This is a genomic window from Janthinobacterium sp. GW823-FHT06H09 (assembly GCF_058794735.1).
The window spans coordinates 1-115343 of the sequence record NZ_JBXAHC010000015.1 but is presented as its reverse complement, the minus strand read 5'-3'; the positions used below and the strand labels follow the sequence as shown (position 1 = coordinate 115343).

The following is a 115343-nucleotide window of genomic DNA, read 5'->3' as shown; positions in this document are numbered from 1 at the left end:
TCAAGTATTGCCCGAGTTGACTTGCCCTGGCGAGAAATGGGTCCATCGGCACCCGCTCTACCGCCGGCGACGGCACTTCGGAAAACGCGTCATCGAACAGGTCGGCGCTGTCTCCGAGCCATGCCAAGCGCGGGGCGCTGGTGCTCAGTTGAACGAACGCTCCCGTTTCCCAGGCCTCGAACCCGGCCGCATGCCACTGTCTGGCTGAAGGCCAACCGGTTGCCAGGGGCACGCTGAGGCTGCCCTTTTCTTCGCGGCCGCGGAACAACAACGCCTGGCGCACCAGCGGCATCAGATCGGCCGAGCAGTTCGCGCCCCCCTCCAACATCGTATGCAACACCTGGCGCAAGCGAGTCAGGGTGCCGTTGCTGGCGGGACCGTCCGGGATCGGCTGTCCGGGCCATCCGCCGCACACCTGCTGCAGCGCAGGGAAATCGAATGGCGCGGTCATAGCAGCGAACCGAACGGATTGGTATTCGCCAAGAACACCGCCCCGATGGCATCCAATCCGACCGAAGGATGGCGCACCGCCGACTCCAATTTTGCGTCGAACGCTTGCTGACGGACGTATTCCTTCTGCTCCGCTTCCAAGGCGGCGCCCTGCAGGCGCGCGATCCGCGCTTCCGTTTGGCCGCGCTTCAGACGATGCAGGTCGAGCATGCGCGCGAGCGCATCCTTGATATGTTGGTGGAAAAACGGCAGTTGGCGCAACTGTTCCTCGGCCACCTCGCGCGCTTTAGTGCACAACTGCGACCAGTGTTCGGCGCCATACAACTCCTGCTGCGCCAGTCGCTCCCAGCGTGCCGGATCGAGGTTGAAGTCACGTCCGGCGTCGTCCTCCGTCCATTTGCGGTAGGGTTCGAGCAATTCCGCGCGAGGTTCGGCGATCAGACGCAACTGGTCATCGAGCCAAATCTGGACAAATTGCGGAACCATGACTCCATCGACGATACGGCGCAGCGCGCGCGGCGCAACCCCATTCGACTCGGCGCTGTCTTTCTCGAGGTTCGCTTCGACGATGAAATCGAAGCGGAAGCACAAGTCGCTTCCGCCGTGGTTATCCACCGTTGCACGCGGCCGGTAACGCCACATTGCAAACACGCGGCCGCGATCGTCGCGTTCCACGAAGCGGGTCAACCCGTCGACCATGCCCGAGCCGTAACGGAGCAGGCGCAAGCGCTTGCTCCTGCCCTCGCCGGTTAGTACGGTCGGCCTGCGGTAGGTGTACGCATACGAAGTGGGCGAGCGGGCGCTGAAAGCGGCATCCTCATGGTCCATCTCGCCAAAGAAGCACTCCATGAACTGCGGCAGCGTGACGAGTGTTTCGCGCGACTGGTCATAGGCATATGCGACACGGAACACGTGGTCGTGTGCCACGAGTCGAGACGCAAATGGCGCCTTTCGCTTCTGAAACTGCAGCGTTTGAAACAGGATCGCGTCGACCTTGTCACCGAACGACTGCCATTCATCATCGACCTCCTCCAGGCGTGCAAAATGTGCAGCGCTCGCGTCGATCGTTAGCGCATCCAGGGAGTCCTGCTGATCGATCCGCCGCAGTTCGCGCTGAACGAGCCCTTGGTCTCCCCGCAACCCGGCCGTCAACTTGGTGATGAAAGCTTCGCCTTGATCGAGCCATCCTTGAGGCAGCGTGCGCAGCATGTCGTCGATGACGTACTGTAGGGTGGCGATCGACTGCGAAAACACACCAAAGCCTGATTGCAGGGCATCGAGCCACGCGTGCTCGAGTAGGTTATCGTCGCAAAGCAAGGAAAACGATTCGATGTCATCGCCGGCACCGTAGCGGTCAACGCGGCCCAACCGCTGTTCAATCACGTTGGGCGACACAGCAACATCGAAATTGACGACCACTTTGCGTCCGCCATGTAAATTCAAGCCTTCTTCGGCCTGGAAGTCGCACACCAGAATCCGGCACTCATCGTCGGATAAGAAACGCCGCCACTCCGCAACCTCATCACCTTCGTCGCCACACTCGGGCCGGTGACGCGCCGCCGCTTTGCCAAACTCGCGTGCAAGGCGTGCGTACACCCGGTCTGCTACCGCCGCGCAACCGCAGAAGACAACCACCTCACATCGATCGCGGAGCAACTCATTCACACCCCGCCCCAGTCGTTCAAGGCGGCGCTGTTCGACTGCCACCTGCTCGCGCGCGCGCTCAAGCTCCCCAAGCGCTGGCGACAGATCCTGATCGAGACACTGCAACTGCGGAACGAGTTTTGCCCAGCAGTCCTGATCAAGTGGATTAAGCACGGCATGCAGCAAATTATGTAGGGACGCCCCGTCATTGCGTGCATTGCTGTTACCAACTCCGAGGCGCATCGTTTCCACAGCATTCGCGAAACGTGCGGTCGCTCCGCACTCGTAGCGCCACACCTGCAGACCTAAGCGTCGCGGCGTAATCCAGGACGGCACCGAACTGCGGCGGTTGCGCACGATACGGCGGTGCAGGCGATAGGTTTCGGAAAGGTGATTCCGCAACGCCGCGAGCGCCGCGAGAAAATCCTCGTCGGACTTGTCCGGGTACCGATCCAGTATTTCACGTAGTTGGTTCAGATGGGTCGCCAGCAAGGCGTCCCTTGGGAAAGCGGCCTCAAGGCGACCCAGATACCGATCCAATATGAACATGTTACCTGGCGTTAGCGCCGCGACGGTTTCTGCGACTTCCTGGCGGCCAGCGATACGCTGCCGAAATCCCTCCAGATCATCTAGCGGAAACGTCACTGGATCGAGCAGGTGCACCATGCGCAGGAACCCGGCCTCGTCCACCAGCGCGGGCGTGGCAGACAGTAATAGCAAGCGCGCGACCCGCGGTGCGTTCGCGGTAAGGATTTCGTAAAGCGCCACCATATCACCTTCAGCTCGCGACAGATGATGGGCCTCGTCGATCACCAGCATACCGACCGTACCGATGACTTTGCGGATGGATGCGATGTCGTCGATCGCGATTACCGACAGCATGTCGGCATCCAGGTCGCGGCCGAGGGCGAACCTTTCTCGCAACTCTTGGCGCCACTGTTCGACGAGTGCGGGCGGCACGATCACAAGGACGCGCGCCGTAGCGGGTTCGTCGATAAAATACTGACGAACGAGTATCCCGGCCTCGATTGTCTTACCTAAGCCCACCTCGTCAGCTAGCAGGTAACGTTGAATGGGATCCTGCAGCACGCGCCGGACCACGTCGAATTGGTAGCTGTTGAGTTCAATCTGGGAGGACAGCAAAGCGCCCATGCCTAGCGAAGCGATGCGTTGCGTGGTCACAGCTTGGACGAATGCGCTTCGCGCGTCGGCCAATAGTGGCGTGCCGGTAATCCTATGGGAGAGAAGACTGGTGGGATCCGCAATCGGCGCGGACCAGCGGACGAAAAGACAGTCTATTTTGATATTAGCGGGCGCCGAGTTCGGAAGTTTTACAAGGATGGCGTCGCCGTTGGAATGCAAAACCCGACCGACCCGCCAAGTTCGGCCATCCCCGGAACTCACGAAAACGCGGGTTTGGGGCGGCAGCTCAATTGAGCGTACCGCCGACTGATCGACCCACTGCGTCATACATTCCCGGTTTGGCAAATCGAAATACTGCAACTGGACCTTTTGCCCACGCTGTTGTACTACCTTGGCCGTACCGAGCGCAGACAACTCGCCATCGGCCACCTTAACGAACCCCATGCCCACTCCTGACACTACTATGAAACTTCTGCCGATCGCCAAACTCTGCTTGCGAAATTCCAACAATTATAGCAATTCGAGTTGCAGAAAGTTAATCTTTTGGGAAATTTTTGATTAATGGATAGTGGCCGCAGCGCGTCGGTTTTGATACAGGCAGTGCTTCAGGCTATAATGACACGATTAGTAACCGGCCAACAATCTGCGGCATCTGTTTCGTACTTCTTTCTGATTGGATCCATCATGCCCTCACCAGTTTGGCCCAACGCTTGTGCAACTGAAGACGACGTTCGCCAGCTCGCTCAGCGGATGTGTCGGGTGTCTGAAGCGCTGCATCGCAGGTTACGGCTAGCGAATGAGGGCGAATGGCAAAGCGACTCAACCGCGGTCTACGCGCTTCTAACTGAAGAGTACGCTCTGCGTGCCCGCTCGAACATTTTGATGATCGAAGGGAAGCGGTTTGCCCGCCCCGATTTCCCAGCTACCCAAGAAGACCTGCTCACGGTCTTGGACGATGTCGAAGCCGCGCTCGGAACTACGTGGTCCCCGCAAGCCCTCACTGATTTGTTGGTTGCGCTAATGCTTTTTGCTAACTCCATCGCCTCGCGCAACAACGAAATCATTTCTTTGTTGCTAAATAGTTTGAAGCAACAGATAGTCGAGCACGCTCGGAAAAACTGAGTTCGATACAGGCCGTCGAGTCGCGAAACGTGGGCCGGCGTCTCGGGTGCGAGCGACTCCTTTCGTTCAACATCGTGCAGGAGATATTCCAGCAGCTTCTGAAATGGCGAAGTCTTCATAAGCGCGAAGTTGCTCAGGATCCGTTCGATCCCGCTGAGTTAAGGCCGGGGAAGATCGCATCCCTGTGTGTGACAAGTACGGCCGGAGTTGAGCGTGAACAGGAGAACGCGTTGCCGGAAGCCTCATTCAGCAACGGCCGGTTACTGAATGCCCCTATGAATCGCCACGAGTCTTCTAGACACTCGCGAGCCGTTCAAAATGCCTTCGCTCAAACTCTACTGGCGAAAGCCTGTCATTGAATCCGTGACGGCGCTTGGGATTGTAGAACATCTCAATGTGGTCGAAGATATCCTGCCTGGCGTCACCCCTGGTTGTATAGGTCTTGCGCTTGATGCGCTCAGGCTTCAGCAGTTGAAAGAAGCTTTCAGCGACAGCATTGTCGTGACAGTTTCCACGTCGGCTCATGCTTGCCTCCAGCCGATGCGCAGTCAAGAGATCGCGCCAGTCCTTGCTGGTGAACTGCGAACCCTGATCCGAATGAACCATCACAGGATCGACCTGCTTGCGTCGCCAAACCGCCATCAGCAGCGCGTTCATCGCCAGTTCCGTATCAATCCATGAACTCATCGATCAGTCGACGACCTGACGCGAAAACAGGTCAAGTACCACTGCCAGGTACAGCCAGCCTCATGAGTCCTAATGTAGGTGATGTCCGTCACCCAGACCCGATTTGGCTCAAGCACGTCAAATTGCCGCTGCAGATGATTCGGTGCCACTACCGATGGCGCGCTGCCGCCTTTCCATTTGCGCTTGCCGTAACCGGTCTGCGAGCGCAGGCCCGCTGAGCGCATGATGCGGTGAACGCGATTGATACCGCATCGCTCTCCCAGATCGCGCAGATCGTCGGAGACCTTGCGGTAACCGTAGACCGCGCCGCCTTCCAGCCATGACTGCTTAATGTGACCGAGCAGGCGCTGGTCTTCCTTGGCCCGCTTGCTTTCAGGTTGAAGGCACCACACATAAAAACCGCTGGGATGAACTCCCATCATGTTGCACAAGCGCCGCACCGGAAATTCGTCCTGTACTTTCTGAATGAAGGCGCACCTTACCCGGACGCCTTGGCAAAGTACTCCGCGGCCTTTTTCAAGATGTCACACTCCTCGGTAACACGCTTCAATTCGGCCTTCAGTCGCCGTATCTCGTCAGACTGGGCGTCCTGAGCTTTGCGCTCGACTTCGGGCACACCGTACCGCTTTGTCCACGCATAGATGCTGTGGATACTGACACCAAGCCGTTCAGCGACCTCGGCCGCTGGGTGTCCGCGATCAATCACCTGCTTGATCGCAGCGACCTTAAATTCTTCCGTGTAACGCTTACCACTCATGATTTCTCCTTTGCCTAAATTATGGCTCAGGAGTGTCTACAATGGTCGTGGCGATTCAGTCTGGGAATCTGACCATACCATATAGACCTACAGTTAATTTTACTAAACTAGGCCAACATAGTAAAATAACTGTAGTAGATTTGTTGCGAAAGCTTGCCTACACTAACCCTTAACTACCAAACCGATCACCTTCACCTGCTCCATGCGCGTCCTCATAATTGCCAACTGTACAAACAGAAAAAGAACTACTGAAGGCGAACCTGTGTCGATACGTCATCTCTCCATGGGTTCAGTCACCGCAGTCGCAGCAGAATGGATGAAGGCTGTCTCGCTTACTGGAAACCTAAAACCCCTCACATCCGTTTATTGTGGAAGAGGCTTCACTGAGGTCTTGGTTGCAACGAAAGCACTAGAGGCAACTCTGCTTATCGTCTCGGCAGGATTGGGCCTTGTCGATGCAAGCCTCGATATCCCCAACTACAACGCTACTATTTCGGGCTCTGGCGAGGACAATGTGCTGGCCAAGCTTCCAAAGAGCGACTCGGCGTCCTGGTGGAACGCGGTATGCGAACTGAGTCCCTTCTCGACCGATTTGGCAACAGAAGCATATGATCTCGTTCTCATTGCACTATCACGCCCTTATTTCCCTTTGATAGCAACGCAACTTGCAGGCCTCGCTACGCCCGAGCGAAAAAAAATTCGGCTGTTTTTGAGTATTTCGCCATGTGAATTACCGGAACAACTGCGCGCGAACTTGATGCCATATGGCGACCGATTTGACCATGAAGATGGTCCGATTCCCGGGACAAAAAGTGACTTCACACAACGGGCGCTGAGGCATTTTACAAACATACTTATCGCGAACGACGCACAGCACGAGAGTGCAGAGTCTCACCGCGACCGTATTGAGCGCGAATTAGAGAACCTCGATTCGCCTGTGCGCCCACAGAGAAAGCGCCTGGATGACAGCGAAATTGCTGTCCTCATTGGTCGCCACTGGCACGATGCACAGGGCGGTTCAGCACGCATGCTGCGCTATTTGCGCGACACGCTGGGCGTGGCTTGTGAACAGAAAAGATTTCAAGGAATATTTAACAACATTCGAGAGGCAACCAAATGACTCTCAAGCATGAGACCATCGTAGTCCGCGCCCTTAAGACTCAACAGGGCGGCAACGTCGACGTGTACGCGTTCTTCCTGCCCGGATCCGACATCACCCGCGTCGCGGATATCTCGCGCATAGCGCGTGACGACGGCGATGGCTTGCGTGGATTTCAACGCAAAGAGATACGCAATCACGTCAATTCAATCGTCGAATTCTTGGACAGTGGCGCCGTCCTCTTTCCGAACGCGATTATTCTGGCGTTATCGTCGGAAGTCGAGTTCAAGCAGTCGCGTGGTCCTGCTCCCTTGGGTATGCTCGAGACCGCGCAAAGTGGTACATTGACCATCCCGGTTCACCCGGAGGGGTCCAGAATTGCCTGGATCGTTGATGGCCAGCAACGCTCTCTTGCTCTCGCCAAGGCGCACAATAACCAGATCCCAGTGCCTGTCATCGGATTCATCTCCTCAGATCTAGAGATACAACGAGAGCAGTTCATCCTCGTCAATAAATCGCGCCCTCTTCCAGTTCGGCTGATCAATGAATTACTGCCGGAGGTAAGTGCGATGCTACCTCGCGACCTGGCCGTACGAAAACTACCTTTAGAACTATGCAAGTTTTTGAATAGAGACCCAAAGTCGCCCTTTTACAAGCTGATCAAGTATGAATCGGAAACGCAAAATCCACTGGCCGTTGTCACTGACACGGTCCTTGCCGAGACCATACGCCGCAACCTCAAGCCTCCGATGGGTGCTCTAAGCCAATTCAAAGGCGTCGACGTCGCTGATGGCGAGGCGATGTATCGCACATTGGTTCTTTACTGGAGCGCGGTACGTGACACGTTTCCTGAAGCCTGGGGGAAATCCTCGACTGACAGTCGCCTAATGCATTCAGCCGGAATTCGCGCCATGGGCGACCTCATGGACCAAATCATGTTGCGGGCCGACAGCTCCCCAACGCCTGACGTCGTCATTCGCGAATCACTGGCACGCATTGCCAGTTATTGCTGCTGGATTGACGGCACCTGGGACACGCTGGGATGGCGCTGGAACGAAGTGCAAAATCTCAGCGTCCACATGACCAAACTTAGTGAATACCTAATTCGTCTCGATCGAGATCTTTCGAGGCCACACCGATGAAATTTATTTTTGCAGACAGCCTAGATGTGGTCGATCCACGCTATGACTTTATTGAAGACCGCAGCCCTCCAGACCGAAAATCTTATTGGGATGATGTTTTTCCTCACGAAATCCTCGGCTACGCCCCTTACGATGGGATGCTAGTGTCACGCGCTACGGTAGGTGATCGTCGCATCGCCGGCGTCTATACCGAAGCACAAGCTATGCGATTTCATCGAGTAGGCGCGCGCAGTTTTCTCCGCCTAGACACCCCGGAATATTCCAAATTACCGATTTTCGGCGATTGTGGCGCGTTTAGCTACGTGAAGGATGACGTGCCGCCTTACACTCCTGAGGATACAGTCGAGTTTTACGACCACGCGGGCTTCACCCATGGTTGCTCAGTCGACCATATTATTTTCGACTTTGACACCAATGTGAAGGGCATGGAAGGCGGCAGTGAGGACGCCCGGCGCCGCTTCGACATCACGCTCGAAAACGCATCCGTCTTCTTGAAAGCGAGTCGGTACCTTGAAGGCCGCTTCGTGCCGATGGGCGTAATTCAAGCTTGGTCGCCAGACAGTATGGCCGAAGCGGCGCGCCGCCTGGTTGCCATGGGCTACACCTATCTAGCAGTGGGAGGTATGGTTCCGCTCAAAGCCGAACAGATCCGCCAATGCCTAGCTGCTATACGGGCGGCCGTACCAGCAAGCACTCGGCTGCATGTGCTGGGATTCGCTAAGGCCGATGAAATCAGCTCTTTCATTCCCTATAACATCACTAGTTTTGACACCACGTCACCGCTAATTCGTGCTTTTAAAGACGACAAGCAAAACTACTATATGCCGGCGGGGCCTGGAAAGCTAAGCTACTACACTGCCATACGCGTACCTCAAGCAATCGAGAACAACAAACTTAAACGTTTGGTGAAGATGGGGACGTTTCGCGCTGAAGAGTTGACGGCGCTCGAATACACTGCTCTCAAGTATCTGCGCGCCTACGACCGCAATGAGGCGGACCTAGAGCAGACGCTAGAAGCCGTCCTAGCGTACAACTCTCCGCTCGCCACCGATCTCCCATTCGAGGACTCACGTTCAGATTCGACCATGAGAAAGCTGGCGGAACGCTATCGCCACACACTCACCAATCGTCCCTGGAAAGCCTGCCCCTGCCCCATCTGCACAGCGATTTCTATTGAAGTCGTCATTTTCCGCGCAAGCAACCGCAACAAGCGGCGCGGCATACACAATCTCGCAGTCTATAAAAGTCTGGTAGACAACCTCGACATTCCGAAAGCATTTCTATGAAACAAATCACTTTTTCCGCGATCCGCGCCGAACAAAGCCCGGAACACATCGTCCTCTCCTTCGCAGCAAGTGCGAAAGATTTGCTGTCTTTTGCGAGCATCGATCGCATAAATCGCGATTCTGAAGGCAACTTAAGTGGCTTTCAACGTCCACAACTGGCAGCGCACATTCGCGAAATCAAAGACTACCTATCGAAGCCTGAGGCTGTCCTACCAAACCCGATTGTTGTTGCGTTCACCTCTGGCGTCACGATCACGGAAGTCGACAGCAACATCTGCCGCGTGACAATCGACCTCACCAACGGACCAATAGGTTTGGTCGTAGACGGCCAACAACGCTTGACCGCACTGAGCCAGATAGTGGACAAGAATTTTCAGGTTTTGGTTTCCGCGCTCATTTGCAAGGACGAGATGGAACTGACGCGGCAATTTGTCCTCATCAACAATACGCGCCCGCTGCCAAAATCGTTGATTTATGAACTGCTGCCGACAGTGGATGGATTACCACATCGATTCGAGGGAAGAAAATTTGCGGCGGACCTAACAGCCCGCCTTAACTATGACGCCACGTCCTCGCTGAAGGGGCAAATCAATCAGCACACGAACCCAGATGGCATCATTACCGATACGGCTATCCAGAGAGTCATCATGAACTCGCTCACTGATGGGATGATGCGTGCGTTCATCGCTGCCGGCCCTGATGGCGAAGAGCGCTGCTTCCAATTTATCAGCGACTACTACCGTGCAGTACAAATGGTCTTCGGAAGTGAGTGGCAAGGCCATACCCCGCGCACCTCTCGCCTTGTGCATGGCGCAGGAATGGTTGCGATGGGCTACGTGATGGAGACTCTAGGCGAACTCGACCGTGCACGCGACTGGTACCAATTTAAAGATGGCATCGAATGCCTGGTTGGCAAGACCTCCTGGACCTCGGGCGGATGGCAACTTGGTGACGAGATACGGAATTGGCGCTCGATCCAGAACGTCAACCGAGATATCGTCACTCTCGCCCAATACCTGAACTCGATCATTCGCACGGACATTCGCCAGCGACACGCTGCGGCGGCCGCTTAGGCTAGGAGTCGGACAAATGACCTACAGCGTCAAAGAGATTTTCTATACCCTACAAGGGGAAGGCGCGCATGCGGGCCGCCCTGCGGTGTTTTGTCGTTTCTCCGGTTGCAATCTGTGGACCGGTCGCGAAAGTGATCGAGCCACGGCCATTTGTCAGTTTTGTGACACCGATTTCGTCGGGACCGATGGTGAGCGTGGCGGGAAATTCCCTACCGCAGTTACGCTAGCCCAGCAAGTCAATAGTTTGTGGCCTTCCACTCACCCAATTCAGAAGTATGTAGTTTTCACCGGCGGCGAGCCGTTACTGCAGTTGGATAAAGAACTGATCGAGGCGATGCATGCCGTCGGTTTTACCATCGCGATCGAAACGAACGGTACGCTACCTGTTCCGTCGGGTGTCGATTGGGTTTGCGTCAGTCCAAAGATGGGATCCAAATTGGTCGTCGAGAAGGGAAACGAAATCAAAGTCGTCATTCCTCAAGCTGATCAAAACCTCAGCGTGTACGAGCATCTGAACTTCGAAAATTTCTTCGTCCAACCGATGGATGGACCACTTGCGGACTTCAACACCAGTCTCGCTATCGACACGTGTAAGCGAAATCCAAAATGGAAACTGAGCCTTCAGACCCATAAACTTTTAAGGATCCCCTGATGTTAACAATAACGCGCAAATTGGAGTTTGATGCTGGCCATCGCATTCCCGACCACAAAAGCCAATGCCGCAATCTTCACGGACATCGATATACGCTGGAACTTACACTCACTGGAAACGTCATCGAGGCCGACGGCAACTCCGACAACGGCATGATCATGGATTTTTCCGACGTAAAATCACTCGCTAAGCAACACCTGGTTGACGTGTGGGACCACGCGTTCCTCGTCTACGAAAATGACCATGCTGTGCGAGAATTTCTGGAGAGCCTCCCCGACCATAAGACTGTTGTCATTGATCGAATTCCGACGGTAGAGAACCTGGCCAAAGTCGCTTTTGACATCCTGCACGCCGTATTCTCGGACAAATTCGGAACGGGGTTGCGCTTGTACAAACTCGTCTTGCATGAGACGCCGAATTGCTGGGCAGAGATCACCAACGAACGCTAAATACTCGAGCGCATCATTGAACCTACTTCAACAGCGAAGGAATACTGCCATGTCCCGTGCACTCGTTTTGTTTTCCGGTGGCCAAGACTCCACCGTTTGCCTTGCAAAAGCACTCAGCCTATACGATGAAGTAGAAACCATCGGCTTCAACTATGGGCAGCGACATATAGTCGAGATGGACTGCCGAAAAAATGTGCTGCGCGAGATACGCTCGCAGTTTCCTGAGTGGGGCGCCAAACTGGGCTTGGATCATGTCCTAGATCTCACACTATTGTCACAACTTTCCGATAGCGCACTCACTGGCGATGCAGAAATCGCGATGATGAAAAACGGACTGCCAAACACGTTCGTACCAGGCCGAAATCTCCTTTTCCTAACCTATGCGGCGGCACTCGCCTATCGGCGGGGAGTAACCGTTCTGGTCGGGGGTATGTGTGAGACGGATTTTTCTGGATACCCAGACTGTCGCGATACCACAATGCAGGCTCTGCAACTTGCATTGACGCTTGGTATGGAGCAACCCATCAAAATTGAGACGCCACTGATGTGGCTAGACAAAGCCGCAACTTGGCGACTAGCGAAAGAAATCGGTGGCGAAGCACTGCTCCAGATAACCAAGGAATACACGCATACTTGCTACCAAGGTGACCGTACGATTAAGCACGATTGGGGATACGGTTGCGGAACATGTCCGGCATGCGCCTTACGTGCGAAAGGTTACGTAGCATTTGCCGAGTAACTGCAAGCGCATCAATTTACGAACAAAAATGGCAGAGCGTGAACCTATCTTTGTGTCCGAAATTACCTTGCCACCGCACACTGTCAAGCAGAACAGTGCGATCCTGCCCGTCAGTCGTTCCGGCTATTACGAGCCGCAGCATCGTTCTGCAAAACCGGTTTCGTACAAAGCCAGCGGCCACTTGTAGTCGGCGTTCATGGCCAGCCATCAAAGCTATGGAAGCCACAGATCGCCATATGGCCCGTAATATAGCGACATATACCCTTGGCAACTTCGCTTATTACTGACGACCCCTGCGGAGATCAGCGATTGTTCGGTGTTCTTGCAACGCCCTCCCCCTTGTATCAACGAGAGCTACAGAATTTGCAGGCAAGCCGAATGTTTTTTCTATTCTTTTGCTGACTGTACCCACACCTGCATCAGCCCGGATTGCTCTTTCCTTGTTTTTTTCGGTCACCCCCGGCGTCACAACTGGCCGCATTGATAGTACAGGTTTTTTCGTGACAGTCAGCGTTCCGTCATCCGAGAAATCCTGAAAATAGTCAGCTGAAAACTTCTGTTCAGCTAAAAAAGTGAACATGCATGATTTCAGCAATACCTCAACACTATCATTTGCCTGAGTTTTCGATTGCTTATTAGCACGAACAGCATGCATCAGCGCTGTTTGCCCCCTATTATCTTTAATTGTCGGATCAGCGCCCAATTGCATAAGTCGTTCAATAAGGCGAGTGTTGCCCCTCTTTGAAGAAAATGCACCTGCACCTATTGATGCAAACATTAACGCTGTCATCCCGGCGCTGTCGCCAATGTTGACGGTGCCTTTCAACAAGTTAAGCACCGCATTCTGAGCAGTCCCCCACCGCTGGGTCCGCAATCTCACCATTTCAACAATCGGAGGCCGGCATCCCGTGCTAGCCAGACGCGGATTCGCCCCTCGCCGCAGAAGACCCTCGCACCCCTCCGGACTAGCCTCCGTTGCAGCAAAGAGCAAAAGTGACCAATCGGAAGTTGCTGAACCCTCCGACTGAAAAACTGTGTCGGGATGGAGGTTGTGTTGATCTAGCAGGCGAAATACTTCGTCCCAGTTACCCTGCCGATTTGGAGGAGTACCACGAACTGCTTTAAAGATCTCTGTCACAAGCACGGACTCATTACTAGTAGAAGGTAGTACTGTGAAATCATTGCGATGCATATTTATCCAGACAATTTAACGTGAAACAACAGAACAGATATACTGATACAACTCAATCTCCTGCAGCGGTGAACAGCATGGAGTGACTAGTACGTCAACGACGGCGTGGCAAAAGTGTGCCTGAATTCCTCATCTTCCGCACCTCGACTCATTTAATAGCTGTGTCCAGTTTTTTGCAAGTGCAATTTTAGAGAATCCATTTATACTGAGAGCCTCATTTATCAGTAGCCGCTCACGGTCAAAAAAATGCTTTGTGCGTCAGACCAAAATATAGGGAATGCAATAGATTCCTCCCACCCGTAGCGCAGTAAATGCTGAGTTGCACAAGGGAGTAGAATGCCCCACAGCGTCACGCTGTCGATCTCGGCTAGAAAGCGGTCGCGGCGCGTGATTTTCTTCTTGGCGGCGTATTCGAGGTCGAAAAAACTATTATGCATGATGGATCGCGGGCGGTGAACGTAGTGCGATTGTCTCAGGTCATGTTGCAGCAGGGAACCGCCCAAATGAATAAGTCAGTGATTCCCTAGTAGTGGTATTAACTAGAATACAAACCTTGGATCTGATGTAAAGTTGCGTTCCGAATCAAAAACTAGTGCATTTTGCGCTCATGTACAACCAAATCTTCTTCACCAACGTCCTGCGCGTGCTCGACGAACTGGGCATCTCCAAGAACGAACTGTCCGACCGTGCGGGCATGTCGGTGTCGTTCCTGTCCGACCTGACCAACGGCAAGGCCAATCCTTCGCTCAAGATAATGGAATCGATCGCCAGGGCCCTTGACGTCGCTCTTCCCGCCCTGCTGGAAATTACCGACCTTGACCAGGAATCGCTGGACATGCTCGCCGGCGGCAAGGCGCCGAGCAGTCTGCCGCCAGGCTACGTGCGCGTGGCAGCCGTGCTCACGGAATACCAGGCATTCCAGGTGCGCCAGTGGAATGATGCGAACCGCAAGCATATCACTGGCGCCAAACCGGAAGAAGGCTGACGCCAGGTAGCGCCCAAGGCGCAAAATGCGCCGGAAATTCATATCCTGCGTGAAATAGTCAAGCAATACGCGCACTAAACACCGAACTCATCAAGAAATTTGCCGATAGGGTTTGCGCTAGGTCTAATTCAGCCGTTTTTTTACGATATATCCTTTGCATATGCGGCATAGCATAAATGCAACAGGGGTATACCGATCATGGCTGAAACCGAAGACTTTTCCACGCTGAAGGACCGGGCCCGGCGCAAGCTGGAACGCGACATGGGTCCCCTCCTGATGGCCGCGCTGAACGATCCGCGCACGGTGGAAGTCATGCTCAATGCCGACGGGAGGCTGTGGCAGGAGCGGCTCGGCGAACGGATGCAGTGCATCGGCACCCTGCGCGCGGCGCAGGCCGAGGCCATTGTGAAGACCGTGGCAGGCTACCATGGCAAGGAAGTCACGCGCGGCAAGCCCCTTCTGGAAGGCGAACTGCCGCTCGATGGCTCTCGCTTTGCAGGCCAGCTGCCGCCCGTCGTCCCCTCGCCCACCTTTTCCATCCGCAAGAAGGCCGTGGCAATCTACACGCTGGACGAGTATGCCGCTACCGGCACCATGACAGCGCACCATTGCGAAGTCCTGCGGAAGGCGGTGGCAGGCCACCGCAACATCCTCGTCACGGGCGGCACCGGCTCCGGCAAGACCACGCTGGTCAACGCCATCATCAACGAAATGGTGGCCTGCGATCCCGGCGAACGCGTCTTCATCATCGAAGACACGGGGGAAATCCAGTGCGCCGCCGAGAACTTCGTGCAGTACCACACCTCTTTCGACGTCTCCATGACGGCCCTGCTGAAGGCCGCCCTGCGCATGCGACCCGACCGCATCCTGGTCGGCGAGGTGCGCGGCCCCGAAGCGCTGGACCTGCTCGACGCCTGGAATACAGGCCACGAGGGCGGTGCAGCCACCCTGCACGCGAACAATCCGGCGGCAGGCCTGGTGCGTCTCAAGTCCCTCATTACCCGTAACGCATCGGCCCCGGCCGACATTGAGCCACTCATCGGCGAGGTGGTCCACATGGTCGTGCATATCGCCCGTACCCCCGCTGGCCGCCGCGTGCAGGAAATCCTCGAGGTTTCCGGCTACGCGGACGGCCGCTATCTCACCCACCTACCCTGAGGAGCTCCCGATGCCTACATTCCTGCCTGGCCCGCCGGGCCACATGCATGCCAAGGCGCAGTTCTGGCTGTGCGCTGCCGTCATTGTCCTGCTGTTCCTGTCCTTGCCGCACCAGGCCTACGCCGCTGCCGGTACCGGCGGCTCGCTGCCCTATGAGAGCTGGCTGGAAAACCTGCGCAACTCCGTCACCGGCCCTGTGGCGTTCGCGCTGTCCATCATCGGCATCGTCATCGCCGGCGGCGTGCTCATTTTCGGCGGCGACCTGAATGGCTTCTTCCGTACCCTGATCTTCATCGTGCTGGTAATGGCGCTGCTGGTGGGCGCACAAAACGTGATGAGCACCTTCTTCGGGCGCGGCGCAGAAATCGCAGCGGCAGGCGACATGCTGTGCGGCGGCATCCGCCATGCAGTGCTGTGCACCGGCACGCGGATGGCATAGCCATGGCCCTGCGCGCCATCCCCATCCGCCGGGCAGGCAACCGGCATAACCTGTTCATGGGTGGAGACCGGGAACTCGTCATGTTTTCCGGCCTCCTGGCCTTCGCGCTCATTTTCAGCGCGCAGGAACTGCGAGCATCGGTGGTGGGGCTGCTGCTGTGGACGGGCGCCCTCTTCGCCTGCCGGCTGATGGCGGCGCACGATCCCCGGCTGCGCCAGGTGTACCTGCGCCACCGCCGCTACCGTCGTTACTATGCGGCGCGCAGCACACCCTTCCGCGTCAATACGGGCAGCCAGGGGAGGCAATACAAATGACCGAGACGATCTCCATCGCCATGGCGGCATGCGGCTGCCTGATGCTGTCCATCCTGTACGCACGCATCCGCGCGGCAGGCGCGGGCATGCGCCTGAAAAAGCACCGCTCGCGCGATGCAGGGCTGGCCGACCTGCTGAACTATGCCGCCATGGTCGACGATGGCATCATCGTCGGCAAGAACGGCGCCTTCATGGCGGCCTGGATCTACCGCGGCGGCGACAACGCCAGCAGCACGGAAGAACAGCGCGAACTGGTCTCCTTCCGCATCAACCAAGCCCTGTCCGGACTGGGCAGCGGCTGGATGATCCACGTCGACGCAGTGCGGCGGCCCGCGCTCGGCTATGCGCAAGCGGGTCTGTCCCACTTCCCGGATCCAGTTTCCGCCGCCATCGACGAGGAGCGCCGCCGCCTGTTCGAAAGCATGGGCACCATGTATGAAGGCTACTTCGTGTTGAGCGCCACCTATCTGCCGCCGCTGCTGGCACAGAGCAGGTTTGTCGAACTGATGTTCGACGACGAAGCGGCCACGCCCGGCCACAGGGCGCGCACGCAGGGCCTGATCGATTTCTTCAGGCGCGAATGCGCCAGCATCGAATCGCGCCTGTCGTCGGCCGTGGCGCTGGAGCGCTTGCGCGGCACCGAAGTCACCGACGAGGATGGCAGCAGCGCCACCCATGACGCGCTGCTGCGCTGGCTGCAGTTCTGCGTCACCGGTATCAACCACCCTGTCATCCTGCCCCGTAATCCCATGTACCTGGATGCAGTCATCGGTGGCCAGGAACTGTTCGGCGGCGTCGTTCCCCGGATCGGCCGCAAGTTCATCCAGGCGGTCGCCATCGAGGGCTTTCCGCTGGAGTCCACGCCTGGCATTCTCACTGCGCTGGGCGAACTGGCATGCGAGTACCGCTGGTCTTCGCGCTTCATCTTTATGGATGCCCACGAAGCGGTCAGGCACCTCGACAAGTTCCGCAAGAAGTGGCGGCAGAAGATACGCGGCTTCTTCGACCAGGTATTCAACACCAGCACCGGTCCGGTGGACCAGGATGCGCTGTCGATGGTAGCCGATGCGGAAGCGGCCATCGCGGAGGTCAACAGCGGCCTGGTGGCGCAGGGCTATTACACCAGCGTGGTAATCCTGATGGACGAGGACCGGGACAAGCTAGACGCCGCCGCGCGACAGGTCGAGAAAGCCATCAACCGCACCGGCTTCGCGGCGCGGGTGGAATCGGTCAACACCATGGACGCCTACCTGGGCAGCCTGCCCGGGCACGGCGTGGAAAACGTGCGACGCCCGCTGATCAACACCATGAATCTCGCCGACCTGCTCCCCACGAGCACCATCTGGACAGGACTGGACAAGGCTCCCTGCCCCCTTTATCCGCCGCTGGCGCCCGCCCTGATGCACTGCGTGACACATGGTGACACGCCGTTCCGCCTGAACCTGCATGTGCGCGACCTGGGCCACGCACTGATGTTCGGTCCCACGCGCAGCGGCAAGTCGGCGCACCTCGGCCTGATCGCCACGCAGCTGCGCCGCTACCAAGGCATGTCTGTGTATGTGTTCGACAAGGGCATGGCCATGTATCCGCTGGCCAAAGCCATGGGCGGCAGCCATTACACGGCGGCGGGCGACGGCGACAGCCTCGCCTTCTGCCCGCTGCAATTCCTCGCCACGCGCAGCGACCGCGCCTGGGCCATGGAATGGATCGACACCATCCTGGCCCTGAACAATGTCGACACCACGCCCGCCCAGCGCAACGAAATCGGCAACGCCATCATGAGCATGCATGCCAGCGGCGCGAAGACCATGTCCGAATTCGCGCTGACGATCCAGGATGAAGCCGTGCGCCAGGCCATACGCCCCTACACGGTCGACGGCAGCATGGGGCACCTGCTCGACGCCGAGGAAGATGGCCTGTCGCTATCCGACTTCACCGTGTTCGAAATCGAGGAACTGATGGGCATGGGCGAAAAATATGCGCTGCCCACCCTGCTGTACCTGTTCCGACGCATCGAACGCAGCCTGCAGGGCCAGCCTGCCGCCATCATCCTCGACGAGGCGTGGCTCGCGCTGGGCCACCCGGCCTTCCGCTCCCGCATCCGCGTCTGGCTGAAAGTGCTGGCCAAGGCCAACTGCCTGGTGCTGATGGCCACGCAAAGCCTGTCCGACGCGGCCAGCTCAGGCATCCTCGACGTCATGGTGGAATCGACGGCCACCAAGATCTTCCTACCCAACGTGTATGCGCGCGACGAGGACACGGCAGCGCTATACCGCCGCATGGGCCTGAACGCGCGCCAGATCGACATCCTCGCCACGGCCATCCCGAAGCGCCAGTACTACTATGTGTCAGAGCATGGGCGGCGCCTGTACGACCTGGCGCTCGGGCCGCTGGCCATGGCCTTCGTCGGCGCCACGGACAAGGAGTCGGTGGCGGCCGTCAAGGCGCTGGAGGCCAGGCACGGCGCTGCGTGGACCGGCGCTTGGCTGGCCAGCCGGGGGCTGAACCTGGACGACTATGGAGGCGCAGCATGAACCTTGCCCGCATATTCAGATCGCTGCGCACGGCAGAAAGCCGCAAGGCGCCCGCACAGGACGGAGTCCTTGACGGCGGGCGGCGCAGCGGCGAAAGCGACAACCCCTATCTTTCCGCGCGGCGCACCTGGAACGACCACGCGGCCCAGGCCGCGTCCTCGCGCCAGGCCTGGCAGCTGCTGGCCCTGCTGTCGCTGCTGGTCGCCCTCGCTGCCGTCGGCGGCATGGTCCATGTCGCCAGCCAGTCCCGCTTCGTGCCCTACGTGGTCGAGGTCGATAAGCTGGGGCAGCAAGCGGCAGTGGCCCCGGCGCAACTGGCGGCAGCAGCCGACCAGCGCGTGGTGCGCGCCGCCGTCGCCTCTTTCGTGGGCGACGCGCGCCTGGTCACTCCGGACATCGCGCTGCAGCGCAAGGCCGTCTACCGGCTGTATTCGATGCTGGCGGCCAACGATCCGGCTACGGCCAAGGCCAACGAATGGCTAAACGGCACCGATGAAAGCAGCCCGCTCAAGCGGGCCGCCAGGGAAACCGTCAGCACCGAGATTATCTCCGCCCTGCCGCAGACGGCCGATACCTGGCAGGTGGACTGGACGGAAACGGTGCGCGACCGCCAGGGCGTATTGAAGGCGCCGCCATTCCGCATGCGCGCGCTGCTCACCGTGTACACCGTGGCCGCCACGCCGCAAACCACGGAGGAACAGCTGCGCAACAACCCGCTTGGAATCTATGTCCGCGATTTTTCTTGGGCGAAACAGCTCTGAGGAGGCCTGCCATGCAACCCATCCCCTTTCTGCTGATGCTGGCACTCGCCGCCGTCCAGACAGCAGCCCAGGCCGTGCCAGACGGCAAGAGCGTCGCCGACACCTATTTCTCGGGCAAGGACCTGGTACTGACCAGGCAGGAAAAAGACGCGATCGCGATCGCGCAGCGCTGGCGCACCGGCAGCGGCACGGGCATGCAGCCTGTCCCGGGGGAAGACGGCGCAATCCGCTTTCTGTTTGGCGCACAGCAGCCCGGCATCGTGTGCGCCGTGCTGCAGGTATGCGATATCGAGTTGCAGGCGGGAGAACAGGTCAATTCCATCCACCTCGGCGACACGGCGCGCTGGACCGTGGAACCGGCCATCACGGGCAGCGGCGCCGCCGAAGTCCAGCACCTCATCATCAAGCCGCTCGACGTGGGGCTGGAAACCTCGCTGATCGTCACCACCAGCAGGCGCACTTACCACTTCCGCCTGCGCTCGCACCGCAGCGAGTTCATGCCGCGCATCGCCTTCACCTATGTCGAAGACGCGGCCGCCAAGTGGGACGCCATCAAGACCCGCGATACCAGGGAAAAGCAGGAACGCACCATCGCGCAGACCGGCGAGTACCTGGGCGACCTCAGTTTCGCCTATGCCGTGACGGGGTCCGCCCCCTGGAAACCCGTGCGCGTGTACAACAACGGTAGCAAGACCATCATCCAGATGCCACAGGCGATGGCGCAGACGGAAGCACCCACCCTGCTGGTGGTACGCAGGGACGGCGGCCTGTTCAGCGAAGATGAAACGGCCATGGTGAACTACCGACTGCAGGGCGACCGCTATATCGTCGACACGGTCTTCGACAAGGCCATCCTGATAGCCGGCGTCGGCCGCACGCAGGACAAGATCACCATCACGCGGGAGAAATAACATGCGCGCCCTGATGCTTGCACGCCTGATTTCTACACACCTCCTGCTGGCCTGCCTTGCGGGCTGCGCAGCGAACCGCATGGCTGACGCGTCTGCCTACGGCAACCTGCTGGCCGCGCCGGTTCCCGCGCAGGAAAACGGCATCGCCGCCGACGCTGCCACGCGGCTCATCGCCAGTTATCCGCCAGCGCGCACGCGCTTTGCGCTGCAGCACGCGGCGCAGGACGGCTTCGGCAGGGAACTGCTGGAACGGCTGCGGTCGCAGGGCTACGCCATCGGGGAATTCAGCAGCCAGACGCCGCCCGCCGTGCCGCCGCTGCCATCGGCCGCCGGCGCCACCGCGCTGCGCTACGTGCTGGACATGGCTGCCGAGCCGGACCTGGTCCGCCTGACCCTGTATGCGGGCAGCGAATCGCTGACGCGCGCCTACCTGCTGCAAGGCGGCGCGGCGCGCCCGGCCAGCGCGTGGATACGCAGAGAGGCTGCGCCATGAGCGGCGATGAAGACATGTCGCCGGACGCCTCGCCCGGCAGCGTCCACAGGAAATCCGGCGTGCGCAGGGTCAACAACCTGCCCGTCTACCTGGTAGGAGGCGCCATGGGCATTTTCCTGCTGGTGATGGCCCTGGTAGCCTGGGACCGCTCGGCGCAGCAGAACCGCCCGGCAGACCAGCTGGAAGCCAAGGCAGGCAGCACCAGCATGTTCGCCAGCGAGATCGCGGGTAGCGAAAAGGACGGTTTCGTCGCGCCGGCAAAGGCAACGGCCCCGCCAATGCCAGAGACACCCCCGCCCGGCGCCATCATCGTGGCGCGCCCCGACGACCTCGAAGCACCACCGCGGCCGCCTGGCGGCGCGCTGCCGCTGGAAGAGCAGCGCGGCATGGAGGAACGCGAGCGCAGCCGCATGGACAAGCTGCGTCAGCTCGACGAAGCAGTCCGCTCGCGCACCACGGTGCAGGCCACCGCCCCGCGCAGCGCCGGTTCCGCGCCTGGCGGCGTCCCGCTCAGCCGCGAGGAAGCCCTGAAGCAAATGGCGGCGCTGCAGCAGCAGGCCGATGCGCAGGGCCGCGACAACCCTGCCGCCGCCTACCTGGCCCGGCTGCAGCAGCTGCAGGCGGCAAGCTTGGGAGACACCGCAGCCAGGCCCGTGCCGCCTGTCGAACCACCGGCGGGTGGCAAGGACTACCGCCAGTTTGACGTACAGGGCCAGGGCGACCGCTGGCGTCTCGACTCCCGCGCGGAAGCGCCCCGCTCGCCGTACGGGCTGCGCGCCGGCTTCATCGTCCCGGCCGTGCTCATTTCCGGCGTCAATTCCGACCTGCCGGGCCAGATCGTCGCCCAGGTCAGCCAGGATGTGTTCGACACCGCGACAGGAAAATGGCGGCTGATCCCGCAGGGCTCGCGCCTGGTGGGCCAGTACTCGAGCGACATCGCCTACGGCCAGTCGCGCGTGCTGGTCGCGTGGCAGCGCATAGTCTTCCCCGATGGCAAGGCCATGGACATCGGCAGCATGCCCGGTGCGGACAGTGCAGGCTATGCGGGCTTTCGCGACCAGGTCAACAACCACTACTTCCGCCTGTTTTCCTCGGCCTTCCTGATGTCAGGCATCACGGCGGGCATCGCCATGAGCCAGCCGCAGACACTAAGCCTGGGCACGCGCCAGAGCGCCAGCGGCGCCATGAGCGAGGCGCTGGGGCAGCAGCTTGGGCAGGTGACGGCCCAGCTGATCGCCCGGAACATGAATATCGCGCCGACGCTGGAGATCCGGCCCGGCTACCGATTCAATGTGATCGTCACCAAGGACCTGACCTTTTCCCGCCCCTACAAGGCATTCGACTACTGACGGCAAGGAGCAGCAATCATGGACAAATCTTTAGCGGCTAAAATCATGGCAGGCATGCTGCTCTGCATTCCGATTGCCGTGCAGCCAGCACGTGCCGGGCTGCCGGTCATCGATGCCAGCAATCTGTCGCAGAACAGCGTAAGCGCCCTGGAAAACGTGGCGCATACGCTCAAGCAGATCCAGCAGTACCGCACCCAGCTGCAGCAATACCAGAACATGCTGCAAAATACCGCCGCGCCGCCCGCCTTCATCTGGGACCAGGCCAGCCAGACGATGAACCTGCTGCGGCGCGAAATCGATACCCTCGGCTACTACAAGAGCAGCCTGGGCAGCATTGACGCCTACCTGCGCAAGTACCGCAGCGCCAGCGACTACCGCGGATCGCCGTGCTTCTCGGTGCGCGGCTGCACGCAAGCGGAATGGAATGCGATGAGCGACGCCCAGCGCCTGGGATCTGATGCGCAGAAACGCTCGACCGACGCCCTCTTCAGAGGACTGGACCGCCAGCAGGACGCCATGGAGGCCGACGCGCGCCAGCTGGTGAAACTGCAGGCGGCGGCGCAAGGCGCCAGCGGCCAGATGCAGGCCATCGGCTACGCCAACCAGCTGGCCAGCCAGCAGGCCACGCAGCTGCTGCAGATACGCGGCCTGCTGATTTCCCAGCAAAACGTCATCGCCACGCGCTACCAGAGCCTGGCCGACCGCGAAGCGATGCAGCGCGCCTCGGACGAGGTAGTGCTCAGCAACACCTATCGTCCCAGCCCCGCACGCGGCTGGTAGGGAGGCAGCCATGGGCCAGTCAGTCATACTGTTCGTTTTACTAGTCCAGCTGGCGGCCTGCACGCCAGGTGATCCGGCGGACTCCCTGCCGCCCGTGACGGCAGAGAACTGCGAGCCGGAGGCCATCGCGAAGATCAAGGACGGGACGGCGCGCCGACAGTTCACGGACCTGTGCGTGCGGCGCAATACCTTCCGTCCAAGTCCCAAGCGTGAATGGTGAGACATTCTGATGAAAGCCAATCCTCTGGCAGCCAGCCCATTCATTAAGGTGGTGTTTTGTGCCGCGCTTCTCCTGTGTTTGGCATTGCTGCCCTACACGGCCTGGGCGGAGATCAACAACACAGGTGTGCTGGACAACGTCCTTGCTCGCTACTCTGCCATCGCAGCAACATGGGCGGCGACGATCACCACACATGCCACGCGCCTGTTCTGGAGCTTGGCGACCATCAGCATGGTATGGACGTTTGGCATGATGGCTTTGCGAAAATCCGATATCGGCGAGTTCTTTGCCGAGTTCGTGCGCTTCACCATTTTTACCGGTTTCTACTGGTGGCTGCTGCGCAATGGTCCAAGTTTTGCCACGTCCATCATCGACTCGATGCGCGCGATAGGCGCTGGAGCCGCTGGTACCGGTACGGGCCTATCACCGTCGGGGATCGTTGACATCGGATTCGGGCTCTTCGCCAATGTCCTCGAAAAATCCTCGCTCTGGTCCCCCTTGAGCAGCGCCGTTGGCGTAACAATCAGCCTGATCACGCTCATTTCCCTTGCCCTGATCGGCGTGAACATGCTGCTGCTCCTGATCAGCGGGTGGATACTGGCCTATGCAGGTATCTTCTTTCTCGGCTTTGGCGGTTCGCGCTGGACATCGGACATGGCTATCAACTACTACAAAACCGTGCTGAGCATTGGTGCCCAGCTCTTTACGATGGTACTACTTGTCGGCATAGGGAAGTCATTCATCGACCAGTTTTATAACAATATGAGTTCTGCCTACAAGATGAATGAACTGGCAGTCGTCATGGTTGTCGCCATCGTTCTGCTCGCCCTGGTCAACAAAGTCCCGTCGCTGGTGGGCGGCCTGGCAATGGGCGGTGGCACCGGCGCGCTTGGCAGCGGCTTCGGTGCAGGAACGGCACTGGGTGCAGCCGCCATGGCCGCGACGGCCGCAGCAACCGCCGGTGCCGCGGCTGTCGCAGGTACGGCGAACATCGCCGGCGGAGTTCAGGCGTTGATGGCGGCCGTCTCCAAGGCAAATGCTGCAGAAAGCGCAGGAAGCGGTACCCGCGACTTCATGGCCTCGGCCGGAGGCGGCGGCAGTGGAACAGGAGCCGATCCAGGCACCGGCAGCGGTGCGCTTGCCGCAGCCATGGGCGACACTGCGCAGGCGACAAGCAGCAGCGCGGACGCTGGAAGTGGTAGCGCAGAAACACAGCCTACAGGCAGCGCGTCACAGCAAGCTCAGCCTCCCGTCGCGCCGTCCAATCAGCAAAGTACGAACGGACCTGCCAACGCGGGTAGCGAGAGCAAAACAGGCCAACGTGTAGCAAAAACAGCGCCCGGCATGGGCAGCCCGGCCGCCGCAGCGGCACTGGCAGCGAAAACGGGCAGGATTGCGGCAGGTGCTGCGGGCAATCTGGTGCAGGGAAGCTGGGATGTTGGCAAGGCAAAGGTTAGGCAAGGCCTTGCTGCGGCCGGTGACCGGGTCGGCAAAACCATCGGCGGCCAGATTGCTGCCGCTATCAAGTCCCGAGATCAGGATGGAGCGCCAGGTACCGGGGCATCGGCGATGGAAGACGGCAGTCTCTCTGCAGGAGACAGCACTTCTGCAGATCCGACTGAGGAGGTGGCGGCATTCCGCGACCGCAAGCCAGAATAGCTCTCTACGCACATACTGAACAAAGGAGAAACAGCATGCTCGATCTCCCTCCCCTGCAGCAGGAGCGCATCGTGTGCTCGATCACGGCCGCCATCAAATACCAAGTGCCCGCCAATATTTTGCTGGCGATTGCTGAGAAAGAAGGTGGCAGGCCCGGAATGATTGTCGCCAATAAAAATGACACCTATGACATTGGTCCGATGCAGTTCAACTCCGCTTACTTGCTGCAACTACGGCAATATGGAATTACTCCAGCCCATGTCGCGGCGAAAGGCTGCTATCCCTATTATCTAGCCGCTTGGCGGCTGAGGCAACACTTGTTGCACGACACTGGAAATTTGTGGGCCCGGGCGGCCAACTACCATTCGAGAACAGCGCAATACAACTTACCCTACCGAGTTGATCTGATCAGAAAAGGAAACAAGTGGGCAATGTGGCTAGACTACAATCTTAGTTTCGTACCGATTGCCGTTCCCAAGTGAATCCCCCGCCCCCTGAGCCCAAGGGGTTCAACGAATGTATTTTAAATCGCGCACGCGGGTGCCTAGCAGACTCGTAGCGATTCACACATGTCCAGATGCAGAACCAAAAATGGCGCTGACGCCTGCGGAAATTGACCTCCTCAACTGCTCTGTAAAAGACAGCAAGAGATCCCGCGAGCAACTGCCCCTTTCACGCTATCTCGGAAAAATTGCGCAACTTAAGGGTTTCCTCGCACGCTCCAACGAGTCCCAACCAAGAAACATCGTCATGTGGCGAGGCATGCGTCGCCTTGCGGATATGCAACGTGGCTTCAATCCCGCATCCGAAAGAGATGGGTAATCGGAAGACAGAGCCGACGCTTACTGCCAATCGGCTGCCTGCCGGCAAGCGCTTTACGGCCACCGAATCACGTAGTCCATCCTGATTGCAGAAAGACGCGAAGAATTGCGCCGAATCGCTGGAAACATGGGCTTGTGTGGGTCGCCAGTACCCCATTTGGCCTGCCAATCTTGATGAGAAAGTGAATTGATCAGTACTTCCTTAAAGGAGCTCTGTTACTACTGTTCATAGAAGCTGAAAGGTAGGCTTGGAATTCAGTAATTTATTATTGGCTTATATGAAATACTAATTTCTAGCTTTCCTCCCATGCCAACAATTGCATTTAAAAAAAGCTTACCGATTGCGTGCCTTAGTGCGATCCAAAACCAATTTATCAAGTAAGGAAAACATGGCATCTTCAATCTCGAAGTCTGTTTTTTTCGCGGGTTTGGCCGCTGTACTAAAAAAATCTGAAATCCACGATTTTTTATCTGATGGAGGGATTTGAAAAAAATCGGGCCTGGTCAGAAATTTCTGATCGACCAAAATTGTTGGAATACTACGTACACCTAATGATTTTTGAAATAGCGATGCTTCTTTTACCCGACTACTTACTATTGGTGAATTATAGGCATTTAAAAATTCTTGTTCACTTATCCCATTTTCTTTTACTAACCTCGTGATTTCCTCCAACTTATTTAATCGTACATTTTTTTTGTGTATTTCATCGAAAACCTGCTTTCGAACAGAAGACTCTTTTTTCATATAATCAAGCGCAAAATATAGGCGTTGTTGCTGAGCAGTATTCTCACCAAAAAATACATGAATTCGTCGAAATGATATTTTTTGGCTATTTTTGGCTGCCCATGCATTCAACTTTCCATCCAATAAATCACAGTGAGGACAGCCGTAAGAAAAAAACTCAATAACCTCCACTTTTGAGGATTCGATAATATTTGATGATTTAGAGGTCTCAATATATCCGTTGGCATACCCATCTGATATATTTTCGGCCAAGGCAATTGGCAAAGTGCCATTAAAAATTATGAAAAGAGCCGCGATAATAATATTTTTCATGATAGTTCAATGCTTAAAGAATTATTTAGTCAAACCAATGACATTGAAAGAGGAAAATATTTTATTGGTGACATACCAGCACACCAAAAATGACAAAAGCGCAGAGATTAAGACAACGCCTAAAATAGCAATCCATAAGGCGTCCCAAGGAGGTGACCATCCAAGTAAAAATACAATCGACACTCCAATTACGGAAGATAATAGAATTGCTGCAACTAGTTGCGATACCACATCAATCTGAATCCAAGAAAAGACGGTGGCACGGCTTTGTCCAATACAGAAGCGCAATGCCGCTTCACATCTCATAGGAACAAAAACTCCATGAATGTATAAACCCAGTCCAACGATTAGAAGCATAGAAGCAACACTGATCCACACCTTGGTTGCATTGGATAAATTATAACTGGCGCCGATAACACTCCCTCCCATCGGCACAACGTCCAAATTCGGCATTTTATTATTACCATCAAGCAATGATATTAATTCAGAACTAGATTTATTCACTAGACCAAACCATATTGCAACTATATTCTCTCTCCCCCTTCTTCCTCCGATCTCCCTTAAAGCTGATAGGGGAAATACGATAGCATTGGTAGTACGTCCCTCTTCCAGGGAGGCTAGCGCTGCCGGCAAGGGCACCAGTTCACACCGCCAATTTGTTGCGACAACCAACATGGCTGATGTGTTCGCTGTCCTTTTCCCGGGTTGTATCAAGGCGCAACGCGGAAAAGACGAGCTTGAAATTAGCTCGATGGTCTTGGATGACGCGAATAGCATATCAGCCGAGGATACATGTGAAATTTTGGTATCTGCCACTGTCACTGAACTACGCGTTTGAAGCACAAACACAGGGGTGCTAACTTGTATTAGATCAATGAGCGCCGCAGGCAACAAGCGGGAATGTGCCTTACTAGCTTGCGTAATCTTACTTACCGTAACGTGGTAGCTTGGAAATCCATCCAATCTGCCAGCGCGAGATAACAATTGTTCGACAGCGTTGAGTTCAGCTAGCGCCACGGACAATGCGGCCCAGGCAGCGCCGCAGGCCACTATTGCAATGATTGACCTCGCCGGAAAGCCGAAAGCACGGCGTAAACCGTGGCAGCCGTAAAGATATAATTGATATATCACGCAGACAATCGCGCTTCGGTGGCAACGCCGACTATTTTGCCTTGATCAATGCGAACGGTCCGTGATAGAGCGTCTGCCACAGCTTCGTTGTGCGTCACCACAATCAACGTTGTTCCATCAGCAGCAAGCGTATTCAAAAGCTCTAAAACATCAGACGAGCTTCTATCATCTAAACTTCCGGTGGGTTCGTCTGCCAATATAACGGGAGGGTTACGCATGATCGACCGAGCAATAGCGGCTCGTTGTGCCTGTCCTCCAGAGACTTCTGCCGGAAATCGCCTTGCGAGATTTTCAATGCCGACCTTCGATAACATTTCCAGCGCGCGGTAAGATGCTTCACGTCGGCTCACGTTCAAATGCTCAATAGGCACTTGTAAATTTTCTTGTAAGGTTAAATGAGGTAATAACGCGAAATGCTGAAAAACAAACCCTATCTGCTCACCACGGAACTTTGCCAGTTGAGCAGGTGAGAATGATCGAAGATCATGTCCGTCAAACTCATACGATCCGGACTGCTGACGCAACAAACCGCCTAATATGGATAATAGCGTGGACTTCCCGCATCCGCTTGGTCCCATCACCGCCACGCGTTCGCCTTGCATAATATCTAGATCGAAGTGATCAAGAGCAAGTTCCCTGGAATTGTAAGAAACACAAAGTTTTCGTAATTTAATCATTTTAATTTTGCAGGTAGTAATTTTTAACCGCCCAAATCAACTTCAGCGTTCATTCCTGGCAAAAGCCGTTTCGCTGAAGCCGGATCAAATTGCACGCGAAATTCTCGTCTGGAAATTCCCGAGTCGTTAGTAATTACTGGGGAAACGTCGCGAACCTTTGCCGCGATAGGGTGCGCACCCTCCGTATCAACCAGAATGGTCGCTTTGGCGCCCACTTCGAAACGCAAAGCATCTGACTCTTTTGCTATACAAGCCCCTATTAACATGCTCGGATCCGCGACTTCAAACAAAACGTCTCCACCTCCGACGCTCGCGCTGCCCGAGCCCACAACCATCCCAGGCTCAACAGATCGAGTTAAAATTACGCCATCGAATGGCGCTTTCACCACAGAACGTTTCATTTGAACATCAATTGTTTGTAAATCAAGACGCGACAATCCTTGACTCAGCTCATTTTGTTCTAAGTCATTACGGCGTTCGACGAGTGCGGCTTTCTCCTTCCCATATTGAGGTAGATAAGAATTAACTGTACCCGCCATCTCGTAGACAACAGAGAACTCTTTTTCAGCTTTTACAATCTGAAAACGTAAAAGATCCGCTTTTTTTACGAGCTTTTCCAACTCGATTTCCGTTCTCGCCTTTTGTACTTTTAAATCTTCAATATCGATAGTTGCCAATATCTGGTTTTTTGATACACGACTTCCCTGTTCAACTTGGACAGTTTTTACAGCTCCACCGATTTGAGCCTTCAATCGTACGACTTTTGCAGAACGAATTACACACGTTCCACGAATCCGATAATCAATCGAGTTCTGCCTGTTTTGTACACCTTCGGTCTGGACAGCTAGTGCCCCTTGGCTACCGTCTATATGTTCAGTACAGCCGATCGTTGCGAACACAACGAGCAAGGTGGCACAGAAAATCTTGAAAGCTCTTGACATCATAATTTTGAACGAATAGTTGTACTAAAATTCGTAGCTGCACTCACCCGCGCACTCGCCGCGATTACTAAGATCGCTAACGCTGTTATAGCACTCAACGAGAGAAAATTGCTAGGGGATATCATCGAACTCCCAGAGTTGATAGAGAAATTAACTACACTACCAACGATACCACCCAATACCATGCCAATAAAAATCGAGGTTATAAGAGGCCGAATACTTAGCCAAATTGCATAGCCAACAGTTGCACCAAGAGCACGCCGCAAGGCTATTTCATACCGCAAGCTATTATATCGAATAAGCATGAGTAGCGTTACCAGTGTTATAGAGACTGTGAAGAAACCCAAATGCAATCGGCCTGCCCAACTCGTCACGACTTCAGTACCAATCTCGTCCTCAAAATACTTGGAGAATGGCGTTACTTGAACCTGCATATTAGGGTTTGTCAACGATATATTTTTCAATATTTTTTCTAGATTAATTTGACCATCTTTTATGTTCACTTTTTCCCTAAACTTAACTAGAACGTTTATTTTTGGCAAAAGAAACAAGCCTGGCACATTTATTTTCTGTTGTTTTCCAGTTGTAAAAATGACATTCTCAAAGAAAGACGTATCATGGCTAAGATTTAAGATCTGTTTCCGAACGGAAACAGAAAATCGCGCTTTCGACCAATCGAAGCTAGAGCGCATCTGGTACGGCAACATGGCTATAGTTTCATCGGGAATGCTTACGATCGCGGTCGAGTGATCGACAAGACGTAGTTTTCGAGCTAACGCATTACTGGGCAAGTATTGGCCGGCGAGCAAATCATTAGTTTTTCCTAAATTAAATTCCTTCATAAAAACCGGAGGAACATTTAACACCTCAACCACGGCTTTTGAGCCATTTCCAGTGCTAAGTTGCCATGACGATCTTGATATTGCCATAACGCTATCGATTTCGGGCATCGCTAAAATATTTGATAGCGTGTCATGGGAAAGCAGTGCTAAAGGCCCATCAGAGACGTCAGGACCAGAATTGATTAATTTCCGCGCGTCATCGTCATAAAGTTCGCTTGCTCCATTTTCAACAGAAATAATCATTGTACGGTTGAACCCATGCTGAGAAAGCGTTTCATCAAGAGCCATCTGCTTCGATGAAACATAACCTGTAATAAGCATGTACAATGTACCAATAACTAACGTACATAAACAAATAGTTTTTTCGCGAAATAAAGACATAACGTATCGTGAAGGGATATTCACTATAAAAAAACTTAAATATTGATGCCTGAAATGCAAAAATAAACAATTCAGGCATATTTGAGATCAACGGGATTGGTAGCCGCGTTATATTACTGCCTTATTTATTTCCCACCCTCGCAGCTACTGCAAGCACAAACCTTGGTGCCCTTTACCGTTATACAGCTGCAGCCTGTGCAAGTTGCAGCATATGCGGCGCCTACAACACCAAGTAAAGCGATGACGGCAACAGCCTTTTTAAATACATTCATGTAATTTCTCCAAAAAAATTAAGTTTATACCTTGAAAAAATTTGAATTCAAATTTTCACAAAGGCAATGTATATTAAAAGGCAAACATTCTTTGAGTCAACTGATTTGTTGCTTTTTTTTAAAGCCACTAATCTCGTTGTTTTTTTGCAACATTAATTGAAATTTTTAATGCCGACAGGACTGTGTCGAAATAGAGATATACGTGAATTGTCACAATGTTGAACCTCCCGCCACTCCTGCCGTTTAATATTGAAATATTTGGTTAGTTTGTGTGAGGAGACACAAAATGTGTCTGAGTATTTTTTGAACTCAGCAGAATTTTGCAATATCATACTTCCGCTTCACCGATAGTGTTAACGTCAAACGATACGAAAGGACATCGTTTGAAGCGGAAAATAAGTTGGAGCAACGGTGCCACCATGATGCACATTTTTGCTCGCCACACGCATAAGAATCGCGTGCACACTGCTAGTGGCTGAATGCCTTCGTTGCCAGTCAACGCATATTCGATGGGTTTCGCATGAGTACGAGTTGCCTCGGAAGCTCCTAGCGGGTTGGGGTGTTCGCAAGGCACCGTAAGAATTTCTGCGGCGACAACGGAACAAACTTTTTCAAGGCAATAGAGTGAAAAGCTCTTTCATGATAAAGTACGCGTTTTGGGACAGCGCCTCCCTGACACCCAGGAATAGCCGTGTCATGGATAATTGAGCTTATAAAATTGAAGATTAAACGCGTTAAAAGGGATCTTATGCAATCTTTAGCTATCTTGTTTTTTTCTGCAGTGGTTTTAGCTAGTCCCCAGGCTTCAAGCGATCCCTTGCTCAAAGAAGATGTTTCTGTGGTCCGTGCATCGTGTGCATCAGATGGCGTGTCGCAAGAAAAAAAACGTTTTTTTTCCGTTACTTCAAAGCCTGCCGCATCTGGCGATTTACCATATTTTGAAATTCGGTCGTTTAAAACCTCTAATTTTGTGCGTATTTACTATGAGCCTAAATTGTCTGCGGCCGCAAAGCTCAAAGCAGGTTGCCTGATCGGCCTCTTAGATCTACTAGCCCCAATCATTCCTGATTCTAGACGAAACATTCATTGGTCGGCTATGGTAGTGACCACCGATGGAAAATATACGCCACCGCAACAGAAAGACGAGTTGCGGTGGGTTAACGTCCTTACGAATGGAAAATGGGATGATAAGTCGATCTATTTTCTAATACATGCTATGCCCCATGAGGAAGTTCACTTGAGCCAATCTCGTAGCAAGAACGAGTTACCAAGATGGTTTTTGGAGGGGCACGCTGAGTGGGCTGCCTTGCACGTTACTCAGAAAATTAAACCAGAAATTGCTAAACAAAGGCGTCAAGAATTGTCGACTGCGTTTTCTCAACTCAAATCTGCTCATCTTACGACTTGGGGTGGAATACAAGTGAAACAGGAAGCGATCGATCGGCAATTATCACCTGAAGATCGGGAAAAAATGGCCAACGATCCCACGTACTCTCCCGCTGGCCCGTTCACTTTTGGTCCAGGTGACTATACAGAGGACGATGAGAACGAGTCGGGACGATATGGTGCCGCGCTTGCCCTATTCGATTATTTAGAGAAGCGCTATGGTATCGCTACTACACATGTTTGGATAAGTAAGGTAATAGCGAGCGGCAATGCAGAACAGGTAACCGCTCTTGCCGAAGAGGTATTCGGACAGAGCATAAAAGAATATTTAGAGTAACTGCTCCGAAACGACAAAAGCGCGCCCTCAAGTCTGTAGCGCACCGTGAGACCACGATGTTTGAACTTTCGAAACCGACTGCACGCCGGATAACGATGAGGATCGCTTCGCGCTAACTTGGGGGGCACTTTGCCATGGAAGGCAATGTACTGCGCACGGGTGAACAGATCGAGGACATCACCCGGTTGCGCAGGGCCGGCATTGTTGAAATCGCGGATGGCCGCCGGATCGTTGTCGACGCCACCGATGCAGCGGAACACCGCACCAACGCTACCGGCCTGCGGGTGCACCTAGTTGTACCCTTTCTTCGCGCCGCCCAGTCCACAGCAAAAGTGAAAGTGCGGAACTACGAACCACTACTGCATGCCTAGGAAAAGTAGCATATCAAAGATATTACCTCATAAAACTACGATTTCCCATGGAACGCATTCATCAGCGCACCGTTTCAAAGGGCTGCGTTATTTGGGTATCTGCGCCTTCAAAAAATACGCCGCCCTCCGTACAAAATAGGCACACGGTCCCTCCCTGCCATCAAAAACAGCAAGAAGGATCCATGTTCGGTCGCCATCCGGCTTGCATGGCTGCCATGCAGATAGTTCCTCCGCAGAACCTCCAGCCAGGAACTTCCTATAACTATCCTCAGCCCCGGTATCATCCTCCATCCACACCCGTATCACCTCCAGGCGATGCACTCGCAGCCAGTTATTCCACGACTCCGCATCGCCATCGTCGAAGAATGGCAGCTCAGGATGGCTGCGCGCGCCGCCTGCATGCAGGACCAGCGGCGCGGCCTTGATCGGCAAGACATTCATTTTCGGACCTCCATTCCATCGTTTCCTGTTTCCTTCCGCCCTCGGCACGGGCCGCCACGCCGCATGCAGTCACTGCGGTCCCGACTTGGCCAACCGGCGCTGCAGCGGTTCCCGCGCAAGAGACAAGGCATCCTGATTGGCATTGGCCTGCCGGCTTTCAATTTCAGACTGCACGGCTGGCCGCACCTGCCTGTCCAAGCCTTCCATGCCCAGCCGGCTCTTGCTGGCCAGGTCATTGAAGTCGGTATATCCCTTCGGATCGGCCGCCTGCTCGCCCGGGGCGAAGATGGGCAGCAGCACGCGACCGCCAGTCAGGCGGGCCGCTTCCTGTGCCTTGGCCTTGCCGGGATTGATCCCCTGCGTTGCTTCCAGGTGCTGGTCGTTGTCTCCGGCGATGATCACCGGTTTGCCCGGAAAACGGCCGTGCAACGCCTTCGCCACCAGTGGCAGGTTGCCTGAGTCAAAAGCGGCCACGGTAGCGAAGCCAACCGACTTTGACAGGCTGGCGGCGGTCGCATAGCCTTCCGCGATGACCAGCGCGGGCGCCCGGGCCAGCGCCTCCAGGCCGCCGACGGCGTGGAAGCAGCCGGTCTTCCGGCTGTCGCGAGCGAAGCGCTTGCTGCCATCCTCGCCGATGTACTGCATGCTCCACTGCTTGCCGTCGGCGTCGGTGGCGGGAATGTAGCTGGTCTTGCCTGCCGTGTCGGTAAAAATGCCCGTGGTAGGCAGTAGCCCCTTCGACACCAGGTACGGCGTCGGTTCCGCCATCGGCAGCAGGCTGGCCATCTGCCGCACGACGCGACTCGCCGCTGCCTCCTGCAGCTGCGCCTGGGCGGCCTGGCGTTCCTGCAGCCTGGTGGCCGCTTCGGCCTGCAGCCGGGCTTTCTGTGCCGGGTCGAGCGCATAGCCCTTGTATTTCCAGTCCATCGCCTCGCCCGTCTTGTTGTTCTTGATATGGCCTGCCGGAAGGCCATCGAGGTGGGCGACATAAAAGCCGGAGCCGGAATGCTCGCTGTGCTTTTCGCCTTCCACGGTGATCCGGTGCTTCTGACCATCCATCACGGGGTGCTCCCCGCTTACCACGCAGCGCAGGCTGCGCAGCGCATCGGCAAACTCTTCCTGCGCCGTCATGGCGGGCCCCTGCTGGGGATCTGCCTTGCCGGGCATCCAGCGCGCCAGCCGCACCATGTTCGCCTTCGCTCCCGCATACCAGGACTTCGCCACCTTGTCCCATGCCGCGCCCGCCGCCTTGGCCAGCTTGCGTTCGCCGTAGGGCACGGCCAGGTACTGGCGCGGCTGGCGCACTGTAGTTGGCGCGCCGTCACGCGCTTCCGGTCCGCCAGCACCTTCCGCTGCGGGTTGCCGGTGCCACTTCCCGAACACGGCGGGATCGGCCCCAGGCGGCACCGTCCACGATTGCACCGCCCTGTCCCACCGCGCGCCCAGGGCCTTGGCTTCGTCCTTTTCCCTGAACGGCACGGCAAGCAGCACGCCGGCGCCAGGTGCGGCCTGGCCGCTGCCCTGTTCAAGCTGCGCCACCCGGCGCTGCAGGTCCGCGCTGCCGGTGACGGCAGCCAGTTCCGCGCTCTTGCGCGCTTCGCGTGCCGCGACCAGGTCTTCCGCAGCGCTGGCGGGATCCCGCCGCACGCGCTCTTCATGTAGGCGGGCCAGTTTCACGGCCTTCTCGCGCTCATCCGTTTCGGAGTGCGCGTCGATCAGCGCCAGCCTGCCCGCCAGCTGCGCCGCTTCGCGCTGGGAGCCGCAGTCGGCCAGCCACTGGTGGCGACCATCGGCCTGCTGCGCGTAGACGCTCCAGAATTCCGGCCGGAGGCCCAGCTGATCGGCCGATGCTTCCTGCTGCTCTCCATCCACCTCGCCAGTGGCCATGCCCTGCACCATCACGCGGCCGTTCCAGTCGTGCGGCAAGGTAAAGCCCAGATGCCGCATCGCGGCTGCGTCCAGAACGGCTCCGGCCTCGCTGCCGCCACCACGCAATACCTGCAACCGCGCCAGGGCCACGTCGCTGTCGCCCGCATTTTCCATTTCCGCCTTCACGATGGTCTCCCCTTCCACCCGTTCCGCGCGCTTGTCCACTCGGGCCGCGCCGATCACATGCCAGTACTGTTCCTGGGCTGCGGCCACGGCCTGCTCCACTTCCGGCGATACAAAGCGCTCGCATTCGAAATCGCCGTCCGGCCCCCACACGACGCCAGCGAGTTCCCGCCCGTCTGCCGCCTCCATGCTGCGGTTGGCGGCCTGCGACTTTGTCACGTAGCAGCGTGCCGCCTCGTCGAGCGTGGCGAAGGCCTGCGAAAACAGGTCCTTGCCGCCCACCCGCTCCCTGACAGTGAAACTGGCAGCATCCGCACCAACAGGCGCCTGCTGCGGCGACACAACCTGCCCTAGGGCCTGCACCTGTTCCAGTCCCAGCACGTAGGCCTGGATCTTCTCGGCCCCGGACGCGGCGCGGAAAATCTCCAGCGGATCGGACTGCAGCGCGCGTATCCATGATCCGACATAGGCCGCGTGCTGGCCGGGATCGTGGCCGATGCCCAGCTCGTCGCCCAGCAGCAGGCTGGCAATTTCCGCGCGCAGCTCTTCCCGCGCATATTCCTCGCTGCCGAAGGGATGGCCAAGGTCGCGGCCCAGCCGGCTGGCGTGCCCCGTCCAGTGTCCGAGTTCATGCAGCGCCGTCGCATAGTAATTGTCCGCCGTGGGGAACTGCTCCTTGCCCGGCAGATGGATGGTGTCGGTGGACGGCCGGTAGAACGCGCTGTCGCGGCCCTCACGACCGCCATGCTCGATGGTGGCGCCCGATGCCTGCAGTATCCGCTCCGCCCGCTCGGCCGGCGCCCAGGCAACAGGAGGCCTTGGCGTCAGCGGCGCCAAGCCATCGATCTGCGACGCGTTGAAGACCGTGGAAAAAAACATCTGCGGCCGCTCCAGCCTGACGGACTGCCGCGCCTGGCGGCCGTCGCTGCCCAGCACAGGCTTGCCGTCGGCATCCGTCTGGCCCTGCTCCTCGCTGAATTTCCAGTACTGGATGGGCGTGCCCTTCTCGCCCTGGCGCACCTGCGCACCGGCGGATGCAGCCTGCTTGTAAGTCATCCAGCGCTGGTCTTCATGGCCTTCGCTCATCAGGTGCAAGGCGTTGATACCCTTGTAGCGCTTGCCCGTGGTGGGATTGAATGGCAGGAATGCTCCCGGCTCGCCTGGCTGCCAGGGCTTCTGCCAAGGCGCCGTGCCTTCCCTGAGCTGCGCCACCAGCTTCTCGGCGATCGTTTCAATCAGTGACTTGGGCAGGTCGTTCATGGCTGGTGCTCCCTGTCAGGGGCAGCGGCGCGCTGGCATCGGCCAGGTCGATGACGCCTGCCGCCGCATCGTGTTCATCCACGGCATCCTCGGCAAAGGAGCCGGCCTGTTCGGCTTCATCCGGCGCAAACTCGGCCCGGCTGCCTGGTATGGCGGCGTCGCCCAGTTTTTCGCGCAGGACGGCTGCCATGGCCTGTTCTTCGGCCATCGCGCCACCGGTCTGCCTGTCTCGTGCATTCTTCATCGGTTTCCTCCTCTTCTACGTGGTTGAAAATCGGACGTGCTACCAGGTCAGCACCGGGACGATCACCGTGCGGACCTGCATGCGCTGGACGGGGCCGAAGTAGCGCGCGTCGAAAGACCGGGGATTGGCGTCCGCCATCAGCAGCAGCTGGAATTCGCTGAGGATGTACCGGTCAGCCTGGAAATGCGCCATGGAACGGCCATTGCCGTCGGCGGCCAGCGGCGCGCTGTGCGCCAGCAGGCGCCCGTTGACGCGCACGCCGTCCGGCGCCACGCTGACCGCGTCATTGCCCGCGCCAAGCACCTTCTTCATCATGTAGCCATAGCCGCCGGGACAGAAACCCGCGCCGATATAGCCGCGCCGGCGCGCCTCTTCGAACACCCCCAGCTGGGGCGGACAGAACATCACGTAGCGCCCGGGCGCCACCGGGGCTGAACTGGTCCAGTACAAGCCGCGCGGAATACTATGGCTGCTGTTGATGCGCGCGCCAGCCAGGTGGGCTGCCACGCCCAGCACCAGCAGCGCGGCGCCCAGCGAGGCGCTCCAGGCGCCGAGTTTCACGCATGTCCGGTTCATAGCCGTATACCCTCCCCGTCCGCAGGCCGGTGCGCGTGATGCAGCTTGTCGCTTTTCGTGGGCGCGGGGATCGCAGCGCGCGCCTGAAACACCGCATCCTGGAAGTACAGCGGCTGGCGGCCGTAGATCGCCGGATAGCCTGCCACGTAGACGACCATGTCGCCGGCCTTCTCGATGTCGCCGCTGGCCGACTTGACGGGGCCGGGCATGCGCAGGCATTCGTCCGGCGTGAGCAGCGGGCGCTGCGTCTCCTGGATGGTGCGCGACACCTGGGCCAGCAGTGCGCTGGTGCGGCGCCCGCTCGTCGTAACCTGTTCCTTCGCCACCGTGGTTTGGCCCGTCAGCTTGGACAGGTGCTCGGCCGTCTCCAGGCGGTTCGGCGGATAGGCATTCTGGATATGGCAGCTCGAGGTGATGCTTTCATCGGGACCATAGCCCGTTTCGCGGCTCTTGAGCTGGTTGATGTCCTGGCAAATCAGGTAGCACTTGATGCCGTAGCCCGCAAGGAAGCCCAGGGACTCCTGCATGATATCCAGCTTGCCCAGGCTGGGAAACTCGTCGAGCATCATCAGCAGGCGGTGCCGGTAGCGCGCCACGGGACGCCCGTTCTCGAAGCTGACGCGGTCGGCCAGCTGGCGCACGATCATGTTGACCAGCACGCGCACCAGCGGGCGCAGGCGCGCCTTGTCCGTCGGCTGCGTGACGATGTACAGGCTCACGGGGCTGTCGTGGTGCATCAGGTCGCGGATGCGGAATTCCGAGCGGCTCACGTTGCGCGCGACAATCGGGTCGCGGTACAGCGACAGGTAGGACTTGGCCGTCGACAGCACGGAACCGGCCTCCTCCTCGGGCCGGTCGAGCATGTCGCGCGCGGCCGAACCCACCACCGGATGATTGCGTCCGTCGGCATGGCTGTAGGTGATCATTTCCATCCACAGCTCGCCGATGCCCCGGTTCGGGTCCGCCATCATGGCGTCGACCACGGACAGGGTGGCCGTCGTGCCTTCGGCGCGCGCCTTGTACAGCGCATGCAGGATCACGCCGACGATCAGCGCCTGGCTGGTCTTTTGCCAGTGCGTCTCCAGCCCCTTGCCGTCCGGGTCGACGATCAGGGTGGCAAGATTCTGCACGTCGCCCACCTCGTGCTCCGTATCCAGGCGGATCTCGTCGAGCGCATTCCAGCACACGCTGCCTTTGGCAGCGGCCGGCTCGAAGTACAGCACCCTGTTCCCCGCATGCTTCTGGCGCCAGCCCGAGGTCAGCGCCCACAGCTCGCTCTTCAGGTCGGTGATGACGGCGCTGTGCGGCCACGCGAGCAGGGTCGGCACTACCAGGCCGACGCCCTTGCCGGAGCGCGTGGGCGCGTATGTCAGCACGTGTTCCGGCCCGTCGTGGCGCAGGTAGTGCTGCCTGCCCGCCCGGTCCAGCCAGGCCCCCACATACACGCCGGCGCTGGCCGGCTGCACCCTTCCGGCCAGCAGCTGCCACAGCGAGCGCGTCGCGGGCAGCAGGCCGGCGGCGCGGATGTCCGTGATGTTCGCCCAGCGCGCCGAGCCGTGCAGGTACTCGCTGGCGCGGGCCGAATTCACCGAGATCATCCTGGCCACCAGCAGCCCGATCAGGCCGATCCCCGCGACGCTGATGCCCACGCTGCCCGCCTGCACCAGCGCATCCGGGTACTGGCCGCGCCACCTGGCCGCCCAGCCGACGATCGCCCATGGCGGATAGACCTGGCTGGCATGCCAGCCCAGCGCGCTCTGGTAATGGAAGGCATGGGCAAAGAACTGGGTGGCCGCCTGGAAGCCGCCAACGAGGGTGAGCGCGGCCAGCGCGGGGATGGCCTTGCGGGCGCCCCGCCGCGCGCTGCGCACCTGGGGGCCGACGGCATTATTGAACCTGTCTTTCATCTGATCCGTCCTGTCGTCTTGATGACGCCGTCAAGCGTCACCGTGACGGCATCACCGGGGGCCAGCTGGCGCAAGCGCCTGGCTGCTCCTTCGCTGACCGGCAGGACCATGGTTGCCGCGCCCCGCTCCAGCAGCGCCAGCACCTGGCCGCCCGCCTCGCGCAGCCCGGCAAAGACAGCCGGCCCCTTGACACCATCATATCGTTCAAATTTCGGTATATCGGACAATCGCGGCCTTGTTTGTTCCTGCTCAAGGAGGAAGGCATCCACTGCCGCCGAGCCGGTATCCCGCCTGTCCGCTACGCCTCCCCGCCCAGGAACATGCCGTCGCACGCGCTGATCTGCTGCGGCTCCTTGCTGCTCCACGTGACCAGGTACATCACGCGGCAGTAGCACTTCAGTTCCACTGCCGATGCGAACCATACCGAGTTGGGACAGCTTTCGCAGACGGTTCCTGGCTGCGGGCGGCGGATGGCCTCCAACCCCGCCAGGGTCGGGCTGGAAGTGGGTACCGCGCCGGGGTCCGGCGCGGGGCTCGCCGGCCGCGGTGGCGGCGCGCGCTCCAGCGACTCCAGCGCCTGCTCCAGCAGCGCGTCGCGCTGCGCCTTCACCGGGCTGTCCGCCCCGGAGCGGTTGCCTTGCCTGTTCATCCTGCCTCTCCTTCGTGCCCCCGGCACGCAACAAGTCCTGCCGGCGCCGCTCCAGCACGGCGTCGTCGAACGTGACCGCCAGGTGCGCGGCAGCCGCCGCCTGGATGACCTGGTCCTGGAACGCGGCGCTGCCAGCGACATGCAGGCAGCTGCCATAGCGCGAAACCGCCATGTCCAGCACCAGCAGCAGGCCCGCCTGCGTGGCGCCGCGCGTGATTTTCAGCTTATGCCCGTCGTCGCGGATCGTCGTCGCGCCAGCGCAATAGATGAGCGTGCCATGCTTGGTCACGCTGTCCTGCCGCAAGCCGCCAGGCGCCTGCGGCCCGCTTGCCTCACTTGCCAGCGCGCTGCCGGCCAGCGTGTTTCCTGCCAAACCCTGCTTGCCGCCGCGTGCGCGCAGGGCGGACAGCGCCTGTGCGTCGCCGGCCCCGGCACGGGTGCGCAGCCAGTCTGCCCATGCAAGGCGGCCGTGCTGGCTGCGGATGGCGCGGCGCTCCGCAAGGTAGCCGCCGTTGATGCGTTCGATGTCCGCCATGAGCGTCTTCGCGGCTGCCGCATGCAGGATGCGTTTGGCAAACGGGCCGCAGGCAAGCATGCGGATGGCGGCCCGCTTGAGCCTGCCCCGGCGCTTCGCCTCGGCAATCAAGCGCTGGTGCTGTGCGCGTGCGCCGGCCAGCGCACCAGCGTGCATCTGGACTGCTTCCCGCTGCTGCTCCTGGTAAAGCGCATACAGTGCGGCCGTCTCCACGCGCAGGCGCAGCGGCTGGCGGGTTTGGCCCGCTTGGCTGGCATGGCAGCCTGTCCCGGCCGGCCCGGGAGTGAATGGCCCCAGCCGCGCTTCCAGGCGCGCCCTGGAACAGTCGCGGTGCACGGAGCTGGCCTTCACGGCCATGCCGTCTTCGGCCAGGATCACCAGGCCATTGCCGCGTTCGCGCAGCGCCAGCCCGTGCCCAAGCAGCACGCCGTGCAGTTCCTCCCATGAAGTCGCTTCCCGCATCTGCGCATGGCATGCGCGGCGCACCAGTCCCAGCAGACTCTCGATGCCGGCGTGGCGCTCCATGTCCATGGCCCGGCTGGCAGCCCCCGTTTGCCGCGCCTGGTGGTTGTCGCGCTGCAAGCCGAACTCGTCCTCCAGCGCCGCGCACAGCTGGCCCAGCGTGGCATGGTCGCGGTAAGGCTGGTGGATCGTGTAGCGGCTGGGATGGATCTTGTTGATGGCGATATGCACGTGCAGGTTGTCCGTATCGTGGTGCACGACACTGATGCGCTGGTGTGCCCCATAGCCCAGCCCGTGGCAGATACGCGCTTCCACAGCCTGCAGCACGGCCGGGGGCGGTTCCTCGCCAGCGGGAAAGCTGAGGATCAGGTGATAGGTCTTGTCCGAGAGCGCGCGCCGGTTCTGCGCCTGCGTGTTGAGGATCTCGGTGACGGCCACTGCGGGCTGGTCCGACTGGCAGTTCGTGACCGTCACGCAGCCGACGCGTTCCCGCTTGGCCTGCGCGTCGGCCAGGTAGGCCAGCAGGCTGGCAAAGCCGCTTTTCCTGGCCACCTTCATGGGAACATGCTTGGCAATCATGCTGCTCTCCCCCTGCTGGGCTGCGACTGCCGTTGACCGGCCGGTGCCGCCAATTTTTTAGCGGCTAAAGTCCGCGCCCCTGCTGCGGCAAGACCACAGCGCGCATGACGGCATGCATTTCATCCTGGGTATCGGCGATCTTGGCCAGCACGGCGCGGATCGTCGCCTCGCCGAACGCGGCGGTGCGCTCGTCGTTGGTCAGCCACAGCTTCAGCAGGCCACCCAGTCGGCCCAGGTCGCCATTGATGCGCGCCAGTTCCTCGACGCGCCGGTGATCGAGGATGCCCGGCAGCCGGTGGCCCAGCCCGACCCTGCGCAGATAGGCCGCCACCGGCAGCCCGGCCGCGGCCGCCAGCCGCTTGATCTGCGCTTCTTCGTCTGGCAGCACCGGCACGCGCAGCTGCCGGGCCTTGCGGGTGGTGGAGTGTCCTGGTTCTTGCATGGCGTCCTCGCAGTTGGCGCGGCACGCGCAGGCCTCGCAGAGCAGGATGTCCGTTGAGCGCCGCAGGCGCGAATAAGGCATCGTGAAGAGAGATAACCGGCCCGCCGGTTAGCTAACTTCACCTATCCTGCCCCGGCCCGCACAGCGACCGAGCCATTTAATCGTAGGACAGGCTTTCGATTTAACCCTTGTTCTGGCACAAAACGGAGCGGATTTTATCGGTCACTATTCCGAAAAGGCCTTTAAAGGCCTTATTTGCCTCCAACCGTGGCATATCAGGCTTCAACCGTGTCAGATTGGTGGTTCAACCGTGCCAGTTTTGTGGTGTAACCGTGCATCTTCCACATAACGTGAAGGGGAATAAATACCATGGAGAAACCCTATGCCGAACAACTGAGTGACTGGATCAAATGCAGCAAGCCGGCCAAGCGCGACCAGTACCTGGTCGCTTTCCTCGCCGTCAGCGACGATGTACGCGCCGCACTGGCGGCGGGCTTTCCCATGAATACCATCTGGCGCCATATGTATGCCTCGGGACGCGTACCGTTCGGCTACGACACGTTCCTGAAGCACGTGCACCGCATGCTGAAAGCCACCGCACCGGCCGAGGCGACTGCTGGACAAGGCGTGGCGCCGCAGCGGCTGGCATCCCGCCAGGCCCGCGCGGCTTCCGGGAAACCGGACGCCGTGACACCCCGCCCGGCGCCAGCGCCGGCCGGCTTCCATTTCAACCCGATCCCGGACAAAAAGGAGCTACTGTAATGGCCCATATCCATATGATGCTGCAGGGAAAAGGCGGTGTCGGCAAGTCGCTGATCGCTGCCATCCTCGCCCAGTACATGCTCAGCAAGGCCCGCACGCCGCTGTGCATCGACACCGATCCCGTGAATGCCACCTTCCATGGCTACCAGGCGCTGCAGGTCCGGCGCATCGACCTGATGGAAGAGGAAGAAATCAATCCGCGCGGCTTCGACGGCCTGATCGACCTGGTGGCGCAGGCGCAGGGAGACGCCATCATCGACAACGGCGCCAGCTCCTTCGTGCCGCTGTCGCACTACCTGATCAGTAACCAGATCCCGGCCTTGCTGGCGGAACTCGATCATTTGCTGGTGGTGCACACCGTGATCACGGGCGGCCAGGCCCTGCTCGATACCATCAGCGGCTTTGCCCACCTGGCCAGCCAGTTTCCGCCGGAAACCCGCTTCATCGCCTGGCTCAATCCCTACTGGGGCCCGGTCGAGCACGAAGGCAATGGCTTCGAGCAGATGAAGACCTATCTGGCCAACAGGGAACGCCTGTCCGCCATCGTCCGGCTGCCCGTATTGAAAAAGGAAACCTTCGGACGCGACCTGGCCGGCATGTTGCAGCAGCGCCTGACCTTCGACGAGGCGCTGGCCATGCCCGCGCTGCCGATCATGACGCGCCAGCGCCTGAGCATCATCCGGCGCCTGGTCTACGGCGAACTCGATGCCGCGATGGTGCTGTGATGAGCGACCAGACAGAAGAGTTGCTGCGGGAAATTGCCGCGAAACACGGCATCGCCGTCGCGCGTGATGACCCCATCCTTGTTTTGCAAACCATCAACAGCCGCCTGATGCAGGACAGCGCCAGGGCCCAGCAGGTCCAGCTGGATCGGTTCAAGGAGGAAATGGAAGAGCTGTCGCGGCGCTGGAGCACGGACGCCAGGGAAAAGGCCGAACGCATCGTCAATGCGTCGCTGGCCGCCTCCCGGGAAGCCATGGCCGCCGCCATGCAGGAAGGAGGCCAGCTGGCGGCAAGGGCCGCGCGCCAGGAAATCGACGGCGCCTTGCTGCAACTCGCCCGTCCCGTGCGCGCCGCGCATGCCATCGCCGTGTTGAATGTCGCCGCCGGCTGCCTGGCCATGCTGGCGGCGGCTGCGGCCTCATGGGCCGTGCTGAGATAAGCCCAGCCGCGCACCGCGACCGGCTTGCAGTAAATGGCTGCGCTCGGGGCCTTGCTGCAGCCGCAGCTTTTCCAGGCGCTGCGCCTGCTGCTGCGCATCCCACTCGCTGGCCAGGCCGGGATGCCGGGTACGCAGCTTGCGCGCGGCAAGTTCCTCGATGCGCGGCGCGTGCACGCCCATGCTGTCGCGCACCTCGCGCTATATTCCGGTCATACATTGCGAGTCAAGCAACCATGCGCCGATATTCACGCTCAAGATAATCATCAACTGCAGCAATATCTAAGTTTCCCTCTCCATACCATGCTTTTATCTCCGTCAAAGCCAGGGTACCAAAACGAGCCCAGGCAACCATGTTACTACGCAACATAAACTGGATAATTTCTCCGCCAGAACGTACGCCAGCATCCACAGCGTCGACCAAGCACAATGAACCATGCGCAATCATTAGCATACGGCGCAATTCAGGATTCGCAGCGGACGGCACACATTGTAGCCATGGCTGGTCGTGATAGAAGCGCTGCTTGACGGTCCACATCAGGCGAGTCAAAATTTCCGTAATGAGTACCGGAATGGACAAGGCAAAGCCATGACGCAAGTCATAGCCTTGCTCGAATACCCGCACAGCAATAGTAGCGAATGTTTGTCTATGTTGCCCAAACTCTCCTACTTCAAGCAATTGAAGCAGAGAGAAAAACGGCATGGGAATACCCGTTCCACGCCCACCCGACGACAATGTACCAGAGGACCCAGCCATATCGGAAAACAGATGCCCCAACCAATTGGCAAAACCTGCAAAGACTTTGGATACCAGATTAGTGCCACGTAGTTCGAAGGTCTTCGTGTCAATGGTAATCAGCTTACCATCCGAAATAAAACTTGCAGTACTTGTAAACTGATTAAGTAGTGAAAAAAATAAACCGGTCAGATCAGGGGAGTGGGCGAGGCTCTTAATGTGATGATTTCCAGTACTCATCTTGAACGCTCCACCTACATCAGCGGTATGGCGATGATCATAGTTAACTTTAAAATTCCGCTCCAGAAAACCGATCGCACTCGCCGTGGCATGATCCGGATTACGCGGCCCGTGCGATCCATTCATCCTAGCAAAATTTTCCACGAGTTTATTCGTGGTTTCATCGGCCATTTTTCCGACCACACCTTGACCAGGCAGACCGACAAAGAAAATATCCACCAAGCCGCCTATCAGTCCACACGTTCCTGCGATCATGTAGTCATACTTATCGCAGTTGGCATTCTTAAGGCTGAACTCTTCCTTAATACGTTTCTCCAGTGCAATGCGCTGGGTATCACTCATGAGAAGACGGAAGGGGTCCGCCAATAACTGGACGTTATTTCGCGCAGAATAGGCGTCCGCAGCGGCTAGATAATCGTTCCAGCAAGCGCTGGAATCCACTTGTACGCAATCCAGCAGACTTAACGGCTTTATCATCGGCACCAGAGGCGTAGTGACTGTATCAGGCTCGATATCGATATCATGATCATCAAAAATAACCACGACATCGTCGGAAGTCGCTACAGTACAGGCCTGCGCAAGCAACTGGTCCAGCAGTTTGTCATTCTGCTCTTGGCTACCCTGCAACTGAGCGAGCGTCAGTGATATCGCGCCTAACTGATCACCTACGGCATTCAATTGATGCTGCTGCACCACGAGAAATTGAGCTTCGCTGTGCAACTGGTTTTCCCCACTCACGAGAAAAGACCAACAAATTTTTCTTTTGCCTTGTCCGCGGCATCACTGGCGGCTCCTTTCAGCACATCACCAACCTTAAAGTAGCCGATGATCTCAAAGGCTTTCGCGAGCTCCTCCAACTTATTCTTTGGAAGCCCTGGCTTAAGCCCAAGCTTAAACACACGCTGCTTTTGCCCATCCTTCTCGATTTCAAATGCGCGCTCCTCATAGAAATCACGGATAAATTGAAATAAATCGGCCTTGGTGGCATCACGGGTGAGTGTTTTAAGCTTGGTTTCATCTAACTGGCCAGCGCATTTAAGCTTAGCAGTACTGGCCTGCACAGAATCACTGCGCCCCGTCAGCACGGTACCTGCGCCAGTAAGTTGCTTGAGGGCACCGGCGAGCCTACGAATTTTCTCGCCCTGCGCACCGTGCATTTCAATCGCAGCATTCAAGCTGACAGTAATAAAATTAACATCTTCGATCAGTATTGCGATGGTTGACTGCGTCAGTTTTAGCACCTCATGGAGCATCAACTCCCGGCGCTTGAACCGGGTAAGTTCATCTGCACCAGTTAACTTGCGCACACCTGCGTAGGTCCCTACCCCAATCAATACAGCTACACCGATACCTGTCGCCATGCTGGACATGCCAAGCATACCCCCCATGCCCAATGTAGCCAGGCCAGACGTCATGCCAGCAGCCGACAGACCAATCACCGAACCAGATAAATACACGGCCGCCAATGGCGTACCAATAGCAGCGGCCTTTGATGAAAGCAGTTTGAGTGTAGCGACGATCTGATCGTCACTAATCTCTTCCTGTAAAAACTGCCGATCAAGCGTGATAGCCTGAGTCGCCAACTCTATCTCAGCGTCGATGACCTTCAGCAGATCACGATGTTTATTAAAGAAGGCGAAATTTTTGACATCACCACCTTCTGTACTCAGATAAATATTAATCAAATCTTTGACCAACGATATATGTACCGACTTAATCTGGCCTTCCGGACACTCGCTATCGATGATGCCGATTAGCTGAGACATTGAAACAAGTCCCATTTTGTCTGCCATATAAGCACGCAAATTCAACCTCGAATCGACCTGCAGATCAATTCGCGTCATCAACAACAATATCTCTGCCATTTCTTTTGCATCGATCACACCGTCATTATCGTAGGCCATGTTCACCATCACTTTGACGTAGGCGACCTTCAAGTCGTCGTGCATCTCAGAGATCGGAATAATTTGCTTCTCTTCCCTAAATTCATTGAAACCACCAATGGCACCGCTCAGCAATTTCGACAGCGCAACGTAATCGCAATCCATCAATGATTTGAGTTCAATGGCTCTACCGTCTTTACGGCGAATCCGCACGCATGGTTCCGACTTATCGTTATTCTTTCCAGTTAGCAACTCGACATACTCAGCAGATTCCATTTCTTCAAAGGGAATGCTGACGGGATCACTAAAAGCCGCCCGATAAATTACTTGCTCCCCTGTGAATAACAATCCATCTTTCCCACTTCCGAACAGGGTGTTATCGTAAAGACCAATAACATTCGATACGCTCCCAGCATAAGCAAATGCCACCACTGCATTGTTCAATTTCTTCTCTGGGATGTCTGGCGCCACCGATAGATTTTTTTTAGATATTACTGTAAGGTTTTCGCGCAAAAAAATATTAATGCTGGCCATGGTTTTCCTGTACTAAAAGCAAACAAATGAAAGATATGGCATGGTGTCATTAATAATGCATTTTGGCAATAGAAATTGCATTGAAACATCTGATAGATTCTCAATCCGCCTGATGGCTATCAAATCAAGAGAGTAAGTAGTACGACTTCGGCATGATGCAGGAAAGCGCCTGAGACCAGCAGGTCCAACCGGATCGGTTCAAGGAAGAAACGGAAGATGTGTCGCGGCGCTGGGGCACGGACGCAAGGAAAAAAGCCGAACGCTTCGTCAATGCGGCACTGGCCGCCTCCCGGGAAGCCATGGCAGCCGCCATGCAGGAAGGAGGCCAGCAGGCGGCAAGGGCCGCGCGCCAGGAAATCGACGGCGCCCTGCTGCAACTCGCCCGTCCCGTGCGCGCCGCGCATGCCATCGCCGTGTTGAATGTCGCCGCCGGCTACCTGGCCATGCTGGCGGCAGCCGTGGCCTCATGGGCCGTGCTGCGATAGGCCCAGCCGCGAGCCGCGACCGGCTTGCAGTACATGGCTGCGCTCGGGGGCTTGCCGCTGCAGCAGCTTTTCCAGGCGCTGCGCCTGCTGCTGCGCATCCCACTCGCTGGCCAGCGCGGGATGCAGGGTACGCAGCTTGCGCGCAGCCAGTTCCTCGATGCGCGGCGCGTGCACGCCCATGCTGTCGCGCACCTCGCGCACCAGTTCCAGGCGGCCCAGCAGGCGCTGCATGGTTTTCTGTTGCTGCTGCACCTGCTGCTGCCACTGCGCGCGCGTGGCGGGAAAGGCCAGCAAGCCCGGCTGCTGCATCTGCGTGCGCTGCAGGCGCGATGCCTGCGACTCGATCAAGTTCTCCAGCCTGTCCTCGATGCGCTCGACCTGCTCGTGCTTTGCCTCGAGCTGCGCCGCCAGTGCCGCGCCATACTGTGTGTCCAGCGGGGCGGCATCCAGCATCGCCGCCTGCTCCAGCTGCTCGTCCGCTGCCTGGTATAGCTGCGCGTCAGCCTGCATCTCGGCGCCGCCCCGCGCGCCTGCGCTGGCAGTCCTGCGTTGCTGCGGCCGCTCCATCGATAGTTTCATGATCCGCCTCCGGTTTTAGCGGGCTCTGCCCTACCGGCTCAGCTTGCGCCCCTGTTTGACGCTGGCACTGCTGCTGTGCGCCTGGCCGTCCTCGTAGCTGACACTGGTATCGATGCCCGTCCCCGGTACTTTAGCGAAATCGCTGGCGGCGTGCTTGATCAATGTCTTGCCAACCTGCTGGTACACGCTGGCGCCATCGGCGTGCACGATGACGCCGGCATACGTCTTGGCCTTGTCGGCATTACCTGCAAGATAAATATCGTAGATGCCGGGCTTGATCGCCCCTGCCTTGTCCACCTTGCTGGTAGCCCACTGTCCGCCCTGCTCGTTTTGCAGCAGGCGCTGCCCGTTCATGACCAAGACTCTTTGCTTCATCAATACGCTCCTGTTTATCGGTAGGACGTGACAGCGGCCGATTCGTTCGGCGACGGGCCATTTTAAGATGTGATACTTGCCGCTGGGCAGCTAAATGCCCGTGATGTGGCACACATCAAACTGCATCCCTGCCTGCTTTGCCATCCGGCATGTCCCTGAGCCGCCGCGCCTGGCGGGACATGCCCTGCAGGATCGCGTCGGCAAGATCAGCGGGAAAGCCGGGTGGCAACAAGCCATACATGGCGGCCACCACCGCATCGGCATGCCCTAGCACCTCGTCCATCACTTCCTGCGCCGCGGCCGCGCCGAAACTGGCCTGGCGGGCCTGGCTCAGCCAGTGGCGCCGCTGGATCTGCTCCAGGTGGTAATGGTTGCTGGCACCGCGCACGGCCATCGCCAGTCGGGTATCCTGGCGCGGCAACTGGTGTGCGCCGGGCCCGATGATGGGATGGGCGGACAGCACGTCGTAAAGCGGCGTCGACTGAAAACGGCTGTGCGGCAAATGAAAAATGCTGAAGTTCTTCGCATGGCCATCGGTCGCTGCCAGCAGCCAGAACACCAACTGGGTCTTGAAGAAGCGGCGGCGGTCTGCCTCGGCCTGCGCAGAGCCCAGCAGGATGTCCATGATGCGGCTGATGCCCGGCCCGCCATCGGCCTGGTACTTGTGCAGGGGCGACGTGCCGGTCGCCTGGCAAAAATCCTCCTGCGGCAGCCGAACGATCCAGCTGCCGTCGCCAGACAGCCTGCGGTCGAAGCGCTCCACCACCAACGTCTTCAGGTCCTCGAAAGTGGCGATGCGGCATGGCGCCGTGGGCAGTCCGAACGCGTGCATGATCTGCGAACACAGCCATTCGTTTTCCACCGAGGTGCGCATGTCCGCTCGCATATTGCCCACCAGCCCCATGGGCAACTTCAGTATGTGCGTCGTCGGCGTGCTGCCGGTGGGACGGTGCCACTGGCCGCGATGCCATAGCAAGGCCGTCTTTTCCTGCGCTCCCGCAATCGACAGACGCAGGTCCGGCTCCACGCCGGCATGCCCGAACGGGGCTTCCGCGACCGTGTTGCGCAATATCCTCGCCACGCCAGCCTCGTCCAGCGCCTCGCCCGTGATGGTAAACAGGTCCGTGGGTACCTCGCCGGGCGGCAATAGCTGGATGGCGCCGACACAGTCGCGCCCGGCCGCAGCGAACAGCTGGTACGGCGCGATGCCGCCGGTCTGGAAGTGCTGGGCCATGCGGCGGCGGATCGGTTCGCTGTCAGGCAGGAGGTTGTCGAAATAATTCTGCACCAGCGCGCCGCGATAGGCGCCGCCCTGCGGCTTGAAAGGCATCGACAGCGACAGCGGCCGTCCGGCCTCGTCGTCGATCCAGGCGTCAAAGTAGGTCAGCGCCGAGGTGCCAGCGGACGCGTCCCAGTAGGCGACGGGCATGCCGTTCAGCCACAGGTGCAGGCGCTGCGCATGCGCTCGCCGGCCCATGGCTTACCAGCGCTCCCTGGCCGATGGTGGAGGCTCCTGCCTTGCCGGCGCCTCCGGCCGCGCGGGACCGGGTGCACGCTGGCGTGCGAGGCGGGCGGCGGGCGGCCCCGCATCGGTTGCCTCCTGCGCGATGGCGGCATCCGGGGATGGCTGCCCGGCTGGCGAGAGCAGCAGTTCGGCCCCCAACAGCCGCAGCACCGTGTACAGGCGCTCGACGCTTGTCGAGGCGGGATTGGCTTCGATCTGCGCATAGCTTTGCTGCGTGATGCCCAGCTGCTCCGCCAGCGCCTGCTGCGACAGGCCGGCCTGCTTGCGGAAGCCCACGAGAATCGGCCGCAACTGCTGCAAGGATCGGATCGGATAGTCCATGGCGTGTCCTGGGATGTGTATCTACAGTATAGGAACTGTGAAACGCAATTACAAGAAAAAGACTGTAATTTCGCTTTACAGGCCATAGACTGTATCTTGCATATTCCAGTCGATGACTGCCGGGCACCGCCAGCAAGCCAGCGGCTCAGTTGGCGCTGTGGAATTTCAACCAGAACGCTTCGCGGCAGCGACTGTCAAAGCGCCTGACCGCTGGCTGCACCTCCACCGGCGCCTGCCCGTTCGATGGCACTTCATAGGTGATCCAGCACTCCGCGCAGGCCGCCTGCGATGGAAAACTATCCTCTTCGGACGTGCGCCGCACCACCACGCCATTGCTGAAGTAATAAGTGGCCACTTCCTGTCGTACATCAAAGCCGTCCTCCTGCCAGGAGGATTGCGCGATATCGCGCCGCTCGATGACAGCCTGGCTGGGCAGGTTGAAAATAGCACCGATGTAGGTCAACAAGTCATTCATGGTCGCATGACAAATAATTGGACGGTTCCGTCTGCACTTCAAAACACGCTGGCGGAAACTGCGGCACAGCACAAGAGCCGCAGTGTAGCACCGGCCCTGATCCGCGCGGCAAGCGCCATGGGCCACGGATGCGTCAGTCACCCGCGCCCAGCAGCCTGAGCGGCACAAGCCCGGCGAGCGCCACCTCCACTTCGACGCCATCGGCGCGCCGCAGCCAGGCCAACCCTTCCCCGCCAGGCCTGCGTCCCAGCACCAGCACGCCTTCGCCTTGGCCATGGTGCACGAGAATGCCCGTGCAGCGCCAGCGGCTGGCGCCAGCCGGCGTGGCAAGAGTGGCCTGCGCAGATGCGGGCGGACCTGCGGCCGATGGCACGACTGTGGCGTCGCCGGTACCGTGGGTGATCTCGTCCTCCTCGCCAAACTTCGCCCCGAGAAATGCGCGCAGCAACTTGACGGCGCTACGCGTGATCTCCGGTTCGTCCTCGCGCAGCCAGGCCGCCACCTCGCCCGGGTGCGACTTGTAGGCCGTCACCAGTTCATTCACCGTCGTCACGTCGCGTACCCTGCCCTCGTTGAACGCCAGGGCGACGGGTTCGGGCAAGTCCAGCAGGGCCGCATGCTGTGTCACGAAGGCGGCGGACTTGCTGATGTTGCTGGCGATCTGCCCCCGCTTCAGCCCCTTCGACAGTTCGCGGCCGATGTAATTGGCAATTTCCCGCGCCGTCAGCTCGTTGCGCTGCAGGTTTTCCACGACCTGGTCGGTCTCGCTGTAGTCGTCGTCGATAAAGCCGGGGATAGTCGCCAGTTGCGCCAGCCGCGATGCGCGGTAGCGGCGCGCGCCGTGATTGATGATGTAGCGGCCGGGCCGGTCGGGATGATGGCGCACGGAGATCGGTGTCTTGATCCCGCGCAGGCGGATCGAGGCGGCGAGTTCGGCCAGGCTATGCGCCGTAAAGCCCGGATTCGCGGCCGAGCGAGGCTGTAGCGGGTCTTCGTCGATGTGTTCGAGCGGCAGCTCCAGCGGCCTGCCCTCCGGCGCGCGGCCGCTGGCGGCGCCCGGCGGCGCGGACGCCTTCTTCATCGCAGCTGGTCCGGCTTGCCGCACGCCACGAACCAGGTCAGGTAGCAGAAGAAACCATAATGCAGCAGCAAGGTCCATCCGGCATGCGCGCCAGGCCTATCCCACAGCACCAGCGCGCGCAGCAGCTGGAACAGCACGTCGCACACTATGATGAAGCGCAGCACTGGCCAGCACAGCACGGTCAGCACCCATATTATCTGGCGTACACTAGGGCCATTTGGCGATGGCTGTGACACGGATTGCCGTCCAGGCGCAGGCGAGCATGCCTTGTCCTTGCTCGTGGTAACGGCTGGGAACTGAATAATGTCGGCCATGCTGACCTCCTCATCTGTTGCGCGCAACTCATCGCCGCGCTGAAACACAGCATATATAGTTGCGCGACACAGCTGCTCCCATCTTGATCCAGATTAAACCGGTGCACTTGCATACACCTATTTTTAGCAGCTAAAACTGCACAGACCATCAGATGCCCTTGTGGCAGCCACCTGCAAACATCTTTGATCTAGTCGATATACCCGCCCGATTCCAGTTGCGTTGGACGTATGCGCCATCGATACTGACTACGTATTTTCGGAATAATGATTGTGAATACAATGTCGACAGACCGCCAATGGCTATACGACCTCAACGATCCGATCTGAGTCATTGCCGCCATGCTGGCACCGAACCTGTCTCACTCGCTGAGGAGCAAAAGGAGCGCACCATGCCCCAAGTCACATTTCCTTCCCCCCAAGAGCCTCCCGTAATTCCAACGCTCAATGAAGAGCGTTTCATCCGCTTGGCTGAAGTGCTTGCCACCTGCGGGAAATCGCGCAGCAGTGTTTATGAAGGCATCAAGGATGGCACCTTCCCTGCCCCGGTAAAACTCAAAGGCCGCTCATCGGCCTGGCTCAAAAGTGAAATCCTGCACTGGATGCAGGCGTGCGTTGCCGCGCGGCATCCTGTCCCGGTTGCAATACAGGCGACGTCCATGAAAACAGTGATAGCGACTGGTTTAAGCACACGCACCAGGCGTCAGCGTGCGTAAGGATGTTCCGTAAGAACATCCCATCGCGCGGCAATAGGTGTGACGTTGGCACAAAAACGAGTCCGTGCCTGCATCAGCAAGCCACATTTATCGAAAAGATCGTAGTGCCATCGGGAAGCCTCCCCTGTCTGGCAAGCGATGAGCCAGCGTTTGGCTTGCATACTTTTCGCAGAAAAGCTCCCAAAACGGTAAAACCGTCGATGTTATCTATCAGTAAATCTGGGGTGCACTACCGACGTACAATCGTATGCAGCTCCCGAGCGGCTTTATATCTATCGGATCTTCGTATCGGCACAGTCTCGTCCGATTTCAACAACACGCAGCGAGTCATGGACAAGAAGGAATTCCAGACCTCAAAGAGGCAACTGAAATAGCCCCTTGATTCACCAGACACAGCCTATGCGTTATTCTTACGGATAGGAATAGGACTGTGCATATGACTAGGAACAAGCAAACAATCGAGGTGGTGACGGTGAGCCAGGAGCGCCGCAGGCGCTGGTCTGCCGAGGAAAAAGCGGCGCTGGTGCACGAGACTTACGAGCCAGGCATGAACGTGTCGCTGGTCGCTCGCAAGCACGGCGTCGGTGCAAGCCAGTTGTTCAACTGGCGCAAGCTCGAACGGGAAGGCGCGCTAACGGCGGTCACTGCTGGCGAATCGGTGGTACCGGCGAGCGAACTGGCCGCTGCGCGCGCGCAGATAGCCCAGTTGCAACGCATGCTCGGCAAGAAGACGATGGAGGCGGAAATCCTGAAGGAGGCCGTCGAGTTCGCTCGCGAAAAAAAGTGGATTGCGCGCTCGCCCTTGTCGGGCAAGGACGGCCAGTGAAGCCGGTCTGCTCTGCCGTTGGCGTAGCGCGCTGACACGTAGCCCAGCTGCTGGTTCGCCCCGCGGACTGGATCGACGGGCGCACCACTCAGACGTTCCACCAGCCTGCCGACGCCATCCTGGTCGACGCCGTGCGCGCCGAGATTACGGCGCTGCCGACCTATGGCTACCGCCGGGCTGGCGCTCTGGTCAACCGCACGCGCGCCTTGATGGGCCTGCCAGCAATCAATCACAAGCGGTTTTATCGCGTGATGAAAGCGAACAGTCTGCTGCTACCCAAGGCGCCGAAACGCCCAGTGAGCAGCCGCGTGCACAATGGCGTGGTGGCGGTGGACGAACCCAATCAGCGCTGGTGCTCGGACGGTTTCGAGATCGCCTGCGACAATGGCGAAGTGGTGACCGGTGTGTTCATGAAGGATTGCTGTGACCGAGAAATCATTGCCTGGCGTGCGTGGGCCGAACGTGGCCTGCCTGGCGAGCCCGTGCGCGACATGCTGGTGGAAGCGGTCGAGACAAGATTCGGCCAGGCCAGCGTCGGCTCGACCAGGCTGGAATTCTTGAGCGACAACGGCGGCGCCTATCGAGCCCATGAAACGCACGCGCTGGTGCGCGCACTTGGGATTGAACCGGTGCATACACCGGTATGCAGCCCGCAGTCGAACGGCATGGCCGAGAGCTTCGTGAACACGTTTAAACGGGACTACGTCAGCCTGATGGATCGCAGCACGGCAGAAGTCGTGCTCGCCGAGTTGCCAGACGCTTTTACGCATTTCAACGAGGTGCATCCTCACTCGTCGTTGAACTTGAAATCACCTCGCATGTACAGGAGGGAGCTGGCGCGCCGGGCTCAGGAAAGTGGCGCTAACTAAACGATTGGCTGGGTCTGGTTATACGGGGGCAAGATCACAACTTGGCGCAAACACCTAGTATTGTACGCCGCGAACGGTAAGAGTATCGCCGCCTTCTGCCGGAATCAAGCAATCTCGCAGGCTAGCTTTCACGTCTGGTGCACGAAACTCGCAAACGACGCCAGCAAAAGCGCGGCAGTGCGGAACGGGACACTTCGGCTACGCCTGCATCGACGGCTTCGGCGCGCTGGTCGATCCGGCTCCCCTGCCCGAGCCATCCAGCCTCAGCTTGCTGGGTATTGGCGCACTCGGCTATTGCATCCGCAGGCGCCATCGCCACGTAATTCCGCGCCTCCACGGACGTGACCTACGCCGCGCACGCCGGAAGGCGTTCCGCCGTCCGGCGGCGGCGCGTATTCAGACCGTGGCCCCAATTTCATTGCACCACCTGATGAAAAAGGACCCCAATCGGCTTGCCTTGCGCGATCCACAATTCCACAAAGTGGTTTCGAAAAATCATACCGTCCTCCGATGCGCCATCCGCCATATTGCATGCCACCGGCGTCAACGTCTCCTGGATAACCTCATGCGCCGGCGGAGCCGCACGACCGCCGACCCGACTGACCACCCAGGCATTCTCACCTTGCTTGTCAAAGAGGTTTCCCTTCGAGCGCCAGAATACTTTTTCTATCCCATAGTCTCTCTTAAAAAAAGACTCCGCCATCTTAAGCAGGCTGCTTGGCCCGCTTCCGTAGGATTTTTCAAACGCGTTCAGCAGAGGGCTGGACACAATCTGCTCAATTTCAACATATGGCAGCGTCGAGTGCGCGCTCACCTTTTTCAGGCTGGCATGGCGCCGGTAACCGTAGTGGAGATCGCCCGAAATTACTGTACAGGTCTTGATGTTCAAGTCAGCGAATTCCTTAATCAGCATGAAATAACTGGAATAGTTCGATCGCCACAACTCGTCGTCGATAACATGGGGATCCCTAGAAAAAGGCAGATTCTTGGCGTGGATTTCGATCCCGTCCGACGAAAGCAACGGCGACGGGGTCACCAGCAGGAGCTGGCGATCACCGTAGACTCCCCCGCTCAAGGCTTCCCTGATGGCTTGCGGCGTTGACATCAACAGCTGCGCTGCATCTCGCCGCTCAGTGCCAAATCCATCGTCTTCAGCGTACGAATAGTCCACCACCTTTTTGGCAAGTGAGCAATCGGGCGTGGAATATCCCACCCGCTTGGTACGGGTATCCAATACCACAATCGTAGGCGAAGTCGGCAGGGTGTAAGACCACTGCGCTGCCAGCAGTCGAGTCAGCATTTGTCGATAGTTTTTCTCGTCCGGACGAACGAGCGCCCCGACGATCGGTTGCGCAGCGTGCGCTGCCATATTCCCCAAGCCTTGAAATACTGCGTAGGCATACAGGCCGCTAGCGACCACGTACTGCCCGATCGCCGAAATCCCCGCAGCATCACGCTTTTTTTGCTGCCCCGACGGCTGAATGCGGTCGATCCACGTCGCATCGAAGAACCAGTCATCGGTCACCTCGTGATCGTCGCAGATGCAATAGATGGGCACGTTGGCCAGGACGGTAGCGTAGCTATGGAAAGCGCGCAGGTTTTGCTTGAGCCGGCTGGCTTCCACGTCCAGTCGGCGGATGCGCTGACGGTCGTACAGCGTGCGCAGTTTTCTCGCCTCACCGTCAGCGCCGCTACGCTCGCTTTCAATCTGCGGCCATAACGCCGGGTTAAACAACATCAAATAATAGGTCGCAAATTCCATCGCGCTGATCAGCTGGTTCTCCACCCCTTCCTCTAAGGAGAAGGGTGTCTCCGTCCCTGACCCGAACAGAACGCGCCTAAGTTGCGCATTCATGGTATCGAGCCGTGTCGGTTCGTCCAGCGGGATGAGCTCATCATCGCCGTCGAACATATGCCGCAGCGCCCGAATGCGCGGCACAAAATAAAACGGTACATCATCGGCGTAAATCTGATCGCCGATCAGCAACAGGGCATGCGGTCGCTGCTGACCGTTGTACGCACCCAGCGCGAGGAGCCCTGCCTTGTCCGCCGATGGCGCTTGGGCGTCGTACATCAACAATGTCGCGCTCAAGGGTGCCGCATGTGACTTCGCGCACGAACCTGCCCACACGCGCAACTCGCCCGTGCCCTGAAGAAGGAACGTCGGCAGCTCGTAATGATAAGCCGCGTGGTCTTGCCCCCCTCCGTAATGCAGGCGAATTAGCGGATTAGGCCGCCATTCTGCCGGAAATGATATAGCCTGCGCACCAGCAGGCAGCTTGCCCCGCGCCGATAAGGACGGATCATCCGAATAACCGCGTTGGTACACGGGGATATGCTTATCGCGCTTCGCGCGGGACAGCCCCCGCCTGAGATGCTCGCACAATCCGAAACGGCGCGCCGGTCCGGCGTTGCCCTTGGATTCGACGACAAAGATTTCGTAGGCGAGTACCCGCTCCACAGGAAACCTGCCGCTTGCAGGCACGGCATGGACCAGGTAGACGTGCAGCTTGTCCGCCACGCGAATGTGGGTAAAGCGGCCATCAAGTACCGGCTCCTCGCGATCAACCTTTTTCGCTGCCGCGGTCGCCGAGCTCGTTGCATAATTGCTGCCCAAGGCAGATTTCTGCCGCGACCGTGCAGCTGCATCCCACGAGGGGATCTTTTGCGCGTCGTAAATCTCCAGATCCAGCGACGTGCCCTCTTCCCGCCCGATCGGCGCGGACAAGGCGAGCCATACGCACACCTCATCCTGCGATGTTCGCCGCAGCATCGGACCTGCAAGCACATAGGGCAGCGACATGGTCTCGCCTGAATCAGCCGCGCCCAGCGCGGGGTTTGGATTTTTTTACCACAGCAGGCGGCACTGCAGTGGGCGGCGCAACAGCCGGTGCGGGGACCGGTTTGCGCGGCGCCAGCACTGGCGATGGACGCTGATTCGTTTCATGCCGGGGGTCGTCGCTCCACGCCGGCGCATGCTCCATGTCGATCTCGTCGAATAAAAAGCCCTGCACACCGGCTACCACGTATTGCTGGCTGATCAATGGGTAGACGTTGCGCCATGTCAATTTCCCGAGAGGTGTCGAGGAATCCAGCCAGGACCGTGGCGCCTGGTCGATCTGATCCGTCTTCTGGACACGGGTGACAGTCTCATCGAACGCAAGTTTCGAAACGATTTTCTCTGCCTCCCGCAGGCGCTCCATTTGCCGCAGGATGTTGTCGAGTGCGCTATCGGTCGACAACACATTGGCATACGCCTTCAGGAAATTGGCTGCCTCGGATTCTCGCCCCGGCTTCACAGGAATGCCCACCCAAGCCCAAGGTGCATTCATAAGAATATCCCGACGCTCGTCACCGTCAAGCTGGTGCTTCCATCCCAGTGAAGAGCCAAGCGGTGCCGGCCTTTCCTGTTTGCTGTGAATGGGATAGCGAGGGGGTGTGGCCTGCGCATCCGGCGATTGCAGCAGCAGCGACCATTCAGTGACGTCGACGTCATAGAACATTTGCTTGAGATCAAAAATTTCATTGACGATCACGTATAGCTGCTGAACCTCGGACGCTGACACCGAGCTAGTTGCCTGCGTTAACGCACTCAGCGTGCCTGCCAGCAAGGCCTTCCGTTCTTCGTACTCCAGGGACTCCCGCGGCCGCCTTGCGCCGAAGGCCGCCGCCTGCTCGACCTGTTTAACGCGCGCTTCCAATTCGGTCATGGGACCGTCGCCATCGGATTTCTCCGGCGCCACGGGGTGCCGCTTCAACAATGTGGCCGTCAGCGTGACGTGAACCTGGTACCAGCGTGCGGGTCCGCTACTAAGGGTGATGTCCACATTGCGGTTCGCGGCGATGTTGGGCGTCACGGCGTAGCTGGCCGTGGTGTCGATGAGATTGGCGCTTTCGCGCGACCCGAAATCTTCGACAATGCGGATGCCGACGATGGTCAGCGCGATCTTGGCCGGAGCCAGAAAATGTGCGGTTTCTTTCGCATCAGGGTCGTTGCCGATCCGTTTACGGAGTTCGTCCAGCAATGCCGGTCCGGCAGGAACCGACGGGTGGGCATCGCCAGGATGGAAGCCGGCGGCGATGACGTTCAGTGTCACTGGCATTTCATCGTACTGTTCCGTTTGCCGTTCCCAACGAAGATCAATGAAATCGCTGGTTGCCAGATAACGTCCTGGCGCTTCGACGAAGCTCTGCCAAACCATCACCGGCCCCAGATCTTCGATCTTCACGTTAACATTGTAGCCGAGCCGTCGCAAGCCATAGTTCTTGGGCGCGTTGCTATTGTTTGATATCTGATGCCGCGTGGTAGTACTGCTGCTGCTCGTTTCCACCACCCGCGTTGTGATCTTGCTGCGCCGCCGAATCTCCTCGGACTGCTTGCGGGTGGTGTCCTGCAACCTGCGTCGCGTTTCTTCGGTCGTCGTGCTGGAAGAATCGACCACCGTCTGGGACGCCGATCCGCTCGCGCTCCACAGCACGGCCGTCGAAGAACCGCTGGCCGACATGGTTTGCGTCGCGACCCGTGACACGACGTTGGCCACTCGGTCGGCCAGTTCGGACTGGTCCTTTTCCTCGGACGATACAGAGCTGGTCACCTCCAACTCTCGTTCCACGGTTTCTTCATGCAGGGTCGACCGCGTTTCAGTCAGCACCACCTCCAGCGTCTCGTTCGGCGCGAGCGCCTGGATGACCTCCAATGGGCCGGCGCAGACCTCACTGTAGATGAAATGCTGGCGGTAGCGGTGTAGCAAGCCGAAAGGGGAAGCATCCGGCGCCGTTCGAAGGAAAAGCGCGGGGAATAACTGGTATCGGACTTGCGCGTAGCGAATGACCTCGTCCCACTGAGCGTTCCAGTCTTCACTCCCCGCCAATGCCTTCGTCGCCTCGGTCGGGTAAGTCGCAATAAATAGTTTCAACGCATCAAGCGCCTGCTCAATGTTCTTAAAACTGAGTTTGGGCCGTGCCGCCTCGAGGGTGAAGGGGTTCAAGCCATGTTGCGCGATCGCTTGGTAGGCGGCCGCATCACGCTCTGTGGTCAACATCTGATAAAGCTTGCGTAGCGCCGTCCTGAACAGCCCTATGGGGGCGTGTTTCTCGACTTCCAGCGCGAGTCTTGCCTGGTCGTCGGTCTCCCCAAGCCGGCGCGAGGATGCCCCGATAATATCCAACCCCGGCGGCAGCTTACCCAAGGTCAGCACCGCCAAAGCGCGCGCCAGTGCCTCGACAGTTACGCTGTCGCATGCCAAGGGAGCGTACACAGACACATCGAATGTTGCGTAGGCATGCGTCAGGACGTCGTTTCGGATCTGTGCCATCGGCAATCCCCTCTGAAGTGACTGTTATAAAAATATTATTTATATAGCAATTAATTATTTTTCTGGTTCTACTTTACGGGAAGAAAAGTCGTCAATTCTGAGCTTGCTCAAGCTTTGTGTCGTGAAGTCGAAGGATATCCAGAATGCGCAGCACGCACAGGTGAGAAAGCTGGCCTGGCGCGACGCTTAAAGCATCACCGCGTCGGTTGCGATTGCTTGCGGTGCCTCATTCAACTCTACGAACTGATCATGATCAAGCACGGCATTGATGACCTGTACCTGCTGCTGTTCAGCTTCGTCAGCAACACTGAAATAGCCAGCGAGCGTATGGATGTCGCGCGGCGCAACGCCTGCGTCCCGAAATTCGTCTGGCCATCGAATCGCTGATGATTTCACGTGCTTCAGGCTGCGTAAGCAAAAAGCGGTCGCATTGTGAGAGTGCGTTCGCAATGGTGCGGGCCGGCTCGAATTCACCGACACCAATGCTCTGTGACCAGCCTCTTCGATATCGGGGGCGAAATCGAAGGCCGGAGAATGACGGTACTGACCAGGTTGGAGCATCAGGAAGGCATGATTGCGTAAGTGGTCATAAACATTACCCACCATGATGTTGAGCACATGCGCCGGTACAGCTCATGCGCATCACCGCGCGCATTAGCCCCGTAGGGCCGTAGTACCTCGTAAGCGATCACGCAACGGCGTAAGTACGTCGGCCACCAAGGTCAAGTAAGTCCGAGCTTAGTGGATTCTCGGCAAACATCTCCTTCCATATCCGTGGCGTGAGCTGAGGGACCAGGGACGCCGGGTGCTGGCCGACACGCTGCAGCACGTCCACGAAGTAAACGTACGGGTTGATGTCGTTCAGCTGGCAGGCGGCCAGCAGGCTTTGCACAATGCCGATGTGCTCGGCGCCCAACTCAGTCCATCTGAACAGCCAGTTCTTTTTACCCATTGGGATCCCGCGCAGGGCCCGTTCAAGGTGGTTCGTGTCATCGAAACCTCCGGGTCATCGAGATAGACGGACAGCCCGACCCGGCGCTCACCGATATACGCCAGCGCTCCGAGAAAGGGGCTGCTCGGCAGGACGCCCTGCTTTTCAAACTTCCCGTCGATCCCAGCGAAGAAGCCATCGAAGATCGGCTTGGACTGCTTCTGCCGGCGTGTGCGCTTTGCCTGTCCCGTCAGATCGTTGGTGCGAATCTGCTGCTCTACCTTGTACAGGGCGACAATCGCGTCGAGCACCTGATCCGCGTGATGGGCTCGATGTCTCTGGCATCGTAGATTTTTCGGCACGAACGCACCCAGTACTGCTCGTGGGTGATTCCCGTACTCTTCGCATAGTGCCCATACGCGCTGTAGCCGTCGTTTTGCAATACTGCACCGTTCGGCCGTGTCAGCCCGAGCGCATCCTCGATATGCTTTGCCGCCCGGCTGGGGTAATACAGGATGCAGATTTCATCCTATTTCTCCACCACCGACCAGAAATATGCCGCCTTCATCTTGCCGGGGCCGACGCGCCCGACCTTGATCGGAGTTTCGCTCATCGCGATGACGAGCAAGACCGGGATTGAGTCCAATTGCGCGTCGAAGATCGGTTCGTTCAGCGACATCGCTGCCGACATCAGCGTCGTCACCTAAGCCCGGATGACGTTGATGCCGACATCCTGCAATTTGACGTGCTGGCGATACAACGGCTGGTGATAGGCGAACTTGTCGACGATCATGCCGGCAATGAAGCTGACATCGGCGCGGCAGCCATCGAGCCCCCCACCGGTGTCGGAGGACAGCAAAGCGCCTGAGTGGCGCGCAGCTTGATGAGCGGGCGTACGTATTTCAGCATGACATAGCTGCCGGGACGCTGAGCCAGGCAATGACTGCCCTCTCACCGATGACCTCGTAGTCGGCCGGATCGAGGCCGGCGATGTCGGTATTGGGGACGATGATGACGTCCACCGGCACTTTCGCTGCGTCAAAAAACAGCGCCGATTAATCGGAACGGGAGATGCTGACTTAGCTGCCAACCAATTTAAGTCCGGAATCTTGAGGAAACATGTCGAGTGTTCGATGCCCGGAGGGAAAGCATTCCTCTCCGGACTTATGCAGTAGTCCTATTGCCTGTTGTCTGGCCTAGTCCAGGCGTGTCCGAAGCGGATTTTTCATACTTTTTTCATACCAAACAAAAAAGGCCTACACTTGATCAGTGTAAGCCTTTGATATCAAACGAATTCTTGGTGGGAAGTGCAAGTTTCGAACTTGCGACCCCTGCAGTGTGAATGCAGTGCTCTACCCCTGAGCTAACCTCCCGAAGCGAGGCGAATTATCGCATAGGTGTTGCGGCATCTGCAAGGGCTGGCAAGAGGAAATTTACCATGCCCCGCTTTTTTCTCAGGCGGCCGCTGGCGGCGACGTGACGGCGGTCCAGATGCACTGGCCTTTGGCGGCCTTGTCGAGGCCGGCGATGGTGGCTGCGTGGGCGGCGAGTTCGTCGGCCGTGGCGCTCTGGAAGATGACTTCGGCCAGGGGCACGATTTCCAGCACGGCGCCGTCGGCGGCCACTTCCACCTCTTCTTCCATGCTCAGGCTGTTTTGCCCGCGCGTCATGGCCAGGTAGACGTCGGCCAGCAATTCGGAGTCGAGCAGCGCGCCGTGCAGCTTGCGGTGGGCGTTCGAGACGCCGTAGCGGTCGCACAGGGCGTCGAGCGAGTTGCGCTTGCCCGGATGCATTTCCTTCGCCTGCACCAGGGTATCGATCACGCCAACCACTTGTTCATGCACGGGCGGCAGGTTCAGGCGCTTGAATTCCGCGTTCAGGAAGCCGATATCGAACGGGGCGTTGTGGATGATCAGTTCGGCGCCGGCGATGTAGGCGCGGAATTCGTCGGCGATTTCCGCGAATTTCGGTTTGTCGCTGAGAAATTCCGTCGTCAATCCGTGGACGGCCAGCGCGCCCTCTTCCGAATCGCGCTCGGGATTGATGTAATGGTGAAAATTATTCCCCGTCAACATGCGGTTGTTCAGCTCGACCGCCCCGATCTCCAGGATGCGGTCGCCCGTGCGCGGGTTCAGGCCGGTGGTTTCAGTATCGAGAACAATTTGACGCATGGCGGATTCATTCGTAAAAGCAAAAAGCGAAGGGCACAGTATAGCAAACCTGTGTACTGCAATCGCACCCAGACATGTTCGAACGCCCAACAAAACAGTAGCGAGCTGCAGTGATTTGTGGCCGAGAAGCGCAACCGTACTCTAGTACGGTGAGCATCACAGGCCGCAAAGCGCGCCGCGCAGTAGGTTGGGTTGGGCGTTCTTAGGCGCGCACGGTTTCCACGCCCAGGTTGGCCAGCTGATCGGCTCGCTCATTGCCAGGATGGCCATTGTGGCCGCGCACCCAGCGCCATTCCACTTCATGCACGGCCTGGGCCGTATCGAGCGCCTGCCACAGGTCGACGTTTTTCACGGGCGCCTTGGCCGCCGTTTTCCAGCCGCGCGCCTTCCAGCCGTGGATCCATTCGCTGATGCCCTTCTGGACGTACTGGCTATCGGTATACAGCACCACCTGGCACGGACGTTTGAGCGCCGTCAAGGCTTCGATCACGGCCTTCAATTCCATGCGGTTATTCGTCGTATTGAGTTCCCCGCCGTAAATTTCTTTCTTGGCGCCATCGGCTACCATCAGCGCGCCCCAACCGCCCGTGCCGGGATTGCCCTTGCATGCGCCATCGGCGTAAATCTCTACCTTATCCATCTTGCTGTTCCCGCCTTTTATTCGTGACCGGTGCGCCTGCGGGCGCCGTCGCCGGTTTCTTGGTCCACGCCGGACCGATCAAACGCATCCCTTTGACGCGCTTGATCGCCTGCACTATATACACTGCGCCCAGATATGGCCACCAGCGCGCGCCCGCCTTGTCCATGAAAGCGTTGCGGCGCAGCCATTTTTCTGTCCTGCAGGCAGGTGCGTAGCAGCCGAAGTAGCTTTGGCTGACGCCCATGTTCAGCAATTTTAACCAGTCTTTCATGCGCGGCATAGAGATCAGCTCGCCCGCCTGCGGCAGGTAGTGGCGTCCCGTGACCCGCCCCAGCCCCTGGCGCACGCCCCACAGGCTGGCCGGATTGAAGCCGCAGACGATCACGCGCCCCTCGGGGATCAGCACGCGCTCGACTTCGCGCAAGACCTGGTGCGGCTCGGCGGCAAATTCAAGCACGTGCGGCAAGACCACGAGGTCCAGGCTTTGCGAGTCGAACGGCAACTCGTCAAAAGCCGACACGAGGGTGAGGCGGCTGTCCTGCGGCGGACGCGATGGCAGGCGCGAATCGAGCAGCCATTTGTTCGGCATGCGGTTGGCGGCCAGTGCGTCGAGCTGGGGCAAACCTATCTGCACGGCATTAAAACCGAAGATGTCGACGGTCAGACTGTCGAGACATTGCTGTTCCCAGGCGCGCACGTACACACCGGCCGGCGTCTGCAGCCAGCCGTCAAGCGCTATAATGGATTTTTCGGATGCCACACTGTCCATTCAGTTTTCTCTTTTGCTCATGACACACTCCCCTGAACACGCTTTATCGGTACTTGCCGTGCCCGCTTTTGCCGACAATTACCTGTGGCTGATCCATGACGGCCGCCACGCCGCCGTGGTCGACCCCGGCGATGCGATGGCCATCCTCGATGCGCTCAAAGCCCATCAGTTGACCTTGTCCGCCATTTTACTCACGCATCACCACGCAGACCACACGGGTGGCGTGCCTGAATTGTTGCAGCATTTCGCCGTCCCCGTCTTCGGCCCTCGCAATGAGGCTATCACAGCCATCACGGAACCGCTTGCCGAAGGCGATGTCGCTTACGTGCCCGAACTGGGCTTGCAAATGACCGTCATCGACGTGCCCGGCCATACGAAGGGGCATATCGCCTACGTGCGCCAGCGCGACGAGCGCAGCGGCGCACCGTGGCTGTTTTCCGGCGACACCCTGTTTGCGGGCGGATGCGGCCGCCTGTTCGAAGGCACGCCGGGCCAGATGGCCGACTCGCTGGGCAAGCTGGCCGCCCTGCCCGACGATACCGAGGTATTTTGCGCGCATGAGTACACCTTGTCCAATTTGCGCTTCGCTAACGCCGTCGAGCCGGGCAATGTGGCCTTGCAGGAACGCATCGCCATCGACACGGAAAAGCGCCAGCAGGGTTTAGCGACCGTGCCGTCGACCATTGCCCTTGAAAAGGCCACGAACCCCTTCCTGCGCTACCGCGAACCGGCCATCCTGAGCAGCCTGAAGGTGGAAGGCAAGCTGACCACCAATGCTTCGCCCGTCGAAGCATTTGCAGCCTTGCGGATGTGGAAAAATAATTTTTAAACGTACCCTTTCGCCATAAAAAATCCCGGCAGATGCTGATCGCATCGCCGGGATTTTTTTATGCTGTTATTTGATCAGGATCAGATTTCCTCGTACAGCGGCAAGGTCAGGAATTCGGCGAACGATTCCGACGTCGACATTTCCTCGAAAATCTGGCCGGCGCGCACATAGGTCGGACCATTGCCGCCCGGCGCATCGCGCTGCACCTTGGCCAGCTCTTCCGGAATCATGGCGCGCACCATGTCTGCCGTCACCTTGCGGCCGTCTTCCAGCACGCCCTTGCTGGAACGAATCCACTGCCACACTTGCGAGCGGCTGATCTCGGCCGTGGCCGCGTCTTCCATCAGGTTGTGGATGGGCACACAACCGTTGCCGGCCAGCCAGCTGCCCAGGTAGTGGATGCCCACGTTGATGTTGTAACGCAAACCGGCTTCCGTAATCGGCGCTTCCGGCTGGAAGTTCAGCAAGTCCGATGCCTTGACGTCGATGTCGGGACGCTGTTTCTCGATCTGGTTCGGTTTGTCGCCCAGCACTTTCGTGAACTCGCCCATGGCCAGTTCCACCAGACCCGGATGGGCAACCCAGCCGCCGTCATAGCCGTCGGTGGCGTCGCGCGCCTTGTCGTTGCGCACGCCGCCCATGGCGATGTCGTTCTTTTCCGGATCGTTCTTGATCGGGATCAAGGCCGCCATGCCGCCGATGGCCGGTGCACCGCGTTTGTGGCAGGTTTTCAGCAGCAGCAAGGCGTAGGCACGCATGAATGGCGCCGTCATCGTGACTTTCGCGCGGTCGGCCAGGCAGAAATCCTTGTCCAGCTTGAATTTCTTGATACAGGAGAAGATGTAATCCCAGCGGCCCGCGTTCAGGCCCGAGCTGTGTTCCTTCAGTTCGTACAGGATTTCATCCATTTCGAACGCGGCGAGGATGGTTTCGATCAGCACTGTCGCCTTGATCGTGCCTTGTGGCAAGCCCAGTTCGTTTTGCGTCATGACGAAGATGTCGTTCCACAGGCGCGCTTCCAGGTGCGATTCCATCTTCGGCAGGTAGAAATACGGGCCGGCGCCGCGCGCCAGCTGCTCCTTGGCGTTATGGAACATGAACAGGGCGAAATCAAAAATGCCGCCGGAAATGCGCTTGCCGTCGACCAGCACGTGCTTTTCATCGAGGTGCCAGCCACGCGGACGCACAACCAGGGTCGCGATCTTGTCGTTGAGCTTGTACGACTTGCCATTTTGCTCGAGCGAAATGGTCTTGCGCACGGCGTCATACATATTGATCTGGCCCGTGATCTGGTTATCCCAGTTCGGCGTGTTCGAATCCTCGAAGTCCGTCATGTAACTGTCCGCGCCCGAGTTGAAGGCGTTGATGACCATCTTGCGCTCGACGGGACCGGTGATTTCCACGCGGCGGCATTCCAGCGCCTTCGGAATCGGCGCGATCTTCCAGTCGCCGTCGCGGATATGCGCGGTTTCTGGCAGAAAATCAGGACGCTCGCCCGCGTCGAGGCGCTTGGCCCGTTCCACGCGCACGGCCAGCAACTCCTGGCGGCGCGGCTCGAATGCACGCGTCAGCTTGGCCACCAGCGCCAGCGCGGCCGGCGTCAAAATCTGTTCGTAGCCGGGGGCGATGTCACCCGTGATTTGCATGCCATCGGGAAGTGCGATCGTGTTCTGCGTCATGAAGTTCTCCGGTTTTTAGTCAATATAAGCAAAGGAAATCTGGTGATCCAAGTATAAGCGCAACGACTGCGCAGGCAAGCTGGACAGAGGCGCAAAAACACTCTGCCAGGCGGCGCGTTTGTTCTATAGTATTGCACTATAAGGCATGGAAACGAGATTAAAAATCACTTCATCTATGCGTTTTTATCACAAGTGATGACATAGCGGGAGCAACACATGGGCCAGTTCAGACAAATATCGACCTTCGTGGAAGTGGTGGCCAAGGGCAGCCTGTCGGCCGCCGCGCGCGCGGAAGGCATCGCGCCGGCCATGATAGGCCGGCGTCTCGATGCACTGGAGCAGCGCCTGGGCGTCAAATTGCTGCAGCGTACGACGCGCAAGCTGGCGCTCACGAATGAAGGCGCCGCTTTCCTGGAAGATTGCCAGCGCATTCTGGGGGAACTGGAAGAGGCGGAAGCGGCCGTGGCCGAGCGCAGCGTCAAAGCCAGCGGCCATTTGCTCATTTCCGCGCCGGCCGGCTTCGGGCGCCAGCACGTGGCGCCATTGATTCCCTCGTTTGTCGCCGAGCACCGCGACGTGACGGTGTCGCTGAATCTGAACGACCGCCTCGTCGACCTGATCGGCGAAGGCATCGACGTGGCCATCCGCATCGCCAGTCTGTCCGATTCCTCGCTCGTGAGCACCAAGCTGGCCGACAACCAGCGCGTGCTCGTCGGCTCGCCCGCCTATCTGAAACGGGCGGGCACGCCGCGTATCCCGGCCGACCTGGCCAAGCACAATTGCCTGGCGATCAGCAGCGAAGGCAGCCAGCGGGGCTGGACCTTCCGCGAAAACGGCAAGAATGTGATTCTGAAAGTAGCAGGCAATATGGTGTGCAACGATGGCGAAGTGCTGCACGACTGGGCCCTGGCAGGCAAGGGCCTGGCGTGGCGCTCGATGTGGGAAGTGGGCGCGGAGATCGAATCGGGCCAGCTGGTGACGGTGCTGGACCAGTTCGCCGCGCCGGGCAATGATATTTATGCCGTCTTCGCCCAACGCCGCCACTTGCCGCTGCGCATACGGGCATTTGTGGATTTTTTGCGGCATGCATATTCCCAACCCGACTACTGGCGCGAGCGCGCCATCTGAGGATGCCGGACCCAAGCTGCTGCGCGACGGTTTTGCCCCCGTCGTGACGCATGAGGGAACAACTTCAGCCCCCTGATCGTGCGTAGGTCGGCTAAGGGCGGCGTAGGGCGGCTTAGCGCAGCGTAAGCCGACACCGCCAGCCCATGCACCTCGCCAGCACCGCCATTGTCGGCTTACGCGCAAGCGCTAAGCCGACCTACCAGCTACCGGCCTGCCCGGCGAGACAGGCCGGCCAAAAATCACTGGGGTTCGCAATGGCTTGATTGCGCACCGCGACGTACCAGACGCAGGCCGGCATGGGTCAGCGTAGGTCGACGTAGGTCGACGTAAGTCGGCGTAGGTCGGCTTAGCGCAGCGTAAGCCGACACCGCCAGCCCATGCACCTCCCCAGCACCGCCATTGTCGGCTTACGCGCAAGCGCTAAGCCGACCTACCAGCTACCCGCCTGCCCGGCGAGGCATGCCGGCCAAAAATCAGAGGTATTCGCAACGGCTTGATTGCGCACCGCGACGTGCGAGACGCAGGCCGGCATGGGTCAGCGTAGGTCGACGTAGGTCGACGCAAGTCGGCGTAGGTCGGCTTAGCGCAGCGTAAGCCGACACCGCCAGCCCATGCACCTCGCCAGCACCGCCATTGTCGGCTTACGCGCAAGCGCTAAGCCGACCTACCAGCTACCCGCCTGCCCGGCGAGGCATGCCGGCCAAAAATCAGAGGTATTCGCAACGGCTTGATTGCGCACCGCGACGTGCGAGACGCAGGCCGGCATGGGTCAGCGTAGGTCGACGTAGGTCGACGCAAGTCGGCGTAGGTCGGCTTAGCGCAGCGTAAGCCGACACCGCCAGCCCATGCACCTCGCCAGCACCGCCATTGTCGGCTTACGCGCAAGCGCTAAGCCGACCTACCAGCTACCCGCCTGCCCGGCGAGGCATGCCGGCCAAAAATCAGAGGTATTCGCAACGGCTTGATTGCGCACCGCGACGTACCAGACGCAGGCCGGCATCGGTCAGCGTAGGTCGACGTAGGTCGACGTAAGTCGGCGTAGGTCGGCTTAGCGCAGCGTAAGCAGACACCGCCAGCCCATGCACCTCGCCAGCACCGCCATTGTCGGCTTACGCGCAAGCGCTAAGCCGACCTACACGGCGACGCAAGCACGCCAAAAGAGCGCGCAGCCCACGAAAAACCCATACCTCACGGAAATTCAGGCGAAAAAAAATCCTCGGAGACCGAGGATTTCTTTATTTCGTTTGATCCAGCGTATTAGATTGGCTGAATGTTCGAAGCTTGCTTGCCTTTAGGGCCAGCGGTCACTTCAAAAGAAACGCGTTGGTTCTCTTGCAGGGACTTGAAGCCGTTCGACTGGATAGCCGAGAAGTGAGCGAACAGATCTTCGCCGCCTTCGTCAGGGGTAATAAAGCCGAAACCCTTCGAATCATTGAACCATTTTACGATGCCAGTTGCCATTACAATTTCCTATTTCAGTTAAGTTGGGCTTGCGCCCGTTATATCGTTTGAAGCAAGAAAGAAATGACAGACAAACTGCACTACTACCTCGAATCCAACGATGCCCAATTATACCAACAAAACTGAGAAAAACCATTCTTTCGCAAAATAAACTTGCGAACACTACTTTAATAGCCAAATCCCCGTCTTGCGGCGCCCTTTACCAGCGGCATGGAGACACTATATCCTAATCTTCGACGCGGGTGCTTTGCGTTGCATCAAATGAATCATTGCAACCACATCTCTGTAGTGCTGTCGCTCACGCGGTGAAATGGGTGGCGCCCGCATCACGTTCTGCCCAGTCCAGTAGCGCCGTCACTTGCGCCCGCAAGGCGGGCCATTCCGCCACCGCTTGCGCTGGGGTATTGAGCATGGCGCGCACCAGCTGTTCGATGCGCCGGCATTCCTGGCCCAGCGCGGCAAAGCCGAAGGTGGCGGCCGAGCCAGCCACCGCGTGCAGCGCGCGGTGCAGCTCCGTCAACGGTTCCAGACGGGCGCCTTCGCTGTCGCAGCGGCCGCTTGCCTGCGCAATCGCCTGCATCAGGGCCGGCACGCTGGCCGCATACTTTTCGTTCAATGCACGCAAACGCGTGCGGAAATCCGGATCGATCAAGGTTGCCATCGCAATACTCGCCTGAATGACTTACTTGGTGCCGAAGATACGGTCGCCGGCGTCGCCCAGGCCCGGCACGATGTAGGCGTGGTCATCCAGGTGCGAGTCGAGCGCGGCGCAGAACATCTTGACGTTCGGGTGCGCGTTCTGGAACACGGTCACGCCTTCCGGTGCGGCCACCAGGGCCAGGAAGATGATCTGCTCGTCCGTCACGCCCCGTTTTTTCAGCACATCGACGGCATACACGGCCGAATTGCCGGTCGCCACCATCGGGTCGCACAGGATGAAAGTGCGCTCGTTCAGGTCCGGCAGGCGCACCAGGTATTCCACGGGCATGTGCGTGGCCGGGTCGCGGTACACGCCGATATGGCCCACGCGCGCCGACGGCACCAGGTTCAGCAAGCCATCGCTCATGCCGATGCCTGCGCGCAGGATGGGCACGATGGCCAGTTTCTTGCCGGCGATGACGGGCGCATCGATGGTCACCAGCGGGGTCTTGATTTCGCGCGTGGTCAGCGGCAGATCGCGCGTGATTTCATAGCCCATCAGCAAAGTGATTTCCTTGAGCAATTCGCGAAAGGTGCGCGTCGACGTGTCGTGCTCGCGCATGTGGCTCAGTTTGTGCTGGATCAACGGGTGATCGGTAATGAACAAATTCGGGAAGCGTGGGTCTTGTTTCATATTGTTTTTCTTTCTCTACTCTCTGGCGCGGCGGCAAGCATGCACCGCAAGCGCGCTGTGTGTCGATAAAATCATGGATTGCAGCATTATCCCAGTCCGCAGCCCGCCTGTGGCCGGAATTTTCGAAATATTCGGATTTATTGAAATCAATACTCGCGCAGCGCGCGCGCCAGGATGGCCGCGCAATCGGTGCCCGCTGGCAAGCGGCCATACGCCCCGCCCGGCGCCTGCACCAGCCTCGACTGCAGGAAGGCTTGCGCAACGAACGGTGGCGCATGGCGCAGCAGCAAGGCCGCCTGCACGGCCAGCACGATGCGCTCGGACAATTGCCGCGCGCCAAATTCATCCGTTTGCGCTCCATCCAGGTCGGCCAGCAGGCGCGCGCGGCAGGCAACAAAGGAAGCGTCATCATCGCCGGCCAGCGCCAGCTCGGCCGCCAGGGCGTCGCGCGCGGCAGGCGACTTGCCGAAGGCGCGCAAGACATCGAGGCACATGACGTTGCCCGAGCCTTCCCAGATCGAGTTGACGGGCAGTTCGCGGTACAGGCGCGCCAGCGGCGCCTCTTCCACATAGCCCGTGCCGCCCAGCACTTCCATGGCTTCCGCGCCGAAGCCGGGCCCCCGTTTGCAGATCCAGTACTTGCCGGCCGGCGTGAGCACGCGCGCCAGCATCGCCTGCCCTGCATCGTCCTTTTCATCGAAACAGCGGGCCAGGCGCAACGCAAACGCCGTGGCCGCTTCCGACTCGAGCGCGAGGTCGGCCAGCACGTTTTGCATCAGCGGCTGCTCGGCCAGCGGCTTGCCGAACACGGCCCGTTGGCGCGCATGGTGCAGCGCCTGCGTCAAGGCGGCGCGCATGATGCCGGTGCTGCCCAGCACGCAATCGAGGCGCGTATGGCTGGCCATCTCCAGGATGGTGGGAATGCCGCGCCCCGGCTGCCCCACGAGCCAGCCGTAGGCATTGGTGAACTCCACCTCCGACGAGGCGTTCGAGCGGTTGCCCAGTTTGTCTTTCAGGCGCTGCACGCGGATGGCGTTGCGGCTGCCGTCGGGCAGGTAGCGGGGCAAAAAGAAACACGACAGTCCGCCCTCGTCCGCCTGCGCCAGGATCAGATGCGCGTCGCACTGGGGCGCCGAGAAAAACCATTTGTGGCCGACGATGCGCCAGGCGCCGCCTGCCTCTGCACCGAACAGCGCTTGCGCCTCGTCCGGCGGCACGGGCACGGCGCGCGTGGTATTGCTGCGCACGTCCGAGCCGCCCTGTTTTTCCGTCATGCCCATGCCGACCAGGGCGCCCCGTTTTTGTTCCACGGGCAAGGAGCGGGGATCGTATTCGCGCGACAGGATTTTCGGCAGCCAGCGCTGCGCGATCTGCGGCAGATCCTGCGCCTGGCGCAGGGCCGGCACCGAGGCATACGTCATCGTCACGGGACACTGCGTGCCGTTTTCCACTTGCCCCACTAATAGATAGGCGGCCGCGCGCGCCACCTGGGCGCCGGGGCCGGGCGAGGCCCAGGGCGACGCGTGCGCGCCGGCGCCCACGAGGATGGCCATCAGTTCATGCCAGGCCGGATGGAACAGCACTTCGTCGATGCGCCGGCCGGACCGGTCGAACTGCTGCAGTTCGGGCGTGTGGATATTGGCCAGACGCGCCAGCGCGTACGTCTCGGCCCGGCCCAGCTTGTCGCCCAGCGCGTCGAGCTCCTGCAGCGCCGCGCCGCCGCCTTCACGCAGCAGCGCTTCGATCAGCGCCGGGTCGCAGGCGAACAGGTTGACGTTTTCAAACGGCGTGGCCTGGTTGAAAACTTCATGCGTATCAAAAGCATTCATGGGGGTCTCCCGCGATTTGTTATCATGGCGCCCTTGCCTGCTGCGGGCGCGCCGTCAACACCGTCTGCCAGCCAGACTAGCGCAAAGCGCAAGGCGGGGCAAGCGCGCCAGGGGAAGCAAGCGCAGATAAATGTTTCCACGTGGAATGAAAATACCCATGTGTGTCGCGCGGCATGATTTTTTTCATGGAAGGCAGGAATATTTACAAAACCTGAAGCAATGTTGCTTTATTTCATGTAATCGAATGCTTTTCAATGATACATTTCGTGTGGATCGCGTTCCGATAGCCGCCCTTCCGGCCCTATGGCGCGCGTCACGCACGATGCACTGTTTCCGTTGGCGCCCTGCCCTGCAGCGAGCGCCGGCACTGATAATAAAAAGGTAAAAGCCAGCACGATGTTTTCCAGTACCCCATCCGCCGCCCACCGCGAGGCCCGCCACGAGTTGGACAACCTCATGGAAGAGGCAGGCGACGTCGTGTTCCGGCTCGATACGGACGGCCTGATCCTGTTCGCCAGCAAGCGCGCGGCCACCCTGTTCGGCGCGCCCTCGGGCCTGTCCGGCCATTTGCTGCTGCCGCTGGCCACCGAAGCGTCGCGCGCGGCGCTGCAGGCGGCGCTGGAAGACGCGCTGGAAGAGCCGGGCCGCCTGGAAGTGCGCCTGCAAGCGCCGGACCAGGAAATCTGGTTCGAGCTGCGCCTGTCGTCTTATATGAACGCGGCCGGCGTGGCCGAATTGCTGGTGGTCGGGCGCGACACGTCGGCCCAGCACAACACGGAAGAACGGCTGCGCCACATGGCAACGCACGATGCGCTCACGGGTCTGCCGAACCGCCTGCTGCTGTCGGACCGCATCCGCATGGTGATCGCCCAGGCCGCCCGTTCGGGCCAGGGCTTTTCCGTCGCCACCATCGGCCTCGATGGTTTTAAAAAGGTCAACGATGGCCTGGGCCACCCCGTCGGCGACGCCGTACTGCGCCTGGCCGCCGCGCGCCTGCGCAAGACCCTGCGCGACAGCGACACCCTGGCGCGCGTGGGCGGCGACGAATTCGTCGCCGTGCTGCCTGGCAGCGCCACCGACGCCCAGATCAAGCTGGTGACGGGCCGCCTGCTGGCCACCCTGCAGGCGCCGTTCGAAGTCGATGGCCACACGATCTACGTGGGCGCCTCCGTCGGCGTATCGATCTATCCGCTGCACGCGGAGGATGAAGTGCGCCTGGTGGCGCTGGCCGATGCGGCCATGTCGCGCGCCAAGGAAACGGGCAAGGCCCGCTGCCTGGTCTACAGCCCGCGCCTGAACGGCCCGTCGGAACACGATATTTCGCTGGAAGCGGCCATGTTCCACGCCGTGCGCGAAGGCGAATTCCTGCTGTTTTACCAGCCCATCGTCGACGCGCACACGCGGCAGATCCAGGGCTTCGAAACCCTGATGCGCTGGAAGCATCCGACCCTGGGCCTGGTGCCGCCCGTGCGCTTCATCCCGATTGCGGAAGCCAATGGCCTGATCAACCTGCTCGGCGCCTGGGCGCTGAAGGCGGCCTGCGTGCAGCTCAAGCAGTTCCAGGAAGTGGCCAAACGGCCGTTGTACATCTCCGTCAACATCAGCCCGCGCCAGTTCCGCAACGATAAATTCCTCGACGTGCTCGATGAAGCCATCGCGTTTTCGGGTCTCTCCGGCGAACACCTGGTGCTGGAAATCACGGAAGGCACGCTGATGATCGACCCCGTGCATGCTGAAACCATCCTCGTCAAGATGACGGAGCGCCGCGCGCGCATCGCCATCGACGATTTCGGCACCGGCTACTCCTCGCTCGCGTATCTGAAGCGCTTCCCCATTTCCGTGCTGAAGATCGACCGCACCTTCATCAAGGACTTGCCCGAATCGAGCAAGGATGCGGCCATCTGCAACACCATTCTCGACCTGGCCAAGCATTTGAATTTGTCCGTCGTGGCCGAGGGCGTGGAAACCGAGGAGCAGATGCACTTCATCGAGTCGCGCGGCTGCCAGTACGTGCAAGGCTACCTGACGGGCAAGCCGATGCCGGCCCATGCCGCGCTATCGGCCTTGAGCGACAAAACCTATGCGGCGCTGGTGCCTGCGCCGTCTGCCAATGAACCGCGCGGAGGGGTGCAATGAATCCAGGTCATTTCACGGTACCGACACAGCTAGGCAAAAACACCCTGGACCTGCTGTGGGCGCGCACGCGACAGCAAGGCGACATGCCCGGCTTCGCGAAAGCCATCAGCGCCATCCTGGGCGCCATGCGCGGCGAGGATGACCACGAATTCGACATCACGCAAACGGTGCTGTCCGACCCTGTCCTCACGCACAAGGTACTCAGGCTGGCCAACAGCGGCATGTATTCGGCCTTCGGCCAGCGCGTCAACACGGTCTCGAAGGCCGTGCTGGTGCTCGGTATCGACGCCATCGGCCACCTGGCGCTGGGCCTGAAGCTGATCGAGGAGCTGTCGCAGGCGTCACCCGATTCCGTCAGCGCCCACGTGGAAATGGAAAAAGCCGTGCTGGCCGGGATGGTGGCGCAGCAGGTGGCCACCAGCGCCGGCAGCCTGCAGGCGGAGCAAGCCGTCGTCTGCTCCATGCTGCACACCCTGGGCCGCATGATGGTGACGTTCTACATGACGGATTTCTGGGCGCGCATGCAGGCGCATGCGGGTCCCGGCAACGAAGCTGCCGCCGCGCGCGAAATCCTCGGCCTGTCGCTGCCCGAAGTGGGCTATGCCACGGCCGCCCACTGGGGCTTGCCGCAGCACCTGATCAACGGCATGCGTCCGATGGACCCGTCGCCGGACAACTCCCCCGTCAGCGGCGCCGACTGGATGGCGGGCCTGTCGACGATGGCGGCGCGCTGCGCCGACTCGCTGTGGCATGACGATGCGGCCGGCGCGGCGCAGGTGCATGCGCTGATCGACGATTATGCGGGCACCCTGGGCATCACCGCGACCGACCTGGTGGTGGCGGTGGACAAGGCCAAGGCGATGGCGGCGGCCGACCTGTCGATCGCACCGCTGTCGAAACCGGCCGAACGGCGCGCGCGCCAGCTGGCCTCGACGCGCATGCGCGCCGAAGGCAATCGCGTGTTGATCGGCGGCCTGGCCGACCTGCGCGGCGCCATCGGCAGCGCCAGCCCGGGACAGATGGTCTCGATGGCGCTCGAAACGCTGCACCAGGGCTTCGATTTTTCGCGCTCGGTGGCGTTCGTGCGCAACCACAGGGACCATTTGTATTCGGCGCGCATCAGCTTGGGCGAAGGCATGGCGGACCTGCAGGATTTGATGGTGTTTGGCGACGCGTATGAGCCGAACGTCTTCCATGCGGCCCTCAACAGCGACCGCGTGATCTTCATCGACAACGCGCGCGACCCGAAATTCGCCGCCAAACTGCCGCAATGGTGGAAGACGACCCTGTCGGAAGCGCGCAGCTTCGTCGTGCTGCCGCTGTCGGCCAACGGCCACCCCACGGGATTTTTATATGGCGACTGGGACGACAGCTTCCCGCCGATCCAATTGAATCAGACGGAATTTAACCTGATCAACGATATCCGGGCGTTATTGGTGCAGTCGGTGGAGATGCGCCATCAATTGGAATTGGTGGCGAACAAGGTGGCGTGACAGGAAGCGCCGACAATGGTGTCGGATTACGCGCTGCGCGCTAATCCGACCTACATGGCATGGGCCGTAGGTCGGATCAGGGCCGCAAGCCCGTCATCCGACAACATTCAATTTACTTCAGCTTCGGCGTATTCACGCTGACATCGCCGCACTGCGCGCGGTGCATCAGGGCGTGGTCGATCAGCACCAGCGCCAGCATGGCTTCGGCGATCGGCGTGGCGCGGATGCCCACGCAGGGGTCGTGGCGGCCGAACGTTTCCACCATCACGGGATTGCCCTCTTTATCGATCGAGCGGCGCGGCGTGCGGATCGACGACGTCGGCTTGATGGCGATCGACACACTGATGTCCTGTCCCGTCGAGATACCGCCCAGTACGCCGCCCGCGTTATTGCCGATAAAGCCTTCCGGCGTCAGTTCGTCGCCGTGCTCGGAACCCTTTTGCGCCACCGAATCGAAGCCGGCGCCGATTTCCACGCCCTTGACGGCATTGATGCCCATCATGGCATAGGCGATGTCGGCGTCGAGCTTGTCGTAGATGGGCTGGCCCAGGCCGACCGGCACGTTTTGCGCGATCACGTCGATGCGCGCGCCGATGGAATCGCCGTCGCGGCGCAGCTGGTCCATCGCCGCTTCCATGCGCGCGATCAGGTCCGCGTCGCCGCTGGCGGCAAAGAACGGGTTCGCATGCACGTGCTCCCACGACTGGAACGGCACGGGAATATCGCCCAGCTGGCTCATGCAGCCCTTGAACGTGGTGCCGTACTGCTGCAGCAGCCATTTCTTGGCAATCGCCGCCGCGCCCACGACGGGTGCCGTCAGGCGCGCCGACGAGCGCCCGCCCCCGCGCGGATCGCGCACGCCGTATTTATGCCAGTAGGTGTAGTCGGCGTGGCCGGGGCGGAAGCTTTCCGCGATATTGCCGTAGTCCTTGCTGCGCTGGTCTTCATTGCGGATCAGCAGCGCGATGGGCGTACCCGTCGTCACGCCCTGGTACACGCCGGAGAGGATTTCCACGGTATCCGATTCCTGGCGCTGCGTCACGTGGCGCGAAGTGCCCGGCTTGCGGCGGTCCAGCTCGGGCTGGATATCGGCTTCCGACAGGATCAAGCCCGGCGGACAGCCATCGATCACGCAGCCGATGGCCGGACCGTGCGATTCGCCGAAAGTGGTAACAGTAAACAGCTTGCCAAAAGAATTGCCGGACATAGTAGGAAGTGGTGAGGACTGGAAAACTCAATTCTACCAGCCTGCGGGGCATGCCATGCCGCTAATGCCAGGCCACTGCCCGATATTTACCCGCCACCCACCCTCCCGCCGCGCCTTTCGCCCCGCCCCAAACCGCCATTTTAAAATCCCGCGTTATTTTTTCGCATAAAAAATACCAAATAAGCGTCGCAATCATGCAATGCAAGAAATATTGCCCTACAGAATAGACTTAAAAAAACATTTTGCTTATTAAATAGCTATATACTTGGATCAGAGCGCGGCACACAATACTGAACGCCAACCCAGATTTAGGCTGCGCCGAGAGCACGTCACAAAATGCCCAGGGCCAGGCGTCGTTGCCGAAGACAGTACGCAAGTACGGCGAGGCAACGCAACGATAGTTGAGTGCTGTTTTTCGTTGTTCCAGAGTGCATCAGAAATGCCCAGGGCTAGGCGTACTGCCGAAGACAGTACGCGAGTACGGCGAGGCAGTACAACAACGCCATGGACATTTCTGATGTGCTCACGTTCCGTATTGAGTCATCCTGGAGAAGCTATACATGCCCGCACCGATCATCCCCCTTGACGCCAACAAGGACGATCACGACGACCTGGTATTCCTCGATGAGCAACCAGCGGCGTCGCTGGCCGTCGCACAGCGCAGCGTCTGGCGGGTGATGATCATCGACGACGATGAAGACGTCCACTCCACCACCACATTCGCCCTGGGCAATCTGGAAATGCAGCACCGCCCGCTGGAATTCGTGCATGCGTATTCGGCCGGCCAGGCGCGCGAACTGCTCAAGCATGAAGACGACATCGCCGTCATCCTGCTCGACGTGGTCATGGAACAGGATGACGCGGGCCTGCACCTGGTGCGCTACATACGCGAAACGCTGAAAATGACGGACGTGCGCATCATCCTGCGCACGGGCCAGCCCGGCTATGCGCCGGAAATCGACGCCATCCGCGATTTCGACATCAACGACTACAAGACCAAGTCCGAACTGACGCGCATCAAGCTGTTTACCACGGTGACGGCGGCCATCCGCTCGTACGAGCAGATCCGTTCAATCAACAGCAGCCGGCGCGGCCTGGACCGTATCGTCCACGCCAGCACGCAGCTGATGGCGCTGCATGGCGTACAGAATTTCTCGGCCGGCGTGCTGGCGCAGATCGCCGACCTGCTGGGCACCCGCGCCGACGGCGTGCTGTGCGTGCAGGACTTGCAGGACAATGGCAGCAAGGAGCTGCTCGTTTCGGCCTGCACGGGCAGCTTTTCCAGCCTGCCGCACAGCGCCCTGTGCGGCCTGCAAAACCCGCGCGTGATGGCCGCCATCGAGCACACGCTGGCGCAGCGGCGCAATGTCTACGCACACGACTACGCCACGCTGTACTTCGCGGGCAAGGCCGGCCGCGACGCGGCCGCCTACCTCATGCTGCCGCGCCCCCTTTCCGCCATCGATGAAAGCCTGCTGGAAGTATTCTGCAGCAACGTCGCCGTGGGCCTGGACAACGTCGAGCTGGTATCGCACCTGCACAACGCCGCCTTCTACGACCAGTTGTCGAAGCTGCCGAACCGCACGCGCCTGGTGGAAATTCTCGACGCCACCCTGGCCGGCCCCGCGCGCGACGACGCCACGTTGTCGCTGGTCGACCTCGACCACTTTGCCGAAACCAACGACGCGCTGGGACACCAGTTCGGCGATACGCTGCTGATCGCCGTGGCGGGCCGCTTGCAAACCCAGCTGGGGCCGCAGCTGACGGTGGCGCGCCTGGGCGGCGATATCTTTTGCGTGCTGGGCGACTCGTCCCAAGTCAACCCAGGCAATATCCTGGCCCTGTTCCAGCCGCCGTTCTGCATCGATGGCCAGGACGTGCAGCTGTCAGCCACCCTGGGCCTGGTGCGCCTGGGCGAACATGCGGGCACAGGCGCCGATGCACTGAAGGATGCCGACATCGCGCTGAAACGGGCCAAAAGCCAGCAGCGCGCCGGGCATTTCTATTTTTCGCGCAGCATGGGCATCGAAATCCGAGAGAGAGTCCGCATGATGCACGCGCTGCGCACGGCTTTCAGCCAGGACCAGCTGTTTGTCGTGTACCAGCCGCAAATCGACCTGACCACGCGCCGGCCCGTGGGCGCCGAAGCGCTGCTGCGCTGGCAGACGCCGGACGGCAAGTTCATCTCGCCCGACCGCTTCATCCCGATCGCCGAGTATTCGGGCATCATCATCGACCTCGGCGAATGGGTGCTGCGCACGGCGTGCCGCGAACTGGTGCTGCTGCGCGAGCAGGGCCACCGCAACTTCGTCATGTCCGTCAACGTGTCGCAAGTGCAGTTCCGCCACCCGCTGTTCCTGGAAATGCTGCGCGCGGCGCTGGAAGAAACGCAGGCGCCGCCCGAATTCATCGAGCTGGAAATCACGGAATCGATGGCCATGGAAGAGCCGGACTTATTGATCAAGATGCTGTGGCAGATCAAGCAGACGGGCGTGAGCATCGCCATCGACGACTTCGGCACGGGCTTTTCCTCGCTGTCCTATTTGCAGCGCCTGCAGGTGGACCGCCTGAAGATCGACCGCGCCTTCGTCACCGAGATCACGGGATCGGCGCGCGGCAGCAGCATCGCGGAAATGGTCATCCAGCTGGGCCGCAACCTGGGCCTGGCCGTGATCGCCGAAGGCGTGGAAGACGAGCGGCAAGCACAGATTTTGCAGGCGCTGGGCTGCCCGATGGCGCAAGGCTTTCTGTTCGCCCGCCCCATGACGGCTACGGCGCTGGGCACCTGGCTGAACAACGAAGCGCTGCAGGGCGCGGCATAGGTTGCACCTTGGATCGCGAATGCAAAACGCCGGCAATCGCCGGCGTTGTTTTTACTGCATCGTGGTATCAGTCCGTCGTTTCGGCCGGCCAGTCGCGGATGTACGCTTTCAGCATCTGGTTTTCAAAGCTTTGCGCTTCGAGCACGGCGCGCGCCACGTCGTAGAAGGAAATGACGCCCAGCAAGGTCTTGGCATTCATGACGGGCAGGTAGCGCGCGTGCTTTTCCAGCATGATGCGGCGCACTTCGTTGACTTCCGTATCCGGGGTCACGGTGATCGGGTGGTCATCCATGTGCTTGCGCACGGTGCCGCCGCCGATCTGGCCCGCGTTTTCATGCAAGGCGTTCAACACTTCACGGAAGGTCAGCATGCCGACCAGGTCGCCAAATTCCATGACCACCAGCGAACCGATGTCTTTTTCAGCCATGGTATTGGCCGCGTCAAGCAGGGGCTGGTCAGGCGTGACCGTGTAGAGGATATTGCCCTTGACTTGGAGAATTTCAGATACTTTCATATTGGCCGTCCTGTCCGCGTGATTGGTATTTTAGTTATTCTAAGCCCTTACTGCGACTGTAGCCTATGCCTGCGGAAAAATCCAGCCTTGCGCGCAATCAAATCGAGGGGGATTGCGCGCAACTTTTCATCAGCCCCGGCGGCGGAACCACCCGGCAATCGAGAGGCGCTCGCGCGCCGTCGGCAACACTTCGTGCAGCATCTCGCCCGACATGAACATGGCCATGCGGCCCGCCTGCGGCAAGATATCCACCTGAGCGCCATCCTGCGGGTGCAGGCGCAGCGCGCCGCCATGCTCGGGCAGCCAGTCGTCGTTCAGGTACAGCACGACGGACACGGTGCGCTTGTCGTCGTCGCGGAAACGGTCCAGATGGGCCCGGTAAAAGGCACCCGGCGCGTACAGGGCGAAATGGCTTTCATACTCTTCCAGCCCCAGGAACAGCTCACGGTTGAGCACGCGGCGCAGCGCTTCCATGTGTGCCAGGTAGCGGTCGCACGCTTCTGAACGACCCGTTTCCAGCCATTCAATATGGTCGCCGCGGATGTCCGGCTGCAGCAGCGGCGCATGGCCGCTGCCCACGCCGGCGCCCTTCATCTTGCCGCTGAGCATGGATTGCACGCATTCGGCGGCCAGCTGGCGGCTCAGTTCAGGGGAGATGAAATGCTCTTGCATGAGCCAGCCTGCCTGGCAGAGGCCGTCGACGATAGAGGGTCCGGGTACGGCAAGGGAGCCGTCGAACGATATTGCGGGCATAAAATCTTTCCTGGTGGACATGCATGAGAGTGCGCCTGAAGCCCAGGATTTCGTTCGCTTGCAACTGTTTCCCTGCGGCGCGGCGCACGCGCACAGCTAAGACAGCCCGAATATCGCTGATACGATATCGTACCACCGCCGCACCACGCCGGTCACTTTTTTTACACTGCCGGTTACACGCGAGCTGAGCCTGACCGTCCGCCAGCACGGCGCCATGCGCCCTGCACAGCAGCCCTTTTGCTCAGCTGCAAATCAGGTTACGATCTTGCCACTATAAAACTTGGCGGAGACACCATGAGCGGCCCGAAATACCCCGGTTTCGATACCTTATCCCTGCATGCGGGCGCCGCGCCCGACCCGGCCACGGGCGCGCGCGCCACGCCCATCCATTTCACGTCCTCGTTTGCCTTCAAGAGTTCGGACCATGCGGCCTCGCTGTTCAACATGGAGCGGGCCGGCCACGTCTACTCGCGCATTTCGAATCCCACCAACGCCGTGCTGGAAGAGCGCATCGCCGCCCTCGAAGGGGGCGTGGCCGGCATCGCCACGGCCAGCGGCCAGGCCGCCATGCACCTGGGTTTATGTACCATCGCCGGCGCCGGCTCGCACATCGTTGCCTCGCGCGCCCTGTACGGCGGCTCGCACAACCTGCTGGCGTATACATTAAAACGCTTCGGCATCGAGACGACCTTCGTCGACCCGCGCGACGTGGACGCCTGGCGCGCCGCCATCCGCCCGAATACCAAAGTCCTGTTCGCGGAAACCCTGGGCAATCCCGGCCTCGACGTGCTCGATATTCCGAAGATTGCCGCCCTGGCGCACGAACACCAGCTGCCGCTGATGCTCGATTCGACGTTCACCACGCCGTATTTGCTGCGCCCCTTCGAGCATGGCGCCGACCTGGTGTTCCACTCGGCCACCAAGTTTTTATGCGGGCACGGTACGGCCATCGGCGGCTTGCTGGTCGACGGCGGCACCTTCGACTGGCAGGCGGCGTACGACAAGACAGGCCGTTTCGCCGAATTGTGCGAACCATATGACGGCTTTCACGGCATGGTCTTCGCCGAGGAATCGACGGTGGCGCCGTTCGCCCTGCGCGCGCGGCGCGAAGGCTTGCGCGACTTCGGCGCCGTCATGAGCCCGCACAACGCCTTCGCCATCCTGCAGGGCATCGAAACCCTGGGCTTGCGCATGGACCGCCACGTGGCCAACACGCGCAAGGTCATCGATTTCCTGCTGGCCAATCCGGCCGTGGAATCCGTGTCCTACCCGGAACTGCCGTCGCATCCCGATTACGAGCTGGCGAAAACCCTGCTGCCGAAGGGCGCGGGCGGCGTCTTCACCTTCCGCCTGCGCGGCGACCGCGCGGCGGGCCAGCGCTTTGTCGACAGCCTAAAGATCTTCTCGCACCTGGCCAACGTGGGCGACGCCAAGTCGCTTGTCATCCACCCCGCCTCCACCACGCACTTCCGCGTGCCCGACGATCAACTGGCGCAGGCGGGCATCACGCAGGGCACCATGCGCCTGTCGGTGGGCCTGGAAGACGCCGACGATTTGATCGAAGACCTGGCCCGTGGCCTGAAACTGTCGCAGAAAGGCGCCTGACATGCAGCTCACCATCGACAACACCACGGCCTACTGCTACACGGGCGGCAAACCATTCAAGCCGCACCAGCCCACGGCCGTCTTCATCCACGGCGCGCAAAACGACCATAGCGTGTGGGCCTTGCAGTCGCGCTATTTCGCCCACCACGGCTGGAACGTGCTGGCCGTCGACTTGCCGGGCCACGGCCGCAGCGGCGGCGCGGCAAAGGATAATGTGGCAGACCTGGCGCGCTGGATCCTCGCCGTGCTGGACGGGGCCGGCGCATCCAGGGCCATGCTGGTCGGCCACAGCATGGGTTCATTGATCGCGCTGGAAGCGGCATTCCTGGCGCCGGATCGCGTCAGCCACCTGGCCATGCTCGGTTCCACCTACCCGATGAAGGTTTCGCCGGCGCTGCTGGAAACGTCGCTCAACGATGAACAGGCGGCCATCGACATGGTCAATATCTGGTCGCACTCGTCGATCGCACAAAAGCCGTCGTTTCCCGGCCCCGGCTTCTATGCCATGGGCGGCGCGCGGCGCCTGAAACAGCGCATCGCCGCCCTCAACCCCGGTCACGTGTTTCACACGGATTTTTCTGCCTGCAATGCCTACGCGAACGGCGAAATCGCGGCCGCTTCGGTACACTGCCCCACTTTATTCATTTTCGGCGCGCGCGACATGATGACGCCGCCCAAATCGACCCGGCTGCTGACGTCCACCATTGCGCATGGCACGGTGGTGCAGGTCGACAGCGGGCACGAATTGATGGCCGAGCAGCCGGACGCCGTGCTCGACGCGCTGTTTGCGTTTGCGCAAACGGCAGCGGCATGAACGCTTTTTTTAGGATAGATGCACATGTTGTTGAATACCCTGTTTGAAGAATTGACCGGCCGCGGCAGCGGCACGGAAGCGGAGCGGCACGAACGCTACAACTGGCTGCAACAGCTGCGTTTCAATAACCCGCAAGCGGACGAAGGCGGTCCCATGGCCGGCATCCCCAGCTACCACTGGTTCCGGCTGCCGCAGGCGCTGGTCGTGGCGGGCCAGCACACGGACCTGCTGGTCGGTACGATCAACGCGCAATACCTGGTCTTCGAGGGCCGCCACGCGGCCGCGTTTGCGGCCGAACTGGGCCTGCAATACGATGCCAACAACCGCATCGACCGCCCCGGCGGCCTGGACGAGCTGCTCGACGCCTATGAAGAGCAGGCGGACGGCAGCTGGGCCACCCTGCCGAACGAAGCGCCAGCGCCGCCGCTGGCCGGCTGGGACGACGTGTACTTCCGCGTGCGCGACCTCAGCGACGGCAAGGCCATCCAGAGCGTGACCACCATCGCCTACGAAAGCAGCCGCTTCCCCGGCTACACCCTGCTGGGCACGACCCTGGTGGGCGCGGGCGCCATCGCCCACGACGACGAGACGGCGGCATATTTGCAGCAAATCTTCGCCGACTGGGCCATCCAGCGCGAATGCGCCGATGTCTGTCTGCCAGCGCAGGAACCGTGGCCCCACGCGCCGCGCCACACGCCGCCCGCGCCTTTCGGTACCCCCTTCGATTTTGCGCGCAACCTGGCCTACCTCGACGCCCTGCTGGCCGCCTATGAACGCGCCCAGGCGCAGGCGGAAGTCGACGGCGGCGATAGCTCCTATTGGGCGTGCGCCGCCGCCAGCGTGGCTTACCAGGTCTTCTCGCTGCGCTACACGGCCGGCCTGCCCTTGCCTGACGTGGAAACGGCGCTGGAAGCTGCCATCGCCGCCTGCGAAGCGGCACGCGCGGCCCTGGCAGCCGCCTACGATGACGATGCCCTGCCCGCCTTTGATTTCGAACAGTTGACGGACTATGCGCGCACCCTGCAGCTGCTGGGCGCGGCCCTGCTGTTCGGCCGCCACGACCTGGCCATGCGCCTGGCCGCCCTGCAGACGGCCTTCGATGGCGAAGACGGCGTGTACGAAGCGCTGCTGTCGACCATCGATGCGCAGCGACCCGCCGTCGACGAATGGTATTTCGCCGAACCCTATTCCGCCCTGTACGAGTGCCTGGACGCGGACGACCCGGCGCAACAGCTCGAGCACCTGCGGCACTACCTGGCCAGCTGGCATGGCGCGCTGGTGCACGAAGACTGGTTCAACGGCCATTTGCGCGCGCACGGCCTGGGCGGCTACTACGGCCTGTGGGCCTTCGAGGCGGCCGCCGTGGCCAAACACCTTGGCCTGGAGCGCAGCGCGCTGGCCCACTGGGTGATGCCGCCCACGCCCTGAATGCCCCGTTTGCTTTTAGATAAATATCAATGATCAATACCGCAGCCCTGTTCGGCACCGCATTTTTACCCGGCCAGGCCGGCTTCGACATCGAGACGATCACGGGCCTGGCTGAATGGCGGCTGGACGTACCCGTGCTGTTCAAGCTGCTCATCGGCGCCGGCACGCAAGCCGTCGCCTGGCCCATCTACGGCGATGGCGAAGACTGCCCCTGCGTGCTGGCCGCGCCGATGGCACAGGCACAGGCGAGCTGGCAAGCGTTGTCCGCGCTGATGGACCGGCCGCGCGACGCGGCCGCCATCGTCGCGCGCAGCGCCATCAGCAGCCTGCTGGCCAGCGGCCAGGCGTGGCTGATCCTCGATTGCGTGCAGCTGATCGCGCACGATATCGGCACGCCGGAGTACGCGGCCGCGCTCGAGGCCCTGCGCGCCGAGGCGCATGCCCTGCACTCTGCCCTGCAGCGCGGCGACCGGGACGCGTTGGCGCCACTGCTGGCCGCTGGTTCCGCATCGCCCGCCACCGGCTACTGGTCGGCGTCCGCCAGCGCGCAACTGGCCGATGTCGAGGAACTCGATGCGGAAGATGTACCGTTCCTGCAAGGCCTGGAAGTGGCGGGATGGGAGGAAGACGCGCTGTGCTATGCAGTCAGCGCCGCCGCTGAACCGGACGTCACCGGCCTCGTCACGCCCTATGGCCGCTGGATCGTGCCGCTGTCGCAGCGCTATGTCGACCTGGGCGTTTACTACGCGGACGATGGCTGGATCACCTTTGCCACGGCGGACGCCCCTGATGCACACGGCGTGCTGGACCTCAACGGCACGGTGGTGCTGCCGCCGTCCCCCGGCGCCCTGTACGTCATCAGCCCCCATCTGGTACAGAGAATCGCGCCGGACGGCGCCAGCAGCCTGCTGCGCCTGCCCGACGGCGCGCTGCTGATGGACGGGGTGGACAACATCTGCCAGCGCGACGATGGCTTGATCGACATCGAACGCCAGACGGGCGATGACGACGAGCGCAATGTGCACGGCGTGGTCGACACCACGGGCAAGGTGGTGGTGCCGGCCTCCTACAGCTCCGTGCAGGATTTCGGCACGAAGAAAAAAATCGCCATCGTCAGCCAGCGCATCGCCGGGCGCTTCCTGTTTGGCCTGGTCAATAGCCAGGGCGAGCTGCTGGCGCCCTGCCAGTACGAAGCAATCGATAGCGCCACCACGTCGTCGCCGCCCAAGCTGCGCAAGAATCTGATCTTCGCCATCGATGCGCAAGGCCTGGCGTGCATGCTGACCCTGGACGGAAAACAGGCTTTTGCGCCGCGGTATCCGCCCGCCCACCATCTGCGCGGCGTGGCCGTGCAAAGCGACTTTTTATATGTGGTCAACGATGGCATGGCCTGGAGCATGGATTTCACGGGCCAGCTGCTGGAGCAGTTCGACACCGTGGAGAACTTCAAGGCGGCCATCACGGCGCAATTGAGCGAGTCCATCGGCCTGGGCCAGAAAAAGCCCGAGAAAAAGCCCGCCAAGCGCCGCAGTTTCACGCCGGCGCAGATTCTGGCGAAGGCCGACCGCGAGCAGTTGCGCGCGCTGGCCGCGCTACTCTTGCTGGGCGATGCGGCACTGGCCGCACGCTGCGTGGACATCACCCTGGAAGAACTGGCGGATGACGACCCGGAAGCGGAATACGAAGGCGAGACGCCCGAAGCGGCGTGTTTCTTCCTGCTCTGGTCCACGGCCGCCGATGCGCTGGGCCACGGCACCACCCTGGACTGGAAATCGGTCGATGAAGTGCCACGCATAGCCCGGCACATCGACCTGCCCGCGCTGCGCGATTTTTCGTGGGCGCAGCGCGAGGATGGCGACGCGATGGCCGAAGGCCTGGCCGCCATCGCCACCCACCTGGCGCCGCATCAGCTGCGCCTGGTGAACCTGCACGACGGCGAAGACACGTATTATCTGGGCGTGGTGCGCGCGCAGGATGCGGCCGCGTTCAGCAAGGTGGCGCTGCAGGCGGCCCTGCGGCCCGTGCTGCTGTGACGGCTTGCCGGCCCGTCTGCTGATATCGCACCCGGCCGGCAACATGGAGCGCCGTTGCTGGCCGGGTGCATCTTTACTTGACGGAACGATCGAACAGCGCCTTGTCAAAACGCAGGGTAATGACTTCGGTATCGTCCGGCTTGCCTGGCTTGCGGCCGTCTTCACCGGGGTAGTTCGTGTCAATTGCCACGACTAGCGTGTGGGCATCGAGGACTTCAACGCTCTCCACCGAGTCGAAAGGCATGCTGAACTTACCCACAGGCATATTGCTCGCCTGCCCGCCGATGCCTTTGGGGTCGGAGATATTCAGCAAGTCCACCAGCAGCGTTTTCTTGAGGGCGCCATCAGCATCTTTCTCCTTCAGGTCGACCAGGTACAGGCGCTTGATCACGGCCTTGGCGCCCCAGAAGCCGTCGCGCTCGATGAGCACGAACTTGCTGCCGCCGACATTGGTCATGTCGCCGATCACGACGCCATTATCCTTGGCCGCGCCATCCTTGCGGTACACGAGGTTCTTGCCCGTATAGCGCATGGCGGCGGGGTCGAACTCGAAGATGTTCAGGTAGCGTTCATCCGCGGCAACGGGCCGCAGCGACGGGTCGCTTGGCGCCGCTTCCGGCACCGCGTAGAGCAGGCTGCGGTCGGCGTTATAGGCCAGGCTTTCGAAGCCGCGGCTGCCTGACAGGGTGATGCTGACGCCCTTGCCCAGCACTTCCGGATTGGCCGGGCTGCGCAGGAAGGGATGGGGAACGGGATCGCCCATGAGCGTGCCGTTTTTGTCGAAGTGCAGGATATACGGGCCGAACTCCTCGCCCACGAACCAGGTGCCATCGGCGGCGCGCGCGAGCGATTCAATGTCGAAGTCAAAACCGGTCAGCAGGCGGCCCGCGCGAATGCGCGCATCGACGGCGATACCGCTGTCGGAAAAGACCAGCCCGCCGGAGGTGTTGCTTGGGTAGTTGACATAGTCGGCCGTGATTTTCAGGTCGATGCCCTTGCCGTCGTTTAAGAAACCCCTGGCGTCGTTGAAGGCGAGGAAACTGTTGATCTTGATGCTGCCCGGCGTCTTGCTGGCGTCTGCGTCCATGCGGAAGTTGATGCTGGCGTTATACAGGCCGAGCACGAAATCGGCCGAATTGCCCTTGGCGCCGTAGCCATTGTCGGCCATGGCAGTCCAGCTGCCGTCGTCATTCCTCAGCAGAGCGGAGAAGCCCGGAATCGGCACGCCATTGGCAAACGGCGGGCTGACGCCAAGCGCCGCGGCCGTGAACTGTCCGGAAACCGGCGCCGGCCAGCGCGCCGTGTCAGGCAACGCTGCCCAGCCGACCAACTGGTGCGGCAGCCCTTCCCCCTCCTTGGGTGCCGCGTCGGGAGCCGCAGAGGAACTGCCGCCGCAGGCGGCCAGCATGCCGCTGACCATCACGATGGCCAAGCCGCGGCACAAATTCAAACCGCTCAAATGACAACGCATATTTGCTTCCTCTACAAGATGAATGGAGAGGAAAGCTTACCGGCCTTCGGTGACCAGTTTATGACATGCGTCCCTAGCGCGCGCGGCGGATGCCGGCAGGAAGCGCACCGCCCGGGCCCGTCAATTGCAGCGCACTTCCCCGAAATGCTGCGCCAGACTCAGGCCCAGTCCCTGCTCCACGGCGTTTTCCACCTGCGCGGCCAGCGCGGCTGCCTCTTCCGCCGCCTTGATGTCGCGCTCGTTGGTGGAACCGGCCGGATAGCCGGAGTTCACGCGCATGCCGCCGAAGACGAACAGGCGGTAGACGTCGGCCAGGCTGATGCGGTTGACGTTGCCCAGCAAGACCCAGTGGTCGGAACTGTCGGCCACGCGCTTGCCCCACTGTACCCGCACGGCGCCGTCCACGTTGACTCTTCCCACCCAGCCCTGCTGCACCATCTTGTCGAGCAGGGTTTCCATCTCTTCGAAGCCCAGGCGCGTGCTGCGGCGGATCTCGGCCGCGCCCACCAGGGCCGAATCGGCGCAGTGGCACGCCTGGTGCAGCACTTTCAGGATGGCGACGGCATCGACGAATTCGCTGCCGGGCGCCGCCTCGTACCACCAGCGCTCGTATTTCACGACGGGCAAGGCGGCCACCAGCAAGGCGCCCACCAGGGTGATCATCCAGCTCAGGTATATCCACACGAGGAACAGCGGCAAGGCGGCCAGTGCGCCATAAATGCGCGAATAGGTGGGGAATTCCTGGATGAATTCGCCGAAGCCGCGCTTGGCCACCTCGAACGCCAGCGCCGCCAGCAAGCCGCCCCAGGCCGCGTCGCGCCAGTCCACGTCGCGGTTCGGCACGGCGATGTAGAGCAAGGTAAACGCCAGCATGGTCAGGCCGATCGACACCAGGGTATAAAACACGGCGCCGATGAACGGCACGGCGCCCACCACGCCGCTGGTGGCCATGAAGAGGCGCGAGGTCACCGTCAGCGACACGCCCACCAGCAGCGGCCCCAGGGTGACGATGGCCCAGTAGACGAGCAAACGCTTGGTCCAGCGGCGCTCCTGGCGCACGCGCCAGATGCGGTTGAAGACGCGCTCGATCAAGCCCATCATGCCCACCGAAGTGACGATCAGGGCGCCCGCGCCGATGGCCGACAATCGCGTCGCCTTCGAGGCAAACGTCGTCAGGTAGTCGAGGATGGTGTTCGAAATCCCCTTGGGCATCACGCTTTGCACGAAATAGTCTTCCAGCGCGTGGCGGAAGGTATTAAACAGGGGGAAAGTGGTGAAGATGGCCAGGGCCAGCGTGAGCAGCGGCACCAGCGCGAACACGGTGGCGAAGGTCAGGCTGCCGGCCACTTGCGGCAGGCTTTCCTCGCGCACGCGGCGGCGCGCGAACTGCAGCAGGTCGCGCGTTTCGGACCACGTCAGGCCGCGCACGACGTCCAGCCCCATGCTCAGGTTGCGCCACAGGTATTGGAAGAACGGGAATATATATTTTGAAAACATGTGCAAAATCAGAACGGCGCCATGACAGCAGTCGTATCAGGCTGTAAAGCGCCCTATAATACCAATGATGAAGCCAACCAATCTGATTATTCTCGTATTGTTTTATTCACGCCATGGCGCCACGCGCCAGTTGGCCGAGCTGATAGCCCAGGGAGTGGAAAGCGTGCCCGGTTGCGATGCGCGCCTGCGCACCGTGCCCGCCGTCTCCACCGTGACGGAAGCGACGGCGCCCGAGGTGCCGCTGGACGGCGCGCCCTACGTGGAACTGGACGACTTGCAGGAATGCGCGGGCCTGGCCCTGGGCTCGCCCACGCGCTTCGGCAACATGGCCGCCGCCATGAAGTACTTCTGGGATGGCACGGCCAGCGACTGGCTGGCCGGCAGCCTGTCCGGCAAGCCCGCCTGCGTGTTCACGTCCACGGGCAGCCTGCACGGCGGCCAGGAATCGACCCTGCTGTCGATGATGATCCCCCTTTTCCACCACGGCATGCTGGTCATGGGCTTGCCCTACACGCACCCGGAACTGATGACCACCTCCACGGGCGGCTCGCCGTATGGCGCCACGCACTGGTCGGGCATAGACGGCGACAAGGCCTTGAGCGACGATGAAAAACGCCTGGCCGTCGCGCTGGGCCGGCGCCTGGCGGAAAACGCCGCGAAACTGGCAGGCGCATGATGCACGGCACACTGCACAAGTATTTTCACTGGGGCGCCATCGCCAGCCTCGTCACCCTGATCGTCTGGTGTCTGCTGTGGGAAACCGTCGTCGCGCCGCTGCAGCCGGGCGGTTCCTGGGTCGTATTGAAAGCGGCGCCCCTGCTCATTCCCCTGTACGGCGTCATCAAGCGCGACGTCTACACCCTGCAATGGTCGTCGATGGTGATCCTGCTGTACTTTACGGAAGGCGTGGTACGCGGCTACAGCGACACGAACCCCACCTCGGCCCTGATGGCCTGGGGCGAGGCGGCCATCGTCTGCGTCTATTTTGTCTGCGCCGTGCTGTATCTGCGCCCGTATAAAAAGGCGGCCAAGCGCATGGCCAAAGAGCTTCTGGAAAAAGTGAATAAAGTGAGCATCAAGAAATGACTGGTCAAACCGATTTCCTCGCCGCCTGCCGCGACCTGCTGGGCGATACCTACGTCCTCACCCGCGATGCCGACACGGCGCCCTTCCTCACCGACTGGCGCGACCGGTTTACGGGCAAGGCCCTGGCCGTGCTGCGCCCCGCCACCGTGGAACAGGTGGCCGCAATCCTGCGCGCCTGCGCGCAATGGCAGGTGCCCGTCGTGCCGCAGGGCGGCAATACGGGTCTGGTGCTGGGCAGCATCCCCGATGCCGCCGGCACGGCCGTCGTGCTGTCGCTGGCGCGCCTGAACAGCATCCGCGCGCTCGACCCCGTCAACCGCACCATCACGGTCGATGCCGGCTGCATCCTGCAAACCATCCAGGAAGCGGCCAGTGCCGCCGGCTGTCTGTTCCCCCTGTCGCTGGCGGCCGAAGGCAGCTGCACCATCGGGGGGAATCTGGCGACGAACGCGGGCGGCACGGCAGTACTGCGCTACGGCAATACGCGCGAGCTGTGCCTGGGCCTGGAAGTGGTCACGCCGCAGGGCGAGATCTGGAGCGGCTTGCGCGGCCTGCGCAAGGATAATACGGGCTACGATTTGCGCGACCTGTACATCGGCGCCGAAGGCACCCTGGGCGTGATCACGGGCGCGGTGATGAAACTGTATCCGCAGCCGAAGGCCTGCATCACGGCGCTGGCCGCCATGCCCTCGCCCGCCCACGCCCTGCGCTTGTTAAGCCTGATGCAGGACCATTGCGGCGCCAGCCTGACGGGCTTTGAATTAATGTCGCAATACTGTTTGCAACTGGTGGCCGAGCAGTTCCCCCAGCTGCCGCGGCCTTTCGCCGACGCGCATGGGCAGTCGCATGGGCAATATGTGTTGCTGGAACTGTCCAGCAGCCAGTCCGAGGCGCATGCCGTGGAATTGCTCGAAGCGAGCATCGGCGCGGCCCTGGAAGACGAGTTGATCGAAGACGCCGTCGTCGCCAGTTCCGTGGCGCAGTCCGAAGGCCTATGGCAGCTGCGCGAACATATTCCGCTGGCGCAGGCGCAGGCGGGCAAGAACATCAAACACGATATCTCGCTGCCCATTTCCTGCATCGCCGACTTCATCGCCGTCACGGATGCGGCCCTTGCGTCAGCCTTCCCCGGCTGCCAGCTCGTGTGCTTCGGCCACTTGGGCGACGGCAACCTGCATTACAACGTGGCGCCGCCAGCCGGCATGACGGACCGGGATTTCCTGGCCAACCAGGACGCCATCAACCGCATCGTGCACGACCAGGTCCACGGCTTTGGCGGCTCGATATCGGCCGAACACGGCATCGGCGCACTGAAAAAGGCGGATCTGGCGCACTACAAGTCGCCGCTGGAACTGCAGCTGATGCGCGCCGTGAAGCAGGCGCTGGACCCGCAAAACATCATGAATCCGGGGAAGATATTGTGAAGCCATCGTCTCTCCTGCTCTGCGCCATGGCCTTGCTGGCCGGTTCCGCCAGCGCGCAGGACGTCTACAAATGCGTGCAGGATGGCCAGACCAGCTATAGCGCCACGCCCTGCACGGGCGGCCAGCTGCAGATCCTGGAAGTTCCCTCGCCTCCGCCCGCCGTCGACAAGGGCGCGGCCACGCGTCAGGAACGGGTGGCCAGCCAGATGGAAGCGGCGCGCAAGAAGCGCGAAAACCTGGAAGACCAGGCGCGCGAACGGGCCGCCAAACAGAAGGAAATGCACGAGAAGCATTGCGCCCAGCTACGGCTGGAACAAAAATGGGCGGCGCAGGACGCCGTCGGCGCGGGTGATAAAACCCGCAATGCGGCGCAACTGAAAGCGCGGCGCGCCGGCGAGCGCCTGGCCGTTGAATGTCTGAATTGAGTGCGCCGGCAGCCAATCCCGCAGGTATGCGCCTGTTGTCGCGCTGGCTGCTGCTGGGCGAATGGCGCGCGCATCCCGTGCGCGCCTTCGTCGCCATCCTCGCCATCGCCATCGGCGTGTCGCTGGGCTTTGCCATCCATTTGATCAACGCGGCCGCCTTCAATGAATTTTCCACGGCCGTCAAAAGCCTGTCCGGTCAGGCCGACGTGCAAGTGGCCGGGCGCGAAGCGCTGTTCGACGAAGCCGTCTACCCGTGGCTGGCGCAGCGCGACGGCGTGGCCGTTGCCTCGCCCGTGCTGGAACTGCAAGCCGGCGTGAGCGGCAAGAAGGACGGCGGCCCGCTGCACATCCTGGCGCTCGACGTCTTCCGCGCCGGCTTCATCTCGCCCGACCTGATCGGCGCGCCGGCCGAAGGCCAGCCTTTCGACACCCTGGCCGACGACGCCCTCTTTTTATCGCCTGCCGCCTTGCGCTGGCTCGACGTCGCCGAAGGCGGCCAGGTCGCGCTGCAATCGGGCACGGGCACGGTGTCCCTGCGCGTGGCCGGCTCGCTGCAGCGGGCGCGCGCCGGCCAGCGCATCGCCGTGATGGATATCGGTGCGGCGCAATGGCGCTTCAACAAGCTGGGCAAGCTGTCGCGCATCGACCTGAAACTGCGCCAGGGCGTCAACCGCGACGCCTTCCAGGCCGCGCTGAGCAGCGCGCTGGAAGCGCAGTACCCGGGGCGTTTCCAGGTGGGGCAGCCGAATGATGAAAACCAGAATAGCCGCAACAATAACCTGAGCCGTGCCTACCGCGTCAACCTGACGGTGCTGGCCCTGGTCGCCCTGTTTACGGGCGCGTTCCTCGTGTTTTCCACGCAGGCCCTGTCCGTCATCCGCCGCCGCGGCCAGTTCGCGCTGCTGCGCGTGCTGGGCATGGAGCGCAGGCCTTTGCTGCGCCAGGTGCTGTTAGAGGGCGCCAGCCTGGGCGTGGTCGGCGCCGCGCTGGGCATCGCCGGCGGCTACGCCATGGCCGCCGTGGCCCTGCGCTTCTTCGGCGGCGACCTGGGCGCCGGCTATTTCGCGGGCGTGCAGCCGCAGGTGCAATTCACGCCCGTCGCCGCTTTCGTGTATTTCGCCCTCGGCCTCGGCGTGGCCTTGCTGGGTTGCGCCGCGCCCGCGCTGGAAGCGGCGCGCGCCGCCCCCGCCATCGCCCTGAAATCGGGCAGCGAAGAAGTTGTGACGACGCGCCTGGCCAAGACCTGGCCAGCGCTGGCGTGTCTGCTGCTGGCCGGCGCCTTGACGTTCCTGCCGCCCGTCTTCGAGCTGCCCCTGTTCGGCTATCTGTCCATCGCCCTGCTGCTGATCGGCGCCATCGCCCTGATGCCGCAGCTGGCGGCCGTCGTCTTCCGCGCCCTGCAAGCCGCCTGGCTGCGCACGGAAACGAGCAAGCATGCGCCCGTGCGCAGCCTGACCGTGGCCCGCCTGGCGAACGCCTCGGGCCAGGCCGGCATCGCGCTCGGTGGCGTGCTGTCGAGCTTTAGCCTGATGGTGGCGATGGCGATCATGGTGTCGAGTTTCCGCGTTTCCGTCGACGACTGGCTGCTGCAGATCCTGCCGGCCGACGTGTACACGCGCCCGGCGGCCAGCGGCGGCACGGCGGGCCTGAACCCGCGCGAACAGGCGAGCATCACCGCCCTGCCCGGCGTGGCCAGGGTGGATTTCCAACGCCTGCGCTCGCTGTCGCTGGCGCCGGACCGCCCGAACGTCATGCTGCTGGCGCGCCCCATCAACTTGCGGGACCCTGGCAAGAGCATGGTACTGGTGGGCGACACCCTGCCCGTGCCGGCAGGCAGCCGGCCCGTGTGGCTGTCCGAAGCGGCGGCCGACCTGTACAACGTCAAGCCTGGCCAGCAGATCGCGCTGCCGCTGGCGGGCGGCCGGCACAAGTTCTTCGTCGCCGGCATCTGGCGCGACTATGCGCGCTCGTCCGGCGCCATCCAGATGCCGCTCGATGACTACCGCGCCCTGACGGGCGATATGGACGTCAGCGATGCGGCCCTGTGGCTGGCCAAAAATACCACGGGCGAGCAGTTGCAGGAAAAGCTCAAGGCCCTACCCTTCGGCGCCAGCCTGGAAGTATCGAACCCGTCGGCCATCCGCGCCCTGAGCCTGCAGATATTTGACCGCAGCTTCGCCGTCACGTATTTATTGGAAGCCATCGCCATCCTCATCGGCCTGTTCGGCGTGGCCGCCACGTTCTCGGCGCAGACCCTGGCGCGCGCGCGCGAATTCGGCATGCTGCGCCACGTGGGCGTGACGCGCGGCCAGATCCTGTCCATCCTGGCGCTCGAGGGCGGCGCGCTAACGGCGCTGGGCATCGCCACCGGCTTTGTGTTGGGCCTGTTGATCAGCTTTGTGCTGGTCTTCATCGTCAACCCGCAATCGTTCCACTGGACCATGCAGCTGCACCTGCCGTGGTCCTTGATCGCCACCGTGGCCGGCGCCCTGCTGACGGCCGCCGCCCTCACCGCCCTCATCGCGGGGCGCCAGGCGCTGTCCGCTGGCCCCATCCGCGCCGTCAGGGAGGACTGGTAATGCGCCGTTTGACTTGTTTATTGTTGTTTTGCAGCGCCGCCGCCATCGCCGCGCCGCCCGCCTTCGCCCCCGTCACGCCGCTGCCGGCCGGCCAGACCCTGCGCATGCCGCACGATTTCGGCGCCCACCCCGCCTATAAAACGGAATGGTGGTACGCCACCGGATGGGTAAAAACCGCCGGCGGCGAGCAGCTGGGCTACCAGGTGACCTTCTTTCGCAGCGCCACGGCCGCCGACGCGGACAACCCCAGCGCCTTCGCGCCGAAACAGCTGATCATCGGCCATGCGGCCCTGTCCGACCCGAAAGTGGGCAAGCTGCTGCACGACGAGAAAAGCGCGCGCGAGGGTTTTGGCCTGGCCTACGCCAAGGTCGGCGACACGGACGTCAAACTCGACGACTGGCGCATGCAGCGGCAAGCGGACGGCAGCTACAAGGTCAGCCTGGCCGCGCGCGACTTCAGCTTGCAGCTGACCCTCGCGCCCACGCAGCCCGTGCTGCTGCAAGGCGTTGGCGGCTATTCGCGCAAGGGCGCGCAGCCCGCGCAATCGAGTTATTACTACAGCGAGCCGCAGTTGCGTACCACGGGCACGATCGCCCGCGCGGGCGGCAAGCCGGAAGCCGTGACGGGCGCCACCTGGCTCGATCACGAGTGGTCGAGCCAGGTGCTTGATGCGGACGCCAGCGGCTGGAACTGGATAGGCGCCAACCTCGCTGACGGCGGCGCCCTGATGGCCTTCCAGATCCGCAGCAAGACAGGTGCTAAACTATGGGCGCACGCGACATGGCGCGATGCGTCCGGTAAGATGACGCAGTACGCGCCCGGCGACGTCGATTTCACGCCCACGCAGCTGTGGCGCTCGCCCCGCACGCAGGCCGAATACCCGGTCGCCACCGAGATCCGCACGGGTGCCACGCGCTGGCAGATCAAGCCCCTGCAGGCCGACCAGGAGCTCGATTCACGCCGCTCGACGGGGGCCGTGTACTGGGAAGGCGCCGTGACGGTGGAGCGCGACGGCCAGCCGGTCGGCCGCGCCTACCTGGAAATGACGGGCTATGTCCAGCCGATGAAGTTGTAAGCAATGCATAAAATGCCGGGGTCAGACCCATCGGGTCTGACCCCGGACAAGCAAAAAAGTAAATCAAAGCGAAAAACAATGACAACCAGCACAGAAACAGGCAGCACCAGCAAAGCAACCGCCGCAACCGCCGCAAGTACCGCACCGACTCCCGACACCGGCAGCAGCCGCGAACTGAAAAAAGGCAGCCTGGCCGCCTTCAAGGGCTTGATGCCCTTTCTGACGCCGTACCGCAAGCAGTTCTTCCTGGCCGGAATCGCGCTGGTGGTGGCCGCCGCCTCGACCCTGGCCATTCCCGCCGCCTTCAAGCAGATGATCGACCTGGGTTTCGGCGGCGCGGCCGGCTCGAAAAGCATCCAGCACGTCGACCTGGTCTTCCTCGCCCTGTTCGGCGTGGCGTCCATCCTGGCCTTGGCCACGGCGGCGCGCTTTTATACGGTGTCGTGGCTGGGCGAGCGCGTCACGGCCGACATCCGCAGCGCCGTGTACCGCCACGTCGTCACGCAAAGCCCGGAATTCTTTGAAACCACGCAGACGGGCGAAGTCCTGTCGCGCATCACCACCGACACGACCCTGATCCAGGCCGTCGTCGGCACCAGCATCTCGATGGCGCTGCGCAATGTGCTGCTGTTCCTGGGCGGTCTGGTGATGCTGTTCGTCACCAGCGCCAAGCTGGCGGGCATCATCATCGGCCTCTTGATCCTCGTCGTCGTGCCCATCATCGTGTTTGGCCGCCGTGTGCGCAAGCTGTCGCGCGATTCGCAGGACCGCATCGCCGACGCGTCGGCCATGGCCGGCGAAATCCTCAACGCCATGCCCACCGTGCAGGCGTTTACGCACGAGAAAATCGAATCGAAACGCTTCGGCGACTCCGTCGAAGGCGCCTTCATGACGGCCATGCGCCGCATCCGCGCCCGCGCCCTCTTGACCATGATCGCAATTTTGCTGGTCTTCGGCACCATCGTGTTCGTCCTGTGGCTGGGCGCGCGCGCCGTGCTGGAAGGCGCGATGACGGGCGGCGACCTGGGCCAGTTCATCCTGTACGCTTCCATCGTGGCCGGCGCCATCGGCGCCCTGTCCGAAGTCATGGGCGAAGCGCAGCGCGCCGCCGGTGCCACCGAGCGCCTGCTGGAACTGATGGCCGTCAAATCGGAAATCGAGTCGCCTGCCACGCCGCTGCCGCTGCCGGCGCGCGCCGCGAACGGCGCTTCGCTGTCGCTGGACGACGTCATGTTCTCGTATCCGTCGCGCCCCGATACCCACGCCCTGAACCACGTCAGCCTCGACATCCGCGCCGGCGAAACGGTGGCCGTCGTCGGCCCGTCGGGCGCCGGCAAGACCACGCTGTTCCAGCTGTTCCTGCGCTTCTATGACCCGCAAAGCGGCAGCATCCGCCTCGACGGCGTCGACATCAAGCAGCTCGACCTGCACACGCTGCGCGACGCCATCGGCATCGTGCCGCAGGATACCGTGATCTTCTCGGCCGACGCCATGGAAAACATCCGCTATGGCCGCGCCGGCGCCAGCGACGACGACGTCATCGCCGCCGCGAAGATGGCGGCCGCCCACGAATTCATCGAACGCCTGCCGAACGGCTACAAATCCTTCCTCGGCGAACGGGGCGTGCGCCTGTCCGGCGGCCAGCGCCAGCGCATCGCCATCGCCCGCGCCCTGTTGAAAAACCCGCCGCTGCTGCTGCTCGACGAAGCGACCAGCGCGCTCGACGCGGAATCGGAACGCCTGGTGCAAAAGGCGCTGGAAGCGGCCATGGTGGGCCGCACCACCGTCATCATCGCGCACCGCCTGGCCACCGTGCAGCGGGCCGACCGCATCATCGTCATGGAAGACGGCAGGATCGTCGAGACGGGCACGCATGCGTCGCTGGTGGCGCTTGGCGGCATCTACGCGAATCTCGCCGCACTGCAATTCCATCACGTACAGCTCAATCCAGCGGAATAATCATGAACGCAGTTTTCCACGCCAACCTGGGCATCACCGATTTCTGGACCTTTTTGCTGGGGACCATCTTCATCGTCATCCTGCCCGGCCCCAACTCCATGTACGTGCTGTCGGTCGCCGCCCAGCGCGGCGTGCGGCCCGCCTACCAGGGCGCCTTCGGCATCTTCGCCGGCGACCTGATTCTGATGGTGCTGTCGGCCTGCGGCGTCGCTTCGCTGCTAAAAGCCAGCCCGGCCCTGTTCTACGTGGTGAAATACATCGGCGCGGCCTACCTGGGATGGATCGGCCTGCAGATGCTGATAGGCTGCTGGCGCAAGCTGCGCGCGCCCGCTCCCGCTGAAGGCGAAGCGGCAGCCGTGCCGCCCCCCGTCAAGGAAAGCGACCCGTTCCGCAAGGCGCTGATCATCAGCCTGATGAACCCGAAAGCGATTTTGTTCTTCATCTCGTTTTTCATCCAGTTCGTCGACCCGGCCTTTGCAAAGCCCGTGCTGTCCTTCATCGGCCTGGGCCTGATCTGCCAGGTGATCAGCTTTACCTACCTGACGGCCATCATCTTTGTCGGCGCGCGGCTGGCCGAGACCTTCCGCCGCCGTCGCCGCCTGTCGGCCGGCATGGGCGGCGGCGTGGGCGCCATGTTCATCGGCTTTGGCGCGAAACTGGCCACGGCCACCCTGTAAGGAAAACACCGTGAACGAGCTTGAACTGCGCCAGCGCTGCCATACCATCCTGCCGGGCCACCGCCAGCCGACGCCAGCGGCCACCTTCGCCGCCATGGCCGCCTGGTGCGATGCCAACGATGTTGCACACGATACCTATGGCGAAGGCGCGCTGATCGAACAGTTCGAGAACAAGATCGCCGGCCTGCTCGGTTTCGAGGCGGCCGTGTTCTGCATCACGGGCACCATGACGCAAGTCACGGCCCTGCGCCTGGCCTGCCAGGACCGGGGCTCGCGCCTGGTCGCGCTGCACCCGACATCGCACATCCTGCGCCACGAACGGGGCAACCATGAATTGCTCGACCACTTCAAGGGCTTGATGCTGGGCGACCCGCACCGCCCGTGGACGGTGGACGACCTGCGCGCCGTGCCCGATGCGCTGGGCGCCGCGCAGGTCGAACTGCCGATGCGCGAGATCGGCGGCCAGTGTCCGTCGTGGGATGAGTTGAGCCAGATCAAACGGCACTGCCGCGAACGCAATATCCATCTGCACATGGATGGCGCGCGCCTGTGGGAAGCGCAAGCCGGTTTTGGCCAGCCCCTGCCCGTCATCTGCGACGGTTTTGACTCCGTCTATGTGTCGCTGTACAAGGGCATCGGCGGCCTCGGCGGCGCCATGCTGGCCGGCAGCCGCCCATTTGTCGAGCGTGCGCGCGCGTGGTTCCACCGCCAGGGCGGCAACATCGTGCACCGCACGCCCTACGTGGTGGCCGCCGCCATGCAGTTCGACGCGCGCCTCGCCGCCATGCCCCGCTATTTTGCGCGCACGCAGTGGCTGTACGCGCTGCTGCGCGATTTTCCATCGATCGCCGTCAACCCCGCCCAGCCGCAAGCGAACATGCTGCATCTGCACCTGCCCGTATCGCGCGAGCGGGCCATCGCCATCCGCAACCAGATGGCCGAAGACCACGGCATCTGGCTGTTCGGCCGCGCCAGCCACGCGGCCCTGCCCGGGCACAGCGTGGTGGAGTGGTATGTGGGCGACAACTTGCTGGAACTGCCCGACGACAGAGTGCGGCTGGCCTTGACCCTGCTGGATCAGGCCATGCGCAACAAGGCACCATCGGCGTAGGTCGGGGTAGGTCGGGGTAGGTCGGGTTAGCGCATAGCGCGTAACCCGACAACACCACAGCCATCGCCAACAATACCGTCGGATTACGCGCGGCTTCGCCACGCTAATCCGACCTACACCCTACCGTGCACAACAGCGCACCACCGCTGGGATCTGCCAAAAAAAAAGCGCCCGAAGGCGCTTTTTTCATTCATGGCGGCCGGGTCGGCCGCCACTACCTGCTTAGAACTTGTAGTTATAAGCGAGACCGATCAACTGCATGCGGGTCTTGAACAGGCCCTTGGTGGTTTCACCGTTGCCGGTGCAGCCCGTCTTGACCGGCGAGCAGTCGTTTGTGTAGTTGACGTCAGCATCCTTGAAGTCGATATAGCTGTAAGCCAGGTCGATCGAGGAATTGGCGTTCAGCTTCCAGTTCGCGCCGATCGAATACTGCATGCGGTCGCTGTCCGGCAAGGCCGGGTGGCGCAATTCGGCGCTGCGGACCGGCGCCTGGTCGTGGGCGATACCGGCGCGCAACATCAGGCTTTCGCTGTACTTGTAGTTGGTGCCCAGCGACACGCGGTAGGTGTCTTTCCAGTTCTGGCGAATGCGCTCGGCGCCTTCGGCCGTCGGCGGGAACTGGATGTCCAGGTTCTGCAGGCGCGAAGTGCGGGTCCAGGTGACGTCGCCCATCAAGGCCCATTTATCATCCATCTGATGGAAGGCGTTGACCGACAGGGTTTCCGGCGTACGCAATTCCACCAGCGCTTCCGAATTGACCTTGTTCGACGCCTTGGCGATGAAAGCGTTCACGGCCGGATTGCTCGTCACTTGCGAGAAGTCCCAGATGGTGCTGCCCTTGAGCTTGTGCGAAATCGACGAGCGGTAGGCGATACCGAAACGCGTGCCTTCGTTCAGCTGGTACAGGTAGCCCAGGTTGAAGCCGAAGCCCCAGTCATGGCCGTCCATCGAGGCGTGGCCATCCTTGATCGGGCCCTGCAGCGCGGCGCCCGCAGCTTGCGCCGCAGCCAGGCCCTGCGTCTTGGCGATATTGGCCAGGAAGGCCTGCGATGCGCTAGGGGCAAACTTGCCCAGGAAGGCAACCGAACCCGGCACGTCCACACCCTGGCCCAGTTCCGCCTTCATGTATTCGGCCGTCACGCCGAAACCGAACGAGTGATGCTGGTCCAGCTTGAACGACACGGAAGGATTCAGGGCGATGGCTTCGAGCTTGATATTGGTGATCGCGTAGCGGCCATACCAGTCGTTGCCGTAGTCGAGCTTGGCACCATACGGCACGAACAGGCCAGCGCCGACGGTCCACTGCTCATTGATTTTCTTGCTGGCATACAGCGCTGGCGCGAACACGGCATCCGGCGCATAGTCCTTGGTTGCCGCGTAAGGCGTGCGGTTGCCCGGGAAGAAAGGCTTGGAGCCCGAATCCGTGTACGTCGAATGCGGTACCACCAGGGTGCCGCCGCCCACGAATTGCGTGCCTTCCAGGCGCGCCATGCCGGCCGGATTATAGAAAATGGTCGACGCGTCGGCCGCTTCGGCGCCGCTGGCATCGGCCGTGCCCTGGGCGGAAACGCTTTGCGAGCCGAAACGGTAGCCCGATGCCTGGGCGGTGGAAGCGAAGCCGGCGCATGCGACGGCGATGAGGAGGGGCAGATATTTATGTTTCAAGTTAGTCTCTCTTTATTATATGAAGTGTCTTCGTCACATTGTCCCGGGTAGCTCAACCTCACCCGTCCTGCACTGTTCTTGCCGCCGTGAACTCCAATTCACTGACGGCATGAGCGAAGCATATAATATTTTTTAGAAAAAAGCGAACGTTCGCTCTTTTTATGAAACAGCGTTGTTTTCCATGCCAATCACGACGCACTACAGCGCCGGCGCCGGGGCTGGAAGCGGTATCAGGAAGCGCTGATGCATCAGCGCCAACATCTGTTCGGCCGGCACGGGACGCGAGATGAAATAGCCCTGCACTTCATTGCATTGCAGCGCGCGCAGGATGTCGAGCTGCTCGCGCGTCTCCACGCCTTCGGCCACCACGCTCATGCCCAGCGCATGGGCCATCGACAGGATGGCGCGCACGAAGACCTCGCCCTGCTCCGAGCGGCCCAGCTCCATGGTGAAGGCGCGGTCGATCTTCAAGCCATCCATGGCGAACTTCTGCAGCTGCGACAGCGAGGAATAGCCGGTGCCGAAATCGTCGACCAGCAGGCGCACGCCCAGCGCGCGGATGGCCGACAGCTGCTCGACGGCGCGGTTCTGCTCATCCATCATGGCCGATTCCGTGATCTCCACCTCGATCAGGCGCGCGTCGATGCGGTGGCGCGTCAGCGCGGACGCCAGCACCTGGTGCACGTCGCCACGGCCGAACTGGCGCGCCGACACGTTGATCGATACGGGCACCAGTTCCAGTCCGCTGGCTTGCCAGCGCGCCATCTGCAGGCACACCTTTTCGATGACGACTTCGCCCAGCTGCGAAATCAGGCCGCTGCTCTCGGCCACGGGGATGAATTCCAGCGGCGGCACCATGCCATGCTGCGGATGGTGCCATCGCACCAGCGCCTCCATGCTGCACAGCTGCCCGCTCATGGCGTCGACGCGCGGCTGGTAGACGACGAGGAACTGGTCCTGCTCCAGCGCCGCCACCAGGCTTTGCTCCAGTTCGCGGCGGCTGCGGATGGTTTCGAACAATTCCGGCTGGAAAAAGCGGTGATGGCCCTTGCCCGCCACTTTCACGGCGTACATGGCGATGTCGGCGTTCTTCAGCAGCACTTCCGTCTCGGCGCCATCGCGCGGATACAGGCTGATGCCGATCGAGGCGCCCATCTTGTGGCGTTCGCTGCCCAGGTAAAACGGTTCGTCAAAGGCGATGGCGATGCGCTGCGCCACCTGCTCGGCGCGGCTGTCGTCCTCCACCGGGTCGAGCACGACAACGAATTCGTCGCCGCCCAGGCGCACGACGTGGTCGCCCGGCCGCAGCACGGCCTTCAGGCGCAGCGAGGCGGCGCGCAGCACTTTATCTCCCTCGGCGTGGCCCTGCGTATCGTTGATATCCTTGAAGCCGTCCAGGTCGATGAACAGCAGCGCCAGCATGCGCCGCGCGATGGCGGCGCGGCCCAGGGCGCCGGGCAGGAATTGCTGCAGCCAGTATCGGTTGGGCAAGCCCGTCAAGCCGTCCTCGTTGGCCAAGCGGCGCAAGTCGCGCTCGTGCTCCTTGGCCGTGCTGATGTCTTGCAGAGTGACGGCCAGGCGGTCGCCGCTGCGCACCAGGCGCCGGCGTATCCAGCGCAGCTTGAATGGATTGCCTTCCGGCAGCTCGATCTCTTCCTCGGAGAAGCCGGACTCCATGGCGGCCCGGTAATTGTGGATCAGGTCGCGGAAATACGGCTCATGGGCGCGCGACTGCAGGCGCATGCCCAGCAATTGTTCGCGCCGCACGCCGAAGTAGCCGGCGCCCGGCTCGTTGCAGTCGACCATCTCGAAATCGAGGATGCTGCCATCGGCGCCGCGCAGGGCGGCGATGATATAAAAGCCGTCGCTCGTGCCTTCGGTTGCCATGCGGTAGGCATTGCGCACGCCTTCGGACTGGTGGTGGCGCCACGCCAGGCGCAGCGACAGCACCGTGGCGACGGCGGCAAAGGCCAGCAGCAGCACGGTGACGGCCAGCGCGATGCCGATATAGATGGTGCGCGTTTCCTCGTAGGGGTGCAGCATTTCGCCGTCCGACAGGCCGACCACGGCCGTAAACGGATAGGCTTTCAACGCCTGCCAGCCCACATAACGGCTTTGCTTGTCGGAAAAAGCGATCCGGCCACCCGAATGCAGGGCGCCGCTCTCCGTTTCCAGGAAACTGGTGTCGAGGAATGGCGTACCCTGTGCGCTCCGGGCCGGCAACACGCGCGCACCGAGACGCGTGCTGAACAGCTCGCCCTCTTCCCCCACCATGGCGGACATGCCGAACTTGCCGAAATTGACGCTGTTGTAGAATTCGGAAAAATAGCTGGAGTGGATGGAGATCAGCAGCACGCCGTCGAAATTGCCATCCACGTCTTCCAGCCGGCGCGTGAAATGCACGAGGCTTTCGTCGGCGCCCGGGGGTGCCGCCGCTTCGCTCGCCCTCCCCAGCGCGATGCGCAGGGCGCTGGAATTGCTGCGCCAGTGGCGCAGCAGGAAATCGCTGCGCTCGTTGACGCGCAGGCGCTGCAGCGGCGCCGTGGCCGTCACGGGATGACCCTTGCGGTCGAGAATGGCGACGATGGCAAATTGCGGCAAGGCATACATGCCCTGCGTCTTCAATTGGTCGAGACGCAACTGGCCGCGCGAATTTTCCCATTCATACTTGAGCTGCAAGGTCAGCTGGTCCATCTGCTCCAGGGTGCGCAGCAGATACTGGCTGTAGGCTTTCGACAACGAGGAAACGCTGTCGAGCGCCTGCTGCTGCGCCACCTTTTTTTCCGCCTCCAGCTGCAGCAAGGTGGCCGTCCACAGCACCGCGCACAGGACCAGCCCCAGCAAGGGCCAAGCCAGGATCAGGCGCAGATTGGCCTTGAAAAAATCGGCCCTGCTCATCTCCACTACGGCGCCGTTATTATTATTTACAAATTGTCGCAAGAACATGGTGCAGCGTCTGCCGTTTCTGTGTATTTCTTCAAGGACACACAAATTACCACAGAGTCATGTTTACAGGTAAGCCGGCCGCGTAATTATGTATGCGGCCCGCAGACCGCCTGTCGCGCCTGCGTTACAATCACCATCCTTACCGTTGGAGAAATACATGCAGCAATATCAAGATTTGATCAAGACCGTGCTCGAAACGGGCAGCTGGCAAGACAACCGCACGGGCATCCGCACCCTGAGCGTGCCGGGCGCCATGATGCGTTTCGACTTGGCCAACGGCAACTTCCCTGCCGTCACGACCAAGAAACTGGCTTTCAAATCCGTGATCGGCGAATTGTGCGCCTTCCTGCGGGCCTCGCGCAACGCGGCCGAGTTCCGCGCGCTGGGCTGCAAGGTGTGGGACCAGAACGCCAATGAAAATGCGCAATGGCTGGCCAATCCCTACCGCGAAGGCGAGGATGACCTCGGTCCCGTGTATGGCGTGCAATGGCGTCAATGGCCTGCGTACAAGCTGCTCGACGCCGACCAGCCCGCGCAAATCGCCGACGCGCAAGCGAACGGTTTTACCCTGGTTGCCCCCATCGTCGAGGAGGGCGTGCAAAAAGTGCTGCTGTACAAGGCCGTCGACCAGTTGCGCGAATGCCTGGACACTATCATGACCAATCCCGGCAGCCGCCGCATCCTGTTCCACGGCTGGAACCCGGCCGTGCTCGATGCCGTCGCCCTGCCCGCCTGCCACTTGCTGTACCAGTTCATCCCGAACGCCAGCACGCGCGAAATTTCGCTGTGTTTATATGTGCGCAGCAACGATATCGGCCTGGGCACGCCGTTCAACATCGCCGAAGGCGCGGCCCTGCTGCACTTGGTGGCGCGCCTGACGGGCTACACGCCGCGCTGGTTCACCTACTTCATCGGCGACGCGCACATCTATGAAAACCACCTCGACATGGTGGAAGAACAATTGAAGCGCACGCCGTTCCCGGCGCCCAAGTTTGTCATTTCCGACCGCGTGCCCGATTACGCGAAGACGGGCAAATACGAACCGGAATGGCTGGAAAAGATCGAACCGTCGGATTTCTCGCTGGAAGGTTATGAACACCATGCGCCGATCAAGGCGGCGATGGCCGTCTGATGGCGGTCGCACCGCTGGCGGCGCTGCACCGCAAACTGTTTGACGAAACGGACGGCGTCAAGTTTTCCAATCTGAAAGACCGGTTGCTGAAAAAGCATGCGGCCGACGAGCGGCAAGCCGTGCTCGCTATCCTGACCGCCTACGCCAGGGAAGGCCAGCTGCTGCACTGGCGCGCCTTCCTGATGACGGATATCGTCGCCCTGGCCGAACCGGGAGAATACGGCGATTTTTTCAGCTGGAGCCTTGATATGGACGGCCTCGCCTACTGGGGCGTGGATGGCATGCTCAAAAGCATGGGCAAGGAGGCGTATGCTCCGCTCGTGGCCTTGGCCACTGCGGAAAATGCCAAGCTGAGCGTGCGCGCCAAGGCCGTGAAAAGCCTGGCCGTCTTCAGCCGCCAGCCTTTCGATGCCGGTTTGCCGTACGATCCCGGCCATTGGAAGGAAGAGCAGCTGCGACTGGAGGCTGTGCAGGCCTGGCAGCGCGATGCTTACCCGGATGGCGCAGGCCATGCGGCGCCGGCCACCCACGCAGCGCTCGATGAGCCGCGCACGCCGCTGGAAAAGGCTGCCGCCAGGCTGGAGAAAAAACTGGCGGCCCGGCGCAAGAAGGAGCAGGACCTGGCGCGGCCATCGAACTGGCTGACCATCGCCAACGCCGCCGACATGGCCGGCATCGCGCAGCGCTGGGCCTTGCCGGAGCAGTACCGGCGCTTCCTGGCTTGCCATTCACCGCTGCGGGTGTTGATCGACAGCCCACAGTATTTCCAGGGCTTGAGCCTGTACGGCGCGGCCGAGCTGGTCAAGGCCCAGTACGGTTACGCCTGGGATGCCGTCAGCGGCGCCGCCATCGCCGGCTGGCAGGAACAATACCTGGTGATCGCCGACGCGGGCGCCGATCCATATTGCCTGGACCTGGGCGCCATTGCCGGCGGCGATGCGCCCGTGTACACGGCCGAACACGGCATGGGCGCATGGCGCTTCGAGCGCCATGCGGACAGTTTCATCGACTTCCTGAACGAGATCGCGGCAGCCGCCTAGCCTGCTTCGCCTCCCGGTCCGCCCGGGCCGGGACCGCCTGGGCCGCCCGGCCCCCGTCCGCCCGGCGGACCGAAGCGCGGTTCCCGTTCGCCCTCTTTCGCCGCCGACGTGGCGCCGCCCAGGCGGTACGACAGCCCCACGTAAATCATGCGTCCATCGAAGCGCCGCGTGCTCGTCTCGCGCAAGGAAGCGCTGTTGATGACGGTTTCCATCTTGTTGCTGCTGAACACATCGGTCACATTCATGACCAGGCTCAATTGCGGCGTCACCGTGTGGCGCCAGCTCACGTTCAAGGTGTTGTTCGGCGAGCGGTAGCCCTGTCCCGACAGCATCTTGCCCTGCATTTGCAGGGCCAGCTGCAGCTGGTTGGCCGGGTTGATCTGGTAATTGAGGCGCGCGCGGCCGCTCAGGGCATTCGCCGTGCGCGTGCTGCGATTGCCCAGGTCGTCGGAACTCGTCTGCTGGCTGCGCGCCAGGTTGCCGCTCGTGTTCAGGGTCAACGATGGCGTGAGCTTGCCGCTGACGCTGAACTCCAGGCCGCTCGAATGGCTGCCCTCGCCGTTTTCCCGCGTTGTCAGCAGCACATTGTCACTGATGAAATAGCGGTAATCGACGATGGCATCCGTGTCGCGCCGGTGGTAGGCGCGCAAGCTGCTTTCCAGGCCAAACAATTTCGTTTCATAGCCGATCTCGAACGAATCCGTCTGCGTGGGCTTCAGCTTCGGGTTGCCGGCCGACACATTGAACTCGTCGCGGTAGATCACGTACGGATTCAGGTCGCCCGCGCTCGGGCGGCGCAGGCGGTGCGCATAGCTGAAGCGCAAATTGCTCTCGTCGCTGACCTTATACGTGGCAAACAGGCTGGGAATGTAGTTGACGTAATTGTTGCCGGCCTCGACGCCGCTGGTGATCTGGCGCACGTTCAAGTCCGTGTATTCGGCGCGCAAGCCGGCCAGCGCGCCCCAGCGCTCGCTCAGGCGCATCTGGTAGGAGCCGTACAGCGCGATGGTGCGTTCGTCGAGCTCGAAACGGTTGCTGCGCATGGGGTTGACGGTCTCGGCCAGGCTGGCCGGGTTGATGTCCGTGTACAGGGTGTCGAAGCTGCTCTTGTTGTCGGCCACCTTGTAGCCGAGCTTGGCCGTGCCGCCCGCCAGCGGGCGCTCGTAGTCGCCGCTGAAGTCGACGATGCGGTTGCCCGTCTCGCTATGCTGGCGCGCGCGGCTGTCGAAGGTCTTGACGGGCGCGACCGCGTAGGTATTGGCGTAATCGCTGTCGCTCTCGTTGGTCGACGACGACACGCGCAAATCGATCTTGAGGGTTTCGCCCGGCAACTCGCCCTTGTGGTCGTAGCGCGCGCCCCAGCTGTAGTTGCGGCTGTCGCCGTTGCGCACGGTGCTGCGCACATAGTCGCCGATGGTGCTGCCCGTGCTGTCGCCATTGAGGTAGCGGTCAAGCGAGCGCTGGTCGTTGCTGCGCCCGTTATACGACACGCTGGCGGCCAGGGTATCGCTGGCGTTCAGGTTGTAATTGACGGTGCCGTGCAAGCCCAGCGAGTCATTCAAGCCATTGCTGGCGGACTGCTGGCTGCTGGGGGCGAACGCGCCAGCCCCACGCTCCAGGCGCTCGCGGCTGACCTCGGCCACGGAATTGCGGCCGTCATGGCGTACATTGATGCCGCCCTGGTAGCCCCACGGCCCTTCGTTATAGGTGCCGGAGACGGAGCTGTTGTAGCGTCCGGCGATGCCGGCATTCGCGTTGACGGTGGCAAAGCCGCCCGGCTTGCGGTTGCGCCGCATCACCAGGTTCAGGATCGGGCCGCCACCGGCCTCATTGCCGAACTGGGCGCCGGGATTGTTGATCACTTCCACCGATTCGATATCGTCGGCGGCCATGGCGTTCAGGGTGGCGCCGCGCGAATCGCCCTGCAGCATGGCCGACGGCTTGCCATCAATCAATATCTGCACATTGCTGCTGCCGCGCAGGGAGACGGACCCATCGGGATCGACGGCCACCGACGGCACATTGTTCAAGGCATCGGCCGCCGTGCCATTGGTGCTGCCGACGTCGGACTTGACGTCGTAGACTTGCCGGTCGATGCGGCCCGTGGGACGTTCGGCCGTCACGCTGACGGACGGCGGCGCATCCACGGCGGGCGTCTTGGCAGGCGGCTTGACGATGGTATCACCGGTGACGGTTTGCGCCTGGACAGCGGCGCCGGAGACGAGCAGGCTGCCGCCCGCCAGGCAATGGAAAAGAAGTTTATGCATTTGGCTAAAAGATAATCGAGACGCTACGGATGAGGCACTACGCCGCAGCGTGAGAGCACATGCCAAGCATGCCACGATTGCAAGGAGCAAAGCAAATGCGAACCATTGTTATTTACTTCAATTTACAAATCTCCGGTGCTTGTGGCATTCCAGCCTCATGCCATGCAGCTCGCGCTGCCCGGGATATCTCCGATGCCCGCAAGCGTCGCGAGCGCCGTGTTGCCATGGCCGGCACCCGCGTCGCGCGCGTAGTTTTCGCCGGCCTCAAAAACGGTACGCCAGGCTAGCCAGCAAGGTCGGATTATGGGACGAAGACTCAGTCAGCGAAGCTCCCCCGCGGGTACGCCAGGCCAGCGTCATGCCTGCGCTCCATGCTGCGCCTGCATAGCGGACGCCGACGCCACTGCCGGCCAGCGTGCGCCGGTTTCCCGTACTCGCCAAGGCGTCCTTGTTGATGTCAACTCGTCCCATATCGTAGAAGACGAACGGCACCGCCGCACCGATTGTGTAGCGCACCTCGGCCTGTGCCAGCCAGCCATTGTCACCATACGCCTCGCCGTTCGGATACGCCCGCACACCGTTCACGCCCCCAAGGCCCAGCTTTTCGGACGGGTCGAGGTTGTTCCCCGCGCGCTGCGCGGACAGGCGACCATAGAGGTCAATCTTGCTATTGAGAGACTGAACGCGCGCCAGGTCGATGTTCAGCTTGGAGAACGCACCGGCCGTGCGGGCGCTCGCGCTGTCGATGGTCTCGCTTGCCTTATCCAGTCCGAGGCGCCCATGCACCCACGAGACGACACCGTAGGTGATGCCGGCGTAAATGAACTGATCGCGCACGTCAAAGGACAAATTGACCGGCACGACTGTACTTCGCTTGTCACTTGACGACGAAGTCGCCCCCTGGCGGTCCTGCAGGGACTTGTGATCGATGCTGGCCGAGACGATCAGGTTGCGCGACTGCGAGCGGACGATCGGATAGCTCATCCCGACGCTCGCCACGTCCGCCGTGCCGCGCGCGCCGAGGGACGCGAAACTGCCTGCAAGTTCGTAGTATGAATGCGTGTAACTGGCGCGTCCGCGCAAGCCGCTGTAACCGATGGGTGCCGCATACGCCACCGATCCAAACCACATTTGGGCATCCGTATAGAGCGCCTGCAGCGAGAGTTGATCACCGAGCATGAATGGACTGTCGGCATCCAGGCTCGCGTGAAGACGCGTGCGGCCGGTCGCCCGCGTGCCAAAATTGTCGATCCCCGCTTCCCCCTTGTAACGATGATCCCTTTGCACATCGACGATCAGGTCGCCAGTGCCGACCTCCTTTCCAGGGCGCATCAGCGGCGCCGTGATCACGCCGGGCTGATCGTTCAATAAAAGGGTCGTGCGCTCCAACAGGTGCGCCTCGATCAAGGCGCCCTTCGGCAGTGCCGACAGGAAGCCTTGCGCCCCTGACGTCAATGCGCCATCGCCCGTCGCCTGCACCAGGCCATAACGACCTTCGAGGATCTCGATGCGTAATTCGCCAGCGGACAGATCCTGTTGTGGCAGGTAAGCACGCGCGAAAGGATAGCCGGCTTGCTGATAACGGGAGGTAATGTGCGCGGCAAGCGCGGACAGTCCCGCGAAGTCATATGTCTTGCCTGTGACCGGGCCAAGGTCGGCCAGCAGTTCCGTACTCGGGATCTGCGTGTTGCCGCTTATCGTCACGCGCTGCAGCGTTATTTGCACGCCACCGGAAACCTGTGCCGCCGGTTGAGGCGCAGGCAGCACGCGCAGCGTGGGTGCCGCACGACTGGTCGGTTGCGGCAGCGTACGCGCATTTTCCTGCAGCAGCGTACCCGCATCAGGTAATTGCTGGGCAAGCGCGGGCATGCAGGCCGTGACGAACAGCGTCATCGGCAAAACAGTGGATGGATGCTTCATAGAATACCCATGTCCTGAAGGTGTCAGAGATTATTCGGCGCCGGGGCGTTGGAGGTATCGCTGCTTGCGCTGGCAGGCATGCGGATGCCGCCAGATACGACCATCACATCGAGATATTTGGCATCGCGGTTGGCACCAGCGCCTTGGGTCGACGACTGGCGCCGCTGCGTGGTGCTGGCCGGTGCCGCATTAGCGCCCGTCCCCTCGCTCATGGCAGTCTGTGCTGTCCCCGACTGCGGCGCAGTCACGCTTTCAGCCACGGCGACATAGGCCAGCCCGCCGACCGCGGGCGCGGCAAACGACGACGTGATACCCGCCGCCTGCGGCGTAATCGTCGCCGCGGCTGCCGTTGCCGTTGCCGTTGCCGTCGAGTTTGCCCGGGCTGGTGCCGTCAGTATCCTGCCTGTGCTTGAACTTGACGCAGGGATAAGGTAATTGCCGGCATCTGCACCGCTCAAAGTGAGGCCGGTGACGCTGACCGGAATGGCAATACCGGCGGATGCCTGTGCGAATTTCGCTGAGGCCGAATTGGCATCGAGCTTAATGGTATCGTTGGCGACGAGCCCTGTAAGCGTTCCTGGCGTTGCAATCATTGCCGTCGTCGTGCCGTCAGCCGTCTTGTCGGCAACGGCGAGACCGCTGACGGTAACAGGTTTCGGCGTAATGGCCGCCGTCACGCTGGCCGGCGCGGTCACGCTGTAATTCGCCGCCAAGCCACTACCGTCGCCCAGCTGGGCGCCGCTGACGGTCACGGTTTTGCCGTTGCCGGCATTCTTGTCGGCAAACGCACCCGTCAATGCGCCCAAGGCGAGCGTTTCGTTGCCGACGAGGCCAGACAGCGTGCCGCCGCTCAGCGTGGCCGCCGTGCCGCCATCATAGATTTTATTCGCGGCCGACACGCCCGTGATACTGAGCGCTTTCGGCGTAATGGCCGCCGTCACGCTGGCCGGTGCAGTGACACTGTAGTTGGCCGCCAGGCCCGTGCCGTCACCCAGCTGGCCGCCGCTCACGGTCACGGTTTTGCCGTTGCCGGCATTCTTGTCGGCAAAGGTGCCCGTTAATGCGCCCAAGGCGAGCGTTTCGTTGCCGACCAGGCCCGACAGCGTGCCGCCAGTCAGCGTGGCTGCCGTGCCGCCGTCATAGATTTTATTCGCGGCCGACACGCCCGTGATGCTGAGCGCCTTCGTCGTAATGGCCGCCGTCACGCTGGCCGGCGCGCTCACGCTGTAATTCGCCGCCAGGCCTGTGCCGTCGCCCAGCTGGCCGCCGCTGACGGTCACGGTTTTGCCGTTGCCGGCATTCTTGTCGGCAAACGCCCCTGTCAATGCGCCCAAGGCGAGCGTTTCGTTGCCGACGAGGCCCGACAGCGCACCGCCGCTCAGCGTAGCCGCCGTGCCGCCATCATAGATTTTATTCGCGGCCGACACGCCCGTGATACTGAGCGCTTTCGGCGTAATGGCCGCCGTCACGCCGGCCGGTGCAGTGACACTGTAGTTGGCCGCCAGGCCAGTGCCGTCGCCCAGCTGGCCGCCGCTGATGGTCACGGTTTTGCCGTTGCCGGCATTCTTGTCGGCAAATGCACCCGTCAATGCGCCCAAGGCGAGCGTTTCGTTGCCGACGAGGCCCGACAGCGTGCCGCCGCTCAGCATAGCCGCCGTGCCGCCGTCATAGATTTTATTCGCGGCCGACACGCCCGTGATACTGAGCGCTTTCGGCGTAATGGCCGCCGTCACGCTGGCCGGCGCCGTCACGCTGTAGTTCGCCGCCAAGCCACTACCGTCGCCCAGCTGGCCGCCGCTGACGGTCACGGTTTTGCCGCTGCCGGCATTCTTGTCGGCAAACGCACCCGTCAATGCGCCCAAAGCGAGCGTCTCGTTGCCGACCAGGCCCGACAGCGTGCCGCCGCTCAGCGTGGCCGCCGTGCCGCCGTCATAGATTTTATTCGCGGCCGATACGCCCGTGATACTGAGCGCCTTCGGCGTAATGGCCGCCGTCACGCTGGCCGGCGCGCTCACGCTGTAGTTCGCCGCCAGGCCCGTGCCGTCGCCCAGCTGGGCGCCGCTCACGGTCACGGTTTTGCCGCTGCCGGCATTCTTGTCGGCAAACGCACCCGTCAATGCACCCAGTGCCAGGGTTTCGCTGCCGACCAGACCGGACAGCGTGCCGCCGCTCAGCGTGGCCGCCGTGCCGCCATCATAGATTTTATTCGCAGCCGACACGCCCGTGATACTGAGCGCTTTCGGCGTAATGGCCGCCGTCACGCTGGCCGGCGCGCTCACGCTGTAATTCGCCGCCAAGCCACTACCGTCGCCCAGCTGGCCGCCGCTCACGGTCACGGTTTTGCCGTTGCCGGCATTCTTGTCGGCAAACGTCCCTGTCAATGCCCCCAAGGCGAGCGTTTCGTTGCCGACGAGGCCCGACAGCGTGCCGCCGCTCAGCGTGGCTGCCGTGCCGCCGTCATAGATTTTATTCGCGGCCGACACGCCCGTGATACTGAGCGCTTTCGGCGTAATGGCCGCCGTCACGCTGGCCGGCGCGCTCACGCTGTAATTCGCCGCCAGGCCTGTGCCGTCGCCCAGCTGGCCGCCGCTGACGGTCACGGTTTTGCCGTTGCCGGCATTCTTGTCGGCAAACGCCCCTGTCAATGCGCCCAAGGCGAGCGTTTCGTTGCCGACGAGGCCCGACAGCGCACCGCCGCTCAGCGTAGCCGCCGTGCCGCCATCATAGATTTTATTCGCGGCCGACACGCCCGTGATACTGAGCGCTTTCGGCGTAATGGCCGCCGTCACGCCGGCCGGTGCAGTGACACTGTAGTTGGCCGCCAGGCCAGTGCCGTCGCCCAGCTGGCCGCCGCTGATGGTCACGGTTTTGCCGTTGCCGGCATTCTTGTCGGCAAATGC

The 115343-nt window shown here is 60.8% G+C and carries 96 protein-coding genes, 1 tRNA gene and 7 pseudogenes (1 of these 104 running past the window's edge); 51 read left to right on the top strand and 53 right to left on the bottom strand.

What is annotated here, in order from left to right; genetic code table 11:
* Together dpdF and dpdE are read right to left on the bottom strand one after the other, a co-directional pair.
* A protein-coding gene (gene dpdF / locus AC1Q6X_RS23145) for a protein DpdF (protein ID WP_492498521.1) crosses the window boundary here: on the bottom strand, positions 1-451 show its 5' portion. It extends 2087 nt beyond the left edge of the window; only the first 451 of its 2538 coding nucleotides appear in the window; it begins with the start codon at positions 449-451; its stop codon lies off the left edge, out of view.
* Positions 448-3681: a protein DpdE gene (gene dpdE / locus AC1Q6X_RS23140; RefSeq protein ID WP_492498520.1), complete on the bottom strand. Its 3234-nt coding sequence runs from the start codon at positions 3679-3681 to the stop codon at positions 448-450. Before dpdE ends, dpdF begins: the two co-directional genes overlap by 4 nt.
* A 171-nt stretch (positions 3682-3852) precedes the next feature.
* Here dpdE and AC1Q6X_RS23135 point away from each other — a divergent pair, with 171 nt between their 5' ends.
* Complete coding sequence (locus AC1Q6X_RS23135) at positions 3853-4359, top strand: hypothetical protein (protein ID WP_492498519.1); 507 nt, start codon at positions 3853-3855, stop codon at positions 4357-4359.
* A 294-nt stretch (positions 4360-4653) separates the two neighbouring features.
* Here the strand turns inward: AC1Q6X_RS23135 and AC1Q6X_RS23130 are convergent.
* Positions 4654-5803: pseudogene (locus AC1Q6X_RS23130) on the bottom strand (IS3 family transposase).
* A gap of 283 nt (positions 5804-6086) precedes the next feature.
* Here AC1Q6X_RS23130 and AC1Q6X_RS23125 point away from each other — a divergent pair.
* Genes AC1Q6X_RS23125 through queC form a run of 7 tightly spaced genes read left to right on the top strand, consistent with a single transcriptional unit; the run spans position 6087 to position 12243 of the window.
* Positions 6087-6923 carry a hypothetical protein gene (locus tag AC1Q6X_RS23125; protein ID WP_492498518.1) on the top strand — a complete coding sequence of 279 codons (837 nt, stop codon included), beginning with the start codon at positions 6087-6089 and terminating at the stop codon, positions 6921-6923.
* A complete protein-coding gene (gene dbpB / locus AC1Q6X_RS23120; RefSeq protein ID WP_429237519.1) occupies positions 6920-8044 on the top strand; it encodes a DGQHR domain-containing protein DpdB in 1125 nt (374 codons plus the stop codon). The genes AC1Q6X_RS23125 and dbpB (AC1Q6X_RS23120) overlap by 4 nt, the downstream gene beginning before the upstream one ends.
* The gene (dpdA, locus tag AC1Q6X_RS23115; protein WP_492498517.1) at positions 8041-9330 is read left to right on the top strand and encodes a tRNA-guanine transglycosylase DpdA; all 1290 of its coding nucleotides are present in this window, start codon (positions 8041-8043) and stop codon (positions 9328-9330) included. Before dbpB (AC1Q6X_RS23120) ends, dpdA begins: the two co-directional genes overlap by 4 nt.
* Positions 9327-10403 (top strand): DGQHR domain-containing protein DpdB, encoded by a 1077-nt coding sequence (gene dbpB / locus AC1Q6X_RS23110; RefSeq protein WP_492498516.1) that lies wholly within the window; start codon positions 9327-9329, stop codon positions 10401-10403. Before dpdA ends, dbpB (AC1Q6X_RS23110) begins: the two co-directional genes overlap by 4 nt.
* A gap of 16 nt (positions 10404-10419) precedes the next feature.
* On the top strand, positions 10420-11055 hold the full coding sequence (gene queE, locus AC1Q6X_RS23105; RefSeq protein WP_492498515.1) for a 7-carboxy-7-deazaguanine synthase: 636 nt from the start codon (positions 10420-10422) through the stop codon (positions 11053-11055).
* Positions 11055-11504 (top strand): 6-carboxytetrahydropterin synthase QueD, encoded by a 450-nt coding sequence (queD, locus tag AC1Q6X_RS23100; RefSeq protein ID WP_492498514.1) that lies wholly within the window; start codon positions 11055-11057, stop codon positions 11502-11504. Before queE ends, queD begins: the two co-directional genes overlap by 1 nt.
* A gap of 49 nt (positions 11505-11553) precedes the next feature.
* Entirely contained in the window at positions 11554-12243 is a 690-nt protein-coding gene (queC, locus tag AC1Q6X_RS23095; protein ID WP_492498513.1) for a 7-cyano-7-deazaguanine synthase QueC, read from the top strand.
* Between the two features lie 280 nt (positions 12244-12523).
* Here queC and AC1Q6X_RS23090 read toward each other — a convergent pair whose 3' ends face one another.
* Positions 12524-13072, bottom strand: coding sequence for an ankyrin repeat domain-containing protein (locus AC1Q6X_RS23090; RefSeq protein WP_492498512.1), 549 nt, complete (start codon positions 13070-13072; stop codon positions 12524-12526).
* A gap of 695 nt (positions 13073-13767) precedes the next feature.
* Positions 13768-13872, bottom strand: a pseudogene (locus tag AC1Q6X_RS23085) (IS5/IS1182 family transposase); the annotation flags it as partial.
* A gap of 170 nt (positions 13873-14042) precedes the next feature.
* Here AC1Q6X_RS23085 and AC1Q6X_RS23080 point away from each other — a divergent pair.
* From AC1Q6X_RS23080 to AC1Q6X_RS23020, 13 genes are all read left to right on the top strand, one after another.
* Positions 14043-14420 (top strand): transcriptional regulator, encoded by a 378-nt coding sequence (locus tag AC1Q6X_RS23080; RefSeq protein WP_492498511.1) that lies wholly within the window; start codon positions 14043-14045, stop codon positions 14418-14420.
* 198 nt (positions 14421-14618) lie between these two features.
* The gene (gene trbB / locus AC1Q6X_RS23075; protein WP_492498510.1) at positions 14619-15578 is read left to right on the top strand and encodes a P-type conjugative transfer ATPase TrbB; all 960 of its coding nucleotides are present in this window, start codon (positions 14619-14621) and stop codon (positions 15576-15578) included.
* A gap of 43 nt (positions 15579-15621) precedes the next feature.
* The gene (gene trbC, locus AC1Q6X_RS23070; protein WP_492498534.1) at positions 15622-16017 is read left to right on the top strand and encodes a conjugal transfer system pilin TrbC; all 396 of its coding nucleotides are present in this window, start codon (positions 15622-15624) and stop codon (positions 16015-16017) included.
* Positions 16018-16019: 2 nt separating this feature from the next.
* Positions 16020-16331, top strand: coding sequence for a conjugal transfer protein TrbD (locus tag AC1Q6X_RS23065; protein WP_092605191.1), 312 nt, complete (start codon positions 16020-16022; stop codon positions 16329-16331).
* Positions 16328-18865 carry a VirB4 family type IV secretion/conjugal transfer ATPase gene (locus AC1Q6X_RS23060; protein WP_492498509.1) on the top strand — a complete coding sequence of 846 codons (2538 nt, stop codon included), beginning with the start codon at positions 16328-16330 and terminating at the stop codon, positions 18863-18865. The genes AC1Q6X_RS23065 and AC1Q6X_RS23060 overlap by 4 nt, the downstream gene beginning before the upstream one ends.
* Entirely contained in the window at positions 18862-19626 is a 765-nt protein-coding gene (locus AC1Q6X_RS23055) for a VirB8/TrbF family protein (protein WP_492498508.1), read from the top strand. Before AC1Q6X_RS23060 ends, AC1Q6X_RS23055 begins: the two co-directional genes overlap by 4 nt.
* Before the next feature lie 11 nt (positions 19627-19637).
* Positions 19638-20537, top strand: a complete 900-nt coding sequence (gene trbG / locus AC1Q6X_RS23050; RefSeq protein WP_492498507.1) for a P-type conjugative transfer protein TrbG — start codon at positions 19638-19640, stop codon at positions 20535-20537.
* Positions 20538-20616: 79 nt separating this feature from the next.
* The gene (locus tag AC1Q6X_RS23045) at positions 20617-21030 is read left to right on the top strand and encodes a conjugal transfer protein TrbH (RefSeq protein WP_492498506.1); all 414 of its coding nucleotides are present in this window, start codon (positions 20617-20619) and stop codon (positions 21028-21030) included.
* Positions 21027-22379, top strand: coding sequence for a TrbI/VirB10 family protein (locus tag AC1Q6X_RS23040; protein WP_492498505.1), 1353 nt, complete (start codon positions 21027-21029; stop codon positions 22377-22379). Before AC1Q6X_RS23045 ends, AC1Q6X_RS23040 begins: the two co-directional genes overlap by 4 nt.
* 18 nt (positions 22380-22397) lie before the next feature.
* Positions 22398-23159, top strand: coding sequence for a P-type conjugative transfer protein TrbJ (gene trbJ / locus AC1Q6X_RS23035; protein ID WP_492498504.1), 762 nt, complete (start codon positions 22398-22400; stop codon positions 23157-23159).
* 10 nt (positions 23160-23169) lie between these two features.
* Positions 23170-23379 carry an entry exclusion lipoprotein TrbK gene (trbK, locus tag AC1Q6X_RS23030; RefSeq protein ID WP_492498503.1) on the top strand — a complete coding sequence of 70 codons (210 nt, stop codon included), beginning with the start codon at positions 23170-23172 and terminating at the stop codon, positions 23377-23379.
* Between the two features lie 9 nt (positions 23380-23388).
* Entirely contained in the window at positions 23389-25038 is a 1650-nt protein-coding gene (trbL, locus tag AC1Q6X_RS23025) for a P-type conjugative transfer protein TrbL (RefSeq protein ID WP_492498502.1), read from the top strand.
* A gap of 35 nt (positions 25039-25073) precedes the next feature.
* A complete protein-coding gene (locus tag AC1Q6X_RS23020) occupies positions 25074-25520 on the top strand; it encodes a lysozyme family protein (protein ID WP_492498501.1) in 447 nt (148 codons plus the stop codon).
* A gap of 673 nt (positions 25521-26193) precedes the next feature.
* Here the strand turns inward: AC1Q6X_RS23020 and AC1Q6X_RS23015 are convergent.
* The 5 genes from AC1Q6X_RS23015 to AC1Q6X_RS22995 form a co-directional block, all read right to left on the bottom strand.
* Positions 26194-26916, bottom strand: a complete 723-nt coding sequence (locus tag AC1Q6X_RS23015) for a thiol:disulfide interchange protein DsbA/DsbL (protein ID WP_099409513.1) — start codon at positions 26914-26916, stop codon at positions 26194-26196.
* Between the two features lie 21 nt (positions 26917-26937).
* Positions 26938-27591 (bottom strand): hypothetical protein, encoded by a 654-nt coding sequence (locus AC1Q6X_RS23010; protein WP_492498500.1) that lies wholly within the window; start codon positions 27589-27591, stop codon positions 26938-26940.
* 452 nt (positions 27592-28043) lie between these two features.
* Complete coding sequence (locus AC1Q6X_RS23005; RefSeq protein WP_099409514.1) at positions 28044-28724, bottom strand: ABC transporter ATP-binding protein; 681 nt, start codon at positions 28722-28724, stop codon at positions 28044-28046.
* Between the two features lie 23 nt (positions 28725-28747).
* Complete coding sequence (locus AC1Q6X_RS23000) at positions 28748-29668, bottom strand: efflux RND transporter periplasmic adaptor subunit (RefSeq protein WP_099409515.1); 921 nt, start codon at positions 29666-29668, stop codon at positions 28748-28750.
* On the bottom strand, positions 29665-30888 hold the full coding sequence (locus AC1Q6X_RS22995; RefSeq protein ID WP_492498499.1) for an ABC transporter permease: 1224 nt from the start codon (positions 30886-30888) through the stop codon (positions 29665-29667). Before AC1Q6X_RS22995 ends, AC1Q6X_RS23000 begins: the two co-directional genes overlap by 4 nt.
* A gap of 963 nt (positions 30889-31851) precedes the next feature.
* On the opposite strand from AC1Q6X_RS22995, the gene AC1Q6X_RS22990 reads away from it, so the two are divergent.
* Both AC1Q6X_RS22990 and AC1Q6X_RS22985 read left to right on the top strand, forming a co-directional pair.
* Positions 31852-32883 carry a hypothetical protein gene (locus tag AC1Q6X_RS22990; RefSeq protein WP_143449944.1) on the top strand — a complete coding sequence of 344 codons (1032 nt, stop codon included), beginning with the start codon at positions 31852-31854 and terminating at the stop codon, positions 32881-32883.
* A 134-nt stretch (positions 32884-33017) separates the two neighbouring features.
* Positions 33018-33254: a hypothetical protein gene (locus AC1Q6X_RS22985; protein ID WP_492498498.1), complete on the top strand. Its 237-nt coding sequence runs from the start codon at positions 33018-33020 to the stop codon at positions 33252-33254.
* Between the two features lie 87 nt (positions 33255-33341).
* Here AC1Q6X_RS22985 and AC1Q6X_RS22980 read toward each other — a convergent pair whose 3' ends face one another.
* The 7 genes from AC1Q6X_RS22980 to traJ all read right to left on the bottom strand — a co-directional run bounded on the left by AC1Q6X_RS22980 (position 33342) and on the right by traJ (position 42401).
* Positions 33342-33695, bottom strand: coding sequence for a hypothetical protein (locus AC1Q6X_RS22980; protein WP_492498497.1), 354 nt, complete (start codon positions 33693-33695; stop codon positions 33342-33344).
* Between the two features lie 69 nt (positions 33696-33764).
* Positions 33765-37007 (bottom strand): zincin-like metallopeptidase domain-containing protein, encoded by a 3243-nt coding sequence (locus AC1Q6X_RS22975; protein WP_492498496.1) that lies wholly within the window; start codon positions 37005-37007, stop codon positions 33765-33767.
* Positions 36979-37251 (bottom strand): hypothetical protein, encoded by a 273-nt coding sequence (locus AC1Q6X_RS22970; protein ID WP_492498495.1) that lies wholly within the window; start codon positions 37249-37251, stop codon positions 36979-36981. The genes AC1Q6X_RS22975 and AC1Q6X_RS22970 overlap by 29 nt, the downstream gene beginning before the upstream one ends.
* Before the next feature lie 39 nt (positions 37252-37290).
* A complete protein-coding gene (gene traF / locus AC1Q6X_RS22965; protein ID WP_492498494.1) occupies positions 37291-37812 on the bottom strand; it encodes a conjugative transfer signal peptidase TraF in 522 nt (173 codons plus the stop codon).
* Positions 37813-37823: 11 nt separating this feature from the next.
* Complete coding sequence (locus tag AC1Q6X_RS22960; RefSeq protein WP_492498493.1) at positions 37824-39734, bottom strand: type IV secretory system conjugative DNA transfer family protein; 1911 nt, start codon at positions 39732-39734, stop codon at positions 37824-37826.
* Positions 39731-41959: a TraI/MobA(P) family conjugative relaxase gene (gene traI, locus AC1Q6X_RS22955; RefSeq protein ID WP_492498492.1), complete on the bottom strand. Its 2229-nt coding sequence runs from the start codon at positions 41957-41959 to the stop codon at positions 39731-39733. The genes AC1Q6X_RS22960 and traI overlap by 4 nt, the downstream gene beginning before the upstream one ends.
* Before the next feature lie 64 nt (positions 41960-42023).
* Entirely contained in the window at positions 42024-42401 is a 378-nt protein-coding gene (gene traJ / locus AC1Q6X_RS22950) for a conjugal transfer transcriptional regulator TraJ (RefSeq protein WP_492498491.1), read from the bottom strand.
* Between the two features lie 369 nt (positions 42402-42770).
* Between traJ and AC1Q6X_RS22945 the strand changes: the two genes are divergently transcribed.
* The 3 genes from AC1Q6X_RS22945 to AC1Q6X_RS22935 are packed head-to-tail and all read left to right on the top strand — an operon-like array spanning position 42771 to position 44325.
* The gene (locus AC1Q6X_RS22945) at positions 42771-43163 is read left to right on the top strand and encodes a TraK family protein (RefSeq protein ID WP_492498490.1); all 393 of its coding nucleotides are present in this window, start codon (positions 42771-42773) and stop codon (positions 43161-43163) included.
* Positions 43163-43888, top strand: coding sequence for a nucleotide-binding protein (locus AC1Q6X_RS22940; RefSeq protein WP_492498489.1), 726 nt, complete (start codon positions 43163-43165; stop codon positions 43886-43888). Before AC1Q6X_RS22945 ends, AC1Q6X_RS22940 begins: the two co-directional genes overlap by 1 nt.
* Positions 43888-44325: a conjugal transfer protein TraM gene (locus AC1Q6X_RS22935; protein ID WP_492498488.1), complete on the top strand. Its 438-nt coding sequence runs from the start codon at positions 43888-43890 to the stop codon at positions 44323-44325. The genes AC1Q6X_RS22940 and AC1Q6X_RS22935 overlap by 1 nt, the downstream gene beginning before the upstream one ends.
* Here AC1Q6X_RS22935 and AC1Q6X_RS22930 read toward each other — a convergent pair.
* The 3 genes from AC1Q6X_RS22930 to AC1Q6X_RS22920 are packed head-to-tail and all read right to left on the bottom strand — an operon-like array spanning position 44305 to position 47715.
* On the bottom strand, positions 44305-44517 hold the full coding sequence (locus AC1Q6X_RS22930) for a hypothetical protein (RefSeq protein ID WP_492498487.1): 213 nt from the start codon (positions 44515-44517) through the stop codon (positions 44305-44307). The genes AC1Q6X_RS22935 and AC1Q6X_RS22930 overlap by 21 nt on opposite strands.
* Positions 44518-44548: 31 nt before the next feature.
* Positions 44549-46018, bottom strand: a complete 1470-nt coding sequence (locus AC1Q6X_RS22925) for a hypothetical protein (protein WP_492498486.1) — start codon at positions 46016-46018, stop codon at positions 44549-44551.
* Positions 46019-46032: 14 nt separating this feature from the next.
* Positions 46033-47715 carry a hypothetical protein gene (locus AC1Q6X_RS22920; protein ID WP_492498485.1) on the bottom strand — a complete coding sequence of 561 codons (1683 nt, stop codon included), beginning with the start codon at positions 47713-47715 and terminating at the stop codon, positions 46033-46035.
* Between the two features lie 218 nt (positions 47716-47933).
* On the opposite strand from AC1Q6X_RS22920, the gene AC1Q6X_RS22915 reads away from it, so the two are divergent.
* Entirely contained in the window at positions 47934-48200 is a 267-nt protein-coding gene (locus AC1Q6X_RS22915; protein WP_492498484.1) for a hypothetical protein, read from the top strand.
* Here the strand turns inward: AC1Q6X_RS22915 and AC1Q6X_RS22910 are convergent.
* The 7 genes from AC1Q6X_RS22910 to kleE form a co-directional block, all read right to left on the bottom strand.
* Entirely contained in the window at positions 48180-48779 is a 600-nt protein-coding gene (locus tag AC1Q6X_RS22910) for an IncP plasmid survival protein KfrC family protein (RefSeq protein ID WP_492498483.1), read from the bottom strand. The genes AC1Q6X_RS22915 and AC1Q6X_RS22910 overlap by 21 nt on opposite strands.
* A gap of 30 nt (positions 48780-48809) precedes the next feature.
* Positions 48810-49154, bottom strand: a complete 345-nt coding sequence (locus AC1Q6X_RS22905; RefSeq protein WP_086147511.1) for a KfrB domain-containing protein — start codon at positions 49152-49154, stop codon at positions 48810-48812.
* A 115-nt stretch (positions 49155-49269) separates the two neighbouring features.
* Positions 49270-50631, bottom strand: a complete 1362-nt coding sequence (locus AC1Q6X_RS22900) for a type II toxin-antitoxin system HipA family toxin (RefSeq protein WP_492498482.1) — start codon at positions 50629-50631, stop codon at positions 49270-49272.
* Between the two features lie 3 nt (positions 50632-50634).
* Entirely contained in the window at positions 50635-51000 is a 366-nt protein-coding gene (locus AC1Q6X_RS22895; protein ID WP_429237553.1) for a helix-turn-helix transcriptional regulator, read from the bottom strand.
* Positions 51001-51145: 145 nt separating this feature from the next.
* Complete coding sequence (locus AC1Q6X_RS22890) at positions 51146-51466, bottom strand: hypothetical protein (protein WP_492498481.1); 321 nt, start codon at positions 51464-51466, stop codon at positions 51146-51148.
* A gap of 142 nt (positions 51467-51608) precedes the next feature.
* Positions 51609-52556 carry a ParB/RepB/Spo0J family partition protein gene (locus AC1Q6X_RS22885; RefSeq protein WP_492498480.1) on the bottom strand — a complete coding sequence of 316 codons (948 nt, stop codon included), beginning with the start codon at positions 52554-52556 and terminating at the stop codon, positions 51609-51611.
* Entirely contained in the window at positions 52553-52870 is a 318-nt protein-coding gene (gene kleE / locus AC1Q6X_RS22880; protein WP_492498479.1) for a KleE stable inheritance protein, read from the bottom strand. Before kleE ends, AC1Q6X_RS22885 begins: the two co-directional genes overlap by 4 nt.
* Before the next feature lie 389 nt (positions 52871-53259).
* Between kleE and AC1Q6X_RS22875 the strand changes: the two genes are divergently transcribed.
* The 4 genes and pseudogenes from AC1Q6X_RS22875 to AC1Q6X_RS22860 all read left to right on the top strand — a co-directional run.
* On the top strand, positions 53260-53583 hold the full coding sequence (locus tag AC1Q6X_RS22875) for a helix-turn-helix transcriptional regulator (protein ID WP_492498478.1): 324 nt from the start codon (positions 53260-53262) through the stop codon (positions 53581-53583).
* Between the two features lie 436 nt (positions 53584-54019).
* Positions 54020-55278, top strand: a pseudogene (locus AC1Q6X_RS22870) (IS3 family transposase).
* A gap of 3 nt (positions 55279-55281) precedes the next feature.
* A pseudogene (gene tnpA / locus AC1Q6X_RS22865) lies at positions 55282-55446 on the top strand (IS66 family insertion sequence element accessory protein TnpA); the annotation flags it as partial.
* Positions 55382-55588: pseudogene (locus tag AC1Q6X_RS22860) on the top strand (PEP-CTERM sorting domain-containing protein); the annotation flags it as partial. The pseudogenes tnpA and AC1Q6X_RS22860, both read left to right, overlap by 65 nt.
* A 105-nt stretch (positions 55589-55693) precedes the next feature.
* Here the strand turns inward: AC1Q6X_RS22860 and AC1Q6X_RS22855 are convergent.
* From AC1Q6X_RS22855 to AC1Q6X_RS22805, 11 genes and pseudogenes are all read right to left on the bottom strand, one after another.
* Complete coding sequence (locus AC1Q6X_RS22855) at positions 55694-58081, bottom strand: metallophosphoesterase family protein (RefSeq protein WP_492498477.1); 2388 nt, start codon at positions 58079-58081, stop codon at positions 55694-55696.
* A gap of 13 nt (positions 58082-58094) precedes the next feature.
* Positions 58095-60593 (bottom strand): hypothetical protein, encoded by a 2499-nt coding sequence (locus AC1Q6X_RS22850; protein WP_492498476.1) that lies wholly within the window; start codon positions 60591-60593, stop codon positions 58095-58097.
* Positions 60594-60779: 186 nt separating this feature from the next.
* Complete coding sequence (locus AC1Q6X_RS22845) at positions 60780-61211, bottom strand: HipA domain-containing protein (RefSeq protein WP_492498475.1); 432 nt, start codon at positions 61209-61211, stop codon at positions 60780-60782.
* 70 nt (positions 61212-61281) lie between these two features.
* Positions 61282-61503 (bottom strand): annotated as a pseudogene (locus AC1Q6X_RS22840) (transposase domain-containing protein); the annotation flags it as partial.
* 54 nt (positions 61504-61557) lie between these two features.
* Positions 61558-61990, bottom strand: a pseudogene (locus AC1Q6X_RS22835) (IS66 family transposase); the annotation flags it as partial.
* A gap of 63 nt (positions 61991-62053) precedes the next feature.
* Entirely contained in the window at positions 62054-62215 is a 162-nt protein-coding gene (locus AC1Q6X_RS22830) for a hypothetical protein (RefSeq protein WP_492498474.1), read from the bottom strand.
* Positions 62216-62227: 12 nt separating this feature from the next.
* Entirely contained in the window at positions 62228-62383 is a 156-nt protein-coding gene (locus AC1Q6X_RS22825; RefSeq protein ID WP_492498473.1) for an IS66 family transposase, read from the bottom strand.
* 439 nt (positions 62384-62822) lie between these two features.
* A tRNA-Val gene (locus AC1Q6X_RS22820) sits at positions 62823-62897 on the bottom strand.
* Between the two features lie 81 nt (positions 62898-62978).
* Positions 62979-63695 (bottom strand): DNA polymerase III subunit epsilon, encoded by a 717-nt coding sequence (gene dnaQ / locus AC1Q6X_RS22815; protein WP_070288822.1) that lies wholly within the window; start codon positions 63693-63695, stop codon positions 62979-62981.
* 202 nt (positions 63696-63897) lie between these two features.
* Positions 63898-64335, bottom strand: coding sequence for a ribonuclease HI (gene rnhA, locus AC1Q6X_RS22810; RefSeq protein ID WP_034784447.1), 438 nt, complete (start codon positions 64333-64335; stop codon positions 63898-63900).
* Complete coding sequence (locus tag AC1Q6X_RS22805; protein WP_070223474.1) at positions 64328-65104, bottom strand: class I SAM-dependent methyltransferase; 777 nt, start codon at positions 65102-65104, stop codon at positions 64328-64330. The genes rnhA and AC1Q6X_RS22805 overlap by 8 nt, the downstream gene beginning before the upstream one ends.
* A 19-nt stretch (positions 65105-65123) precedes the next feature.
* Between AC1Q6X_RS22805 and gloB the strand changes: the two genes are divergently transcribed.
* Positions 65124-65933, top strand: coding sequence for a hydroxyacylglutathione hydrolase (gene gloB / locus AC1Q6X_RS22800; protein ID WP_492498472.1), 810 nt, complete (start codon positions 65124-65126; stop codon positions 65931-65933).
* A gap of 80 nt (positions 65934-66013) precedes the next feature.
* Here gloB and aceB read toward each other — a convergent pair whose 3' ends face one another.
* Complete coding sequence (aceB, locus tag AC1Q6X_RS22795) at positions 66014-67612, bottom strand: malate synthase A (protein ID WP_070223472.1); 1599 nt, start codon at positions 67610-67612, stop codon at positions 66014-66016.
* A gap of 216 nt (positions 67613-67828) precedes the next feature.
* Here aceB and AC1Q6X_RS22790 point away from each other — a divergent pair, with 216 nt between their 5' ends.
* Complete coding sequence (locus AC1Q6X_RS22790) at positions 67829-68740, top strand: LysR family transcriptional regulator (protein ID WP_070288820.1); 912 nt, start codon at positions 67829-67831, stop codon at positions 68738-68740.
* Positions 68741-69997: 1257 nt separating this feature from the next.
* Here AC1Q6X_RS22790 and AC1Q6X_RS22785 read toward each other — a convergent pair.
* The 4 genes from AC1Q6X_RS22785 to AC1Q6X_RS22770 form a co-directional block, all read right to left on the bottom strand.
* On the bottom strand, positions 69998-70201 hold the full coding sequence (locus AC1Q6X_RS22785; RefSeq protein WP_010398811.1) for a cold-shock protein: 204 nt from the start codon (positions 70199-70201) through the stop codon (positions 69998-70000).
* 298 nt (positions 70202-70499) lie between these two features.
* Positions 70500-70862 carry an Hpt domain-containing protein gene (locus tag AC1Q6X_RS22780; RefSeq protein ID WP_070224424.1) on the bottom strand — a complete coding sequence of 121 codons (363 nt, stop codon included), beginning with the start codon at positions 70860-70862 and terminating at the stop codon, positions 70500-70502.
* 21 nt (positions 70863-70883) lie between these two features.
* A complete protein-coding gene (gene upp / locus AC1Q6X_RS22775) occupies positions 70884-71534 on the bottom strand; it encodes a uracil phosphoribosyltransferase (RefSeq protein ID WP_046682928.1) in 651 nt (216 codons plus the stop codon).
* Between the two features lie 146 nt (positions 71535-71680).
* Entirely contained in the window at positions 71681-73363 is a 1683-nt protein-coding gene (locus AC1Q6X_RS22770) for an isovaleryl-CoA dehydrogenase (protein WP_492498471.1), read from the bottom strand.
* 396 nt (positions 73364-73759) lie between these two features.
* Here AC1Q6X_RS22770 and AC1Q6X_RS22765 point away from each other — a divergent pair, with 396 nt between their 5' ends.
* Positions 73760-75499: a putative bifunctional diguanylate cyclase/phosphodiesterase gene (locus AC1Q6X_RS22765; protein WP_070224478.1), complete on the top strand. Its 1740-nt coding sequence runs from the start codon at positions 73760-73762 to the stop codon at positions 75497-75499.
* Positions 75496-76992 (top strand): HDOD domain-containing protein, encoded by a 1497-nt coding sequence (locus AC1Q6X_RS22760; protein WP_070224427.1) that lies wholly within the window; start codon positions 75496-75498, stop codon positions 76990-76992. Before AC1Q6X_RS22765 ends, AC1Q6X_RS22760 begins: the two co-directional genes overlap by 4 nt.
* A 112-nt stretch (positions 76993-77104) precedes the next feature.
* Here AC1Q6X_RS22760 and aroC read toward each other — a convergent pair whose 3' ends face one another.
* Positions 77105-78199, bottom strand: a complete 1095-nt coding sequence (aroC, locus tag AC1Q6X_RS22755) for a chorismate synthase (RefSeq protein WP_070224428.1) — start codon at positions 78197-78199, stop codon at positions 77105-77107.
* 560 nt (positions 78200-78759) lie between these two features.
* Between aroC and AC1Q6X_RS22750 the strand changes: the two genes are divergently transcribed.
* Entirely contained in the window at positions 78760-81021 is a 2262-nt protein-coding gene (locus AC1Q6X_RS22750; RefSeq protein ID WP_070291631.1) for a putative bifunctional diguanylate cyclase/phosphodiesterase, read from the top strand.
* Positions 81022-81088: 67 nt separating this feature from the next.
* On the opposite strand, the gene AC1Q6X_RS22745 is transcribed toward AC1Q6X_RS22750, so the two are convergent.
* Both AC1Q6X_RS22745 and AC1Q6X_RS22740 read right to left on the bottom strand, forming a co-directional pair.
* Positions 81089-81535, bottom strand: a complete 447-nt coding sequence (locus AC1Q6X_RS22745) for a CBS domain-containing protein (RefSeq protein WP_010398828.1) — start codon at positions 81533-81535, stop codon at positions 81089-81091.
* A 129-nt stretch (positions 81536-81664) separates the two neighbouring features.
* Positions 81665-82207 (bottom strand): 2OG-Fe(II) oxygenase, encoded by a 543-nt coding sequence (locus AC1Q6X_RS22740; protein ID WP_492498470.1) that lies wholly within the window; start codon positions 82205-82207, stop codon positions 81665-81667.
* 375 nt (positions 82208-82582) lie between these two features.
* Here AC1Q6X_RS22740 and AC1Q6X_RS22735 point away from each other — a divergent pair, with 375 nt between their 5' ends.
* The 4 genes from AC1Q6X_RS22735 to AC1Q6X_RS22720 are packed head-to-tail and all read left to right on the top strand — an operon-like array spanning position 82583 to position 88168.
* Complete coding sequence (locus AC1Q6X_RS22735; protein WP_492498469.1) at positions 82583-83893, top strand: O-acetylhomoserine aminocarboxypropyltransferase; 1311 nt, start codon at positions 82583-82585, stop codon at positions 83891-83893.
* A gap of 1 nt (position 83894) precedes the next feature.
* Positions 83895-84707: an alpha/beta fold hydrolase gene (locus AC1Q6X_RS22730; RefSeq protein WP_492498468.1), complete on the top strand. Its 813-nt coding sequence runs from the start codon at positions 83895-83897 to the stop codon at positions 84705-84707.
* Positions 84708-84731: 24 nt separating this feature from the next.
* Entirely contained in the window at positions 84732-86135 is a 1404-nt protein-coding gene (locus AC1Q6X_RS22725; protein ID WP_492498467.1) for a PoNe immunity protein domain-containing protein, read from the top strand.
* A gap of 29 nt (positions 86136-86164) precedes the next feature.
* Positions 86165-88168: a DUF6630 family protein gene (locus AC1Q6X_RS22720; RefSeq protein ID WP_492498466.1), complete on the top strand. Its 2004-nt coding sequence runs from the start codon at positions 86165-86167 to the stop codon at positions 88166-88168.
* A gap of 73 nt (positions 88169-88241) precedes the next feature.
* Here AC1Q6X_RS22720 and AC1Q6X_RS22715 read toward each other — a convergent pair whose 3' ends face one another.
* Together AC1Q6X_RS22715 and AC1Q6X_RS22710 are read right to left on the bottom strand one after the other, a co-directional pair.
* A complete protein-coding gene (locus AC1Q6X_RS22715) occupies positions 88242-89639 on the bottom strand; it encodes an esterase-like activity of phytase family protein (RefSeq protein WP_492498465.1) in 1398 nt (465 codons plus the stop codon).
* A 120-nt stretch (positions 89640-89759) separates the two neighbouring features.
* Positions 89760-91136 carry a YihY family inner membrane protein gene (locus tag AC1Q6X_RS22710; protein ID WP_492498464.1) on the bottom strand — a complete coding sequence of 459 codons (1377 nt, stop codon included), beginning with the start codon at positions 91134-91136 and terminating at the stop codon, positions 89760-89762.
* 67 nt (positions 91137-91203) lie between these two features.
* Between AC1Q6X_RS22710 and wrbA the strand changes: the two genes are divergently transcribed.
* The 9 genes from wrbA (at position 91204) to AC1Q6X_RS22665 (ending at position 101473) form a co-directional block, all read left to right on the top strand.
* Positions 91204-91812: an NAD(P)H:quinone oxidoreductase gene (gene wrbA / locus AC1Q6X_RS22705; RefSeq protein ID WP_070224480.1), complete on the top strand. Its 609-nt coding sequence runs from the start codon at positions 91204-91206 to the stop codon at positions 91810-91812.
* The gene (locus tag AC1Q6X_RS22700; protein WP_070224481.1) at positions 91812-92222 is read left to right on the top strand and encodes a DUF2069 domain-containing protein; all 411 of its coding nucleotides are present in this window, start codon (positions 91812-91814) and stop codon (positions 92220-92222) included. Before wrbA ends, AC1Q6X_RS22700 begins: the two co-directional genes overlap by 1 nt.
* Positions 92219-93646: an FAD-binding oxidoreductase gene (locus AC1Q6X_RS22695; RefSeq protein WP_492498463.1), complete on the top strand. Its 1428-nt coding sequence runs from the start codon at positions 92219-92221 to the stop codon at positions 93644-93646. Before AC1Q6X_RS22700 ends, AC1Q6X_RS22695 begins: the two co-directional genes overlap by 4 nt.
* A complete protein-coding gene (locus tag AC1Q6X_RS22690; RefSeq protein ID WP_083287885.1) occupies positions 93643-94071 on the top strand; it encodes a DUF4124 domain-containing protein in 429 nt (142 codons plus the stop codon). Before AC1Q6X_RS22695 ends, AC1Q6X_RS22690 begins: the two co-directional genes overlap by 4 nt.
* The gene (locus AC1Q6X_RS22685) at positions 94059-96650 is read left to right on the top strand and encodes an FtsX-like permease family protein (RefSeq protein WP_492498462.1); all 2592 of its coding nucleotides are present in this window, start codon (positions 94059-94061) and stop codon (positions 96648-96650) included. The genes AC1Q6X_RS22690 and AC1Q6X_RS22685 overlap by 13 nt, the downstream gene beginning before the upstream one ends.
* Positions 96650-97726, top strand: coding sequence for a lipocalin-like domain-containing protein (locus AC1Q6X_RS22680; protein WP_230502718.1), 1077 nt, complete (start codon positions 96650-96652; stop codon positions 97724-97726). The genes AC1Q6X_RS22685 and AC1Q6X_RS22680 overlap by 1 nt, the downstream gene beginning before the upstream one ends.
* Positions 97727-97804: 78 nt before the next feature.
* Complete coding sequence (locus AC1Q6X_RS22675) at positions 97805-99685, top strand: ABC transporter transmembrane domain-containing protein (protein ID WP_492498461.1); 1881 nt, start codon at positions 97805-97807, stop codon at positions 99683-99685.
* A gap of 2 nt (positions 99686-99687) precedes the next feature.
* On the top strand, positions 99688-100362 hold the full coding sequence (gene leuE, locus AC1Q6X_RS22670; protein WP_492498460.1) for a leucine efflux protein LeuE: 675 nt from the start codon (positions 99688-99690) through the stop codon (positions 100360-100362).
* Between the two features lie 10 nt (positions 100363-100372).
* Positions 100373-101473: a threonine aldolase family protein gene (locus AC1Q6X_RS22665; RefSeq protein ID WP_492498459.1), complete on the top strand. Its 1101-nt coding sequence runs from the start codon at positions 100373-100375 to the stop codon at positions 101471-101473.
* A 222-nt stretch (positions 101474-101695) separates the two neighbouring features.
* Here AC1Q6X_RS22665 and AC1Q6X_RS22660 read toward each other — a convergent pair whose 3' ends face one another.
* The gene (locus tag AC1Q6X_RS22660; RefSeq protein WP_070224443.1) at positions 101696-103138 is read right to left on the bottom strand and encodes an OmpP1/FadL family transporter; all 1443 of its coding nucleotides are present in this window, start codon (positions 103136-103138) and stop codon (positions 101696-101698) included.
* Between the two features lie 198 nt (positions 103139-103336).
* Positions 103337-106036, bottom strand: a complete 2700-nt coding sequence (locus AC1Q6X_RS22655) for a bifunctional diguanylate cyclase/phosphodiesterase (RefSeq protein WP_492498458.1) — start codon at positions 106034-106036, stop codon at positions 103337-103339.
* Between the two features lie 205 nt (positions 106037-106241).
* Here AC1Q6X_RS22655 and AC1Q6X_RS22650 point away from each other — a divergent pair, with 205 nt between their 5' ends.
* Together AC1Q6X_RS22650 and AC1Q6X_RS22645 are read left to right on the top strand one after the other, a co-directional pair.
* Positions 106242-107216, top strand: a complete 975-nt coding sequence (locus AC1Q6X_RS22650) for a thymidylate synthase (protein ID WP_492498457.1) — start codon at positions 106242-106244, stop codon at positions 107214-107216.
* Complete coding sequence (locus AC1Q6X_RS22645) at positions 107216-108256, top strand: SMI1/KNR4 family protein (protein ID WP_492498456.1); 1041 nt, start codon at positions 107216-107218, stop codon at positions 108254-108256. The genes AC1Q6X_RS22650 and AC1Q6X_RS22645 overlap by 1 nt, the downstream gene beginning before the upstream one ends.
* On the opposite strand, the gene AC1Q6X_RS22640 is transcribed toward AC1Q6X_RS22645, so the two are convergent.
* From AC1Q6X_RS22640 to AC1Q6X_RS22630, 3 genes are all read right to left on the bottom strand, one after another.
* Positions 108253-110523, bottom strand: a complete 2271-nt coding sequence (locus AC1Q6X_RS22640) for a TonB-dependent receptor domain-containing protein (RefSeq protein ID WP_492498455.1) — start codon at positions 110521-110523, stop codon at positions 108253-108255. The genes AC1Q6X_RS22645 and AC1Q6X_RS22640 overlap by 4 nt on opposite strands.
* Before the next feature lie 264 nt (positions 110524-110787).
* Positions 110788-112443: a ShlB/FhaC/HecB family hemolysin secretion/activation protein gene (locus AC1Q6X_RS22635; protein WP_492498454.1), complete on the bottom strand. Its 1656-nt coding sequence runs from the start codon at positions 112441-112443 to the stop codon at positions 110788-110790.
* Between the two features lie 23 nt (positions 112444-112466).
* A partial coding sequence (locus AC1Q6X_RS22630) for a beta strand repeat-containing protein (protein WP_492498453.1) occupies positions 112467-115343 on the bottom strand: 2877 nt, incomplete at its 5' end.

Excerpts from the sequence above, each read along its gene's own strand:
- dpdE (WP_492498520.1), bottom strand. The coding sequence starts at position 3,681 with ATGGGGTTCGTTAAGGTGGCCGATGGCGAGTTGTCTGCGCTCGGTACG.
- AC1Q6X_RS23135 (WP_492498519.1), top strand. The coding sequence starts at position 3,853 with ATGACACGATTAGTAACCGGCCAACAATCTGCGGCATCTGTTTCGTAC.
- AC1Q6X_RS23125 (WP_492498518.1), top strand. The coding sequence starts at position 6,087 with ATGGGTTCAGTCACCGCAGTCGCAGCAGAATGGATGAAGGCTGTCTCG.
- dbpB (WP_429237519.1), top strand. The coding sequence starts at position 6,920 with ATGACTCTCAAGCATGAGACCATCGTAGTCCGCGCCCTTAAGACTCAA.
- dpdA (WP_492498517.1), top strand. The coding sequence starts at position 8,041 with ATGAAATTTATTTTTGCAGACAGCCTAGATGTGGTCGATCCACGCTAT.
- dbpB (WP_492498516.1), top strand. The coding sequence starts at position 9,327 with ATGAAACAAATCACTTTTTCCGCGATCCGCGCCGAACAAAGCCCGGAA.
- queE (WP_492498515.1), top strand. The coding sequence starts at position 10,420 with ATGACCTACAGCGTCAAAGAGATTTTCTATACCCTACAAGGGGAAGGC.
- queD (WP_492498514.1), top strand. The coding sequence starts at position 11,055 with ATGTTAACAATAACGCGCAAATTGGAGTTTGATGCTGGCCATCGCATT.
- queC (WP_492498513.1), top strand. The coding sequence starts at position 11,554 with ATGTCCCGTGCACTCGTTTTGTTTTCCGGTGGCCAAGACTCCACCGTT.
- AC1Q6X_RS23080 (WP_492498511.1), top strand. The coding sequence starts at position 14,043 with ATGTACAACCAAATCTTCTTCACCAACGTCCTGCGCGTGCTCGACGAA.
- trbB (WP_492498510.1), top strand. The coding sequence starts at position 14,619 with ATGGCTGAAACCGAAGACTTTTCCACGCTGAAGGACCGGGCCCGGCGC.
- trbC (WP_492498534.1), top strand. The coding sequence starts at position 15,622 with ATGCATGCCAAGGCGCAGTTCTGGCTGTGCGCTGCCGTCATTGTCCTG.
- AC1Q6X_RS23065 (WP_092605191.1), top strand. The coding sequence starts at position 16,020 with ATGGCCCTGCGCGCCATCCCCATCCGCCGGGCAGGCAACCGGCATAAC.
- AC1Q6X_RS23060 (WP_492498509.1), top strand. The coding sequence starts at position 16,328 with ATGACCGAGACGATCTCCATCGCCATGGCGGCATGCGGCTGCCTGATG.
- AC1Q6X_RS23055 (WP_492498508.1), top strand. The coding sequence starts at position 18,862 with ATGAACCTTGCCCGCATATTCAGATCGCTGCGCACGGCAGAAAGCCGC.
- trbG (WP_492498507.1), top strand. The coding sequence starts at position 19,638 with ATGCAACCCATCCCCTTTCTGCTGATGCTGGCACTCGCCGCCGTCCAG.
- AC1Q6X_RS23045 (WP_492498506.1), top strand. The coding sequence starts at position 20,617 with ATGGCTGACGCGTCTGCCTACGGCAACCTGCTGGCCGCGCCGGTTCCC.
- AC1Q6X_RS23040 (WP_492498505.1), top strand. The coding sequence starts at position 21,027 with ATGAGCGGCGATGAAGACATGTCGCCGGACGCCTCGCCCGGCAGCGTC.
- trbJ (WP_492498504.1), top strand. The coding sequence starts at position 22,398 with ATGGACAAATCTTTAGCGGCTAAAATCATGGCAGGCATGCTGCTCTGC.
- trbK (WP_492498503.1), top strand. The coding sequence starts at position 23,170 with ATGGGCCAGTCAGTCATACTGTTCGTTTTACTAGTCCAGCTGGCGGCC.
- trbL (WP_492498502.1), top strand. The coding sequence starts at position 23,389 with ATGAAAGCCAATCCTCTGGCAGCCAGCCCATTCATTAAGGTGGTGTTT.
- AC1Q6X_RS23020 (WP_492498501.1), top strand. The coding sequence starts at position 25,074 with ATGCTCGATCTCCCTCCCCTGCAGCAGGAGCGCATCGTGTGCTCGATC.
- AC1Q6X_RS23015 (WP_099409513.1), bottom strand. The coding sequence starts at position 26,916 with ATGAAAAATATTATTATCGCGGCTCTTTTCATAATTTTTAATGGCACT.
- AC1Q6X_RS23010 (WP_492498500.1), bottom strand. The coding sequence starts at position 27,591 with ATGTTGGTTGTCGCAACAAATTGGCGGTGTGAACTGGTGCCCTTGCCG.
- AC1Q6X_RS23005 (WP_099409514.1), bottom strand. The coding sequence starts at position 28,724 with ATGATTAAATTACGAAAACTTTGTGTTTCTTACAATTCCAGGGAACTT.
- AC1Q6X_RS23000 (WP_099409515.1), bottom strand. The coding sequence starts at position 29,668 with ATGATGTCAAGAGCTTTCAAGATTTTCTGTGCCACCTTGCTCGTTGTG.
- AC1Q6X_RS22995 (WP_492498499.1), bottom strand. The coding sequence starts at position 30,888 with ATGTCTTTATTTCGCGAAAAAACTATTTGTTTATGTACGTTAGTTATT.
- AC1Q6X_RS22985 (WP_492498498.1), top strand. The coding sequence starts at position 33,018 with ATGGAAGGCAATGTACTGCGCACGGGTGAACAGATCGAGGACATCACC.
- AC1Q6X_RS22980 (WP_492498497.1), bottom strand. The coding sequence starts at position 33,695 with ATGAATGTCTTGCCGATCAAGGCCGCGCCGCTGGTCCTGCATGCAGGC.
- AC1Q6X_RS22975 (WP_492498496.1), bottom strand. The coding sequence starts at position 37,007 with ATGAACGACCTGCCCAAGTCACTGATTGAAACGATCGCCGAGAAGCTG.
- AC1Q6X_RS22970 (WP_492498495.1), bottom strand. The coding sequence starts at position 37,251 with ATGAAGAATGCACGAGACAGGCAGACCGGTGGCGCGATGGCCGAAGAA.
- AC1Q6X_RS22960 (WP_492498493.1), bottom strand. The coding sequence starts at position 39,734 with ATGAAAGACAGGTTCAATAATGCCGTCGGCCCCCAGGTGCGCAGCGCG.
- traI (WP_492498492.1), bottom strand. The coding sequence starts at position 41,959 with ATGATTGCCAAGCATGTTCCCATGAAGGTGGCCAGGAAAAGCGGCTTT.
- traJ (WP_492498491.1), bottom strand. The coding sequence starts at position 42,401 with ATGCAAGAACCAGGACACTCCACCACCCGCAAGGCCCGGCAGCTGCGC.
- AC1Q6X_RS22945 (WP_492498490.1), top strand. The coding sequence starts at position 42,771 with ATGGAGAAACCCTATGCCGAACAACTGAGTGACTGGATCAAATGCAGC.
- AC1Q6X_RS22940 (WP_492498489.1), top strand. The coding sequence starts at position 43,163 with ATGGCCCATATCCATATGATGCTGCAGGGAAAAGGCGGTGTCGGCAAG.
- AC1Q6X_RS22935 (WP_492498488.1), top strand. The coding sequence starts at position 43,888 with ATGAGCGACCAGACAGAAGAGTTGCTGCGGGAAATTGCCGCGAAACAC.
- AC1Q6X_RS22920 (WP_492498485.1), bottom strand. The coding sequence starts at position 47,715 with ATGGCCAGCATTAATATTTTTTTGCGCGAAAACCTTACAGTAATATCT.
- AC1Q6X_RS22910 (WP_492498483.1), bottom strand. The coding sequence starts at position 48,779 with ATGAAACTATCGATGGAGCGGCCGCAGCAACGCAGGACTGCCAGCGCA.
- AC1Q6X_RS22905 (WP_086147511.1), bottom strand. The coding sequence starts at position 49,154 with ATGAAGCAAAGAGTCTTGGTCATGAACGGGCAGCGCCTGCTGCAAAAC.
- AC1Q6X_RS22900 (WP_492498482.1), bottom strand. The coding sequence starts at position 50,631 with ATGGGCCGGCGAGCGCATGCGCAGCGCCTGCACCTGTGGCTGAACGGC.
- AC1Q6X_RS22895 (WP_429237553.1), bottom strand. The coding sequence starts at position 51,000 with ATGGACTATCCGATCCGATCCTTGCAGCAGTTGCGGCCGATTCTCGTG.
- AC1Q6X_RS22885 (WP_492498480.1), bottom strand. The coding sequence starts at position 52,556 with ATGAAGAAGGCGTCCGCGCCGCCGGGCGCCGCCAGCGGCCGCGCGCCG.
- kleE (WP_492498479.1), bottom strand. The coding sequence starts at position 52,870 with ATGGCCGACATTATTCAGTTCCCAGCCGTTACCACGAGCAAGGACAAG.
- AC1Q6X_RS22875 (WP_492498478.1), top strand. The coding sequence starts at position 53,260 with ATGCCCCAAGTCACATTTCCTTCCCCCCAAGAGCCTCCCGTAATTCCA.
- AC1Q6X_RS22855 (WP_492498477.1), bottom strand. The coding sequence starts at position 58,081 with ATGTCGCTGCCCTATGTGCTTGCAGGTCCGATGCTGCGGCGAACATCG.
- AC1Q6X_RS22850 (WP_492498476.1), bottom strand. The coding sequence starts at position 60,593 with ATGGCACAGATCCGAAACGACGTCCTGACGCATGCCTACGCAACATTC.
- AC1Q6X_RS22830 (WP_492498474.1), bottom strand. The coding sequence starts at position 62,215 with ATGTCGGCAGCGATGTCGCTGAACGAACCGATCTTCGACGCGCAATTG.
- dnaQ (WP_070288822.1), bottom strand. The coding sequence starts at position 63,695 with ATGCGTCAAATTGTTCTCGATACTGAAACCACCGGCCTGAACCCGCGC.
- rnhA (WP_034784447.1), bottom strand. The coding sequence starts at position 64,335 with ATGGATAAGGTAGAGATTTACGCCGATGGCGCATGCAAGGGCAATCCC.
- AC1Q6X_RS22805 (WP_070223474.1), bottom strand. The coding sequence starts at position 65,104 with ATGGACAGTGTGGCATCCGAAAAATCCATTATAGCGCTTGACGGCTGG.
- gloB (WP_492498472.1), top strand. The coding sequence starts at position 65,124 with ATGACACACTCCCCTGAACACGCTTTATCGGTACTTGCCGTGCCCGCT.
- aceB (WP_070223472.1), bottom strand. The coding sequence starts at position 67,612 with ATGACGCAGAACACGATCGCACTTCCCGATGGCATGCAAATCACGGGT.
- AC1Q6X_RS22790 (WP_070288820.1), top strand. The coding sequence starts at position 67,829 with ATGGGCCAGTTCAGACAAATATCGACCTTCGTGGAAGTGGTGGCCAAG.
- AC1Q6X_RS22785 (WP_010398811.1), bottom strand. The coding sequence starts at position 70,201 with ATGGCAACTGGCATCGTAAAATGGTTCAATGATTCGAAGGGTTTCGGC.
- AC1Q6X_RS22780 (WP_070224424.1), bottom strand. The coding sequence starts at position 70,862 with ATGGCAACCTTGATCGATCCGGATTTCCGCACGCGTTTGCGTGCATTG.
- upp (WP_046682928.1), bottom strand. The coding sequence starts at position 71,534 with ATGAAACAAGACCCACGCTTCCCGAATTTGTTCATTACCGATCACCCG.
- AC1Q6X_RS22770 (WP_492498471.1), bottom strand. The coding sequence starts at position 73,363 with ATGAATGCTTTTGATACGCATGAAGTTTTCAACCAGGCCACGCCGTTT.
- AC1Q6X_RS22765 (WP_070224478.1), top strand. The coding sequence starts at position 73,760 with ATGTTTTCCAGTACCCCATCCGCCGCCCACCGCGAGGCCCGCCACGAG.
- AC1Q6X_RS22760 (WP_070224427.1), top strand. The coding sequence starts at position 75,496 with ATGAATCCAGGTCATTTCACGGTACCGACACAGCTAGGCAAAAACACC.
- aroC (WP_070224428.1), bottom strand. The coding sequence starts at position 78,199 with ATGTCCGGCAATTCTTTTGGCAAGCTGTTTACTGTTACCACTTTCGGC.
- AC1Q6X_RS22750 (WP_070291631.1), top strand. The coding sequence starts at position 78,760 with ATGCCCGCACCGATCATCCCCCTTGACGCCAACAAGGACGATCACGAC.
- AC1Q6X_RS22745 (WP_010398828.1), bottom strand. The coding sequence starts at position 81,535 with ATGAAAGTATCTGAAATTCTCCAAGTCAAGGGCAATATCCTCTACACG.
- AC1Q6X_RS22740 (WP_492498470.1), bottom strand. The coding sequence starts at position 82,207 with ATGCAAGAGCATTTCATCTCCCCTGAACTGAGCCGCCAGCTGGCCGCC.
- AC1Q6X_RS22735 (WP_492498469.1), top strand. The coding sequence starts at position 82,583 with ATGAGCGGCCCGAAATACCCCGGTTTCGATACCTTATCCCTGCATGCG.
- AC1Q6X_RS22730 (WP_492498468.1), top strand. The coding sequence starts at position 83,895 with ATGCAGCTCACCATCGACAACACCACGGCCTACTGCTACACGGGCGGC.
- AC1Q6X_RS22725 (WP_492498467.1), top strand. The coding sequence starts at position 84,732 with ATGTTGTTGAATACCCTGTTTGAAGAATTGACCGGCCGCGGCAGCGGC.
- AC1Q6X_RS22720 (WP_492498466.1), top strand. The coding sequence starts at position 86,165 with ATGATCAATACCGCAGCCCTGTTCGGCACCGCATTTTTACCCGGCCAG.
- AC1Q6X_RS22715 (WP_492498465.1), bottom strand. The coding sequence starts at position 89,639 with ATGCGTTGTCATTTGAGCGGTTTGAATTTGTGCCGCGGCTTGGCCATC.
- AC1Q6X_RS22710 (WP_492498464.1), bottom strand. The coding sequence starts at position 91,136 with ATGTTTTCAAAATATATATTCCCGTTCTTCCAATACCTGTGGCGCAAC.
- wrbA (WP_070224480.1), top strand. The coding sequence starts at position 91,204 with ATGAAGCCAACCAATCTGATTATTCTCGTATTGTTTTATTCACGCCAT.
- AC1Q6X_RS22700 (WP_070224481.1), top strand. The coding sequence starts at position 91,812 with ATGCACGGCACACTGCACAAGTATTTTCACTGGGGCGCCATCGCCAGC.
- AC1Q6X_RS22695 (WP_492498463.1), top strand. The coding sequence starts at position 92,219 with ATGACTGGTCAAACCGATTTCCTCGCCGCCTGCCGCGACCTGCTGGGC.
- AC1Q6X_RS22685 (WP_492498462.1), top strand. The coding sequence starts at position 94,059 with ATGTCTGAATTGAGTGCGCCGGCAGCCAATCCCGCAGGTATGCGCCTG.
- AC1Q6X_RS22680 (WP_230502718.1), top strand. The coding sequence starts at position 96,650 with ATGCGCCGTTTGACTTGTTTATTGTTGTTTTGCAGCGCCGCCGCCATC.
- AC1Q6X_RS22675 (WP_492498461.1), top strand. The coding sequence starts at position 97,805 with ATGACAACCAGCACAGAAACAGGCAGCACCAGCAAAGCAACCGCCGCA.
- leuE (WP_492498460.1), top strand. The coding sequence starts at position 99,688 with ATGAACGCAGTTTTCCACGCCAACCTGGGCATCACCGATTTCTGGACC.
- AC1Q6X_RS22655 (WP_492498458.1), bottom strand. The coding sequence starts at position 106,036 with ATGAGCAGGGCCGATTTTTTCAAGGCCAATCTGCGCCTGATCCTGGCT.
- AC1Q6X_RS22650 (WP_492498457.1), top strand. The coding sequence starts at position 106,242 with ATGCAGCAATATCAAGATTTGATCAAGACCGTGCTCGAAACGGGCAGC.
- AC1Q6X_RS22645 (WP_492498456.1), top strand. The coding sequence starts at position 107,216 with ATGGCGGTCGCACCGCTGGCGGCGCTGCACCGCAAACTGTTTGACGAA.
- AC1Q6X_RS22640 (WP_492498455.1), bottom strand. The coding sequence starts at position 110,523 with ATGCATAAACTTCTTTTCCATTGCCTGGCGGGCGGCAGCCTGCTCGTC.
- AC1Q6X_RS22635 (WP_492498454.1), bottom strand. The coding sequence starts at position 112,443 with ATGAAGCATCCATCCACTGTTTTGCCGATGACGCTGTTCGTCACGGCC.